General features: G+C 56.8%; 99 protein-coding genes and 2 pseudogenes (2 of these 101 only partly in view). 66 read left to right on the forward strand and 35 right to left on the reverse strand.

Going from position 1 to position 115,343, the window contains the following annotated elements; all coding sequences use genetic code 11:
• The 9 genes from paaN to MID00_RS15350 form a co-directional block, all read left to right on the forward strand.
• Positions 1-868, forward strand: the 3' portion of a protein-coding gene (gene paaN / locus MID00_RS15310) for a phenylacetic acid degradation protein PaaN (protein WP_254499021.1). 797 nt of this gene lie to the left of the window's left edge; only the last 868 of its 1,665 coding nucleotides appear in the window; its start codon lies beyond the left edge, outside the window; the stop codon is at positions 866-868.
• 14 nt (positions 869-882) lie between these two features.
• On the forward strand, positions 883-1,674 hold the full coding sequence (gene paaG, locus MID00_RS15315) for a 2-(1,2-epoxy-1,2-dihydrophenyl)acetyl-CoA isomerase PaaG (RefSeq protein WP_009455980.1): 792 nt from the start codon (positions 883-885) through the stop codon (positions 1,672-1,674).
• Positions 1,674-2,135 carry a hydroxyphenylacetyl-CoA thioesterase PaaI gene (gene paaI, locus MID00_RS15320; RefSeq protein ID WP_009455979.1) on the forward strand — a complete coding sequence of 154 codons (462 nt, stop codon included), beginning with the start codon at positions 1,674-1,676 and terminating at the stop codon, positions 2,133-2,135. The genes paaG and paaI overlap by 1 nt, the downstream gene beginning before the upstream one ends.
• A 74-nt stretch (positions 2,136-2,209) precedes the next feature.
• Positions 2,210-3,523: a phenylacetate--CoA ligase PaaK gene (gene paaK / locus MID00_RS15325; protein WP_009455971.1), complete on the forward strand. Its 1,314-nt coding sequence runs from the start codon at positions 2,210-2,212 to the stop codon at positions 3,521-3,523.
• A 131-nt stretch (positions 3,524-3,654) separates the two neighbouring features.
• A complete protein-coding gene (gene acpS, locus MID00_RS15330) occupies positions 3,655-4,113 on the forward strand; it encodes a holo-ACP synthase (protein ID WP_060185274.1) in 459 nt (152 codons plus the stop codon).
• Positions 4,110-5,165, forward strand: coding sequence for a beta-N-acetylhexosaminidase (nagZ, locus tag MID00_RS15335; protein WP_254499022.1), 1,056 nt, complete (start codon positions 4,110-4,112; stop codon positions 5,163-5,165). Before acpS ends, nagZ begins: the two co-directional genes overlap by 4 nt.
• The gene (gene uvrC, locus MID00_RS15340; protein WP_250757239.1) at positions 5,128-6,951 is read left to right on the forward strand and encodes an excinuclease ABC subunit UvrC; all 1,824 of its coding nucleotides are present in this window, start codon (positions 5,128-5,130) and stop codon (positions 6,949-6,951) included. Before nagZ ends, uvrC begins: the two co-directional genes overlap by 38 nt.
• 39 nt (positions 6,952-6,990) lie before the next feature.
• Positions 6,991-7,563 (forward strand): CDP-diacylglycerol--glycerol-3-phosphate 3-phosphatidyltransferase, encoded by a 573-nt coding sequence (gene pgsA, locus MID00_RS15345; RefSeq protein WP_009455960.1) that lies wholly within the window; start codon positions 6,991-6,993, stop codon positions 7,561-7,563.
• 5 nt (positions 7,564-7,568) lie between these two features.
• A complete protein-coding gene (locus tag MID00_RS15350; protein ID WP_031231865.1) occupies positions 7,569-8,819 on the forward strand; it encodes an MFS transporter in 1,251 nt (416 codons plus the stop codon).
• Positions 8,820-8,999: 180 nt separating this feature from the next.
• On the opposite strand, the gene queF is transcribed toward MID00_RS15350, so the two are convergent.
• Complete coding sequence (queF, locus tag MID00_RS15355) at positions 9,000-9,827, reverse strand: NADPH-dependent 7-cyano-7-deazaguanine reductase QueF (RefSeq protein ID WP_250755863.1); 828 nt, start codon at positions 9,825-9,827, stop codon at positions 9,000-9,002.
• Between the two features lie 308 nt (positions 9,828-10,135).
• Between queF and aceA the strand changes: the two genes are divergently transcribed.
• The 10 genes from aceA (at position 10,136) to MID00_RS15405 (ending at position 18,696) form a co-directional block, all read left to right on the forward strand.
• Entirely contained in the window at positions 10,136-11,443 is a 1,308-nt protein-coding gene (gene aceA / locus MID00_RS15360; RefSeq protein WP_009455950.1) for an isocitrate lyase, read from the forward strand.
• Between the two features lie 585 nt (positions 11,444-12,028).
• Entirely contained in the window at positions 12,029-12,997 is a 969-nt protein-coding gene (locus tag MID00_RS15365; RefSeq protein WP_254500304.1) for a hypothetical protein, read from the forward strand.
• Position 12,998: 1 nt separating this feature from the next.
• Positions 12,999-13,184, forward strand: coding sequence for a cbb3-type cytochrome oxidase assembly protein CcoS (ccoS, locus tag MID00_RS15370; protein WP_009455947.1), 186 nt, complete (start codon positions 12,999-13,001; stop codon positions 13,182-13,184).
• A gap of 186 nt (positions 13,185-13,370) precedes the next feature.
• Complete coding sequence (ccoN, locus tag MID00_RS15375) at positions 13,371-14,858, forward strand: cytochrome-c oxidase, cbb3-type subunit I (protein WP_021446465.1); 1,488 nt, start codon at positions 13,371-13,373, stop codon at positions 14,856-14,858.
• Between the two features lie 10 nt (positions 14,859-14,868).
• Positions 14,869-15,528, forward strand: a complete 660-nt coding sequence (ccoO, locus tag MID00_RS15380) for a cytochrome-c oxidase, cbb3-type subunit II (RefSeq protein WP_254499023.1) — start codon at positions 14,869-14,871, stop codon at positions 15,526-15,528.
• Positions 15,529-15,702 carry a CcoQ/FixQ family Cbb3-type cytochrome c oxidase assembly chaperone gene (locus MID00_RS15385; protein ID WP_009455945.1) on the forward strand — a complete coding sequence of 58 codons (174 nt, stop codon included), beginning with the start codon at positions 15,529-15,531 and terminating at the stop codon, positions 15,700-15,702.
• On the forward strand, positions 15,699-16,616 hold the full coding sequence (gene ccoP / locus MID00_RS15390; protein WP_009455944.1) for a cytochrome-c oxidase, cbb3-type subunit III: 918 nt from the start codon (positions 15,699-15,701) through the stop codon (positions 16,614-16,616). Before MID00_RS15385 ends, ccoP begins: the two co-directional genes overlap by 4 nt.
• A gap of 37 nt (positions 16,617-16,653) precedes the next feature.
• Positions 16,654-18,153: a cytochrome c oxidase accessory protein CcoG gene (gene ccoG, locus MID00_RS15395; protein ID WP_026482942.1), complete on the forward strand. Its 1,500-nt coding sequence runs from the start codon at positions 16,654-16,656 to the stop codon at positions 18,151-18,153.
• Between the two features lie 18 nt (positions 18,154-18,171).
• On the forward strand, positions 18,172-18,375 hold the full coding sequence (locus tag MID00_RS15400; RefSeq protein ID WP_009455940.1) for a FixH family protein: 204 nt from the start codon (positions 18,172-18,174) through the stop codon (positions 18,373-18,375).
• 66 nt (positions 18,376-18,441) lie between these two features.
• Complete coding sequence (locus tag MID00_RS15405; RefSeq protein ID WP_022983138.1) at positions 18,442-18,696, forward strand: hypothetical protein; 255 nt, start codon at positions 18,442-18,444, stop codon at positions 18,694-18,696.
• 161 nt (positions 18,697-18,857) lie between these two features.
• Here the strand turns inward: MID00_RS15405 and MID00_RS15410 are convergent, their stop codons facing one another.
• Positions 18,858-19,586, reverse strand: a complete 729-nt coding sequence (locus tag MID00_RS15410; protein ID WP_009455938.1) for a helix-turn-helix domain-containing protein — start codon at positions 19,584-19,586, stop codon at positions 18,858-18,860.
• Positions 19,587-19,910: 324 nt separating this feature from the next.
• Here MID00_RS15410 and clpB point away from each other — a divergent pair, with 324 nt between their 5' ends.
• On the forward strand, positions 19,911-22,502 hold the full coding sequence (clpB, locus tag MID00_RS15415) for an ATP-dependent chaperone ClpB (RefSeq protein ID WP_009455937.1): 2,592 nt from the start codon (positions 19,911-19,913) through the stop codon (positions 22,500-22,502).
• 321 nt (positions 22,503-22,823) lie between these two features.
• Here clpB and MID00_RS15420 read toward each other — a convergent pair whose 3' ends face one another.
• Complete coding sequence (locus MID00_RS15420; RefSeq protein WP_254499024.1) at positions 22,824-23,522, reverse strand: epoxyqueuosine reductase QueH; 699 nt, start codon at positions 23,520-23,522, stop codon at positions 22,824-22,826.
• A gap of 102 nt (positions 23,523-23,624) precedes the next feature.
• Positions 23,625-26,381 carry a bifunctional [glutamate--ammonia ligase]-adenylyl-L-tyrosine phosphorylase/[glutamate--ammonia-ligase] adenylyltransferase gene (glnE, locus tag MID00_RS15425; RefSeq protein WP_254499025.1) on the reverse strand — a complete coding sequence of 919 codons (2,757 nt, stop codon included), beginning with the start codon at positions 26,379-26,381 and terminating at the stop codon, positions 23,625-23,627.
• 118 nt (positions 26,382-26,499) lie between these two features.
• On the opposite strand from glnE, the gene MID00_RS15430 reads away from it, so the two are divergent.
• Complete coding sequence (locus tag MID00_RS15430; protein ID WP_254499026.1) at positions 26,500-30,087, forward strand: YhdP family protein; 3,588 nt, start codon at positions 26,500-26,502, stop codon at positions 30,085-30,087.
• Positions 30,088-30,283: 196 nt separating this feature from the next.
• Positions 30,284-31,057, forward strand: a pseudogene (bla, locus tag MID00_RS15435) (class A beta-lactamase); the annotation flags it as partial.
• A 129-nt stretch (positions 31,058-31,186) separates the two neighbouring features.
• Here bla and gdhA read toward each other — a convergent pair.
• The 3 genes from gdhA to trxA form a co-directional block, all read right to left on the reverse strand.
• Complete coding sequence (gene gdhA, locus MID00_RS15440; protein ID WP_009455932.1) at positions 31,187-32,527, reverse strand: NADP-specific glutamate dehydrogenase; 1,341 nt, start codon at positions 32,525-32,527, stop codon at positions 31,187-31,189.
• A 141-nt stretch (positions 32,528-32,668) separates the two neighbouring features.
• Positions 32,669-33,925: a transcription termination factor Rho gene (gene rho / locus MID00_RS15445; RefSeq protein WP_009455931.1), complete on the reverse strand. Its 1,257-nt coding sequence runs from the start codon at positions 33,923-33,925 to the stop codon at positions 32,669-32,671.
• A 69-nt stretch (positions 33,926-33,994) separates the two neighbouring features.
• On the reverse strand, positions 33,995-34,321 hold the full coding sequence (gene trxA, locus MID00_RS15450) for a thioredoxin TrxA (RefSeq protein ID WP_009455930.1): 327 nt from the start codon (positions 34,319-34,321) through the stop codon (positions 33,995-33,997).
• A 233-nt stretch (positions 34,322-34,554) separates the two neighbouring features.
• Between trxA and MID00_RS15455 the strand changes: the two genes are divergently transcribed.
• From MID00_RS15455 to MID00_RS15485, 7 genes are all read left to right on the forward strand, one after another.
• On the forward strand, positions 34,555-36,516 hold the full coding sequence (locus tag MID00_RS15455) for a DNA topoisomerase IV subunit B (protein WP_031231877.1): 1,962 nt from the start codon (positions 34,555-34,557) through the stop codon (positions 36,514-36,516).
• 20 nt (positions 36,517-36,536) lie between these two features.
• On the forward strand, positions 36,537-38,846 hold the full coding sequence (gene parC, locus MID00_RS15460) for a DNA topoisomerase IV subunit A (protein WP_254499027.1): 2,310 nt from the start codon (positions 36,537-36,539) through the stop codon (positions 38,844-38,846).
• A gap of 61 nt (positions 38,847-38,907) precedes the next feature.
• On the forward strand, positions 38,908-39,942 hold the full coding sequence (locus MID00_RS15465) for a CDP-6-deoxy-delta-3,4-glucoseen reductase (protein ID WP_009455928.1): 1,035 nt from the start codon (positions 38,908-38,910) through the stop codon (positions 39,940-39,942).
• 37 nt (positions 39,943-39,979) lie between these two features.
• Entirely contained in the window at positions 39,980-41,233 is a 1,254-nt protein-coding gene (locus tag MID00_RS15470) for a D-amino acid dehydrogenase (protein WP_226348393.1), read from the forward strand.
• A gap of 7 nt (positions 41,234-41,240) precedes the next feature.
• Positions 41,241-42,554, forward strand: coding sequence for an extracellular solute-binding protein (locus tag MID00_RS15475; RefSeq protein ID WP_250755858.1), 1,314 nt, complete (start codon positions 41,241-41,243; stop codon positions 42,552-42,554).
• Between the two features lie 103 nt (positions 42,555-42,657).
• Positions 42,658-43,647: a TcpQ domain-containing protein gene (locus MID00_RS15480; RefSeq protein ID WP_254499028.1), complete on the forward strand. Its 990-nt coding sequence runs from the start codon at positions 42,658-42,660 to the stop codon at positions 43,645-43,647.
• Positions 43,644-44,255: a hypothetical protein gene (locus MID00_RS15485; RefSeq protein WP_254499029.1), complete on the forward strand. Its 612-nt coding sequence runs from the start codon at positions 43,644-43,646 to the stop codon at positions 44,253-44,255. The genes MID00_RS15480 and MID00_RS15485 overlap by 4 nt, the downstream gene beginning before the upstream one ends.
• Here MID00_RS15485 and MID00_RS15490 read toward each other — a convergent pair.
• Positions 44,232-44,579 (reverse strand): hypothetical protein, encoded by a 348-nt coding sequence (locus MID00_RS15490; protein WP_254499030.1) that lies wholly within the window; start codon positions 44,577-44,579, stop codon positions 44,232-44,234. The two genes, MID00_RS15485 and MID00_RS15490, sit on opposite strands and share 24 nt — an antisense overlap.
• Before the next feature lie 167 nt (positions 44,580-44,746).
• Here MID00_RS15490 and MID00_RS15495 point away from each other — a divergent pair, with 167 nt between their 5' ends.
• Together MID00_RS15495 and MID00_RS15500 are read left to right on the forward strand one after the other, a co-directional pair.
• Complete coding sequence (locus MID00_RS15495; protein WP_254499031.1) at positions 44,747-45,778, forward strand: hypothetical protein; 1,032 nt, start codon at positions 44,747-44,749, stop codon at positions 45,776-45,778.
• Entirely contained in the window at positions 45,744-46,259 is a 516-nt protein-coding gene (locus MID00_RS15500; protein WP_254499032.1) for a hypothetical protein, read from the forward strand. Before MID00_RS15495 ends, MID00_RS15500 begins: the two co-directional genes overlap by 35 nt.
• Before the next feature lie 225 nt (positions 46,260-46,484).
• Here MID00_RS15500 and MID00_RS15505 read toward each other — a convergent pair whose 3' ends face one another.
• Complete coding sequence (locus MID00_RS15505; RefSeq protein ID WP_254499033.1) at positions 46,485-47,717, reverse strand: urate hydroxylase PuuD; 1,233 nt, start codon at positions 47,715-47,717, stop codon at positions 46,485-46,487.
• Positions 47,718-47,775: 58 nt separating this feature from the next.
• Positions 47,776-48,129 (reverse strand): hydroxyisourate hydrolase, encoded by a 354-nt coding sequence (uraH, locus tag MID00_RS15510; protein WP_035272247.1) that lies wholly within the window; start codon positions 48,127-48,129, stop codon positions 47,776-47,778.
• 283 nt (positions 48,130-48,412) lie between these two features.
• Between uraH and MID00_RS15515 the strand changes: the two genes are divergently transcribed.
• From MID00_RS15515 to trmD, 7 genes are all read left to right on the forward strand, one after another.
• Entirely contained in the window at positions 48,413-49,090 is a 678-nt protein-coding gene (locus tag MID00_RS15515) for a GntR family transcriptional regulator (RefSeq protein WP_238441771.1), read from the forward strand.
• 11 nt (positions 49,091-49,101) lie between these two features.
• On the forward strand, positions 49,102-50,034 hold the full coding sequence (gene puuE / locus MID00_RS15520) for an allantoinase PuuE (protein ID WP_021446474.1): 933 nt from the start codon (positions 49,102-49,104) through the stop codon (positions 50,032-50,034).
• 284 nt (positions 50,035-50,318) lie between these two features.
• Entirely contained in the window at positions 50,319-52,946 is a 2,628-nt protein-coding gene (gene alaS / locus MID00_RS15525) for an alanine--tRNA ligase (protein ID WP_254499034.1), read from the forward strand.
• Positions 52,946-53,200: a sulfurtransferase TusA family protein gene (locus MID00_RS15530; protein ID WP_009455909.1), complete on the forward strand. Its 255-nt coding sequence runs from the start codon at positions 52,946-52,948 to the stop codon at positions 53,198-53,200. Before alaS ends, MID00_RS15530 begins: the two co-directional genes overlap by 1 nt.
• A gap of 136 nt (positions 53,201-53,336) precedes the next feature.
• Complete coding sequence (gene rpsP, locus MID00_RS15535; RefSeq protein WP_009455906.1) at positions 53,337-53,597, forward strand: 30S ribosomal protein S16; 261 nt, start codon at positions 53,337-53,339, stop codon at positions 53,595-53,597.
• Positions 53,598-53,630: 33 nt separating this feature from the next.
• Positions 53,631-54,230 carry a ribosome maturation factor RimM gene (rimM, locus tag MID00_RS15540; protein ID WP_035272255.1) on the forward strand — a complete coding sequence of 200 codons (600 nt, stop codon included), beginning with the start codon at positions 53,631-53,633 and terminating at the stop codon, positions 54,228-54,230.
• An 88-nt stretch (positions 54,231-54,318) separates the two neighbouring features.
• On the forward strand, positions 54,319-55,077 hold the full coding sequence (trmD, locus tag MID00_RS15545; RefSeq protein WP_203145685.1) for a tRNA (guanosine(37)-N1)-methyltransferase TrmD: 759 nt from the start codon (positions 54,319-54,321) through the stop codon (positions 55,075-55,077).
• Positions 55,078-55,149: 72 nt separating this feature from the next.
• On the opposite strand, the pseudogene MID00_RS15550 reads toward trmD, so the two are convergent.
• A pseudogene (locus tag MID00_RS15550) lies at positions 55,150-56,196 on the reverse strand (DMT family transporter).
• On the opposite strand from MID00_RS15550, the gene MID00_RS15555 reads away from it, so the two are divergent.
• A complete protein-coding gene (locus MID00_RS15555) occupies positions 56,195-57,067 on the forward strand; it encodes a LysR family transcriptional regulator (RefSeq protein WP_254499035.1) in 873 nt (290 codons plus the stop codon). The pseudogene MID00_RS15550 and the gene MID00_RS15555 overlap by 2 nt on opposite strands.
• A gap of 227 nt (positions 57,068-57,294) precedes the next feature.
• Here the strand turns inward: MID00_RS15555 and MID00_RS15560 are convergent, their stop codons facing one another.
• The gene (locus tag MID00_RS15560; RefSeq protein ID WP_083053370.1) at positions 57,295-60,147 is read right to left on the reverse strand and encodes a valine--tRNA ligase; all 2,853 of its coding nucleotides are present in this window, start codon (positions 60,145-60,147) and stop codon (positions 57,295-57,297) included.
• 253 nt (positions 60,148-60,400) lie between these two features.
• Between MID00_RS15560 and ndk the strand changes: the two genes are divergently transcribed.
• From ndk to rpoD, 19 genes are all read left to right on the forward strand, one after another.
• Positions 60,401-60,826 (forward strand): nucleoside-diphosphate kinase, encoded by a 426-nt coding sequence (gene ndk / locus MID00_RS15565; RefSeq protein WP_009455885.1) that lies wholly within the window; start codon positions 60,401-60,403, stop codon positions 60,824-60,826.
• Between the two features lie 148 nt (positions 60,827-60,974).
• Positions 60,975-62,123: a 23S rRNA (adenine(2503)-C(2))-methyltransferase RlmN gene (rlmN, locus tag MID00_RS15570; RefSeq protein ID WP_009455884.1), complete on the forward strand. Its 1,149-nt coding sequence runs from the start codon at positions 60,975-60,977 to the stop codon at positions 62,121-62,123.
• Positions 62,120-62,614, forward strand: a complete 495-nt coding sequence (locus tag MID00_RS15575) for a RodZ family helix-turn-helix domain-containing protein (RefSeq protein ID WP_009455883.1) — start codon at positions 62,120-62,122, stop codon at positions 62,612-62,614. The genes rlmN and MID00_RS15575 overlap by 4 nt, the downstream gene beginning before the upstream one ends.
• Positions 62,611-63,897: a flavodoxin-dependent (E)-4-hydroxy-3-methylbut-2-enyl-diphosphate synthase gene (ispG, locus tag MID00_RS15580; protein WP_026483489.1), complete on the forward strand. Its 1,287-nt coding sequence runs from the start codon at positions 62,611-62,613 to the stop codon at positions 63,895-63,897. Before MID00_RS15575 ends, ispG begins: the two co-directional genes overlap by 4 nt.
• Positions 63,898-63,939: 42 nt before the next feature.
• Positions 63,940-65,223, forward strand: a complete 1,284-nt coding sequence (gene hisS, locus MID00_RS15585) for a histidine--tRNA ligase (RefSeq protein WP_060185243.1) — start codon at positions 63,940-63,942, stop codon at positions 65,221-65,223.
• Positions 65,224-65,225: 2 nt separating this feature from the next.
• On the forward strand, positions 65,226-65,861 hold the full coding sequence (locus MID00_RS15590) for a tetratricopeptide repeat protein (protein ID WP_009455880.1): 636 nt from the start codon (positions 65,226-65,228) through the stop codon (positions 65,859-65,861).
• Between the two features lie 42 nt (positions 65,862-65,903).
• Positions 65,904-67,043, forward strand: coding sequence for an outer membrane protein assembly factor BamB (bamB, locus tag MID00_RS15595; protein ID WP_266140671.1), 1,140 nt, complete (start codon positions 65,904-65,906; stop codon positions 67,041-67,043).
• Positions 67,040-68,398 (forward strand): ribosome biogenesis GTPase Der, encoded by a 1,359-nt coding sequence (gene der, locus MID00_RS15600; RefSeq protein ID WP_009455876.1) that lies wholly within the window; start codon positions 67,040-67,042, stop codon positions 68,396-68,398. The genes bamB and der overlap by 4 nt, the downstream gene beginning before the upstream one ends.
• Positions 68,398-69,480: a histidinol-phosphate transaminase gene (gene hisC, locus MID00_RS15605; protein ID WP_250755846.1), complete on the forward strand. Its 1,083-nt coding sequence runs from the start codon at positions 68,398-68,400 to the stop codon at positions 69,478-69,480. Before der ends, hisC begins: the two co-directional genes overlap by 1 nt.
• 116 nt (positions 69,481-69,596) lie before the next feature.
• Entirely contained in the window at positions 69,597-69,833 is a 237-nt protein-coding gene (gene hfq / locus MID00_RS15610; protein WP_003799329.1) for an RNA chaperone Hfq, read from the forward strand.
• Between the two features lie 78 nt (positions 69,834-69,911).
• The gene (hflX, locus tag MID00_RS15615) at positions 69,912-71,000 is read left to right on the forward strand and encodes a GTPase HflX (RefSeq protein WP_254499036.1); all 1,089 of its coding nucleotides are present in this window, start codon (positions 69,912-69,914) and stop codon (positions 70,998-71,000) included.
• Positions 70,984-72,300 carry an FtsH protease activity modulator HflK gene (gene hflK, locus MID00_RS15620; protein ID WP_250755845.1) on the forward strand — a complete coding sequence of 439 codons (1,317 nt, stop codon included), beginning with the start codon at positions 70,984-70,986 and terminating at the stop codon, positions 72,298-72,300. Before hflX ends, hflK begins: the two co-directional genes overlap by 17 nt.
• A 9-nt stretch (positions 72,301-72,309) precedes the next feature.
• Complete coding sequence (hflC, locus tag MID00_RS15625) at positions 72,310-73,197, forward strand: protease modulator HflC (protein ID WP_021446479.1); 888 nt, start codon at positions 72,310-72,312, stop codon at positions 73,195-73,197.
• A gap of 170 nt (positions 73,198-73,367) precedes the next feature.
• A complete protein-coding gene (locus MID00_RS15630) occupies positions 73,368-74,525 on the forward strand; it encodes an ATP phosphoribosyltransferase regulatory subunit (RefSeq protein WP_009455869.1) in 1,158 nt (385 codons plus the stop codon).
• Between the two features lie 74 nt (positions 74,526-74,599).
• Positions 74,600-75,895, forward strand: a complete 1,296-nt coding sequence (locus tag MID00_RS15635; protein ID WP_009455867.1) for an adenylosuccinate synthase — start codon at positions 74,600-74,602, stop codon at positions 75,893-75,895.
• A gap of 154 nt (positions 75,896-76,049) precedes the next feature.
• The gene (locus MID00_RS15640; protein ID WP_021446480.1) at positions 76,050-76,595 is read left to right on the forward strand and encodes a phosphoribosyltransferase; all 546 of its coding nucleotides are present in this window, start codon (positions 76,050-76,052) and stop codon (positions 76,593-76,595) included.
• 122 nt (positions 76,596-76,717) lie between these two features.
• A complete protein-coding gene (rpsU, locus tag MID00_RS15645; RefSeq protein ID WP_003799344.1) occupies positions 76,718-76,930 on the forward strand; it encodes a 30S ribosomal protein S21 in 213 nt (70 codons plus the stop codon).
• On the forward strand, positions 76,927-78,930 hold the full coding sequence (gene dnaG, locus MID00_RS15650) for a DNA primase (protein WP_009455860.1): 2,004 nt from the start codon (positions 76,927-76,929) through the stop codon (positions 78,928-78,930). Before rpsU ends, dnaG begins: the two co-directional genes overlap by 4 nt.
• Positions 78,931-79,189: 259 nt before the next feature.
• Positions 79,190-81,412: an RNA polymerase sigma factor RpoD gene (gene rpoD, locus MID00_RS15655; protein WP_021446482.1), complete on the forward strand. Its 2,223-nt coding sequence runs from the start codon at positions 79,190-79,192 to the stop codon at positions 81,410-81,412.
• Between the two features lie 214 nt (positions 81,413-81,626).
• Here rpoD and MID00_RS15660 read toward each other — a convergent pair whose 3' ends face one another.
• The 7 genes from MID00_RS15660 to xdhA all read right to left on the reverse strand — a co-directional run bounded on the left by MID00_RS15660 (position 81,627) and on the right by xdhA (position 91,298).
• Complete coding sequence (locus tag MID00_RS15660) at positions 81,627-82,901, reverse strand: HAMP domain-containing sensor histidine kinase (RefSeq protein ID WP_031231909.1); 1,275 nt, start codon at positions 82,899-82,901, stop codon at positions 81,627-81,629.
• 33 nt (positions 82,902-82,934) lie between these two features.
• Positions 82,935-83,609 (reverse strand): response regulator transcription factor, encoded by a 675-nt coding sequence (locus tag MID00_RS15665; protein WP_009455854.1) that lies wholly within the window; start codon positions 83,607-83,609, stop codon positions 82,935-82,937.
• A gap of 59 nt (positions 83,610-83,668) precedes the next feature.
• On the reverse strand, positions 83,669-84,970 hold the full coding sequence (locus MID00_RS15670; RefSeq protein WP_254499037.1) for an isoprenylcysteine carboxylmethyltransferase family protein: 1,302 nt from the start codon (positions 84,968-84,970) through the stop codon (positions 83,669-83,671).
• A 192-nt stretch (positions 84,971-85,162) separates the two neighbouring features.
• On the reverse strand, positions 85,163-86,488 hold the full coding sequence (gene guaD / locus MID00_RS15675; RefSeq protein WP_009455850.1) for a guanine deaminase: 1,326 nt from the start codon (positions 86,486-86,488) through the stop codon (positions 85,163-85,165).
• Positions 86,489-86,512: 24 nt separating this feature from the next.
• Positions 86,513-87,481 carry a xanthine dehydrogenase accessory protein XdhC gene (gene xdhC / locus MID00_RS15680; RefSeq protein ID WP_250755841.1) on the reverse strand — a complete coding sequence of 323 codons (969 nt, stop codon included), beginning with the start codon at positions 87,479-87,481 and terminating at the stop codon, positions 86,513-86,515.
• Positions 87,478-89,805 (reverse strand): xanthine dehydrogenase molybdopterin binding subunit, encoded by a 2,328-nt coding sequence (gene xdhB, locus MID00_RS15685; protein WP_250755840.1) that lies wholly within the window; start codon positions 89,803-89,805, stop codon positions 87,478-87,480. The genes xdhC and xdhB overlap by 4 nt, the downstream gene beginning before the upstream one ends.
• Entirely contained in the window at positions 89,805-91,298 is a 1,494-nt protein-coding gene (gene xdhA, locus MID00_RS15690; protein ID WP_254499038.1) for a xanthine dehydrogenase small subunit, read from the reverse strand. Before xdhA ends, xdhB begins: the two co-directional genes overlap by 1 nt.
• A gap of 143 nt (positions 91,299-91,441) precedes the next feature.
• Between xdhA and MID00_RS15695 the strand changes: the two genes are divergently transcribed.
• Together MID00_RS15695 and MID00_RS15700 are read left to right on the forward strand one after the other, a co-directional pair.
• On the forward strand, positions 91,442-92,383 hold the full coding sequence (locus MID00_RS15695; RefSeq protein ID WP_021446486.1) for a LysR family transcriptional regulator: 942 nt from the start codon (positions 91,442-91,444) through the stop codon (positions 92,381-92,383).
• Positions 92,380-93,138 carry a LamB/YcsF family protein gene (locus tag MID00_RS15700; protein ID WP_009458868.1) on the forward strand — a complete coding sequence of 253 codons (759 nt, stop codon included), beginning with the start codon at positions 92,380-92,382 and terminating at the stop codon, positions 93,136-93,138. Before MID00_RS15695 ends, MID00_RS15700 begins: the two co-directional genes overlap by 4 nt.
• Here MID00_RS15700 and MID00_RS15705 read toward each other — a convergent pair whose 3' ends face one another.
• From MID00_RS15705 to MID00_RS15715, 3 genes are all read right to left on the reverse strand, one after another.
• A complete protein-coding gene (locus MID00_RS15705; protein ID WP_009458869.1) occupies positions 93,139-93,327 on the reverse strand; it encodes a DUF3008 family protein in 189 nt (62 codons plus the stop codon).
• A 120-nt stretch (positions 93,328-93,447) separates the two neighbouring features.
• The gene (locus MID00_RS15710; RefSeq protein WP_254499039.1) at positions 93,448-94,650 is read right to left on the reverse strand and encodes a benzoate/H(+) symporter BenE family transporter; all 1,203 of its coding nucleotides are present in this window, start codon (positions 94,648-94,650) and stop codon (positions 93,448-93,450) included.
• A gap of 28 nt (positions 94,651-94,678) precedes the next feature.
• A complete protein-coding gene (locus tag MID00_RS15715) occupies positions 94,679-95,443 on the reverse strand; it encodes a helix-turn-helix transcriptional regulator (protein WP_009458871.1) in 765 nt (254 codons plus the stop codon).
• Positions 95,444-95,539: 96 nt separating this feature from the next.
• Here MID00_RS15715 and MID00_RS15720 point away from each other — a divergent pair, with 96 nt between their 5' ends.
• On the forward strand, positions 95,540-96,736 hold the full coding sequence (locus tag MID00_RS15720; RefSeq protein ID WP_031231938.1) for an MFS transporter: 1,197 nt from the start codon (positions 95,540-95,542) through the stop codon (positions 96,734-96,736).
• A 209-nt stretch (positions 96,737-96,945) separates the two neighbouring features.
• Here MID00_RS15720 and MID00_RS15725 read toward each other — a convergent pair whose 3' ends face one another.
• Entirely contained in the window at positions 96,946-98,118 is a 1,173-nt protein-coding gene (locus MID00_RS15725) for an MFS transporter (protein ID WP_009458878.1), read from the reverse strand.
• Positions 98,119-99,307: 1,189 nt separating this feature from the next.
• On the opposite strand from MID00_RS15725, the gene MID00_RS15730 reads away from it, so the two are divergent.
• Entirely contained in the window at positions 99,308-100,096 is a 789-nt protein-coding gene (locus tag MID00_RS15730) for a deaminated glutathione amidase (protein WP_254499040.1), read from the forward strand.
• 11 nt (positions 100,097-100,107) lie between these two features.
• Here the strand turns inward: MID00_RS15730 and alkB are convergent, their stop codons facing one another.
• Positions 100,108-100,755, reverse strand: a complete 648-nt coding sequence (alkB, locus tag MID00_RS15735; protein ID WP_254499041.1) for a DNA oxidative demethylase AlkB — start codon at positions 100,753-100,755, stop codon at positions 100,108-100,110.
• A 79-nt stretch (positions 100,756-100,834) separates the two neighbouring features.
• Here alkB and MID00_RS15740 point away from each other — a divergent pair, with 79 nt between their 5' ends.
• A complete protein-coding gene (locus tag MID00_RS15740) occupies positions 100,835-101,701 on the forward strand; it encodes a pirin family protein (protein WP_254499042.1) in 867 nt (288 codons plus the stop codon).
• A gap of 6 nt (positions 101,702-101,707) precedes the next feature.
• Here the strand turns inward: MID00_RS15740 and MID00_RS15745 are convergent, their stop codons facing one another.
• The 4 genes from MID00_RS15745 to MID00_RS15760 form a co-directional block, all read right to left on the reverse strand.
• Positions 101,708-102,199, reverse strand: coding sequence for an OsmC family protein (locus MID00_RS15745; RefSeq protein WP_254499043.1), 492 nt, complete (start codon positions 102,197-102,199; stop codon positions 101,708-101,710).
• 317 nt (positions 102,200-102,516) lie between these two features.
• Positions 102,517-103,224: a glutathione binding-like protein gene (locus tag MID00_RS15750; RefSeq protein WP_009458889.1), complete on the reverse strand. Its 708-nt coding sequence runs from the start codon at positions 103,222-103,224 to the stop codon at positions 102,517-102,519.
• A 99-nt stretch (positions 103,225-103,323) separates the two neighbouring features.
• On the reverse strand, positions 103,324-103,548 hold the full coding sequence (locus MID00_RS15755) for a DUF3820 family protein (RefSeq protein WP_003799391.1): 225 nt from the start codon (positions 103,546-103,548) through the stop codon (positions 103,324-103,326).
• A 6-nt stretch (positions 103,549-103,554) separates the two neighbouring features.
• On the reverse strand, positions 103,555-104,217 hold the full coding sequence (locus tag MID00_RS15760; protein WP_254499044.1) for a dienelactone hydrolase family protein: 663 nt from the start codon (positions 104,215-104,217) through the stop codon (positions 103,555-103,557).
• A gap of 146 nt (positions 104,218-104,363) precedes the next feature.
• Between MID00_RS15760 and MID00_RS15765 the strand changes: the two genes are divergently transcribed.
• Positions 104,364-104,606 carry a hypothetical protein gene (locus tag MID00_RS15765; RefSeq protein WP_223254053.1) on the forward strand — a complete coding sequence of 81 codons (243 nt, stop codon included), beginning with the start codon at positions 104,364-104,366 and terminating at the stop codon, positions 104,604-104,606.
• 100 nt (positions 104,607-104,706) lie between these two features.
• Here MID00_RS15765 and MID00_RS15770 read toward each other — a convergent pair whose 3' ends face one another.
• The 6 genes from MID00_RS15770 to MID00_RS15795 all read right to left on the reverse strand — a co-directional run bounded on the left by MID00_RS15770 (position 104,707) and on the right by MID00_RS15795 (position 111,510).
• Complete coding sequence (locus tag MID00_RS15770; protein WP_254499045.1) at positions 104,707-105,249, reverse strand: GNAT family N-acetyltransferase; 543 nt, start codon at positions 105,247-105,249, stop codon at positions 104,707-104,709.
• A 325-nt stretch (positions 105,250-105,574) separates the two neighbouring features.
• On the reverse strand, positions 105,575-106,705 hold the full coding sequence (locus MID00_RS15775) for a TIGR03364 family FAD-dependent oxidoreductase (RefSeq protein WP_035272327.1): 1,131 nt from the start codon (positions 106,703-106,705) through the stop codon (positions 105,575-105,577).
• On the reverse strand, positions 106,705-107,724 hold the full coding sequence (locus MID00_RS15780; RefSeq protein ID WP_035272329.1) for a putative 2-aminoethylphosphonate ABC transporter substrate-binding protein: 1,020 nt from the start codon (positions 107,722-107,724) through the stop codon (positions 106,705-106,707). Before MID00_RS15780 ends, MID00_RS15775 begins: the two co-directional genes overlap by 1 nt.
• 37 nt (positions 107,725-107,761) lie before the next feature.
• The gene (gene phnX / locus MID00_RS15785; RefSeq protein ID WP_031231944.1) at positions 107,762-108,628 is read right to left on the reverse strand and encodes a phosphonoacetaldehyde hydrolase; all 867 of its coding nucleotides are present in this window, start codon (positions 108,626-108,628) and stop codon (positions 107,762-107,764) included.
• Positions 108,629-108,638: 10 nt separating this feature from the next.
• Positions 108,639-110,447, reverse strand: coding sequence for a putative 2-aminoethylphosphonate ABC transporter permease subunit (locus tag MID00_RS15790; protein ID WP_021446491.1), 1,809 nt, complete (start codon positions 110,445-110,447; stop codon positions 108,639-108,641).
• Positions 110,434-111,510: a putative 2-aminoethylphosphonate ABC transporter ATP-binding protein gene (locus MID00_RS15795; protein WP_009458905.1), complete on the reverse strand. Its 1,077-nt coding sequence runs from the start codon at positions 111,508-111,510 to the stop codon at positions 110,434-110,436. Before MID00_RS15795 ends, MID00_RS15790 begins: the two co-directional genes overlap by 14 nt.
• A 140-nt stretch (positions 111,511-111,650) precedes the next feature.
• Between MID00_RS15795 and MID00_RS15800 the strand changes: the two genes are divergently transcribed.
• Positions 111,651-112,526: a LysR substrate-binding domain-containing protein gene (locus tag MID00_RS15800; protein ID WP_009458907.1), complete on the forward strand. Its 876-nt coding sequence runs from the start codon at positions 111,651-111,653 to the stop codon at positions 112,524-112,526.
• Positions 112,527-112,534: 8 nt separating this feature from the next.
• Here the strand turns inward: MID00_RS15800 and MID00_RS15805 are convergent, their stop codons facing one another.
• Positions 112,535-114,568, reverse strand: a complete 2,034-nt coding sequence (locus MID00_RS15805) for a DUF4139 domain-containing protein (RefSeq protein ID WP_254499046.1) — start codon at positions 114,566-114,568, stop codon at positions 112,535-112,537.
• Positions 114,569-114,795: 227 nt separating this feature from the next.
• Between MID00_RS15805 and MID00_RS15810 the strand changes: the two genes are divergently transcribed.
• Positions 114,796-115,343: the 5' portion of an A24 family peptidase gene (locus MID00_RS15810; protein WP_254500305.1), read on the forward strand. Its footprint extends 130 nt past the window's final position; only the first 548 of its 678 coding nucleotides appear in the window; it begins with the start codon at positions 114,796-114,798; its stop codon lies off the right edge, out of view.

A 115,343-nucleotide genomic window follows, 5' to 3' on the forward strand; every position in this document is an offset into this window, starting at 1 on the left:
GCCATCGGAAGACACCGCCCAGCAACTGGCACTGAACAAGGCCGTCAAGCTGATCGACTTTACCGGCAGCAGCCAGAACGGTAACTGGTTGGAAGAAAATGCCCGCCACGCTTTGGTCTACACCGAAAAAGCTGGTGTGAACCAGGTGATTATTGATTCGGTTGAGGATTTCAAGGCGGTTGCCCGCAACCTGGCGTTCTCCTTTGCGCTGTACTCCGGCCAGATGTGTACCGCTCCTCAAAACATTTACGTGCCTCGTGACGGTATCCGTACTGCCGATGGCGTGATGAGCTTTGACGAAGTGGCTCAAGGTCTGGCCCAGGCAGTGCAAAAGCTGGTGTCCGATCCGGCCCGTGCCGTTGAAATTACGGGTGCCGTGCAAAACGAAGCCTGCGCAAAGCGTATTGATCAGGCTCGCCAATTGGGCATGCCTATCCTGGCTGATAGCCAGACGCTGGAACACCCCGCATTCCCCGGTGCCCGCGTACGTACACCGTTGGTTTTGCAGGCCCGTGTGGATCAGCCCGAGATTCAACAAGAATGGTTCGGCCCCATCGTTTTTGTGGTGCAAACCGATTCGACCGAGCAAAGCATTGAAGTGGCAGGTCGCAACGTGATCGAGCACGGCGCACTGACCTTGTCGGCTTACAGCACCGATGATGCCGTGACCGCCAAGATCCAGCGCATGGCCGAGCGTTCCGGCGTATCCCTGTCCCTGAACCTGACCGGCGCTGTGTTTATCAACCAGACCGCAGCCTATAGCGACTTCCACGGCACCGGCGCCAACCCGGCTGCCAACGCATCTCTGTCGGATTCGGCCTACGTTGCTAACCGCTTCCGCGTCGTTCAGACTCGCTGGCATTTCTAAAGGAGGGTGGCCAGGTGACTGACCAAAGTATTCAATTTCAGCTGGAAAATGGCGTAGCACGCATTACCTTGAATCGTCCCGACAAGCTCAACAGCTTCACGGCCGATATGCACGGCGAGCTGGCTCAGGCTCTGGATAAAGTAGAACAGTGCGCGGATCTGCGTGTGCTGATTCTGACCGGTAATGGCCGTGGCTTTTGCGCCGGCCAGGACCTGTCCGAGCGTCAGATGAGCGCGGGCGATGCCCCCGTGGATCTGGGTGCCACCATTGAAAAATTCTACGCACCGCTGGTGCGCCGTCTGCGTGCGCTGGCGGCCCCTGTGGTGGTGGGTGTCAATGGTGTTGCCGCCGGTGCTGGCGCGAACCTGGCTCTGGCCGGTGACATCGTGATCGCCACTCGTTCGGCCAGCTTCATCCAGCCATTCTGCCGCCTGGGCTTGCTGCCTGACACTGGCGGTACCTTCTTCCTGCCTCGTCTGGTGGGCACGGCACGCGCGATGGGCCTGTCTTTGCTGGGTGACAAGCTCTCGGCCGAGCAGGCAGCGCAGTGGGGCCTGATCTGGGAGTGCGTGGACGATGACGCTTTCCAGGCTCGCCTGAACGAACTGGCCGCCCATTTTGCGCAGGCCCCGACCAAAGGTCTGGCCTATGCCAAGAAAGCGATTTATGCCAGTGATGCCCATTCGCTTGATCAACAGTTGGATCTGGAGCGCGACTTGATGCGTGAACTGGGTGCATCCGAGGATTACCGCGAGGGTGTTAATGCATTCCTGGGCAAGCGTGCCCCCCAATTTAAAGGAAAGTAATGCAAAGCAACGCAATGGCTGTTGAAGACCCACAAGCACTGGCCGAGCAGGTCAGTGACCATATGTATGGCAATGACCAGGCATCTCAGGCTTTGGGCCTGAGCCTGGATAGCGTGGCACCGGGCAAGGCCGACATGAGCATGACGGTGCGCGCCGACATGCTCAACGGGCACAAGACCTGTCACGGTGGTTTCATTTTTGCGTTGGCTGACAGCACCTTTGCGTTTGCCTGCAATTCTCGCAATGCACCGACTGTTGCGTCCGGCTGCACTATCGATTACCTGGCTCCTGCCTTTGAAGGGGACGTCCTGACCGCTCGTGCGGTCGAGGCCTCCCTGGCCGGTCGCACCGGGGTGTATGACATCGAGGTGGTCAACCAGAACAACAAGCGCGTTGCCTTGTTCCGTGGGCGCTCGTACCGGCTGAATGGCACGGTACTGGGCGGGATTGAAAAAAAATAATTTTTTGACGATACATACCCTGTAGACCCGGGGGGGTCGGAAGTACCACACCAGCGGCAGGGCAGGAGTACACCATGACAGCAATTAAAGAACAGGTTGGCCGCGATGCCATTGAGCATGCAAGTGTTGACGAAATCCGCAACTTGCAGCTGGAGCGTCTGAAATGGACGCTAAAGCATGCTTACGAGAATGTGCCGCACTATCGGCAGAAATTTGACGAAGCGGGCGTGCACCCCGACGATTTGAAGCAGTTGTCGGACATTTCCAAGTTCCCTTTCACGACCAAGCAGGACCTGCGTGACAACTACCCCTTCAAGATGTTTGCGGTTCCCCGTGAACAGGTGGCACGCGTGCACGCTTCCAGTGGCACCACGGGCAAGCCAACCGTGGTGGGCTACACCGCCAATGACATCTCCACCTGGGCCGATCTGTTTGCCCGTTCCATGTGGGCGGCCGGTGCCCGCCCCGGTGATATTGCCCACGTGGCTTACGGCTACGGCCTGTTCACTGGCGGTCTGGGTGCGCACTACGGTGCCGAGCGTCTGGGTTGTACCGTGGTTCCCATGTCCGGCGGCCAGACTGAAAAACAAGTTCAGCTGATTCAGGATTTCCGTCCCGACGTGATTCTGGTTACCCCTTCGTACTTCTGCAATATCGTCGAAGAGATCGAGCGCCAGGGCATGGACCCCCGCGATACCTCCTTGCGTATCGGTATTTTTGGTGCCGAGCCCTGGACCGGCCAGATGCGTCTGGATATTGAGCAGCGCGCTGGCATCGACGCCGTGGACATCTACGGTCTGTCCGAAGTGATGGGCCCGGGCGTGGCCATGGAGTGTGTGGAAAGCAAGGACGGCCCAGTGGTATGGGAAGACCATTTCTACCCCGAAATCATCAATCCTGAAACCGGCGAGCCTGTGGCTGAGGGTGAAAGTGGCGAACTGGTCTTTACCTCGCTGAGCAAGGAAGCCATGCCCGTCATTCGCTACCGCACTCGCGACCTGACACAACTGTTGCCGCCCACTTCGCGCAGCATGCGCCGTATTGGCAAGATTACGGGCCGCAGCGACGATATGGTCATTGTGCGTGGCGTGAACCTGTTCCCGACCCAGGTCGAAGAACTGGTTCTGAAGATGCCCGAGCTGGCCGCCCAGTATCAGTTGGTATTGAGCCGTAACGGCAATATGGACGAACTGGAAATTCTGGTTGAAGTGCGTCCCGAGTTCAATCACCTGAACGACGCCGAGCGCGAGCAAATGGCCCGCCGTCTGAGCCACTCCATCAAGACCTTTATCGGTGTCAGCGCACGAATTCGTGTGCAGTCCTCCGGCATGGTCGAGCGTACTGTGACGGGCAAAGCCAAACGTGTGATCGACAAGCGCGCGTTCTAAGTCTGGCGTGTTGACGTCAAAAAAACGGCTCTGCTCTGGCAGGGCCGTTTTTGTATTCCGCGCTCTCACGGTATCATTGCAAGCTGGTGGGCGGCCCAGGCCGCTTTTGCAGTATTTTTTCTGATGACATCATGCCCCCAATACCGTCCGGTTTGATTGCCGGCATCGGCACCGACCTGATCCGTATCGAGCGGATCGAGCGCGCCTTGGCTCGTCATGGTGATCGCTTTGTAAAGCGCATTCTGGGCGAGCAGGAGCGAGAGGTCTATGCCCGCCGTCAGGCACGCGACCCGGTGCGCGGCCTGCGCTATCTGGCCACCCGTTTCGCAGCCAAGGAAGCTTTTTCCAAAGCGGTGGGGCTGGGCATGCGCATGCCTATGGCCTGGTCACGCATGCAAACCTTGAACGCGCCTGGTGGCCGCCCGGTAGTGCGCCTGTCTGCTGATTTGCAAGACTGGTTTGACGCCCGCTTCGGGGCCGTTCATATTTCCCTGACAGATGAATCCGATATGGCCATGGCCTTTGTTGTGCTGGAAGCCAAAGCGCCTGCCATTCCTTCCTTATCCTTAGCTGAGTCTGATACTAAATGAGTTCTTCCTCGCAAGCAGTGCTGCCTCCGGGCCCGGTCATGGTGGACGTGCAGGGCATGATCCTGACGGATCAGGAGCGTGAGCGCCTGCGCCACCCTCTGGTCGGTGGCGTGATCCTGTTCAGCCGCAACTTTGAAAATCGTGCTCAGCTGACCGCCCTGTGCCAGTCCATTCACGAAGCGCGAGATGAGCCATTGCTGATCGCCGTGGACCATGAGGGGGGCCGGGTACAGCGTTTCCGCGAGGATGGCTTTACCACGCTGCCCGCCATGAGCCAGTTGGGTCAACTGTGGACGCGCGATGCGGTCAAGGCCGCTGCTGTTGCCGCCGATACGGGCTATGTGCTGGCGGCCGAGCTGCGCGCTTGCGGCGTGGACATGAGCTTTACGCCGGTACTGGATCTGGACTGGGGTGTCAGCAAGGTGATTGGTGATCGCTCTTTCCACCGTAATCCCCGTGCCGTCTCCATGTTGGCAGCCGGCTTGATCCGTGGTTTGAACAAGGCCGGTATGGCTGCCTGCGGCAAGCACTTTCCTGGCCATGGCGGTGTAGAGGCAGATTCGCATCACGAGATTCCCGTTGACGATCGTACGCTGGAAGAGATTCTGGACGAGGATGCTGCTCCTTACGGCTGGCTGGGCACCTTGCAGCTACCTTCGGTGATGCCTGCTCACGTGATTTATTCCAAAGTGGACCCGCTGCCAGCCGGCTTTTCGTCATACTGGATTCAGCGTGTGCTGCGTAAGGCCCTGGCTTATGACGGCGTGATTTTTTCCGACGACCTGACCATGGAAGGCGCCACTGTCGTGGGCGATATCCTGGCACGTGCTCAGGCCGCCTTGGGGGCCGGTTGCGACATGGTGCTGGTATGCAATCGTCCTGATCTGGCCGACGACTTGCTCTCGCGCCTGGATTTCACGATTTCCGAGGAATCGCAAAACCGCATTCGTCGTTTGATGCCGACGACGCCAGCCCTGGATTGGGACGCTTTGCAAGCGGATGAACACTATCAATATGCCCGCGGACTTCAATCTAAAATCCTATCTGTCTGATTTGCCGAATCTGCCGGGCGTGTACCGGCACATCGACGAACAGGGCGAGGTACTGTATGTGGGCAAGGCGCGTGATCTCAAGCGCCGTGTCAGCTCGTACTTCCAGAAAACGCTGAGCAGTCCCCGTATTGCCCATATGGTGGCGCGCGTCGCGCGCATCGAGGTAACCGTTACCCGCAGCGAGGCCGAGGCCTTGCTGCTGGAAAACAACCTTATCAAGCGCCTGCGGCCGCGCTACAACATTCTTTTCCGGGACGACAAGTCCTACCCCTACCTGATGATCAGCGCCCACCAGGCGCCGCGTATTGCCTATTACCGGGGCAGTACCAGCGGAAAAGGGCATTTTTTCGGCCCTTATCCCAACTCCTGGGCAGTGCGTGAAACCATTCAGATCCTGCAACGGGTGTTTCGTTTGCGGACCTGTGAAGACAGCGTGTACGCCAACCGCAGCCGTCCCTGTTTGCTGCATCAGATCGGGCGCTGTTCGGCCCCCTGTGTGAACTTGATCGCGCCCGAGCAGTATCAGCTGGATGTGCAGCGCGCCATCAGCTTTCTGGACGGGAATACCTCTGAAATTCTGGGCGAGCTGCAAGAGCGCATGATGCAGGCTTCGGACTCGCTGGATTTCGAGCAGGCAGCGATTTTGCGCGACCAGATGAAAGCCCTGTCCGCCGTACTGCAGCAGCAAAGCATGGAGCAGGTAGGCAAGGAAGACGTAGACATTATTGTGGTGCTGAACGCCGGTGGTAAGTTCTGTGTGAACCTGGCCATGGTGCGTGGCGGCCGTCACTTGGGTGACCGTGCTTTCTTCCCCACCCAAATCAACGATGACACCCCTAGCGATGTGCTGGCCGCGTTTATCGCCCAGCACTATCTGGAGCGCCGCATGCCGCCGGTTCTGGTCTGTTCGCACGCTTTGCCCGATGCAGACCTGATGCCATTGCTGGCTGAGCAAACCGGTGTGAAGGCGCGTGTGGTGGTGCGCCCCCAAGGGGTACGCAAGATCTGGCTGGAGCAGGCCACCAAGAATGCCGGCCTGGCCTTGGCCCGTGTGCTGAGCGAATCCACCGCTCGCGCTGACCGTACCCGAGCCCTGGCCGAAGCACTGCAACTGGACCTGGATGAGGCCCAGCTTGATACCCTGCACATCGAATGTTTCGATATCAGCCATACAGCAGGGGAGGCCACCCAAGCCTCGTGTGTGGTTTATAAACACCACGAGATGCAGAACTCGCTTTATCGCCGCTACAACATTGCAGGCATCACGCCCGGCGATGATTATGCGGCCATGCGCCAAGTGCTGAACCGACGTTTCTCGCGGGTTGCCGAAGGTTTGGCGCCTTTGCCCGACATTGTGTTGATCGACGGTGGCAAGGGGCAGGTGGAAATTGCCCGCCAGGTTTTTGTGGAACTGGGCCTGGATATTCACGTCCTGGTCGGCGTTGCCAAGGGTGAAAAGCGTAAAGTAGGTCTGGAAACCCTGGTATTTGCCGATGATCGCCCGCCTGTGGCTTTGGGTGTGGAGTCGGCGGCACTGATGCTGGTCGCTCAGGTGCGTGACGAAGCGCACCGTTTTGCCATTACGGGCATGCGTGCCCAACGTGCCAAAACGCGCAATGTGTCACGCCTGGAAGATATTGACGGGATTGGCGCCAAACGGCGTCAGCGTCTGCTGGCTCGCTTTGGTGGTTTTAGTGGCGTTGCGGACGCAAGTATTGATGAGCTTAGTGCGGTTGATGGAATATCCACTGAACTGGCCGAACGCATTTATCATGCTTTACGATAGGCGAGAGCCTTTGTTTTAAATTAGGTTGGTATCCAAGCTATGCCTTTTAATCTGCCCATAGCCCTGACGTGGCTTCGCATCGTTCTGATCCCCTTGATCGTCGCCCTGTTTTATCTGCCAGCGAATTGGCTGAGCATGGAAACACGCGATCTGTGGGCCGCTTCGGTGTTTATCGTGGCCGCCGCAACGGACTGGTTTGACGGCTGGCTGGCTCGCCGCTGGAACCAGACGTCCTCATTCGGGGCCTTCCTGGACCCGGTTGCGGACAAACTCATGGTCAGTGCCGCTTTGCTGGTCTTGCTGGATCTGGGCCGTGTGGACGCCTTTATCGCCCTGATTATTATTGGCCGCGAAATCACCATTTCGGCATTGCGGGAATGGATGGCCAAGATTGGTGCCAGTGGTAGTGTGGCTGTTCACCGCTTGGGTAAATTCAAGACTGCGGCGCAAATGGTTGCCATTCCTTGTCTGCTGTACTGGTCGCCTGTCATGGGCCTGCCGACACGGATCATTGGGCAAGCCCTGATTATTGTCGCTGCAGTCCTGACGGTCTGGTCCATGTGCTATTACTTGCAGAAGGCCTGGCCGGAAATCAAGAAAAAGCAGCTTTAAGTTAAATGGCTAATTCATCAACAACGACGCTGGATGGGGCGGGGCCTGACGGTTCACAGGACTGGCGGGTTATTGGCGTTATTGGTATCGCCCACGCCAGTTCGCACTTCTTTCAGCTGATTCTGCCCACACTGTATATTTCCCTGGGCCAAGAGTTCGGTTACGACTTCCTGACCTTGGGTGGTCTGGTGACCACCTTTTATCTGGTGTCCTGTTTTGGGCAGGCCTCTTCCGGTTTTCTGGTTGACCGCATCGGCGCCTTGCCGGTCCTGAAAGTGGGTCTGTCCTGTTTTGTGGTGGCGGCCTTGCTGATCGGGACGGCCAATGGCTATGGAATGCTGTTGGCGGCTGCCTTGATCGGTGGCGTGGGCAATGCCGTGTTCCACCCGGTGGATTACTCCATCCTGAATCATCGTGTCAGCCCGGCTCGTTTGGGCCACGCTTTTAGCGCACACGGTTTGACTGGGAATCTGGGCTGGGCCCTGACGCCGGTCTTTATCACCACGCTGACTATTTACTTTAACTGGCGTGTTGCCGTGCTGTCGGCGGCAGCCCTGATTGCGGCTATTCTGGTGCTAGTCCTGATCAACCGGGATGCCTTGGCGGGACGTACAGCCTCGGGAACAGCGCCTGCACGTCCACAGAGCAAAGAATCGGTTTGGACGACGCTATCTACTTTGCTGTCCCGTCCTTCCCTGTGGGGTGCCTTCCTGTTCTTTGCCTTTGCTACGGCAGCGATGGCCGTGGTGCAGAACTACACCATTCCTATGCTGCATAACACCTATGGCATTGATAAGGTGACGGCGGGTACGGCTTTGTCCGGTTTCATGCTGGCCTCGGCAGCGGGCATGTTTGTGGGTGGCTTTATTGCTTCCACGACACCACGTTCTGAATTGATTGTGTTTGTGTCCCTTTGCGTATCGGGCGCTTTGTTGCTGGTACTGGGGGCAGGTTGGGTCATGCCTTCGCTGGCCTTGTTCGTGGTGGGCGCGGCTGGCTTTTGCTCGGGTATTGCCTCGCCATCGCGGGACATGCTGATACGTCGTGTCACTCCCAAAGGGTCTACCGGCGCAGTGTATGGTCTGGTGTACTCGGGCATGGACGTAGGTTCTTCCCTGGCACCAGTGGGCTTTGGTTTGCTGCTGGACGTGGGTTTGACCCAGGCTCCCTGGTACGGCGCAGCCATCGGGTATTGGACTGCGGCTGGCCTGGCGGTGTATGTGGCTTCTACCGTAAGCCGTGCGGCCAAATCCTGATTGGCTTGAAGCTATTCATGGCTACTTGGAAAGCCCTAAAAGAGAACCCCAAAAACCTGTCAAGTTTTTGGGGTTTTTTCTTGCCCTGGCTGCGTCTTGCTGCGGAGCTTGGCACCTTGAATCCAGAAAGGCGTATTGGCCCTCCTGGTTCAAACATCTCTAGCTGGCTTTATATAGAGATCACTGACGCGCCAGGCGAGGTTCGTCCACGCTATCCGCGTGGCTGCTGCGCCAGGGATTGATGTCCAGGCCACCGCGGCGGGTATAACGCGCGTACACCAGCAAACGCTCGGGCTGGCAGCTTTGCTGGATATCGCTGTAGAGGCGTTCTACACAATGTTCGTGGAACTCGGTATGCCGGCGCAGTGAGACGATATAGCGCAACAAGGAAGCCGGATCAATCTGCGGGCCGGTATAGCGTACTTGCACACTACCCCAGTCGGGCTGGCCGGTAACGGGGCAATTGGACTTGAGCAAATCAGAAACCAGGGATTCGGTCACGATGGGGGCATCTGGCAGGCATTGCAGCAAGCCGCTTTGTGGCGTGTAGTCCTGAATGCTGATGTCCAGCTCATCAATGCAATGGCCTTCGAGCTGACGGATAGGCTGGCCGTTCAAGGCCTTGAGCGGAATCAGCGTCACATTGACAGCGGCACCGGCAACCGCGCTCAAGTCTTGCTCCATGCGCTGCACAAGGCTGGCCACATCTTCCACCACTTCATCATTGAACGAGTTCAGATAAAGCTTGAAGGATTTGGACTCGATGATGCGTGGGCTATTCCAGGGAATAACAAAGCGCGCCAGTGCGACGACAGGCTTGCCTTTGGGATTGAGCCAGGAGATCTCGTAACCGTTCCAGATATCGGCGCCATGCCATTGCTCGGGAAGCTGAAGCGCCTGGCGGTTCAGGGAGCGCTCAATACCAAACAGGACACTGGGGTCGTACTGTGTGGGATAAACCACATCGTGCCCAAGAGGCGAGTCTTTAAGAGGGGAGTTGTTGCTCATTGACGGGTGCTGCAGAAATAAAACGGGAAACCGGTGCAGCGAGCAGGCGCTCACCGGGTGGTATAAAGGCGATTATCCCACATTGTGAAATCCTTGTCTCAGTATGCAAAAAACGGCTTGCGCGCCGCACAGTTTTTCATTTCACAAACAGGTAAGTCATTTCATATCTCGAAATTAATTATATATCTATATGATTTTTAACAGAAAAATATTTACTCTTATATAAGATAGAAAACATGGATGCGGTGCAGCATTTGGGTAGACTGTAGTCATCTTGTTCACTGTTAAATCCATCTTAGGAGTTCACCATGAATGCTCGAGAAACTGAGATCCGCAATTTGCAAAAACGCTGGGCAGAAGACCCACGCTGGCAAGGTATCAAGCGTGGTTACACCGCTGAGGAAGTGATTCGTTTGCGTGGTTCTCTGGTTGAGGAGCACACCCTGGCTCGCCGTGGTGCTGAGCGTCTGTGGCAATCCATCAATCAGGAACCCTTTGTGAACGCACTGGGCGCTCTGACGGGTAACCAGGCCATGCAACAGGTCAAGGCTGGTTTGAAAGCGATTTACCTGTCGGGTTGGCAAGTGGCTGGCGACGCTAACAGCGCTGGCGAAATGTACCCTGACCAGTCGCTGTACCCCGTCAACTCGGTGCCATCCGTGGTGCGTCGCATCAACAACTCCCTGGCCCGCTGTGATCAGATCCAGTGGATGGAAGGGGTGAACCCGGGTGACGAAGGCTACGTGGATTACTTCGCTCCTATCGTGGCCGACGCGGAAGCCGGTTTCGGTGGCGTGCTGAACGCATTTGAATTGATGAAGGCCATGATTGTGGCTGGCGCTGCTGGCGTTCACTTCGAGGACCAGCTGGCTTCGGCCAAGAAGTGTGGTCACTTGGGTGGCAAAGTGCTGGTGCCAACTCGTGAGGCCATCTCCAAGCTGGTGGCTGCTCGTCTGGCTGCTGACGTTCTGGACGTTCCCACCATTCTGGTTGCCCGTACGGATGCGGATGCAGCGGACCTGATCACCAGCGATGTGGACGAGTACGATCGCCCCTTCATTCTGGATGAGCGTACGGTGGAAGGCTTCTACCGCACCCGTGCCGGTCTGGATCAAGCCATTGCCCGTGGTCTGGCCTACGCTCCTTATGCCGATCTGGTCTGGTGCGAAACCTCCACACCGGATCTGGAGTACGCCCGCCGCTTCGCGGAAGCCATCCACCGTCAGTTCCCTGGCAAGCTGCTGTCCTACAACTGCTCGCCATCGTTCAACTGGAAGAAGAACCTGGACGACGCCACGATTGCCAAGTTCCAGCGCGAGCTGGGTGCCATGGGCTACAAGTTCCAGTTCATCACTCTGGCTGGTTTCCACGCACTGAACTACGGCATGTTCGAGCTGGCCCATGGCTACGCCCGCAACCAGATGAGCGCCTTCGTTCAACTGCAGGAAAAAGAGTTCGCCGCTGCACCCCTGGGCTTTACCGCTGTGAAACACCAGCGCGAAGTGGGTACAGGCTACTTTGATGCTGTCACTCAGACAGTTGAAGCCGGTAAGTCCTCGACGACCGCACTGGCCGGCTCCACAGAAGCCGAGCAGTTTGCGCCCTCCGAGGCATAAGCAGGACAGGGAAGGGTAGATAGCCCCTTCTCTGGTTGCAGGCAGCCCACCGTACGCTCCAGTCGGTGGGCTGCTTTTTTATTGGCACACTTTTTTGCTTAAAAGCTACATATTTCAAATATCAAATTTGAAGGCTTGATATTTGGTGGAAGCTGTTTTGAACAGAGTTTGAAAGTATGGAAAGAGGGAGCGGAAACAAGCCCGGAAAGGCTTGCAAAGCGGGTGGTCAGACCTGCCTGTTCTTCAATTCAAAGTGCACGTTTGCGTGGATTGATTTGCATTCACAGAGCTACATTATTTCGTCATGAAAAGTCTTGATAATCAAGGCATTCTCATAGGGAAAAGGCGTGGTAGACTTTGGCCGCGCAAGAGACGCACAAGCAGTGCGAAATCCTTGTCCTGTGTTGCGGATGGGAATAAAAAAAAGGCTGCCAATAAGCAGCCTTGAAAGCATTGAACAGTTAGCGCCGCGTTGGGGGGGTAACGGCCTGAACAAGATGCATAAGGACAACGATATAGGATCGAAGCAAAGTCGTATTGATTTAAATCAAGAATGAAGAAATATCAGTGGCTTATAGTCCTTCCATGCGCGCATATTCGATTTTTTCTCTTCCAAAGCCCCTCACCGATGAGCAGCGGTCGCGTCGGCGACACACATTAGCCCGTTTGGGCCTGTCTTGGCTGGCTGCCATGCAGGTGATGATGTTTGCTTTCCCTGGCTATATGCGCTCTTTCAGCACTCGCGCTGAAGACATTGAATCTCTCTCGCAAGTCATTGTGCTCATGAACTGGGCGGGCCTGTGCTTGACCATGCCTGTCGTGCTGTACTGTGCCTGGCCCATTCTAAAAGGGGCTATCAAAAGCTTGTCCGAAGGTCGTGTAGGCATGGATGTGCCGGTGGCCTTGGGTATTGTGGGTGCCTTCCTGCCTAGCGTGTACAACACCTGGATCCAGCAGGGTGAGGTGTACTACGACTCGGTCACGATGTTCGTGGCCTTTTTGCTGACTGCCCGTTATCTGGAGCTTTGCGCGCGCCAGTCGGTGACGCAGTCCGCATCCCATGACCTGATCGAACGCTTTCGCCAGTCTGTGACAGGTCATGCCAATACTCTGGCATTCTGGTTTGTCAGCATTCAGCTGGTATTGGCCGCCGCATTTGGTCTGGTCTGGTACTGGATGGACCCTTCGCATGTCGTTCCCGTTGTGGTTGCCATGCTGGTCATGAGCTGTCCCTGTGCCATGTCCATGTCGGTGCCTTCGGCCGTCGCTTCGGCGCATGCCGGTTTGCTGGCCCGACCTGCCAAGAATGAATTTGAAGTTGTACAACTGACCCAGCAAACCGGCCGCATCGCCCGTCAAAACCTGTACGGTTCGATTGTCTGGCACTTGCTCATGACTCCTTTGGCGGCCTTGGGCATTGTGGCTCCCTGGCTGGCCGCCGTCAGCATGCTGGTGTCCTCTTTGGCCGTGGCGGCCAACTCCTGGCGCATCTATCGCAGCCGCACCCGCGAGGTGCCGGCTCAGTGGCCCGGTCCAGCAGCAAGGCAGGGCTGATATGTTTGGCTCTTTGCTGGTCCTGATCCCCATCTCCATTTTCCTGGTCATTGTTATCGGTGTCTCTTTCTGGTGGGCCATTTTTGCTGGCCAGTTTGAAGATACGGGCAATGCGGCTGATTCCATCTTGCTGGACGACGACTCTACAGCGGGTTTGTCGGGAGCAGAGCGTCCACCCGATTCCTGATACCTTCCAATTTTTTTGTTTTTTAGCCCTGCAAATGGTCGGCGACACACAGTCTGCGGGGCGGAAACACGCGCGAGCGCGTGCTTTCCGAAGTTTTTTGATAAGCATCAAGTAGCAGATTACCGACTTGCTGGATGATGTAGCTTGTTGTCGCTTGTATTAACAATGTTTGTTTAGGGGAAGCAAATGGGCACTTCCGATGCAGTCGGAAATAACGCCGAAGTCTTCAATTACGGGATTGTGAGGCAGTTCGCCATCATGACCGTATTTTGGGGCGTCATCGGCATGGCAATAGGCCTTTTTATTGCCTTGCAGTTGATTTGGCCAGAACTCAATTTCGACACACCGTGGCTTAGTTTTGGACGTCTGCGTCCACTGCATACGAACGCTGTGATTTTTGCCTTTGGTGGCACCGGCTTGTTCGCGACATCCTACTATGTCGTGCAGCGTACCTGTCAGGCCCGTTTGTTCTGCGACAAGCTGGCAGCCTTCACCTTCTGGGGCTGGCAAGCCGTGCTGGTGGCCGCGGTCATTACCCTGCCTATGGGTTACACCAGCTCCAAAGAGTACGCCGAACTGGAATGGCCGATTGACATCCTGATCACGCTGGTCTGGGTGGCTTACGCCATTGTGTTCTTTGGCACGATCGTCAAGCGCCGTGTGCGTCACATTTATGTGGCCAACTGGTTCTTTGGCTCCTACATCGTTACCATCGCTGTACTGCACATTTTCAATAACCTGGAACTGCCAGTCAGCTTCATGAAGTCCTACTCGGCCTACGCCGGTGTGCAGGACGCCATGGTGCAGTGGTGGTACGGCCATAACGCCGTGGGCTTTTTCCTGACCACGTCCTTCCTGGGCATGATGTACTACTTCATCCCCAAACAGGCCAACCGCCCCATCTACTCCTACCGTTTGTCCATCGTTCACTTCTGGGCTCTGGGCTTTACGTACATGTGGGCAGGTCCTCACCACTTGCTGTACACCTCCTTGCCAGACTGGACTCAGTCCCTGGGCATGACTTTCTCCCTGATTCTGCTGGCTCCCTCCTGGGGCGGCATGATCAACGGCATCATGACTTTGTCGGGTGCCTGGCACAAGCTGCGTACTGACGCGATCCTGAAGTTCATGGTTGTGGCTCTGTCCTTCTACGGTATGTCCACCTTTGAAGGCTCCATGATGGCTATCCGTACGGTGAACGCGCTGTCGCACTACACCGACTGGACCATTGGTCACGTGCATTCCGGCGCGTTGGGCTGGGTTGCCATGATTACCTTCGGTTCTCTGTACTACCTGATTCCCCGTCTGTACGGCCGTACTGAAATGGCTCGTCCTCGTCTGATCGACCTGCACTTCTGGCTGGCTACCCTGGGTGTGGTGCTGTATATCGCCGCGATGTGGATTGCCGGTGTGATGCAAGGTTTGATGTGGCGTGCTACCGGTGTTGATGGCACCTTGACGTACAGCTTTGTGGAAGTCGTGAAAGCTACTTACCCCTTTTACGCAATCCGTGCTTTGGGCGGCGCCTTCTTTGTGGCCGGCATCTTGCTGATGTCCTGGAACGTGTTCCTGACCATCCGTGCAGGCGAGAAAGGCATCAACCCTGTTGTGCCCCTCAAAAACCCAGACGCCCGCGATCCAGCCCTGGTGGGTCCAACCCCTGTGCTGGCCTAAGGAGTAAATCATGGCTAATGACACTAAAAAGCGCTTTTCACACGCCACGATCGAGAAAAATACCGGGTTGTTGATCATCCTGAGCATCTTGGTGATCTCGTTCGCAGGTCTGGTTCAGATTGTGCCCTTGTTCTTTCAACACTCGACGACCCAGCCCACTGAAGGTATCGAGCCATACGATCCTTTGCGACTGATGGGACGTGACATCTACATCCGTGAGGGTTGTGTGGGCTGTCATTCGCAGCAGATTCGTATGCTGCAGTCCGAAGTGCAGCGTTATGGTCCTTACTCGCTGGCTGGGGAGTCTGTCTATGACTACCCCTTCCTGTGGGGTTCCAAGCGTACTGGTCCTGACCTGGCCCGTGTTGGTCAGCGCTACAGCGACGAATGGCACCGCATTCACCTGCGCAACCCACGTAACGTGGTGAAAGAGTCCAATATGCCCGCCTACCCATGGCTGCAGAAAAACTCGGTCGAAGGTGAAAACATTCAGGATCGCATGAAGGTATTGCGTACGTTGGGTGTCCCCTACACGCAGGAACAAATTGATGCTGCTCCTCAGGAGCTGGTAGGCAAGACCGAAGAAGATGCGGTGGTTGCTTACTTGCAGGGCCTGGGCGTAGCCAGTCGCGACGCAGCTGCTAGGGCTGTGGAGCAGGGGAGCCACTAAATGCTAGCCATCATCAACGGTGTTATGACTGCTTTGGCGATGGCGACCTTCCTTGGCATTTGCTGGTGGGCGTTCTCTCGGGGACGCCGCCAGGCCAACGAAGAAGCCGCGCTTCTGCCTTTCGCCTTGCCCGACGAGGGATGCAACGATAAAAACCCTGGGGGTTCCGAATGAGTGACTTTTTTAATAATGGCTGGAGCCTCTGGATTTCCGGCATCGCCTTGTTAGGCATCATATTTTGTTTGTGGCTGTTATTTACTCAGCGTGCATTTCTGGGCAAGACGGTCGATGTGGAAGAAACCGGCCACGTCTGGGATGGTGACCTGACCGAGCTGAACACGCCGGTGCCTCGCTGGTGGACCGTGATGTACATCGGTTTGTGTGTGTTTGCCTTGGGTTACCTGGTGCTGTATCCCGGCCTGGGCAGTTTCAAGGGCACATTGGGGTTTAGTTCCGGCCAGCAGGTCAAGCAGCAACAGGCCGAGATCAATGCTCGCCTGGAGCCTGTGTACGCCCGTTACCGCGAAATGCCTATTGAAGAGATCGCTCGCGATCAGGAAGCCCGCGAAATTGGTCAGCGCCTGTTTCTGAACAACTGCGCCCAGTGTCACGGCTCTGATGCGCAGGGTTCTCCCAGCTTCCCTAACCTGGCCAATAAAGCCTGGTTGTGGGGTGGCGAGCCCGAGCAGATTCTGCACACCATTACCGAAGGTCGTACCGGGATGATGCCGCCACAAGCGCAATTCACCCCCGCTCAAGCCTCCGACGTGGCTCAGTATGTGCGTTCCTTGTCCGGCCTGGCTGCAGATCCTCTGCGTCTGGTGGCTGGTAAGCGTGTCTATGACAGCGCATGTTTTGCCTGTCACGGTGCGGATGCCAAGGGCAACACCTTGTTGGGCGCTCCTGATCTGACGGACGATTACTGGTTGTATGGCAGCTCCGAAGCCACTATCGTTCAGACCGTCTTGCAGGGCCGTACCAACCAGATGCCGGCTCAGAAAGCCACTTTGACTCCTGAGCAGATTCGTTTGCTGGCGGGTTGGGTCTGGGGCTTGTCGAACAATGCCGAGCCTGCCCAGGCTAACTAATGTGTTTTAAATTGATCTGACGCCTTCAGGACTTGCAATGAGTAGTGATTCTTCCCAACCCAGCGCTGATAACGCGCAGGGAACTGTGCCCAAGTGGCAACCTCCACGTAACACCAAGGGAGCGGGTGGAACCTCTCCGCAAGTCGAGAAGGCTCTGGTCGATGTACGCAGCAAAATCTATCCACGATCCGTCAAGGGCGTATTCGCCCGCTGGCGGATCTGGATGGTGTATTTCACGCAGATCATTTTCTATGGTCTGCCCTGGTTGGAATGGCATGGCCGTCAGGCCGTGCTGTTTGACCTGCTGGAACGCAAGTTCTACATCTTTGGCATGATTTTGTGGCCCCAGGACGTTATTTACCTGACGGTGCTGCTCCTGATATCTGCCTTCTCCTTATTCCTTTTCACCGCCATGGCCGGACGCTTGTTCTGTGGCTATGCCTGTCCGCAGACGGTCTACACCGAGATCTTCATGTGGGTTGAGCGCAAGGTGGAAGGGGACCGTCTGGCGCGTATCCGCTTGGATGAGCAAGCCTGGAACGCCCGTAAATTGCGTCTCAAAGCGACCAAGCACTTCCTGTGGATTGTGATTGCTTTGTGGACCGGCTTTACCTTTATCGGCTACTTTGCTCCTATCCGCGAACTGGGTGGCGAGCTGATCGCCCTGTCTCTGGGCCCTTGGCAGTGGTTCTGGCTCTTGTTCTACGCCTTTGCCACCTGGGGTAACGCCGGTTTCATGCGCGAAGCCGTCTGTAAGTACATGTGCCCCTACGCACGTTTCCAAAGTGCCATGGTGGACAGCGATACCTTTGTGGTGACCTACGACTTTGTGCGTGGTGAAACCCGCGGTGGTCGATCTCGCAAGATTGACCATAAAGAAGCCGGTATGGGTGACTGTGTGGACTGCAGCCTCTGTGTTCAGGTCTGTCCGACCGGTATTGATATTCGTGATGGCCTGCAATACATGTGTATTGGCTGTGGCGCCTGTGTGGACGTCTGTGACCAGGTCATGGACAAGATGGGCTATGAGAAGGGCCTGATCCGCTACACCTCGGAGCGCGCCATTAAAGAGCGCATGACGCAATCGCAGGTGCGACGTCGCATGCTGCGCCCGCGCGTGCTGTCTTATATCCTGATTCTGGCCGTCATTTGCGGTGCCTTCGTCTACACCCTGGCAACCCGTACCCCGATGCGTGTGGACGTGATTCGTGACCGTGGTGCTCTGGGCCGTGAAGTGCCTGGCGGCATGATCGAAAACGTGTTCCGTCTGCAAGTCATCAATACCTCGGAAGAGGCGATGGAGTTGCAGTTGTCCGTAACAGGTCTGGAAGGTGCACGCATTCACTTGACCGAGAACGGCCAGGATCACATTCATGTGGCCCCTGCAGGCAATAGATTGTTGCCTGTCGTGGTGCAAGTCCCAATTAGTAGTGCCAAGCCAGGCCTGTATGATATTTCCATTCAGGCAGTCGGCGAGCATGAAGGCGGCCGCAAGACCTACGTGAATGAACGCAGTAGTTTCTATATTCCTCAGTAACTTTATAAAGAGCAAAACATGGACGAATCAAAGGACAGTGGACCCTGGTGGCGTGAACCGTGGCCCTGGTTGTTGATGGCCGGCCCGGCTCTGGCTATCGTGGGCTGCGTCATTACCATTGTGCTGGCGTTCCAGAACTTCAGTAATCAGGGAGTGACGGACGGCGGCGTCAAGCAAGGTCTGGTCGTCACCAAAGGCGAGCCTGCCCGCGAGCAGCGCTAAAAGTAGTTGATACACCGTTACGCTAGGGTTGAGAGAAGTATGTTTCCGTTCAAGAAGGGGGTACGAATGACCATCCGATCGTTGATGTGGATACTGTGGCCTTCATTCCTGGTCGCTGGGGTACTGAGTGCAATTGTGTTTGCTTTGGTAGACCCGTTGGACATCGTTGTGCTTGGACATATGCAAGTAGATCGACTGACCTTTTACACGGTGGCGTTTTTTCTGTTCTGGGTGGCCGCTGCGGTGGCTTGTACGCTTAGCCTGTATATGTCCTCTGGTTCGCCAGCGGTACTGGCTGAACCGGCAGATAGTCTGGACTGATTTCGACAAGCGCCAAACGACAAAAAAGCACATGCAATTTGCATGTGCTTTTTTTGTACGCGCTTGGCGCTGGGGAGTGATGCAGCAGGCCCTAGAGACGTTCAGAGCCTTGCGTAAGCCCTAGGCAATACCAGGTAAAGGCAAGGAGCCAGCTAGGGGATTTAATCGCACTCCGTGCCTGCCAGAGTGCGCAGGGCGGCCAGATCCAGCAAGTGGACTTCACGCTGAGAGATTTTCAGCAGACCTTCGCGCGCAAAACGCGAGAACAGGCGGCTGACCGTTTCCAGTGTCAGGCCCAGGAAGTTACCGATTTCTTCGCGGCTCATGCGCAGAATGAATTCGTAAGGGGAGTAGCCAAGCAGCGACAGGCGCTGGGACAGGTTCAGCAAGAAGGCGGCCAGGCGCTGCTCGGAACGCAGTCCGGCCAAGGTCATCATCAGTTGATGGGCGCGGTTGATTTCCTTGCTCATCAAGCGACGGAATTGTTGTTGCAAGATAGGCAGTTGGGCCGACAGGCGGTCCAGATCATCAAGGCGGATCACACAGACTTCGCTGTCTTCCAGGGCGATGGCATGGGAGACATGGCGGTTTTCAACCAGGCTATCCATGCCAAGGATTTCTCCTGGTAATAAAAAGCCCGTAATCTGGATGTGGCCGGTGGAATCTTCCAGCTGCATCTTGATCGAACCAGAGCGCAGACCATAGATTCCTTCGACTGAGTCGGCCAGTCGAAACAGCACGCCGCCCTTGGGGATGCGGATGCGCTCCTTGACTAATTCGTCCAACCGCTCCATTTCATGCTTAGGCATCCCAAGAGGTAGACATACCTCATTGAGCATACAGCTGGAGCAGCGTATGGAGTCAGCGGTAACCGAGATACGTTTTTGCATAAGGAATAATGTCAGATGGCGAAACGCTAAATCTTTGAGTCAAATCAAGTGTAATTGTAGCTTTTTATTGGTTGGTATTCCCGCTAATCCTTAATATGTTTAGTTCTTAAGAGCTGCGCCATGCGGGAAGCGGCTGCCCATGCCGGGTACAGCGCGGTCAGACTGCTCTTGCCAGGTTGTTGTTTAAAAGCGATCCAAACACTTGAATACTTGGTTTTTGGCCTTATCTTCAATTCATCCTGTTATTTGTTGCGAGATCTGAGCGAGCAGTATTTAGTAACTGTTTGCTTTAGCTTATCGCATATTTTCTCAAGTGAAAATTCTATGCGAATCGATAAATTGACAACGAAGTTTCAACAGGCTCTAGCCGATGCGCAGAGCCTGGCTGTTCGCGAAGACAACCCCTATCTGGAACCCGCCCACGTACTGGTCGCCTTGCTGGCCGATGCCGATTCCGGCACTGGCAGCTTGCTGGCTCGTGCGGGCGTCGCCATTCCCCGTCTGGAAAATGAGCTTAACCGCCTGATCTCCAATCTGCCCAAGGTACAAGGGGCGGAAGGTCAGCAGCAGCTCAGCTCGGCTCTGCAAGCCGCTTTGGCCAAAACCGACAAGGAAGCCGCCCAGCGCGGTGATACCTATATCGCCAGCGAGTTGTTCCTGCTGGCCCTGGCTGACGACAAAGGCGAAACCGGTCGTGCCTTGCGCGATGCTGGCTTGCAGCGCCGTGCCTTGGAAGCGGCCATCGAGGCCGTACGCGGTGGTGCCAATGTGAATGATGCCGAAGGTGATAGCAACCGTGAGGCGCTGGACAAGTACACCACTGACCTGACCGAGCGTGCCCGTCTGGGCAAGCTGGACCCGGTGATTGGTCGTGACGACGAAATTCGTCGCACTATCCAGATTCTGCAGCGTCGCACCAAGAACAACCCCGTGTTGATTGGTGAGCCTGGTGTGGGTAAGACCGCCATTGTGGAAGGCTTGGCGCAGCGCATCGTGAACAACGAAGTGCCCGAAACCCTGAAGGGCAAGCGTGTTCTGGTGCTGGACCTGGCTGCCTTGCTGGCGGGTGCCAAGTACCGTGGCGAATTTGAAGAGCGTCTGAAAGCCGTCTTGAAAGAGCTGTCCAAGGACGATGGCAAAACCATTGTCTTTATTGACGAGTTGCACACCATGGTGGGCGCCGGTAAGGCCGAAGGTGCCATGGATGCCGGCAATATGCTCAAACCCGCCTTGTCGCGCGGCGAGCTGCACTGTATCGGTGCTACTACGCTGAACGAGTATCGCCAGTACATCGAGAAAGACGCGGCTCTGGAGCGTCGTTTCCAGAAAGTGCTGGTTAACGAACCGGACATGGAGTCCACCATTGCGATTCTGCGTGGTTTGCAGGAGCGCTACGAGCTGCACCACGGTGTGGCGATTACCGACCCGGCCATTGTGGCTGCGGCCGAGCTATCGCAGCGTTACATTACGGACCGTTTCCTGCCCGATAAGGCCATTGACCTGATCGACGAGGCCGCTGCCCGTATCCGCATGGAGATCGACTCCAAGCCCGAGGTCATGGACAAGCTGGATCGCCGCATCATTCAGTTGAAGATTGAGCGTGAAGCCGTCATCAAGGACACGGACGAAGCCTCTCAGCGCCGTTTGCAGGCCATCAATGACGAGATGGAGAAGCTGCAGCGTGAGTACAACGACTACGAAGAGATCTGGAAAGCCGAAAAAGCGGCAGTTCAGGGCTCGCAAGTCGTTAAAGAGGAAATCGAGAAAGTGCGTGCCGAAATGGCCGAGCTGCAACGCAAGGGCCAGTTCGACAAGTTGGCCGAGCTTCAATACGGCAAGCTGCCCGAACTGGAAGAGCGCCTGAAAGCGGCTGAAGCCAATATGGACAAGGCTGATCAGGACAAGCCTCGCTTGTTGCGTACACAGGTTGGTGCCGAGGAAATCGCGGAAGTGGTTTCGCGTGCAACCGGTATTCCGGTGTCCAAGATGATGCAGGGCGAGCGTGAAAAACTCTTGCAGATGGAAGACTACTTGCACAAGCGTGTGGTCGGCCAAGGTGAAGCCGTACGTTTGGTGTCGGATGCCATCCGTCGCTCGCGCGCCGGTCTGTCTGATCCGTCCCGCCCTTATGGTTCCTTCCTGTTCCTGGGGCCAACCGGTGTGGGTAAGACCGAGCTGACCAAGGCATTGGCCAACTTTCTCTTTGATTCCGAGGATCACATGATTCGTATCGACATGAGCGAATTCATGGAGAAACACTCGGTGGCTCGTTTGATCGGGGCGCCTCCCGGCTACGTGGGCTATGAAGAGGGCGGTTACCTGACCGAGGCCGTGCGTCGCAAACCTTATTCGGTGATTTTGCTGGATGAGGTCGAGAAAGCACACCCCGACGTCTTTAACGTGCTCTTGCAGGTGCTGGACGATGGTCGTTTGACCGATGGTCAGGGCCGTACGGTGGACTTCCGCAATACGGTGATCATCATGACCTCCAACCTGGGTTCGCAGCATATTCAACGTTTGTCGGGCGAGCCTTACGATGTGATCAAGGAAGTGGTGTGGGAAGAAGTGAAACAGCATTTCCGCCCCGAGTTCCTGAACCGTATCGACGAAGTGGTGGTATTCCACGGTCTGGAAGCAGAACACATCGAGTCCATTGCTCGTATCCAGCTTGAGCGTCTGGATCAGCGTCTGGCTCAACGTGACATGCATCTGGAAGTCAGCGAGGCGGCTTTGGCTCAGTTGGCCAAGGCTGGGTTTGACCCTGTGTTTGGCGCACGTCCTTTGAAACGTGCCATTCAGCAGCACATTGAGAACCCGGTGGCACGCTTGATTCTGGAAGGCCGCTTTGGTCCTAAGGATGTAGTGCCTGTGGACTGGAAGGACGGCGAGTTTACGTTCACCCGCAGTATCCAGTAATGAGCAGGCTCTGATTACTGCTGTGCTGGTGAGCGTTGAGCAGTAGAGCGGACCAGCGCATGCAGTAAGCCTTAGTTGAAACGGCAGTAAAAAAAGCGCCTTGGGCAACCAAGGCGCTTTTTCTTTGGCTCGACGGATTGTTTCAAGCTTGGGCTGCTTTACCTCTGAACTGTGACACCCACTTGGGTTTTGGCAAAGACAAAGCTATTCAGAATCCTGGTGGGGCTTATCGATGCACTGTTCGTATAAGGGACAACTGTCAAGCAGAGGCTGTTTCAGCCAGGTGTGCTAAGTCCGCCAGGACGACCGTTCAGGCCTCGCTTATGCGTTCTTTTGCGCCGGTGCTGGGGGCGGAGTCAGGTCCAGCTCATCTTTGCCGTAGAACTTCACACCGATCTCGATACGAGGGCGGCCTTGCGAGCGGCGGTGGCGGTTGGTGTCGCGCAGCGAGTACACGCAGCCGCAATATTCCTGCTGATAGAAGTTCTCGCGCTTGCTGATCTCCAGCATGCGTTGCGAGCCGCCACCTTTGCGCCAGTTGTAGGTCCAGTATTTCATCTCCGGATAACGGGCTGCGGCGCGCTCGCCGCAGTCGTTGATCTGGTTCATGTCTTTCCAGCGCGAGATACCCAGGACGCTGGAGATGATGTCGTAGCCATTTTCATGGGCGTAGAGGGCTGTGCGCTCAAAGCGCATGTCAAAGCAGACCGTACAACGCTCGCCGCGCTCGGGGGCGTGTTCCAGGCCGCGTACGCGTTCAAACCAGTTATCCACGTCGTAGTCGGCATCAATAAATTCGATACCGTGCTGTTCGGCAAAGCGGATGTTTTCCTGCTTGCGCAGTTCATATTCGCGCACCGGATGGATATTGGGGTTGTAGAAGAAAACGGTGTATTCAATCCCCGAGGCGTGCAAGGCCTCCATCACCTCGCCCGAACAGGGGGCGCAGCAGGAGTGCAGCAGCAATTTCTCGCGCTTTTCCGGCATGGTTAAAACTGGACGATTGAGCTGAGTGGACATGAATCTGAATCCGAGAAAAAAGGCGTCCCGAGTCGGTCGCACAATAAATCAATGCGACTATTGTAGATTCTTGGCAAAGTTTAGTGAAATCAATCTGTTGCCTTAGTACCCCAGGACCTCGTCCCATAGTCGCGTCACGGCCTGCCGTTCCTGAGTTAGTTCGGTCTGCGGGACACGGGCTTTTTCCGCCCCTTCCAGACGTAATGCGTGCTGACGACGGCGCAGGGCACGGTAGGCATCGGCAACTTCCTGAGCATGGTCAACCGCAATCAGGCCCGCTTGCGCGGCAATGCCCAGCAAGGCGATGTTGCCCAGGTTCTCCAGCAGCTTGGGATGCTCTCGGCTATGGCACAGCACCAGATATTGGGTGATGAACTCCACATCCACCATGCCGCCACGGTCGTGCTTCAAATCAAACAGCTCGCTGCGGTTGGGGTGCCCGGCACTGATCTTGTCTCGCATGTCCAGAATGTCTGCGCGCAGTTTGCGACGGTCACGTTCCATCAGCAAGATGGAGCGGCGGATTTCATCGAAGCGTTCCTTGATCTGGGCATCCCCGGTCACAAAACGGGCACGGGTAATGGCTTGATGCTCCCAGGACCAGGCGCTACGGGTTTGATACTGCTCGAAGGCATCCACACTGACGGCCAGCAAACCGGCATCGCCATCCGGGCGCAAACGCAGGTCAATATCGTAGAGACGACCGGAGGAGGTCATGGCCGACAACCAGCTGGTCATGCGGCGAGCCAGTTTGATGTAGCGCTCCACATTGTCCTGGCTGGGGTCGTCATAGAGAAACACCAGATCCAGGTCCGAGGCGTAGCCAATTTCCTTGCCGCCCAGCTTGCCGTAGGCGATGACGGCAAAGCGGGGCGGGGTGTCGTGTTCAGGGCCCAGGCTGCGGGGGCGCGTCAGAGGCCAGGTACGCTCCAGCGTCTCGGCCAGCATCATGTCGGCCAGGGCCGAGAGCTGGTCGGCCAAGGCCTCCACCGTCAGCACGCCTTCCAGGTCCTGAGCCAGTAATTGGAAGGTGATCTGGTGCTGCCAGTCGCGCATCATGTTCATTTGCTGTTCGACATCGGCCTGGCCATCGGGCAGACGGCAGGCGTCCAGGTCGCGGCACATTTGCTCGGACAGGGCCGCAAAGTCCGGAATTTCCATTAGCGAATGCCATTCGATCAGGCTGTCCAGCAGGAGCGGGTATTGAGCCAGATACTGGGCGGCCCAAGGGCTGGCTGAGACAATACGGGCGACGCGGGCTAGCGTATCGGGGTATTCAGCCAGCAAAGCCAGATAAGCACTGCGTTGGGCGATCAGCTCGATCAGGTTGAAGAGCCGTGTCGCTGTCATTTCCGGGTTTTCGGAGCGGTAGGCGTAGTCCTCAGCCAAGGGGATCAAGCGTTGTACGCGATCCAGGCTGGCATTGGGCAGGCTGCGCAGGCGATGGCTGTTCAAAAGTGCCTGACGCAATTGTTCGATGCGTTCCCGCAAAGCCTGATTTTGCTCGGCGCTGTTGACTTCGAGGGTGGGGGCTGCCGCTACAGGAGGCTCGGCACTGGCTTCTTCCCCCATACCCGCTAGACGGAAGGCATTGCGGAAGGTATGCGACACAAACTTTCTGTGCTGGCCTAGCTGCTCGTCGAAATCGGCCAGGCTCAGGCCCAAGGTGGCGGCCAGCTCGGTGCGCAGCTCCTCGTCCTGGGGCAGCAAATGGGTTTGTTCGTCTTCGCGATACTGCAGACGGTGTTCGACACGTCGCAAGAAGGTATAGGCGGCCAGTAGCTTGTCGCAGACCTCCTGGTCCAGCAGACCGGCTGCGCATTGACCGCGCAGAGCCTTGTGCAGGCTGGTTGTTTGCAGGGAAGGCTGTCGTCCACCACGTATCAGTTGATTGAGCTGGACTACAAATTCAATTTCTCGAATCCCGCCATCCCCCAGCTTGATGTTGTGCCAGGTCTCCACGCCATTGCGGTTCAGGGCGCGGCGTGTCCAGTCCTGACGGATGCGCTCGCGCAGGCCGCGCAGGGCGGACAGGGCATCAAAGTCAAAATATTTGCGGTACACAAAAGGGGTACGCAGCGCTTCGAAGTGATGTATATCGCCAGCGCTACGGCTGCCTTCAAAGGCCTGGGCCTTGATGGGGCGCGCCTTGATCCAGGCATAGCGTTCCCACTCCCGGCCTTGATTGACCAGATAGTTTTCCAGGGCCTGCATGCTCCAGGCCAGCGGCCCCGAATCACCGTCCGGACGCAGACGCAAGTCGGTGCGAAACACCTGGCCGAAGGCATCCGTATCGGACAACACGGGCATCATGCGCTGGGTTACTTTGCCGTAAAACTCGTGATAGCTCAGGGGGCGGCGACCATCGGTTTCGCCGTCCTCGTCGTAGAGCATGATCAGGTCAATGTCCGAGGAAACGTTTAATTCTCCCCCGCCCAGCTTGCCCATACCCAAAATAATCATCTCTTGGGGCAGGCCGGTTTCCGAGTTTTTAGGAATACCGTGTACGTCAGCCAGTTGCCGGGCCACGGTTTCATAGGCTTGTGCCACGGCCAGATCAGCCAGGCTGCTCATGGCCTGCATGACTTCATCCAGGGGCGCCAAGCCATTGATATCGCGGATCATCAGCACCAGAAAGACCCGTTCGCGCAGTTGGCGCAAGGCCTGGCGCACTTGTGCCAGACGATCATTATCGGGCTCGGGCAGCAAAGTCCTATACCATTGCGTAATCAATGCGGGGGTGACAGGGTGTTGGGCTTGCTCTTCCAGCCACGCTCCAAATTGTGGCTGAGCGTTTACTTTTCGACGCAAGGGGCCGGACCATTGCATCACGGGCTTCAATATAATGGACTGGCTCATACGATAAGAGGCTTTTCGGATAAGGGGGAACGACAAGTGAAATGACTTGTCTGACTAGGCCGGAAATGACCGCATCTAACTATACTCGGGAATTGATTGCATGGTAGTTCGAGGGCTTGTGCGACTGGCGCTAGTGCTCTATTTTGCGCTGATGCTAGGCCTTGTCGGGCTACGTTACTTGCTCGTGCCGCAACTGGATAATCTGCGTCCCTATCTGGTGCAGAAAATTAGTGAGCAAACCGGCCTGCAAGTCCAGATCCAAGAATTAAAAGGCGACTGGCAGGGCTGGAATCCCCATCTTTCCGTGACAAACCTGTCGCTGGCAGAACCTGGGCAGGAGCCCATGTTGCAGCTGCCCAAACTGCAAGCCGATATCAGCTGGAAGTCCTTGTTCAGCGGCTCGCTGCAATTGCGCCAGCTGGATGTGCAAGGTTTGACGATCCCGGTGCGGCGCGACCCCCAGGGTCAGATTCTGGTAATGGGGCAGGTGCTGGATCTGAATGATGAGAGTGCCCCGTCCGAACCCGAAGCCTGGCAAGGACCGGTTCGCTGGTTGCTGGAGCAGCGCGGCATTCGCATTCAAGGTACGTCCTTGCAATGGCAGGATGATCTGCGTGGCGCGCCTGTCTTGAGTCTGCCGTCGATTGAATTGCAGATCGGTTACAGGCAGGGCTGGCACGAGGTCAATCTGGCGACAGCCTTGCCCGCCAATTTGGGCGAGTCCCTGGCTTTGGCCTTGCGTGTGCAGGGCAAGCGTCGTCTGCCCGAGAGTGTGGATGTGATGGACCTGCCCTGGGAACTGACGGTTCAGGCTAAAGGGGTGGATGCTCCTGCGCTGCGCCCGTGGCTGGATGTGCCTGTGGCCCTGGACAAGGGCTGGGTCGATGTGCGCGCTCAAGCCACTCAGCCTAAAACGGCCCAGACCGTACAGATGCAGCTTGCCGCCCAGTTGCGTGATGTGGCCGTGCTTACCGATAGCGATGATCGCCTGCAACTGCAGCAAGCCAATCTGGAACTGGCGGGGGGGCTGAATGACATGCAGGCGCTGGCCCAAGGCAAGCAAAGTGGCGATGTGCAGTGGGCCTTGTCGATGAACAGTTTTGGTCTGCGTGTGCCGGATTTGTTTGCCCAGTATTTGGCTGTGGATCAGCTCAATGCTCAAGGCACCGTCCACCGGGATGAGCAGGCCAGACTGAGCGTCAGCAGAATGAATCTGGCTTTGCGTAATCCTGATATGGATGCACAGTTAACAGGTAGCTGGCGCGAGGATGCCACGTTCGAGGCCGGTGTGGCTGACTGGCAGGGGCAGTTCAAGCACCTGAATCTGGCGGCTTTGGTGAATTACCTGCCTTTGACGGTCAATCCTCTGGCGCGTGAATGGATGCAGGCCGGACTGGTGCAGGGGGCGGTACGAGACGGGACAATCCGTCTGCAAGGCGGCCTGGATACCTTCCCGTATGGCTTGAGTCCGGAGGATGGCAGCTTTGAAGTGGCGGGGGCTTTGGATCAGGGAATTGTGGATTATCAGCCCGCCCGTCCCAAGCGGTTGGCCTGGCCGCGTCTGGAAGGCGTGCAGGGCAGCATACGCATGCATAACGACAATCTGGATATTGTGGCTCAGCAGGCGCGCATGCCGATTGCCAAGCAGCAGGATATCGTGCTGCGCGATATTCAGACCCACATTACCTCCTTGGAGCAAAACAGCTTTCTGAAGCTGGAAGGTCTGTCCCAGGCACCGGCGACCAGTTATCTGGCCCTGGTGCATCAATCCCCCTTGAATGCCTTGCTGGATGGCTTGCTGGCCGACAGCCGTGTCAAAGGGGATTGGACCGTACCGGTCAAGTTGCAGATTCCTTTGGATAATGCTGATGATGCCCAGGTACAGGGCCAAATCCAGATGAACAATGGCGAGTTTCAGTACATGCCTGAAGCCCCTTCGTTTACAGCGTTGAAAGGCGAGCTGACCTTTAGTGAAAAAGGCGTCAGTGCCCAAACCTTGACGGGCAAGATGCTGGGCGGTGATACCCGGATCAGTGGTGTGCTGGAGCCCGGCAAACCCGGTTTACGCCTGAATGGTGTGCTGACAGCCAAAGGTCTGGAGCAATACCTGGAATTGAAGGGCTTGCAGCGTTTGCAGGGTCAGACACCTTATAGCGTGTTGATGAAGCTGGACGCCAAGGGATCTTTTTCGTTTGGGGCCGAGTCGAACCTGACAGGTTTGGCACTGAATTTGCCTGAACCTTTCCACAAGCCTGCCGAGCGTGCGGCCAAACTGAAGGCGGATTGGAGTAGCGATTCCGCCGCCAAGATGGATCGGCTGCAAATCAGCCTGGAGGACAGACAGAGCTTTTTGCTGAACCTGCTGCATGCTCAAGGTTCCCGTGATGGCAGCTACTTTCAAAGTGGCAGCATGGGAACACCGGGATTGGTGAACTGGCCCCAACGCGGTTTTGAATTACATAGTCGCTATGACCGTATGGACCTGGATGCCTGGGAAATGGTGGTGGGGGAGTTTGGCCAGAATCTGGATGGCAGTCCTTTGCCCCCTTCGGCCCGCCCCTTGCTGCCTTTGCTGGAGCGGGTGCGTCTGAAAGCGGATCAGGCGTTTTTCAGAGGGCAACTGCTGGACCAGCTGGAAATGGAAAGCACGGAAGATGCCGCTGGCAGACTGTTTCTAAGCATGAAGGCCAAGCAGGCCGAAGGGCGTTTGCAGGCGCAGCATCAAGATGGCCGCTACACCGGCATGTTCAATGCCAACTTCTCCCATCTGTACATTGACAGTGGCAGGCCTGATTGGGCTTGGCCCGACGCCGACTTGCCCATGAATGACGACCTGCGTTTGCCCGCGATCTCGTTCAAGGTGGATGATTTGCAGATTCAGGGTGTTCGCTTTGGCAAGCTGGAAGCCAAGGGCAAGCCCGCTGGAAAGGGACAAAAGTGGACGTTGGAAAACATTTCTCTGAATGCCCAGGGTATGCAGCTGAATGGTTACGGCTCTTTGGCATTGAGTGGGTCGCAGCGTGGCCTGGAGTTGGTGGCAAACAGCCGGGTAAGCAATTTGGGACAGTTTGTGGATGTCAGTGGCTTGCTGACCGAGTCCATCAAGGATGGTGACGGCACGGTACAGGCGGCCTTGTTCTGGAGCGACTTCCCCTGGTCTTTTGACAAGCGCAACATCCGTGGCCAGTTCAATGTGGATTTGCGCAAAGGGCGCTTTATCAGCCTGAAGTCGCGCTCGGCTAAACTGCTGGAGCTGCTTAGCTTGCAGTCCATCTCGCGCTTGAGCCGTCTGGATCTGGATTTGTTTGGGGCGGTGAAACAAGGCTTTGCGTTCGATAGCCTGACCGGGCGCATGAATCTGTCGCAGGGCAAGCTGGAGCTGGATAATTATCAGATCAAGGGTCCGGCAGGGGCGATCAGCCTGAAAGGCTGGATTGATATCCGGGATGAGACGCTGGATTTGATTGCGGTGGTAGACCCGAATCTGGATATGAGCGGTGCGGCGATTGCAGCGTACTTTACTGTCAACCCGATGGTGGGAGTTGGGGCCTTGCTGACACAGTGGCTGATGCAGATTCCGATGAGCAGTCACCTGTCTGTCACGTATGCGGTAACAGGCAAGATGGATGATCCCCAGCTCAAAGAGTTGGCGGTCCCTGCTGTTGGTAGCGCGAAACAAGAGAAACAGCCTCGGATCGAGCCTTGATGGCAAGCGCCTCACCCAAACGATTCGCCTCGCTTGTTGTCAGGGTCGCAGCCAGGCTTTTCCGTGTTTTAACCCTTATGCAAAGGATAGGCCGATGAGCGCACAGAGACTGAAACAACTGGCAGCGACCTTGCTCGTGGCGAGCCTGCCTTTCCATGCGCTTGGAGCGCAAACGCATCCTGTGGCTCAGGCCGCACAAGCGGTCGAACAATCCTTGCAGGCCCGTGTCGGACTGGCTGTACTGGATACGACAGATGGGCAGTTGTGGCAATACCGTGCCGATGAACGCTTCCCTATGGCCAGTACCAGCAAGGCCTTGATCTGCGCGGCGTTGTTGGCCCGAGGGCCGGGTGCCATGAAGACCGCCTGGCTGGTCAAGGAAGAGGCCATTCAATCTTACGCACCGACGACAGAAAACCTGATAGGGCAGTATGTGCCAGCGTCGCAATTGTGTGCGATCACGATGCGCAACAGCGACAATACTGCGGCCAATGGGGTTCTGGAGATGCTGGGCGGGCCCGAAGCGATCACGTCCTTTCTACGCAGTGTAGGCGACATGGTGACACGCCTGGATCGCAACGAACCCAGCTTGAATGAGGCCAGGCCAGGTGACCCGCGTGACACCACTAGCCCGCAAGCCATGGTGCATACCTTGCAGAGTCTGGTGCTGGGCGATGCGCTGAAAGCCCCAGACCGAGATCGGCTGATTGACTGGATGACGCATAACGAAGTGGGTGGGCCTTTGCTGCGGGCCGGTGTTCCTGAGAGCTGGACCGTGGCAGACCGGACCGGGGCAGCGGCTTACGGCACTCGCGGTGTTGTGGCGGTGATGTGGCCCCCTGAGCGTGCGCCGCTGGTGGCTGCCGTCTACATCACGGAAACAAAGGCCTCCATGGAAGAGCGCAATGCGGCCATCGCAACGATTGGCAAGGCAATTGCAGCGGCTGTGGATCAAAAAGCTTCGCCGTAGCTGGTGTGGGGAAGGCGAGGGGCACGTTAAGAAAGTGTGCTTGGATGCCTGTATTGAAGCTTGGGATTTGCAGCATAAAAAAAACCGCCTTGTGGGCGGTTTTTTTGACTACTGAGCAAGGCGCAAAACTTAATAAACGCCTTGATGACGCATGGCATTGGCGACTTTGACAAAGCCGGCAATATTGGCGCCGTTAACGTAGTTGATGAAGTTGCTTTCTTGACCATAGTTCACACAATTTTCGTGGATGTCACGCATGATGGAGTGCAGCTTTGCGTCAACTTGTTCGCGTGTCCAGCTCAAGCGCTGGGCGTTTTGGCTCATTTCCAGACCGGATACGGCAACACCGCCCGCATTGCTGGCTTTGCCTGGGGCATACAGGATCTTGGCGTGGATAAAGGCATCGACTGCATCCAGCGTGCTGGGCATATTGGCACCTTCGGCAACGCAACGTACACCGTTCTTGATCAGGATTTCAGCATCCTTGCCGTCCAGTTCGTTCTGGGTGGCGCAAGGCAGGGCGACATCCACAGGGATATGCCAAGGACGTTTGCCTTGTTCGTACAGCAGGTGATGTTGCTGGGCGTAATCGACCAGACTGCCACGCTGTACATTTTTAACGTGCATCAGGGAAGCCAGTTTTTCACGTGTAAAGCCGTCCATGTCCACCACGCAACCTTGCGAGTCGGAAACGGTAACGACTTTGGCACCCAGATCCAGGCATTTTTCAATGGCGTACTGAGCCACATTGCCCGAGCCGGAAACGGACACTGTCATGCCGTCCAAGGACAGCCCTTTACGTGCCAACATTTCCTGTACGAAATATACGGTGCCATAACCCGTGGCCTCAGGACGAATCAAACTGCCGCCAAAGCACAAATCCTTGCCGGTGAACACACTGGCTGCGCTGTTGGAGAGTTTTTTCATCATGCCGGCCATAAAGCCCACTTCACGCGCGCCCACGCCGATATCACCAGCAGGAACGTCGGTATCGGGGCCCAAGTGACGGTACAGCTCAACGATCAGGGCCTGGCAAAAGCGCATCACTTCGCCATCCGACTTGCCTTTGGGATCAAAGTCCGAGCCGCCTTTGCCGCCGCCCATGGGCAGAGTGGTCAAGGCATTCTTGAAGGTCTGTTCAAATGCCAGAAACTTCAAAATGGACAGGTTCACCGAGGGGTGAAAACGCATGCCGCCCTTGAAAGGACCGATGGCATTGCTGTGTTGAATACGGAAGCCGCGATTGACCTGAACTTGGCCACGATCATCTACCCAGGAAATACGAAACTGGATAGCACGTTCGGGTTCGACCAGACGCTCGAGCAGACCATGATCGGCGTACTGGGGGTTTTTCTCGATGAAGGGCCACAAGCTGGTCATGACTTCCCGAACGGCCTGCATGAATTCAGGCTGGTTGGGGTCGCGGGACTGCACTCTGGCTAGGAACTGTTCTAGAGAGATAGATTTCATTGCAAGCGAACTCTGTTTGCAATACTGAGATTTCGAGTAGAACTCAGCAGATTGAAAGAATGGATGCACGGGAATGCACCCGATCATACGCCCATCGCAAGCAAGCCTCTCGTATAGAGAGGCTTGCGCAGGATGTTCGATTTACTTCTTCATCATGTCGAAGAATTCGGAGTTGGTCTTTGTGGCCCGGATTTTGTCCAGGATAAACTCCATGGCTTCAATTTCATCCATCCCATGGATGAACTTGCGCAGAACCCAGACCTTTTGTAGAAGGTCGGGCTTGATCAGCAACTCTTCACGACGTGTGCCTGATTTGTTCAGGTTGATGGCTGGGTAAATACGTTTCTCGGCCAGACGGCGCTCCAGATGGATTTCGGAGTTGCCGGTACCTTTAAATTCTTCATAGATGACTTCGTCCATGCGGCTGCCGGTTTCAATCAGGGCAGTACCGATGATGGTCAAGGAGCCACCTTCTTCCAGATTACGGGCAGCGCCAAAAAAGCGTTTGGGGCGCTGCAGGGCGTTGGCGTCCACACCACCGGTCAAAACCTTGCCCGAAGCAGGGACCACGGTGTTGTAGGCGCGTGCCAGACGGGTAATGGAGTCCAGCAGGATCACCACGTCTTTTTTCAATTCAACCAGGCGTTTGGCCTTTTCAATGACCATCTCGGCCACTTGCACGTGACGTGTGGCGGGTTCGTCAAAGGTGGAGGCCACCACTTCGCCGCGCACGGTGCGCTGCATTTCGGTTACTTCCTCGGGGCGCTCGTCCACTAGCAGGACGATCATGATGGCCTCGGGGTAATTGGTCGTGATGGCGTGAGCCATGTGCTGCATCATCACGGTTTTACCGGATTTGGGGCTGGCCACGATCAGGGCGCGCTGGCCTTTACCGATAGGCGAGAAGATATCCAGGATACGGCCTGTGATGTTCTCTTCGCTTTTGATGTCGCGCTCCAGGCGCATGGGCTGGTCCGGGTGCAGCGGCGTCAGGTTCTCAAACATGATGCGATGTTTGATGGCCTCGGGCTGCATGCCGTTAACCTTATCAACTTTTACCAGGGCAAAGTAGCGCTCGCCGTCTTTAGGGGTGCGCACTTCACCTTCAATGGAGTCACCCGTGTGCAGATTGAAACGACGTATCTGCGAAGGGGAGATATAGATATCGTCTGTGCTGGCCAGGTAAGAGGTTTCTGGCGAACGCAGAAAGCCAAAACCATCAGGCAGGACTTCAAGCACCCCGTCGCCGAAAATCTGCTCGCCCTTTTTGGCGTGCTTTTTCATGATGGCGAACATCAGCTCTTGCTTGCGCAAGCGGTTCGCGTTGTCGATTTCCAGAGTGGCAGCCATTTCTAGCAGCTGCGAGACGTGCAGAGCTTTTAATTCGTTCAGGTGCATGGGAGTGGGGAAGGGCTTTCAGCAGCAGACCGCAGGCCAGCGAAGGGCCTGCGTGCGGTTAATCAGAGATTACAGGGAGCTGTCGAGAAACGCGCTAAGTTGGGACTTGGAAAGTGCACCGACTTTAGTTTCGGCCACTTTGCCGTCTTTAAACAGCATGAGCGTTGGAATACCGCGAACACCATATTGAGCTGGGGTGTCGGGATTTTCATCGACGTTGAGCTTAGCGATGATAACACGACCTTGGTACAGTTCGGCTGCCTCATCAAGCAAAGGGGCAATCATTTTACAAGGACCGCACCAGGCAGCCCAGTAATCGACCAGAACGGGAAGGTCGGCGTTAAGGACGTCAGACTCAAAGGAGGCGTCCGTGATGTGTTTAATGGAGTCGCTCATGGCTAGATACAAAAAAAGTGAGAATAACGAAAAACTATACGTGTGGCGTGACCTGAGCACAATGTATTCTACGGCCAATTGCGACGGTCTTGTTGCCAATTTTTGACAGGATACCATTGCGTCTGGTTGATAATGTGCATTCGCTGCGCAACGCGCGCCAATAAAGCGTTTCCCCACTGGCGCCTAACCACTCGTAAAATAGCGTTTTTCTGTACGATCTACCGGGAATCAAGTTGTCTACTACACGTTACGACGAATCTTCTATACGGGTGCTCAAGGGGCTGGAACCGGTCCGTCAGCGCCCGGCCATGTATACCCGCACGGATAATCCCCTGCACATTGTGCAGGAGGTCATCGATAACGCGGCCGACGAAGCCCTGGCTGGTTTTGCCCGCACACTGACTGTCACCTTGCTGGAGGACGGCGGCATACAGGTTGAGGATGACGGGCGCGGTATTCCTGTTGGCTTGCACCCTGAAGAAAATGCGCCGGTGGTGGAACTGGTGTTCACGCGACTGCATGCCGGGGGCAAGTTCGACAAGCTCAATGGCGGTGCCTACGCCTTTTCCGGCGGTTTGCACGGGGTGGGTGTGTCGGTGACCAACGCCTTGTCTCGTCGCCTGGAAGTGCTGGTCTGGCGCGATGGCCAGGCCAACGAGATTGTGTTTGCCGACGGGGAGCTGGAGCAGCCCCTGACCCAAACGGGCACGGTGGCCAAGCGCAAGACGGGTACCCGTGTGCGGGTCTGGCCCGATGCCAAATATTTTGATTCCGCCCAGATTCCCCTGGCCCAACTGACTCATATCCTGCATAGCAAGGCCGTCCTGCTGGAAGGCGTGACGGTGGAACTGGTGCAGCAAAAAACCGGCCAGCGCCAGCAGTGGCGCTACGAGGACGGTTTGCGCGGCTACCTGCAGGAGGAAATGGAAGGGGTGGAGCTGCTGGTTCCTCTCTTTGAGGGCCGCCAGTACGCCCCGCAAGATGACGATAATTTCTCCGCCGGCGAAGGTGCGCACTGGGTGGTGGCCTGGGCGCTGGACTCCAATATTGTGCGTGAGTCCTATGTCAATCTGATCCCAACCCCAGCTGGGGGAACACACGAATCGGGCTTGCGCGATGGCTTGTATCAAGCCGTGCGCAGTTTTGCCGAACTGCATAGCCTGATTCCCAAAGGCGTCAAGCTGCAGGCCGAGGACGTATTTGCCCGGGCCAGCTTCGTGCTCTCGGCCAAAGTGCTGGACCCGCAGTTTCAAGGGCAGATCAAGGAAAAGCTCAATAGCCGTGACGCCGTGCGTCTGGTCAGTGGCTATGTCCGCAATGCGCTGGAACTGCATCTGCATGCCAATGTGGATCAGGGTCGCAAATTGGCTGAAGTGGCGGTGCGTCAGGCTCAGGCCCGTACCCGTTCGGCGCAGAAAGTGGAGAAACGCAAGAGTTCGGGCGTGGCCGTGTTGCCCGGCAAGCTGACGGATTGCGAGTCGCACGATCTGGAAAGTTCGGAACTATTTCTGGTCGAGGGTGACTCGGCTGGCGGTTCGGCCAAGATGGGCCGTGACAAGGAATTTCAGGCTATCTTGCCCCTGCGCGGCAAGGTTCTGAACGCTTGGGAGGTCGATAAGGACCGCTTGTTCGCTAACCAGGAAATTCACGATATTTCCGTGGCGATCGGCGTGGACCCGCACGACGCCCAGTCCGAGCCGGATCTGTCCGGTTTGCGTTATGGCCGTATCTGTATCCTGTCTGATGCGGACGTGGACGGCTCGCACATTCAGGTGCTGTTGTTGACGCTGTTCTTCCGTCATTTCCCCAAACTGATCGAGGCGGGCCACGTGTATGTGGCGCGTCCCCCCTTGTTCCGTGTAGACGTGCCTGCCGCTGGCAAACGCCCGGCCCGCAAGATCTACTGTCTGGATCAGGGGGAGCTGGACGCCATTCTGGAAAAACTGCGCAACGAAGGCATACGCAATGAATCCTGGAGCATCAGCCGTTTTAAAGGTCTGGGTGAAATGAGTGCGGAGCAGCTGTGGGATACCACCATGAATCCGGACACCCGCCGTTTGCTGCCTGTGCATTGGGGGGAGGATGGCCTGAGCGATACACAAGCCATGTTCACCATGCTGATGGGCAAGGGTGAGGCCTCGGCCCGCCGAGCCTGGTTGGAAGAAAAAGGCAATTTGGCCGATCTGGACGTCTGAGCCCGACTTAAGAGTTATTTATGGATAGCAATCAATTGGATTTTGAACCGGCGGGTTCGGACGATAGCATCACGCTGGCGACTTACGCGGAACAGGCTTATCTGGATTACGCCGTTTCAGTGGTACGTGGACGTGCCTTGCCCGATCTGACCGATGGCCAGAAACCGGTGCAGCGCCGCATTTTGTACGCGATGGATGCCATGGGTCTGGGTCCGACGGCCAAGCCTGTGAAATCGGCCCGTGTGGTGGGGGATGTGCTGGGTAAATATCACCCGCACGGTGACCAGGCCGCCTATGACGCCATGGTGCGTATGGCACAGGATTTTGTGCTGCGTTATCCGCTGGTAGACGGGCAGGGTAACTTTGGCTCGCGCGACGGTGACAATGCCGCCGCCATGCGTTACACGGAAGCACGTCTGACACCGTTCTCGCGTCTGCTGCTGGACGAGCTGGACGAAGGCACAGTGGACTTCATCCCCAACTACGATGGCAGCCAGAAAGAGCCGGTGACTTTGCCTGCACGCCTGCCCATCATGCTGCTTAACGGCGCATCGGGGATTGCCGTCGGGATGGCGACAGAGATACCTTCCCACAACCTGCGTGAAGTCGCCCAAGCCTGCGTCAGCCTGTTGCGCAACCCGAATTTGAGCGATCAGGACATACACGAGATCGTTCCCGGCCCGGACTTTGCGGGTGGTGGTCAGATTATTTCCGCCGCAGACGATATTGCGGCGGTGTACGCCCAAGGCCGTGGTTCCATCAAGGCTCGTGCCCGTTGGGTATTCGAGGAAATGGCCCGTGGCCAATGGCAATTGGTCGTCACAGAATTGCCGCCCGGCAGCTCCTCCCAGCAGATTCTGGAAGAGATTGAAGAGCGCACCAATCCCAAGGTCAAGGCTGGCAAGAAATCGCTGAGCACCGAGCAGCAGCAAACCAAAGCCTTGATGCTGAACATGCTTGATGCCGTGCGTGACGAGTCGGGCAAGCAGGCTGCGGTTCGCCTGGTCTTTGAACCCAAATCCCGCGCCATTGATCGGGACGAGTTCGTGACCACCTTGCTGGCGCAGACCAGCCTGGAGCGCAACGTTTCCATCAACCTGGTGTGTATTGATACGGATGGCCGTCCCGGTCAGCGTTCCTTGCGCCAGGTCTTGCTGAACTGGCTGGAATTCCGCCGTCACACGATGGAGCGTCGTACTCGCTACCGTCTGGATAAGGTCACCGACCGTATTCATGTGCTGCAAGGGCGCATGGTGGTGTACCTGAATGTGGATGAAGTCATCCAAACTATCCGCGAATCCGACGAGCCGCGTGCAGCCCTGATGGAGCGCTTTGATTTAAGCGAACGTCAGGCCGACGATATTCTGGAAATGCGCTTGCGTCAGTTGGCACGTCTGGAAGGCTTCAAGATCGAGAAAGAGCTGAAAGAGCGTCTGGACGAGCAGGAGTCTTTGCAAAAGCTGCTGGACGATCCCAAAGCCTTGAAGCGTCTGATGATTCGTGAGATTGAAGCAGACGTTAAAACCTATGGTGATGACCGTCGTACCCTGATTGAAGCGGCCGAGCGCGCTGTGCTGGAAACCAAGGTGGTTGACGAGCCGGTTACCGTGATTGTGTCGCGCAAAGGCTGGCTGCGTTCACGCCAGGGCCATGGCCATGACGCCTCGCAGTTCAGCTTCAAGACCGGCGATGGCTTGCGCGATGCGCTGGAGTGTCGCAGTACCACGGACCTGGTCGCCATCGGCACCGATGGCCGGGTCTATACTGTTCCGGTCTCCAGTTTGCCTTCAGCGCGTGGCGATGGTCAGCCCATTACCTCCATGATTGAAGTCAGCCCCAGTGCGCCCATTGAGCATATTCTGGGGGCGCCTTTGGACCAGAACTACTTGCTGGCTGCCTGCGACGGCTACGGTTTTGTGGCTTCTCAGGGCGATATGAATACACGGCAGAAAGCGGGCAAGCAGTTTGTCACCGTCGAGGATGGCAAAAAGCTGCTCAAGCCCTTGGCCTTGCGCCCGGATGATCAGTACGTGGGCCTGCTCAGCGAGCAGGGACGTTTCCTGGTGGTGGACATCAAGGAGTTGAAAGTGCTGTCCAAAGGGGGGCGTGGCACGGTGCTGATCAAACTGAACGAGGGCGATACGCTCAGTCAATGGGTTGCCTTTGGTGAGGCGGGTCTGGCCGTCAGCGGAGTGAACCGCAAGCGTCTGTCGACCATTGTGATGGATCTGGACATGCTGGCCAATTATCTGGGCAAGCGGGCAGGCAAGGGCAAGGCCCTGTCGCTCAAATTGAACGACCCTGTGCTGCATCGGCCTGAAGAGTCCTGAATTTATATAGCCGTCGGAGGCTGGCCCTCCGCCTGATCGATTTCTTTTTTGAGTGTTGGATATGAGTTTCAAAGTCACGGTTCAGCCCAGCGGGCACAGTTTTGACGTACAGCCCGGACAGTCTGTGCTGGATGGCGCGCTGAATGCAGGCATTGTCTTGCCCTATAGCTGCCGCAATGGCACCTGTTCGTCTTGCCGTGGCAAGGTTATTGAAGGTGAATACGATGCAGGCCGTGCGCCCGAGCAATTGCTGAGCGAAGAGGATCGCGCTGCAGGCTACACCCTGTTTTGTCAGGCCAAGCCCAGCAGCGACATGTTGATCGAATCGCACGAAATTCGCATGGCGACTGATATCCAGATTCGTAAAATGCCGTCGCGCGTGGTGGGCCTGGAAAAAGTGCGTGATGATGTGATGGTGGTGCGTCTGCAAATGCCATCGTCCGAGCCATTCCGATACTACCCCGGCCAATATTTGGAATTCATCCTGAAAGACGGCAGCCGTCGTAGCTATTCCATGGCGACGCCACCACGGGAAGACAATCAGGTGGAATTGCATATCCGTCACATGCCTGGTGGTGTGTTTACCGACCACGTGTTCGGTGCCGGTGCTACGGCCATGAAAGAGCGCGAGATTCTGCGCGTGGAAGCACCTTTGGGTTCTTTCTTCCTGCGCGAAGATAGCGCGGCTCCTATGGTTTTCCTGGCCAGCGGTACAGGTTTTGCTCCGATCAAGGCCTTGATCGAGCGCCTGATTCAAACCGGCAGCCAGCGCGAAGTCGCCCTGTACTGGGGCGGGCGTCGACCCAAGGATCTGTACCAGTCCGAACTGGCCGAGAAATGGGCCAGTGAACTGCCTAACTTGCGTTTCATTCCGGTGATTTCCGACGCTCAGCCTGAAGATGGCTGGACAGGTCGTACGGGCTTTGTGCATCAGGCGGTACTGGCTGATTTGCCTGATTTGTCGGCCTGGCAGGTGTACGCCTGTGGCGCGCCGGGTATGGTTGAAGCAGCCCGCAAGGACTTTGTGGAGCAGGCTCAACTGAATCCGGACAATTATTTTGCAGATGCCTTTACGTCGCTGGCAGACGTCAAGTAAGTGTCTTGATCAATAGCTCAACAAGCGGACAGTACACATGAAAGTAGCAGTTCTGGGCAGCGGCATTATTGGGGTATCAACTGCCTGGTGGCTCAGCCAGCAAGGTTGTGAGGTGGTGGTCGTGGATCGGGGAACCGGTCCCGCGCAGGAAACCTCGCGTGCCAATGGCGGGCAAATCTCGGTCTCGTATGCGGAGCCCTGGGCCAACCCGAAAATGCCGCTCAAACTGCTGAAATGGTTGTTGCAGGACGATGCTCCCTTGTTGTTCCGTCCGCGTCTGGACCTGCGCCAGTGGCGCTGGTGCCTGTCTTTCTTGCGAGAGTGCCTGCCGGGGCGGGTTACGCCCAATGTGCGCGCGCTGGTGGCCATGGCGGAATACAGCCGCAGCACGCTCAAGCAATTGCGTCCCAGCCTGGATTTTGATTATCGCCATCAGGAAAAAGGCATCATTACGTTTTACCGGGATGCCCAAAGCCTGGACGACTCCCAGCAAATGGCCGACGTCATGCGAGATATGGGAGTGGACCGCCGCATCATGAGCGTGGACGAACTGGTGCAGCTGGAGCCTGCCTTGGCATCAGCGCGCGGCCAGATCGTGGGTGGCGACTACACCAAAGACGATGAGTCGGGCGATGCCAATCAATTCACCTGCGGTTTGGCGGCCATGGCCAGGCGAGCCGGAGTGGAGTTTCGCTTTTCTACTCAAATCACCCGTTTGCTGACGGCCAAGGGCCGAGTGGTGGGGGTCGAGGTTATAGGCGCGGATGGTGCGTACGACTCCATACAGGCAGACGCCTTCGTGGTGGCCATGGGCAGTTTCAGCCCTACCGTCCTGCAGCCGTTGGGAATTTCCTGCCCCGTTTATCCGGCCAAAGGCTATTCGGCCACCTTCCCGGTGCTGGTCCCCGAGGGCGCGCCTACTGTCAGCCTGACAGATAAAGATCACAAACTGGTTTTTTCCCGCCTGGGCGATAGCCTGCGGGTTGCTGGAACGGCCGAATTGTCGGGCTATACGCGTAGCTTGAACCCCGCCCGCTGTCAGGCTTTGTTAACGCATGTGGCTGATCTGTTCCCAAGCGCATTGGATTTTGATAATGTTCATTTCTGGTCAGGACTGCGTCCTGCCACAGCATCAAATGTCCCACTGATAGGCCGATCCTCCATTCCCAACCTGTACCTGAATACCGGGCATGGCACCTTGGGGTGGACCATGGGCATAGGCTCTGGCCGAGCCTTGGCGGACCTGGTCATGGGGCACAAACCCGAACCTGAATTTCCTTTTTTATCTTGAAGGATGTATGAAAAATCTACGCGGATTACTGTTGAAACGTGGTGTTATGGCTTTGGCGATGGCAGCGGGTGGCTCAGCCGCTTTGCTGTTCGGGTCGACCGCCCTGGCAGCCGTTGATATTCAGGTCTGGACCGCTTTGAACTCGCACAATCAGGACGAGTTCGAACGCTTGGTTCGGGATTTCAATCGTAGCCAGAGCGACGTCAAGGTGTCGGTCAAGGCGCATGACACAGAGGCCTCTTTGGAGCAGGTCATGCAAGCGGGCAAGGATTTGCCCAATCTGGTGCAGTTAGGCGAGATGTCCGGCCTGGACGAGGTCGCCGATCGCCCCTACATCATGCCCATGCACACCTTGCTGGCTCGGGAAAAAATGGACAATGTGTCCTGGTTCCTGGCCTCGAATTCCTTTGTGCGCAATGGCCGTGGCCAATTGCAAGGCTTCCCCTACATGGCCGAAATTCCGGTCATGTACTACAACCTGGAAGCGTTTGATAAAGCCAAGATCGAGCCTCCCGTGCCCAGCCGCGTCTGGCTGGACTTGCAAGCTCAACTGGTTGATCTGGCCAATAAAGGCTCGCGCCGTTGTCCTTTGACCTCCGACCAGTCTGTCTCCATCAACCTGGAAAACCTGGCAGCGGTTAATAACCAGATTTACGGTCTGGCACCCGGCCCCAAGGTTAAAGGCAAAGTGGGCTTTGATTTTGACGTGATGTATATCCGTCACTTGTCCATGATGATCAGCTGGGTGAAATCCGAGCTGATGGTCAAACCCGGCACCTTGCCCGAGTCGCCCCAGCGTTTTGCCAAGGGTGAATGTGCAGTCATGTTCTCCAACTCCGGCCATATCGGTGAGTACAGCGACACGCGCGGCCTGAAGTACGCTGTGACTGGTCTGCCTTACTACCCTGAAGTCACCCAAACCCCCGGCAAGCCTTTTGTGACCGGCTCGGCGCTGTGGGCGGTGAAAGGCCATAACGCTGAACAGAACCAGGCCTCGGCCCGCTTCATCAGCTGGTTGGCCCAGCCAGAGAATGCCGCTCGCTGGTATCAGAAAACAGGCTTTTTGCCTGTAAGCCGTGAAGCCTTTAACGCGACGGGTAGCGACTACTACAAGGACAAGGGCGACTGGATGCACCTGGTGGGCGCCTACAGCAGCGGTACATCGGGTACAGCCAAGGGCAACTTCCGTAACTACCGCCAGATTCGCGCCGTGTTCAACCAGAGCCTGGAAAGCGCGCTGGACGGTCAGCAACCTGCCATGACGGCCTTGCGTACCGCCGCAACGGAAGCCAACCGACTGGTGGCTCAGAAAGGACGCTGATTTATCTGTGCGTACAAGCCGATCTAGCGGCTTGAGCGAGCATCCTTGAAGATAAACCCCATGCCCTTGACGGGACATGGGGTTTTTTCTTTGGGTGCTCGCAATGCGTTTTCTTGTCCGTTTCTGCGTCTTGCTGATGTGTGGCCTGGGGTTGTCTGCCTGTCAGACCAGTCAGGGGCCTGATGGCCTGTTGGCTGATCCGGGAACACGCGTCTTTAACTTCGATTGGCGCCTGTCTGGCGACCCTCAAGTCGGCCCTATGCAGGTGTTTGATAACGGCAGGCGTATCTGGCTGCATTTTGCACCGGAGCAGATGCTGCCAGCGGTGTTGGGGCGCAGGAATGGACAGGAAACGCTGCTGTCTTTGAAGCCCTTGGGGCAGTTTCAAGTGATTGAAGGCCTGTGGACGGAGTTGATATTTCGGGCCGGACGAGCACAGGCGCAGGCTAGTTTCGGGCGCAAGAGTGCCCATGCTGAGGGTGCTGCAACACTTGGCGTAGAGGCATCGGATGCCTTGCCACAGGACCGTAGTCAACAGAAGGATCAGCAGCAAGCCCGAGCCAGTCTCTCCCAGCGTAGTGATTCTTCGCCAAGCCATTTCCCCCTAAGTCGTTCCGATATCCGCTCTTCCGAGCAAAGTAGTCTGTTTTCTGGAAAGCCCGCGCCAGATTGGATGGCGGCTCAAGTGAAGGAGGGCGAGTCTGCCCTTGGGAATGTGTTGCAGACACAAGCCTTTCAAGCCCGTTCAGAGTTGCTGCCAGTCTCAGCTCCTGGTGTGGATGCACAGTCCATTGCAGAGCCTGTTTTTGAACTGCGAATCAAGGATAGAACCTTGAGGCAGGCATTAGTCCGATGGGCTAAGCAAGCGCAATGGGTTTTTGCACCTGAGCATTGGACTTTGGAGGTTGATTTCCCTATCAAGGCGGCGGCTCGCTTTGAGGGGGACTTTGAGACTGCTGTGGCTCAGTTGTTGGCGGCTGCCCAACTGAATGCTCATCCTTTGCAGGCCTGTTTTTACTCAAATCAGGTGCTCAGGATTCTGGCTTGGCCGCAAGCCTGTGATCCCAGTGCTTCGCCCGAGGGACAGTCATGAATTATCTCTGTCTCTTGCTTTTGCCGCTGATAGCGGCTTGCAGCTTGCAAACAGCAGGGCAGCATGTTGATCAGGCTCAGGCTCAGGCTCAGGCATGGCTGGATGATGCCGTGGTGTTGGATGGCAATAGTCCATCCTCCGTGGCACATGCACAGTCTGTCGACAAGCCCTGGTTGCTGGGGGCGGCCGTGCCTTTACGAAAACAGGCTGCCTTGCCAGCGGCATTGCGCTCCAGACAAACCTTCAGTTTTTCTTTGGAAGCGCCTTTGCCCGATCTGGATGAGCTGGCGCGTCGTTTGTCTTTATTGTCTGATCTGAGCGTTTTCATTAGCCCGCAGGCTCGTTTGCCTTTAACGCATTTCCCGCCACGAACCGCTGGGCAGGAGGGGCCGGAATCGACTCGGCAGGGAGGTCTGATTTTTGAACAACTACGTTTGTCAGCCTTGTTGGATCAGATTGCAGCGGTATATGGCCTGAAGTGGCGTTATCAGGCAGGCCGTATTGAGTTGTATCGCGATGAGAGTTCTCTGGCTTTGGGGCAGCAGTCTGGATTGCGACAAGTAGACGGGTCAGGGACAGGGGGCTTAATTGGTCGAGGTGTGAAATGAGTTCTGTCTTGCCTGAGCGGGAGTACTGGTTTGGGTTGCAGTGGGTGGATGCCAGGGACGGTATGCGGCGGACTCAAAATCGTCGAATGAAGAGATCGTATTGGACTTGCTTGATGGGAGTGAAAGGGGGGCTGAGAGAACAGGCACGTAAGCAAACGGAAAGGCAAATAGAAGAACTACAACAAGTACAGGAAAAGACTGATGAGGATGTAGCAGGACAAAGAGCAGGGCAAACAGCAGGACGAACAGCAGGACGAACAGCAGGACGAACAGCAGGACGAACAGCAGGACGAACAGCAGGGCAGGCAATGGCTTGGGTTCCAAGTTGTTGGCTGAACAGCCGGAGGACCCAATCTGTCTTGCGCTTGGCCCAGAATGGGCCTTCAAGAGCCAGACTAACGCGAGTTCAGGCTTATTCTGCGGCTGCCTGTATGGCTGCCCACCACCCTCAGGACGCAGTTTTTCTTTTATGGACGGTGGCTCCTGGCCGTTTGTGGTTTCTGGTGCTTGAACATGGTCAGGTGATGGAAGGTAGCGATTGCCTCCTGGCTCAGATCGGGCAAGTGCAGACCTTGCGGCGGGCCATGCAGGCGCGTTATCCCTCTATACGTGAACTGCGGCAACCTGCTGATTTATGGGTCTGTCTGGAACAGGGCAGAAGACCGCAGGGCCGTATGCTGCGCCAGCCTGTCAGGCGTGTTGGTGGGTGTGAAAAGATCCCGCTTCGTCTGGCGGTTCTTTCTTTGCTGGTGTTGGCTACGCTTGGAAGCGTGTTCTCCCTTGATCTTCGGGCTCGCTTGGCTGCCATGGCGTCTGATTGGGAGCAAAGTCCATCACAGGAAGAGCATGGTTTGACGAGTATTCAATCTGTGTTGGGCTTGATTGAGGAGCTTCCTGCTCAGGGGGCAGACTGGCAATTGCAGCAGGTGGATTGTCGCCGTCAGGCCGGCCCGTGGGAGTGCAGGGCACATTACGGGTTTGAGGATGTGCAAAGTTTTAGTGCGGCCATGAATAGCCAGATTCGTGAGCCGAATGTGCTGGAGTTCACCGGCTTGGGGCAGGGGGCTTTGAGTATCCGGCGCGGGTATCAGACATGGATTCCTCAGCTCTTGGAAACGAAAGATCATACGCGAATGCCAACTGCGGCATCTCCAGGTTTGCATGCCAAGCTGGCGGCCCTGCAGCCTGCTTTTATGCGCTTGTCATTGAGCCCCGCTCAGTGGGTTGAATCCTCCGCCGAAAATGAGCAAACAAGGGCAGGCGTGTGGCGCCGTTCCTGGCTCAGCCAATCGCCTCTGCGCTCGGTGTACTTACTGGCGGCCCAGCTTCCTGAACTGCACTGGGAGCGTATGAGCTTGTCATTGAATTCGCGGTCTTACCCCTCGCTGCTGGGCAGCGCTTTTATCGTGGAGCTGGAAGGCTATGTTTATGAATCTGCGCAGCGGGATCTGGCTGATCAGGATCTGGCCGATTACATGCAGACCCCTTTTGAGCATTCTGTTTGGTCTGACGCTGATGTTTAGTGCACCGGCTTGGGCGATGGAAACCATGGCGACGATAGTAAGGGAGATGCTGTTGCTGGAAGCCGAACAGGCGCGGCAGAACATGTCGTCCTGCTTGAGGACACCACAGGAGCAAGAGGGGGCGAGTCAGCCTGATGTGGCCAAGATCAAATCCAGTAAGCCCACCCCTGCATTGAAGTTGAAAGCGATCTATGGAAAAGACACCCAGTTGCTAGCCGAAGTGCAGCATGAGCAGCGTCTGCTCCTGTTTCAGCAAGGACAGCTTTGGCCGATAGGGCGTGAGCGAGATAGGTCCATGCGCCTCTTGTCTTTGAGTAGTCGCTGTATTGAGCTTGAAATCAGGCAAACCCAGGCTCAAGCTGCGCAACCGCAACCGCAACCGCAACCGCAACCGCAACCGCAACCGCAACCGCAACCGCAACCGCAACCGCAACCTGAACTGCAATCCATCAAACTATGTTTGCCTTCCAGGCAGGGTTAAGTGTGACAGGACTTCTGCGATTCGCAGGAGTCCAGGCCTACTGCTTTCCAGGTTTCACGCCTGATTGTTCTTGAGTCAGCAAGGCCGTGGGTTCGTGCAGCAGCAGACCAGACAGGCGGCTTCATAGACCCGAAGCAAGAAAAAACCCCGACATGATTTTCATCATATCGGGGTTGGAAGTTACTACGGAGCTTGTCGCTCGTCAGGCTTGAGCCTTGTTCTGCATTAGTCGCGGGTACCGCTCCAGGCGGCAATGACGGCACGCTCTTCGTCGGTCATTTGCGTCATATTGCCCAAGGGCATGTACTTGGAGTGCACCACGGTCTTGACCTGTTCGGCGTGCAGTACCGTGTTGTCGATGGTATCGAGCAACATGCCGGCAGGGGCAGCCGTAAAGCCGAAGTCGGCATTGGGCTTGACCGCGTGACACTGAACACATCGTGCGTCCATGATTTCCTGGACACGGGCAACACTGATTGTTTCCGCACCGTTGGCAGCTTCAGGTGCACTGGCAACTTCACCCTTCAAGCTGGCAGGAGCGGCCAGGTAACCCACGATCAGCAGCAGCACAACACCGGCAGCCGGGTAGGCAGGCTTTTTGATGCCAGCGTGCATCAGCACGAAGTATTGACGGATCAGGGCACCAGCAAAGATGAACAGCACCATGATGATCCACGCATTGGGGTTGTTATACGTGAACGAGTAGTGGTTGCTCAGCATCAGCAGCAGGACAGGCAGCGTGAAGTAGGTATTGTGTACCGAACGCTGTTTGCCGCGCTTGCCATCCAGAGGGTTGGGCGCCTGACCGGCTTTCAGTGCCTTGACCATGCGGCGCTGGCCGGGAATGATCCAGAAGAACACGTTGGCCGACATGCTGGTGGCCATGACAGCACCCGTCAGCAAGAACGCAGCACGACCCGAGAAGATGTGGGCGCTCAGGTAAGCCACGACCACCATCATGATGGCTACTGCCACGCTTAGCAGGCCGTCGCGGTTCATGTTGGGGCTGATCAGGCGGCACAGGCCGTTATAGACCACCCAGCCCAGTACCAGGAAGGCAATGGCCATGACGTTGGCCTGAGTGCCTGTCATTTGAGCCGCCCATTCCCAGGGACTGTTGGGGTTGACCAGATAGAACTCGGGCTTGGTCAGGTAGAGTAGGGCGAACAGGAAGAAACCGGACAACCAGGTGGTGTAGGACTTCCAGAAAGACCAGTGCAGGTCATCAGGCAGTTCAGCCGGGTTGGTCAGGTATTTCTGGTTGTGATAGAAGCCGCCGCCGTGGACAGCCCACATCTCGCCAAACACACCGCGTTTCTTGCTTTCTTCGCCTTTGGGCGGTTTCAGGCCATTGTCCAGCATCACAAAGTAGATGGACTCGCCGATCCAGGCGACAGCCGCAATCACGTGCAACCAGCGCAACAGCAGGTTGCCGTACTCAAGTAGGTAAGCGTACATAAAGATCTCGTATCAGAGTGGTTTCGTATAGAAGCGAAAAGTCGACTTGGATACGCGATCAGCTGCCGCGATAGGTAGACCAGGACCAGGGGGTCACGACCAGAGGTACGTGGTAATTGGCATTGGCATCAGCGATACCAAAGCGAATGCCGACCTGATCCACAAAGCGTGGCTCGGGCAGGGTCACACCATTGGCGGCAAAGTAGTCACCTGCATGGAACACCAGTTCAAAAACGCCCGTGTGCATGGCCTCGCCTTGCAGCAGTGGCTCATCACAGCGACCGTCGCTGTTGGTGTGAGTGGTTTTGATCAGAGTGCGTTGATCGTTTTCGATGGAATAAAGATCGACGCGCACGCCGCTGGCTGGGCGCCCTTGAGTCGTGTCAAGGACATGGGTTGATAGCTTTCCCATAAATGTCTCCGGTTTATGGTGATCAAAAAAGGTCCAGCGAGCCCAGTTTTGAGAACCGGCCGGGGGCCAACGGTGCAAGGATCAGTGCGCTGGGTTGAGGCCCCGAAACTGTCGCTCTGTTTGAGGAATCAGATTGTCGACAATTTATGTTGACGATTTTGTCGGGGTACCGAATAATTGTCAATAGTCAATAACGAGAAATTCTATGCTTCAGATACGGCGGCAAGAGGGGATGAGCAGTGAATCCCAAGCGCCCAGCGCCTCCTCGCTGCTAGAGGGAGGCATGGCAGATACTGAGGTCGGGCGTGTTTATAGCCAGATCTTTGATGCGGTCGTTGACCGTCGTCTTTTGCCTGGAACCAAACTGACGGAAGCCACGCTGTGCACGATTTTCGAGTGCTCGCGGGCGACCGTTCGTGCGGCGCTGGCTGCCCTCGAACACGACAAGATTGTGGTTATCGAGCCCAATCGTGGCGCTTTTATCTGGAAGCCGACGGCCAAGCAGACACGGGATGTGTTTGAACTGCGACGAGACCTGGAAGCGCTGATTCTGAAAAAACTGATCAGCTACCCGGATCTGCCGGAGCGTTTGGCTGGCCTGTATGAAATGGTGGAACGTGAACAGCACGCTTTTGAACACGGCGACCGCATCAGCTGGTTGCGCCTGTCAAACGCATTTCACGTGATGCTGGCGCGCTGCGCTGGCAACGATGAGTTGACCGAGCTGATGCACACCTTGTGCGCCCGCACCACGCTCATCATTGCCTATCACGACACACCGGGCGAACAGGCTTGCTCGTTTTACGAGCACAAAGAGATTTTGGACAAGCTTAGTCAGGGCGACGCCGACGGCGCGCATCTGGCTATGCATCATCACTTAAGTGATTGTGAACATCGCATGAGCGAAGCGGGTGATGGCAGTGCTGCTGATCCTTGGCTGGCCCTCAGCGTAAAACGCTAAACGGAGACGGTATGTCCTTGAGTAAGTACCCTCGTGACCTGGTTGGTTACGGTAAAAACGTGCCTCATGCACAATGGCCTGATCGGGCGCGCATTGCGGTGCAGTTTGTCTTGAACTATGAGGAAGGCGGGGAGAACTGCGTTCTGCACGGTGATCCGGGCTCTGAACAGTTCCTGTCCGAAATCATTGGTGCGGCGGCTTACCCGGACCGTCACCTGTCCATGGAGTCCATTTACGAATACGGCTCGCGTGCCGGTGTCTGGCGGATTCTGAAAGAGTTTGAAAAACGCGGCTTGCCCATGACCATTTTCGGTGTGGGTATGGCGCTGGAGCGTCATCCCGAGCTGGCACAGGAGTTTGTACGCCTGGGCCATGAAATCGCGTGCCACGGTTACCGCTGGATTCACTACCAGAACGTGTCCGAAGAGGTGGAGCGCGAGCATATGCGCCAGTGCGTGAAAGTGCTGACGGACTTGCTGGGCCACCATCCCGAAGGCTGGTACACCGGCCGCGACAGCCCCAACACCTTGCGTCTGGTGGCAGAAGAAGGCCAGTTCCTGTACAGCTCCGATTACTACGGTGATGATCTGCCGTTCTGGACCGAGGTTCAACTCAGCGACAATACGGTCAAGCCGCAATTGATCGTGCCTTACACCCTGGATAGCAATGACATGCGCTTTGCGGCTCCTCAGGGCTTTAACACCGGCGATCATTTCTTCTCCTACCTGAAAGACGCGTTTGACGTGCTCTACGAAGAAGGTGAAGAAGCCCCCAAGATGTTGTCCATCGGTTTGCATTGCCGTCTGATTGGCCGTCCTGGCCGCTTCCGTGCCTTGCAGCGCTTCCTGGATTACGTGCAATCGCACGAGCGTGTCTGGGTTTGCCGTCGTGTGGATATTGCCCGTCATTGGGCCGAACATCATCCCTATCAGCCCAAGGCCTGATCGAGGCAGGGCCAGGGTTCATGCCTCCTGGCCCGTCAGGACGACATCCTGAATATGAGCAGGGTGCCTTCACATTCCGACTCGCCAGGGTCGGAATTGTTGTTTCTGCCCGCTGAAAACAGTACTATTTGACGCTTACGCAGCCGCTCGTACAGGGAGTGTGGCGTCCTGGCTTCTCACTGCTTTGCCGGGGCGGCAGGTGTTGTGCCAGCGCAGCGCGCGCATGGGCTGCAAGGCTGATCGTCTTATAATAGGCAGTTAAATTTTCCATCGCGTTGCATGTAATGAAAACCTCAGAAATTCGTCAGAAGTTTCTTTCTTTTTTTGAATCCAAGGGACATCACATCGTCTCCTCGGCTTCGCTGGTACCAGGCAATGACCCTACCTTGCTGTTCACTAACGCAGGGATGGTGCAGTTCAAAGATGTGTTCACGGGCAAGGAAACCCGTCCCTACAACCGTGCAACCAGCTCTCAGCGCTGTGTTCGTGCCGGTGGCAAGCATAATGACCTGGAAAACGTGGGCTACACCGCCCGCCACCACACCTTTTTTGAAATGCTGGGCAACTTCAGCTTTGGCGACTACTTCAAGCAAGACGCCATTCGCTATGCCTGGGAGCTGCTGACGACGGTTTACAAGCTGCCTGCAGAGAAACTCTGGGTCACCGTCTATCAAGTAGACGATGAGGCCTACGATATCTGGGCTTCGGAAATTGGTGTGCCCAAAGAGCGCATCATCCGCATCGGCGATAAGGGTGGCGTACGCTACAACTCGGACAACTTCTGGCAGATGGCCGATACCGGCCCCTGTGGTCCTTGTTCGGAAATCTTCTACGATCACGGCGCTGACGTTTGGGGTGGCCCTCCCGGATCGCCTGAAGAAGACGGCGACCGCTATATCGAAGTATGGAACCTGGTGTTCATGCAGTTCGAGCGTTCCGCCGATGGCACCATGACGCCGCTGCCCAAGCCTTGTGTGGACACCGGCATGGGCCTGGAGCGTATTTCGGCTGTGCTGCAGCACGTGCATTCCAATTACGAAATCGACCTGTTCCAGTCTCTGATTCAGGCCGCCGCACGCGAAACCAAGACTAGCGACTTGAGCAATAACTCGCTCAAGGTGATTGCTGACCACATCCGTGCTTGCAGCTTTCTGATTATTGACGGGGTCATCCCCAGCAATGAAGGCCGTGGCTATGTGCTGCGCCGTATTATTCGCCGTGCCTTGCGTCACGGTCACAAACTGGGTCAGAAGGGCTTGTTCTTTTACCGTTTGGTACAGGACCTGGGTCTGACCATGGGCGAGGCCTACCCCGAGCTGATTAGCCAGCGCGAGCGTATCGAACAAGTGCTGCGCCAGGAAGAAGAGCGTTTCAGCGAAACGCTGGAAAACGGCATGCGTATTCTGGAAGGCGCTTTGGCCAACTTGCCAGAGAACGCCAAGCTGGATGGCCAGACGCTGTTCACCTTGTATGACACCTACGGTTTCCCTGTGGACTTGACTGCCGACATCTGCCGCGAACGTGGCATTGAGGTCGATCTGGACGGTTTTGAAGTTGCCATGGAAAACCAGCGTCAGATGGCACGCGCTTCGGGCAAGTTCAAAACAGCCGAAGGCCTGAGCTACTCCGGCGTGCAAACCCGCTTTGATGGTTACACCACCCTGGAAGGCAGCGGCACGGTTACCGCCTTGTATGTGGATGGCACCTCGGTGCAGTCCGTGGCCCAAGGCCAGCAAGCGGTGGTGGTTCTGGATGCCACCCCTTTCTACGCCGAATCCGGTGGTCAGGTGGGGGATGCCGGTATCTTGAGCGATGCCAAGGACCTGTCCTTTGAAGTGCAAGATACTCAAAAGATCTCCAATCAGGTTTTCGGCCACCAAGGGGTGCTGAACGCAGGCACGCTGACAGTGGGCCAGACTGTTCAAGCCCAGGTGGATACCGAGCGTCGTGAGCGCGTGATCCGTAATCACTCGGCCACGCACTTGATGCACAAGGCCTTGCGCCAGGTGCTGGGCGGACACGTGCAGCAACGTGGTTCCCTGGTGGACGCCGAAAAGACCCGTTTTGACTTTGCTCACGATGCCGCCATGACGGCCGAGCAAATCGCTCAGGTCGAAGCCATTGTGAATGAGCAGGTTCTGGCTAACCAGGCCGTGCAAGCCCAGCTGATGTCCTTTGACGACGCCGTCAGCGGTGGTGCCATGGCTTTGTTTGGCGAAAAGTACGGCGATGAAGTGCGCGTACTGGATATCGGCTTCTCGCGCGAGCTGTGCGGCGGTACTCACGTTCAACGTACGGGCGATATTGGCCTGTTCAAGATTGTCTCGGAAGGCGGTGTAGCCGCTGGCGTGCGCCGTGTCGAGGCCATCACCGGCACCAACAGCCTGCATTGGGTACAAGCGCAGGAACGCTTGTTGAACGACGCTTCTGCCAGTCTGCGTACGCAGCCGGAGGGTCTGGTTGCCCGTATCAGCGCCTTGCAAGGTCAGATCAAGGATCTGGAGCGCGAGCGCGAACAAATGCAATCCAAGCTGGCTGCTTCGGCAGGCCAGGATCTGCTGGCTCAGGCTGTCCCGTTGAATGACAGCAGCCGCTTGCTGGTTGCCACGTTGCAAGGCGTGGAAGCCAAAGCCTTGCGCGAAATGGCGGATCAGTTGAAGAACAAGCTGCAGTCTGCCGTGATCCTGCTGTCCATCGTGGCAGACGGCAAAGTCAGCCTGGTGGCTGGCGTGACGCCTGACCTGACCTCCAAGGTCAAGGCGGGTGATCTGGTGGGCTTTGTGGCCTCGCAAATGGGCGGGAAGGGCGGTGGTCGTCCTGACATGGCCATGGGCGGCGGTACCGATGCCAGCGTTCTGCCGCAGGCCAATGCCTCGGTGCAGGCCTGGGTTCAAAGTAAATTGGGTGCCTAATGACGATGTCCGAGACCGGCGCATTGCCCAACAGCGATCTGCAGGTTGATGCAAGTGGGCTGAAATGCCCCTTGCCCATCTTGCGTGCCAAGAAAGCCTTGGCACAGCTGGAATCCGGGCAAGTGTTGCAGGTCATCACGACCGATCAGCACGCCATTCAAGATTTTCAGGCTTTTTGTCGCCAAACTGGCAACGAACTGTTGGCTCAAGACCAGCAAGCCGAAAAAACTCTGCATTTTTTACGCCGTCGTTGAGCCGACGGCGGTAGAATACTGCTTTGTCTGTTGCGTATCTAGCACTGAATCTGCTATCTTAGCGTGTTACTTTTGGCATGCTTGCCAGAATAGTGCTAGAATTTTTTGTTTACCTTACACAATAAAGGGATTATCAATGGTGGTAATTCGCTTGGCCCGTGGTGGCTCCAAAAAGCGTCCTTTTTACAACGTAGTAGCCGCCGAGGCGAGCCAACGCCGTGATGGTCGCTTCATCGAACGTCTGGGTTTCTACAACCCCGTTGCTGGCGAAGGTCATGAAAACCTGCGTCTGCAAATGGACCGCGTTAAGCACTTCACCGACAACGGTGCTCAGGTTTCGCCTGCTGTGGCTCGCCTGTTGAAAGAATACTCGGCTAAGGTTGCTTCGGCTGCCTAAGTTGATTCACCTGTTTTTTTAGTAGCGTTTAGTGTGAAGCAATCTGCGATTCCTGCTGACCTTGTTGAGCTCGGTCGTATTGTTTCCGCTTATGGTGTGCGTGGTTGGGTCAAGATCCAGCCGCATTCCATGCAAACCAAGGCGCTGCTGAATGCAAAGACATGGTGGTTAAAAACGCCCCGGCCTGAATCTCAGGCGGGCGTTTTTGCGTCTGTGTCACCCAGACAGATACAAACCGCAAAGCAGCATGGTGCAACCATCGTGGCGCAGTTTGAGGGTCTGGATAATCGAGAGCTGGCTCAAGCTCTCAAGGGGCATACCGTTTGGGTATCCCGTGCCGCTTTCCCCAAAGCGGACGAAGACGAATTTTATTGGGTCGATCTGATCGGCTGCCGCTTCTTTGGCGAGCAGGACGGCCAGGCTGAAAGCCTGGGCGAGGTGGTGGAAGTGCTGGATAACGGCGCGCACTCCATTTTGGTCGTGCATCGTGGCTCCTGGGATGCTGAAGGCGTCTTTACGCCTGCAAAGGACGAACAGGGCAAGCCGCTGGAAGAGCTGGTTCCCTTTGTGCAAGCCATTGTGCATACGGTGGATATGTCCGCCCGCGAACTGCACAGCCACTGGGCGATTTGATCGTTTCAATCCTGCGCACCTGCATGGCTCTGGCCTGACTGGTCGAGTCTTGTAAAGCGTATCCGCTTTTTTCTCTTGCCGAGTCCTCATGCGATTTGATGCCCTGACCCTGTTCCCGGACATGTTTGATGTGGTCAGCGAGGCTGGTGTCACCGGCCGTGCGCACAAGCAGGGTATCTGGCAGATGCGGACCTGGAACCCGCGCGACTACACCACCGATGTGCACCGTACTGTAGACGATCGTCCTTACGGCGGTGGCCCAGGCATGGTAATGCTGGCTGATCCTCTGAATGACGCCCTGGATCAGGCTTTGGCTGATCGTGGTGATAGCCCGGAAGTGATTTTGCTGAGCCCTACAGGGCGACGCTTTGATCAGACAGTGGCTCAGGAGCTGGCTCAGGGCCCTGGCGCGGTTCTGGTGTGTGGTCGCTATGAAGGGATAGATCAACGTTTTATTGATGCGCGTATCACCCAGGAATTGTCTTTGGGTGACTTTGTGCTGTCTGGCGGTGAAATAGCATCACTGGCGATTATTGATAGCGTGATTCGGCTCTTGCCCGGTGTGCTGAATGATGCTGATTCGGCTCGCCAGGACTCTTTCCATGCTGACAATAGCGGCTTGCTGGATAGTCCTCATTACACGCGACCCGAGGTATATCGTGATCAGGCTGTGCCCGAAGTCTTGATGTCTGGTCATCATGGCCGTATTCAGGCATGGCGACGTGAGCAATCCCTGCGTTTGACAGCCTTGCGGCGGCCCGAGTTGATTGAGCAGGCCCGTCAGCGTGGCGAACTTAGCAAGGCAGACGAGCGCTTTTTGGCATCTTTGGCTTCCTTGGGCGAATAGCCTTGTTTAAAGAGTTCGCCAAACCTTAACGGCCCGTTTTTATGCGGGCCGTTTTGTATCTGGGTCACTTTGTTAGTCGTACTGACCAAGTTGCAGTTCCGAATTTTCTGCAGGGGCATCGCCCTTGGCATTCAGTGTCTGCCGTCCCCAGCTCATCAGGGCCATCCCGCTAATCGCCAGCAAACCTCCGCCGATCAAGGAAGGGTTCAGGGCCTCCTTAAGCCACAGGCTGGACAGTAAAACGCCAAACAGTGGTACCAGGGCCAGATAGGCGCCTGCGGATGTGGCACCCAGGCTTTTCACGCCGTGCATATACTAGGCGAAGGCCAGAGCCGTTGAACCCAGGCCCAAGGCCAACACGCTGTACCAGGCTTGGCTTGGCGCATGGCTCAGGCTGCCCCAGACCGAAAGACCCTCCACCCCCAAGCTGCTGATGGACAGCAGCACTGCGCCAATCAATGTGGTCATGCTGGTGGCGGTCAGAGAATCTACGGTGGTCAGTACGGTGCGGCCAATCAAGGTGTAGCTGACCCAGCACAGTGCACAGCCCAGTAATAGCCATTCGCCTATTCCACTCTGGCCCGGCATGAGGCTGCTAATAGAGCCGGCACTCAGGGCATAGAGAGCCCCTGATACGGCCAGGATTACTCCCAGGCTCATCTTTTTGTTGACTGGCTCGCGAAACAACAAAGAAGCCAGTATCAGGATCAGGACCGGGTTCAGGGCAACGACCATGCTGGCCTTGCCTGCTGGCACCAGTTTCAGGGCCAGAAGAAAGAAAATTGAATAGCCAAACACTCCAAAAGCCGACGCGTTAAGCAGACCTAGCCATTCTCGGGAGTCAAGTGTGCATAGGGCTTTCAGTCGGCCGCTCCAGCTCATCCAAAGCAGCAGTGCGACGCTGGCAATCAGGAAGCGCAGACTGGCTGCCGCCAAAGGCGGCATGGCTTGCGCCACGACTCGGCCCCAGGGCCAGGAAGCTCCCCACAGAGCGGCCATGCCAATCAGACTTAGGTGTACGGAGTAGTTGGGAGATTTCATTAAAGCCACTATGGAGAAGATTTCAGCAGGGGTACTATTTACTTTTATTGCCTCATAGTCGAATGAGTAAACGCTCATGACCTTCACTCAACTAGAAATCTTTTCCGTGCTGGCCAGGATAGGCAGCTTTTCTCGAGCAGCCAGTGCCTTGGGGATTACGCAAAGTGCGGTCAGTCATGCGCTCAAGCAGCTGGAGACTGATTTGGGTGTTTGCCTGTTTTCTCGTGGCCCGACCTCAGTGGAGTTGACGGAAGTAGGGGCGAAATTGCTGCAACGTGCCAACGACATCCTGCAGCAGAAAGAGGCCTTGCATCAGGAGGCCTGCTACGAGCAGGGAATTGCCCGTGGCACCTTGCGTATTGCTTCTTTTGGGGCTTCCTCGTCCTTGCATTTGCTGCCACATTTATTGGCTTGCTACAGGCAGACGCATCCCGAAGTGGAGGTGCAGATTGATGAGGGTGTTGATAGTGAAGTGGCGCAGTGGCTGCTGGAGCGGCGTGTGGAGCTGGGCTTTGTGATCTTGCCAGATGATCGCTTTGACTGCTTGCCCTTGGCCCAGGATGAGCTGGTGGCCGTGCTGCCGGCAGAGCATCATTTGGCCGTTTGCGCCCGTGTTTCTGCCAGTGACTTTCATGACTTGCCGTTTATTCGGACTGCGGCAGGCTCTGGCCCGCATGTAGATCGGTTTCTGGCGGCGGCAGGGGCGGTCCCCAGGACCTTGTTCCGTTTCGAGCAGTTGTCCTCCATGTTGGGCTTTGTCGCGCAAGGAGTGGCTGTGACCATTGCGGGCAGGCTGGCCTTGCCGGAGCCGCCAGAAGGGGTGATTTATCGCAGCCTGGAGCCGTGTAGGCCTCGTGAAATTGCTCTGGCGGCTCTGAATTTCGAGCGGCTTTCTCCTGCTGCTCAGGCGTTTTTGCGGATAGCCCGGAAAATACATCACAAGAGGTGATGCGTTCAGGATGGCTTCGCTTTTTCTTGTTGTGTCAGTGCGGGATAGCTTCTGTGCGCGACCGGTCTGCGCTGGTGTGATGCTCCTGTGTTCTTCTGTTTCGTATGAACAGGGAGGGTGTGTTGCGAGTAATCGGAATAGTGCAGCGGGATCGAAGGACCATAGATGCAAAAAGGCCCTGCACTAGTGCAGGGCCTTCTCTCGTCACCGAGACCTGATTCAGGCAATTAGCCCAGACGATCAAACTGCTGTTTCACCTTGGCCAGTGTCTCACCGAATTGAGCCACGCGCAGGCGCTCCTGTTCAACCACGGCGGCGGGCGCACGTTCTACAAAGCTGGCGTTGCCCAGTTTGGCTTCGGCCTTGTTGATCTCACCTTGCAGGCGTTCGATTTCCTTGGACAGGCGGATACGCTCCGCTTCCACGTCAATCTCTACGTGCAGCATCAGCTGAGTGGTGTCGACCACTTGTACTGGGGCGCCGGCGTCGGTGGGCAGTTGGTCCACAATCTCCACGCTTTCCAGTTTGCACAAGCTGGCCAGATAGGGGCTATTGGCGCTCAGGATTGCAGCATCACCTTGGGCAACCAGTGGCACGCGCTGAGCGGGCGAGAGGTTCATCTCGCCGCGCAAGGCGCGAATCGCGTCCACTTGGGCTTTCAGTTCTGCAACCTGTGCCATGGCCTGTTCATCAATGGCGGCCGGATTGGCGATAGGGTAGGGCTGGACCGAAATGCTGGTGGTTTCATTGGCAGCGCGTTTGCCAGCTACCACCGAGACTTTCTGCCATAGCTCTTCCGTAATGAACGGGATAATGGGGTGTGCCACGCGCAGTACTACTTCCAGTACACGGATCAGCGTGCGACGGGTGCCCAGTTGCTGCTCGGGCGTGCCGTTCTGGATCTGGGTCTTGGCCAGTTCCAGGTACCAGTCGCAGTACTCGTCCCAGACAAAGTGGTAGATGGCGTTAGCGACGTTGTCGAAACGGTAGTCGGCAAAACCGCGTTCGGCGTCCTGCTCCAGGCCTTGCAGCAGGCTGATGATCCAGCGGTCTGCAAAGCTCAGTTCGGCAGCAGCGTCGGTGTGCAGTTCATGGCCTTCGGTGTTCATCAGCACAAAGCGGGTGGCGTTCCACAGCTTGTTGCAGAAGTTGCGATAGCCTTCACAGCGCTTCATGTCGAAGTTGATGTTGCGACCCAAGGTGGCGTAAGCGGCCATGGTAAAGCGCAGCGCGTCCGTACCGAAGGCGGGGATGCCATCGGGATAGTCCTTCTTGGTGCGCTTGCTAATGCTTTGAGCCTGCTTGGGATTCATCAAGCCAAAGGTGCGCTTGTGTATCAGGCTTTCCAGGTCGATACCGTCGATCAAGTCCACCGGGTCAATCGTGTTGCCCTTGGATTTGCTCATCTTCTTGCCTTCCATATCGCACACCAGTCCGTGAACGTAGACGGTGTTGAACGGAACGCGGCCAGTCAGGTGCATGCTCATCATGACCATGCGGGCTACCCAGAAGAAAATAATATCGAAGCCTGTGACCAGCACGCTGGAGGGCAGGTAACGGGCCAGATCCGGGGTTTCTTCAGGCCAGCCCAGATCGGTGAAGGGCACCAGGGCGGAGGAGAACCAGGTGTCCAGCACGTCCTCGTCGCGGCGCAGTGGGCCGGTCACGCCAGCAGCGCGGGCTTGTTCCAGAGCGTCTTCTTCGGAGCGGGCGACAAACAGGCTGCCGTCTTCGGCGTACCAGGCGGGGATCTGGTGACCCCACCACAGCTGACGGGAAATACACCAGTCCTGAATATTGTTCAGCCATTGGTTGTAGGTGTTGGACCAGTTGTCGGGGTAGAAGCGTACACGGCCATCGGCCACCACATCCAGGGCAACCTGGGTGATGCTCTTGCCGGGGTGCAGGGAGTCTTCTGGCGCAGGCTTGCTCATGGCGACAAACCACTGGTCAGTCAGCATGGGTTCGATAACCGTATTGGTACGGTCGCCGCGTGGCACCATCAGCTTGTGTGGCTTGACGGCCTTGAGCAGGCCCTGGGCTTCCAGGTCGGCCACGATTTGCTTGCGTGCAGCAAAGCGCTCCAGGCCTTGGTAGGCTTCGGGAGCGGTGTCGGCAATATGGGCATCCAGCGTCAGGATGCTGATCATTTCCAGGCCGTGGCGCTGGCCAACGGCGTAGTCATTGAAGTCGTGGGCAGGAGTAACCTTCACCACGCCGGTACCAAAGGCCGGGTCTACGTAGTCGTCTGCAATGATCGGGATGGAACGGCCAACCAGGGGCAGGGTAACGGTTTGACCGATCAGGCCGATATAGCGCTCGTCTTCAGGGTGCACCATCAGGGCGACGTCGCCCAGCATGGTTTCGGGGCGGGTGGTGGCCACCGTCAGGTGGGTCAGACCGCCTTGAGGTGTGGTCAGCGGATAGCTGATTTCCCACAGATGGCCGTCTTCTTCCTCGCTGACCACTTCCAGATCAGACACGGCGGTGCCCAGCACGGGGTCCCAGTTCACCAGGCGCTTGCCGCGGTAAATCAGGCCTTGCTCGTACAGACGGACAAAAGTTTCCAGCACGCCACGGGACAGATTGTCGTCCATGGTGAAGTATTCGCGGCTCCAGTCACAGGACGCGCCCAGGCGGCGGAACTGGCCGGTAATGGTATTGCCCGACTTCTCTTTCCACTCCCAGACTTTTTCCAGGAATTTCTCGCGGCCCAGGTCGTGGCGGCTGATGTTCTGGGCATCAAGCTGGCGTTCCACGATGATCTGGGTCGCAATCCCGGCGTGGTCGGTACCGGGAATATAGACCGTATCGTCGCCTTTCATGCGGTGGTAGCGCGTCAGGCCATCCATGATGGTCTGATTAAAGGCGTGGCCCATGTGCAAAGTCCCGGTGACGTTTGGTGGTGGGGACTGGATCACAAAGGGTTCGGACTGATGATCACCCAAGGGCTGGACATGTTGGCCACCCTTGAAAAGGTCGGCTTGCTCCCAGCGCGCGTACCAGCGCGTTTCGATTTCCTGGGGTTCAAAGCTCTTGGATAATTGCTCGTCGGAGGTCGTAGCGGATGAGTTGGTCATGGTGATGCGGTCTGCCTGCCCCTTATTGCACGTTCAGTGCCAGATAGGGCGGGACTAATCCTGGGTAAAAAACGAATTTAAGATGCACTATTTTAAGATGTGGCCGTGCGTCTTTGGCGTGGTAAAATGCCGGGTTGCCGTAAATCTGATGAAAGTGCTTGTTTTCATTAAAAAATTTAGCGCGAACCGTCGGATCTGCATTTTGCTTTACGCAGCAAAGACTACACTATATTGTTCTTATTTGGATTTTCACATGGCTATTGAACGCACTCTGTCCATTATCAAGCCCGACGCTGTTGCTAAAAACGTGATCGGTCAGATTATTTCCCGCTTTGAAGGCGCTGGCCTGAAAGTGATCGCTGGTCGCCTGGTTCACCTGTCCCGTGGCGAAGCCGAGCGCTTCTACGGCGTGCACGCCGAGCGTCCTTTCTTCAAGGATCTGGTCGACTTCATGGTTTCCGGTCCTGTATTCGTACAAGTTCTGGAAGGCGAAGGCGCCATTGCCAAGAACCGCGAACTGATGGGCGCCACCGACCCCAAGAAAGCAGACGCCGGCACCATCCGTGCTGACTTCGCTGAAAGCATCGACGCTAACGCTGTTCACGGTTCCGACGCTCCTGAAACCGCTGCTGTCGAAATCGCTTTCTTCTTCCCAGAGTGCAACGTTTACAGCCGTTAATTCGTTAAACCGCGCAGTACTGGCGGCACTCTGAGCAAGACTTGCCCGGCTCACCGGAATCGGTTTGCCGGGCAAATCCGCAAAAAGGGGCTTTTTTGCACTCCTGCAAGAAAGTAATAGCCAGAACGCGTGAAGGTATTATTTTTTTATGTCATCGCTCGAACCTACCAATCTTCTGGGCCTAGGCCCGGAGCAACTTGTTGAACTGGTCGCCCAATGGGGTGGCAAGCCTTTCCGCGCGCGCCAATTGCAGCGCTGGATACACCAGCGTCAACAAGACGATTTTGGGCAGATGACGGATCTGGCGCGCGAGTTCCGCGAGCAGCTGACCGCTAATTGCGTTGTCACCGCGCCCAGCATGTCGCACGAACATATTTCTACCGACGGCACCCGTAAATGGCTGTTTGATGTAGGCAGCAATAACGCTGTCGAAGCGGTTTTCATTCCCGAGGACGACCGGGGCACCCTGTGTATTTCCAGCCAGGCTGGCTGCACCGTGGCCTGTCCATTCTGTTCCACGGGCTATCAAGGCTTCAACCGCAACCTGACCACCTCCGAAATCATTGGTCAGTTGTGGTTTGCTCGCCGTGCTTTGCTGAATGCGCCGGAAACCGCCCGTATTGGCGATGCCGAGCAAACCAGCACGCGTGTCATCAGCAATGTGGTCATGATGGGCATGGGCGAACCCCTGCTCAATTACGATCAGGTGCTCGGTGCCTTGCGCCTGATGCTGGACGATAATGCCTACGGTCTGTCGCGCCGCCGCGTGACGGTCTCCACCTCCGGGGTGGTGCCCATGATGGATCGTCTGGCCAAAGATTGCCCGGTCGCACTGGCCGTATCGCTGCACGCGCCCAATGATGCGTTGCGCGATCGCCTGGTGCCACTGAACAAGAAGTATCCGCTGGCCGAGCTTCTGGATGCCTGTAATCGCTATCTGGAGCACGCCCCGCGTGACTTCATCACGTTTGAATACATCATGCTGGACGGCATCAACGATACCGACCAGCATGCGCAGGAACTGTTGGATATCGCACGCATTGTGCGCTGTAAATTTAATTTGATTCCTTTCAATCCTTTTCCGCAGTCCGGTCTGAAACGCTCTTCAGCTGCACGGGTCAAACAGTTTGCCCAACGGCTGATGGATGGTGGGGTGGTAACCACAGTGCGCAAGACGCGCGGCGATGATATTGCTGCCGCTTGTGGACAGTTGGCGGGCGATATTCGTGATCGCACCCGTATCGAACAACGTTTGCCTGATCGTGCTGTCATTCAAATCAAACAGGAACGTGCATGAGCGAGACTCTGGTCCCCTCCAACCAATCGGCTCCGGAAGCGGGCTCAGGTGTAGGCCCGACATTGCGTGAGTTGCGCCTGGCGCGATCCTGTACGCTGAACGAAGCCTCCACCCGCCTGAAGTTTTCGGTTCGCCAGCTAGAGGCCCTGGAAGCTCAGGAGTGGGACCAGTTGCCCGGTGGGCAGCCTTTGCGGGGCATGGTGCGTAATTACGCGCGCTTTCTGGAGGCTGACGTATCAGCCGTGCTGGTCATGCTGGAAGCTCAGGTCAGTGATACCGCTGCGCCCAAGCCCGTACCGCGCAATCATTCGGGTGCGGGCTTGTCCAGTGCGGACTTGAGCCTGTATGCCGACTCGCGCGGCGGGTTTGGCTGGATCTGGATTCTTATCATTATTGTTTTGCTGCTGGTAGCCGGTTTTTACGCCATTGATCGGGGCTGGGTTCCCGAAGAGTGGCTGGTGTTCGATTGGCTCAAGGACTTGAAGAAATGACGCAGGGTCCCGAAACTTCCTCTGCTTGCCAACCTCTGCCGGTGGGCGCCCAACCCAAACGGGTAACCCGCGCAGTTGATGTGCGCTGGGGCGATCATGTTGTGAAATTAGGTGGCTCGGCCCCGGTCGTGGTGCAGTCCATGACCAATACGGATACCGTCGATGCTATTGCAACGGCTATCCAGGTCAAGGAACTGGCGCGTGCCGGTTCTGAAATGGTGCGTATTACGGTCAATACCCCCGAAGCGGCCCGTGAAGTGCCCGCCATTCGCGAGCAGCTGGACCGCATGGGCGTAAATGTCCCCTTGGTGGGGGACTTCCATTACAACGGCCATAAATTGCTGGCAGATTACCCCGAGTGTGCTCAGGCCCTGTCCAAGTACCGGATCAATCCGGGCAATATGGGCGGTGGCAAGCGCCGGGACGATAACTTCGCCAAGATGATTGAAATCGCGTGCCGTTACGACAAGGCCGTGCGAATTGGCGTGAACTGGGGCAGCCTGGATCACGAGCTGATGGCCCGCATGATGGATGAAAATAACGAGCGTGCTCATCCCTGGACGGCTCAGGCGGTGATGCGCGATGCTCTGGTTATCTCTGCCATCAGCAACGCCCAGCGTGCCGAGGAACTGGGGCTGTCGGGCAATCGTATCGTTCTGTCCTGCAAGGTCAGCCACGTGCAGGACCTGATCACCGTCTACCAGGATTTGTCGGCACGTTGTGACTACGCCTTGCACCTGGGTCTGACCGAAGCGGGGATGGGCAGCAAGGGGATTGTGGCTTCCACCGCTGCCTTGGCTGTCTTGTTGCAGCAAGGCATTGGTGACACCATTCGTATTTCCCTGACTCCTGAACCCGGTGGCGATCGTGCTCGTGAAGTGGTGGTGGCTCAGGAAATCTTGCAGACCATGGGTTTGCGTGCTTTCACCCCTATGGTGGTGGCGTGTCCGGGTTGTGGTCGCACCAGCAGTACGGTGTTCCAGGAGCTGGCCAACGATATTCAAAGCTATTTGCGTGACCAGATGCCCGTCTGGAAGGATCTGTATCCCGGCGTGGAAACCATGAACGTCGCGGTGATGGGCTGTGTGGTCAATGGTCCGGGGGAAAGCCGCCACGCCGATATTGGCATCAGCTTGCCGGGAACCGGGGAAGTTCCTTCGGCACCCGTCTATGTGGATGGCGAGCGGGTGGTGACCCTGAAGGGTGATACTATCGCTCAGGAATTTCAGACCATTGTCCAGAATTACGTTGAGCGCCGCTACGGCAAAACATCAACGGTTTGATCAACACGCTTGTCAGTCTATGGCGAGCAAACCATTAGAATTATGACGCAGCAGTTTCAAAAGCTCCGCGCCCTGACGGGCATGAAAGACACCTTACCGGGTGAAAGCGCACAGTGGGAAGCCCTGGAGGCTCTGGTGCGGGAATGGTTGGCCAGCTATGGCTATCGCAATATGCGTACCCCCGTGCTGGAACATACCCAGCTGTTTGCTCGTGGTATTGGCGAAGTCACCGACATTGTCGAAAAGGAAATGTATTCCTTTACCGATTCGCTCAACGGCGACAAGCTCACCATGCGTCCCGAATTTACGGCGGGCATGGTGCGCGCCACTATCGAACATAATCTCTTGTACGATCGCCCTCATCGCGTTTATGCGATGGGGCCGGTGTTCCGTCACGAGCGCCCGCAGCGTGGCCGCTACCGTCAGTTCCACCAGATCGACGTGGAAGCGTTGGGTCTGCCAGGGCCGGACGTTGATGCCGAGCTGATCGTCATGCTGGCCCGTTTGTGGAAGAAGCTGGGTCTGACGGACATCCGTCTGGAACTGAACTCCCTGGGTCAGGCTGAAGAGCGTGCCGCCCACCGTGCGGCCTTGATCGAGCACCTGGAAGCGCACAAGGATGTGCTGGACGAAGAAGCCCAGCGTCGCATGTATACCAACCCCTTGCGCGTGCTGGATACCAAAAATCCGGCCATGCAGGAAATGGCCAATGCGGCCCCACGTTTGTTCGACTTTCTGGGTGAAGAGTCTCGTGCTCACTTCCAGGGCGTCTGCGATCGTCTGGATGATGCCGGTATTGCCTACACATTGAACCCGCGCTTGGTGCGTGGTCTGGATTATTACAATCTGACCGTGTTCGAGTGGGTAACGGATCGCCTGGGTGCTCAAGGGACGGTGTGCGGCGGTGGCCGTTACGACGGCCTGATCGAATTGATGGGTGGCAAGCCTTCGCCCGCCGTGGGTTTTGCTATTGGTGTGGAGCGCTTGCTGGACCTGTGCTCGCAAGATGGCGAGCAGCCCGCCATTCCTGAATGTCAGGTGTATATGGTTCACCAGGGTGAGGCAGCCCAGCGCAAGGCCTCGCTGTTGGCCGAGCAATTGCGGGATGCCGGTTTGCAGGTGATAGTCCATGCAGGCTCCAGCGGCTTCAAGTCCCAGTTCAAACGGGCTGATGCCAGTGGTGCGCAGGCCGCCGTTATTTTGGGTGACGACGAGCTCCAAAAAGAACAGGCCAGTGTGAAATGGTTGCGTGCTGCGGATGGCGCCGAGCAGCAACAGTCTGTTGAATTTTCTGAACTCGCCAGTGTTTTGTCAGCAAGGATTTGAGCATGGCCTACGATCTTGAAGAACAGGAAAAACTAGATGCCATGCGAGCATGGTGGGACCGCTGGGGCACCTTGTGCATCGTGCTGGCTTTTGCTGCCTTGGCGGCGGTGGCCGGCTGGCGCGGTTGGCAGTGGTACCAGGGGCATCAGGCCGGTCAGGCCATGGGTTACTTTGAGGCGCTGGAAAGTGCGGCTGCCCAGACCGGCGAAGAGGCCGATGCCCGCGTGCTGGCTGCCAGCACAACCTTGCGTAACGATTTCCCCAAGTCTGGCTACACCTCCCGCGGTGTCTTGCTGGCTGCCCAGGCTTTGCAGCAACGCGGCAATCTGACGCCTGCTCGTGAGCAACTGGAGTGGATGGTTAAAACCAACCACGACCCGGCGCTGACTCCGCTGGCGCGTTTGCGTCTGGCTGGTATCTTGCTGGAACAGAAGAATTACGATGATGCCCTGGCTCAGCTGACAAATCCTCCTGCCAGCTTTGCCGGTCTGTTTGCGGATCGCAAAGGCGATATTCTGGCCGCTCAAGGGCAGAACGATGCAGCACGCGAAGCCTGGACGCAGGCCGTGGAGTTGCTCAAGCAAGACCCTATTTCGCAGTTGGTACAGATCAAACTTGATGCCCTGGCAGGAGCTTAATTCATGTCTCTTCCTACTATTCGCAAATCCCCATCCTCTGCCATGCGTGTCCTGCGCTTGAGCGCTCTGGCCCTGAGCCTGACCGCTTTGGCCGGTTGCTCCATGTTCTCCAGCAAGGATCCTCGTTTCGAGCCTACGCCCCTGACGGAATACACCCCTGGTGTGGCCGCCAAGATCAGCTGGAGTACCTCGATTGGTAGCGGCGCAGACTCCGGATTTGCACCGCAAGTCAGTGGCTCCTCGGTCTACGCCGCGACGGTCTCGGGTCAGGTCAGCAAGGTTGATCTGGATACGGGTCGCGTGCAGTGGTCGGCCAATGCCGGCAAGAAGTTGACCGCCGGTGCAGGTTCGGATGGTGTGGTGACTGCGGTCGCTTCGGTGGACGGCAACGTCATTGCGTTTGACGACTCGGGCAAGGAGTTGTGGCGCAGTCGTAGCAGCAGCGCTGTGAATGTGCCGCCTGCTGTGGGTGCTGGTGTGGTTGTGGTGCGTACCAGCGACTACCGCTTGCAGGCATTTGATGCCAGCACAGGTGATCTGCGCTGGAGTCTGCAGCGTCCTGGCCCCGCCTTGTCGCTGAAAACCAGCATGCAAATGCGCATTATTGATGGTTTGTTGTTGGCAGGAATGCCCAACGGCCGTTTGATGGCCATTGACGCAGCTCAAGGTCATCTGGTGTGGGAAGGCAGTATTTCTGTCTCCCGCGGCGCGACGGACCTGGAGCGCATTAATGACGTCGTGGGTGCTCCCCAGGTCGTCGATCCCCTGCTGTGCGGTGCAACCTACCAAGGTCGTGTTGCCTGCTTTGACGTCTCCCAAGGTGGACGACTGGTGTGGGATAGGGAATTTTCGGCCGGTACCGGTATCGCAGCGGACAACCATATGTTGTATGCCGCCAATAGCCGCGACCAGATTGAAGCGTTTGCCATGACAGACGGGCAAACCATCTGGAAGCAGAATGCTTTGCGTAACCGTGGTCTGGCTCCTTTAGCCGTCATGCCCCAGGCGCTCGCCGCCGGTGACATGGAAGGCTATGTTCACTTTCTATCGCGACTGGACGGCACCTTGTTGGGCCGGGTCAGTGTCGGCGGTGGTGCCATTGTGTCGCCTTTGATCGGAACCCCGCGTGGGGTCCTGGTCCAGACCGGCAATGGTAATTTGGTCTTGGTTGGAATCAATTGAAAAGCGTTTCTTTTAAGCCCGTAGTGGCTTTGGTCGGTCGGGCCAACGTCGGCAAGTCCACTTTGTTCAACCGCCTGACGCGCTCGCGCGCGGCTCTGGTGGCGAACTTCCCTGGTCTGACCCGCGACCGTCATTACGGCGAAGGCCGGGTTGGCAGCCGCCCCTATATCGTGGTCGATACGGGTGGTTTCGAGCCTGTGGCCAAAACCGGCATGTTGCTGGAGATGGCTCGTCAGACCCAGCAGGCGATTGCCGAAGCTGACGTGGTCGTCTTTCTGGTCGATGCCCGTGAGGGCGTCAACGCACTGGATCTGGAAATTGCGCAGTTGCTGCGCAAGCTGGGGCAGAAAGTGCTGCTGGCCGTCAACAAGGCCGAAGGCATGCGTTACGAGGCCGGTGGCGTGGAATTCCACGAACTGGGCCTGGGTCAGCCTTACCTGATCTCCGCTTCCCACGGCGATGGCGTGGAAGAGCTGATCAACCTGGCACTGGAGCAAGTGCCCAATCCTGAGCCTGAAGAGGATGGCCAGGATGACGATGAATTTCAGCACCGTATCAAGCTGGCGATTGTGGGCCGCCCCAATGTGGGTAAATCCACCTTGATCAATACCTTGGTGGGTGAAGATCGCGTGATTGCGTTTGACCAGCCCGGTACGACGCGTGATGCCATTGAGATCGAGTTCGAGCGCAATGGGGTGGAATACACCCTGATCGACACGGCCGGTTTGCGCAAGCGCGGCAAGGTATTTGAAGCGGTTGAAAAGTTCTCCGTTATCAAGACCTTGCAGGCGATTGAAGCGTGTAACGTGGTCTTGTTGATGATTGACGCTCACACCGAAATTTCCGACCAGGACGCCAGCATTGCGGGCTTCGTGGTGGAAACCGGTCGTGCACTGGTGGTGGGCATCAACAAGTGGGATGGCCTGGACGAGTACCAGCGCGAGTGGATCAAGCGCGAGTTCGATCGCAAATTGCGCTTCCTGAACTTTGCCAAGATGCACACCTTGTCGGCCTTGAAAGGGCAGGGGATCAATCCCTTGCTCAAGTCGGTCAATGCCGCGCATGCGGCTGCCTTCTCCAAGCTGTCCACGCCCAAGCTCACTCGCGTCATGCAAGAAGCGGTGGAACAGCAACAGCCACCGCGCAAGGGCATTTTCCGTCCCAAGTTGCGGTATGCTCACCAAGGTGGCATGAACCCGCCGATCGTGGTGATTCACGGCAACGCCCTGGATGCCATTTCGGACAGTTACCGCCGTTATCTGGAGACGCGTTTTCGCGAGGCCTTCAAGCTGGAAGGCACGCCTTTGCGCATCGAATTCAAATCATCTAAAAACCCTTATCTGAAGGACGCGTAATGAGCCGTTTGTGGAGTGATCATGTAGCGGGGCTTTCACCCTATGTACCGGGTGAGCAGGTCAAGCTGGATAACCTCTTGAAGCTGAACACAAACGAACATCCTTTCGGTCCGTCGCCCAAAGCGCTGGAAGCGATCCGCCAGGCGGCGACTGATGACTTGCGTCTTTACCCCTCCTACAGCGCGCAGGAATTGCGTGACGCCGTGGCGCACAACCACGGCGTGAAAGCTAACAACGTCTTTTTGGGCAATGGCTCGGACGAAGTGCTGGCCCATGTGTTCAGCGCCTTGTTCCTGCGTGGCGTGCGCCCGGTCCTGCTGCCCGATATCACTTACAGCTTCTACACCACTTACTGTTCGTACTTCGGTGTGCCTGCGGATATCGTGCCGCTGCGCGAGGACTTCACGCTGAATGTGCAGGACTATGTGCGCAAGCGCAGTCTGCCACCTGCCGGCATTATTTTTGCCAACCCTAATGCGCCTACCGGCATTCCTTTGTGCTTGACGGATATAGAAGCCATTCTGGCTGCCAACCCAGATACCACGGTGGTGGTGGACGAGGCGTACGTCGATTTCGGCGGTACCTCTTCGGTTGGTTTGCTGGAAAAATACGACAATCTGGTGGTCATTCAGACCATGTCCAAGTCGCGCGCTCTGGCTGGCTTGCGTGTGGGTTATGCCCTGGCCAGCGCCGATATCATCCAGGCGCTGGAGCGGGTGAAAGACAGTTTCAACTCCTACCCCATGGACACGATTGCCCAGGTGGGTGCGGTAGCTTCCTTGAAGGATACGGAGTATTTTGACCGTCAATGCCAGGCTGTGATTGATGCACGCGAGCAGTTGCGCGCTGATCTGGAGCAGCTGGGTTTCGAGATTTTGCCCTCGAAAGCGAACTTTTTGATGGCAACTCACCCTAAGCATTCGGCAGCTGGTATTCAGCAGGCCTTGCGTGAACAGGGGATTTTGGTTCGCCATTTCCGTCAGCCACGCATTGAGCAGTATTTACGTATTACGGTAGGATCGCCCGAGCAATGTGCCCGACTGTGCAACAGTTTGCGGCAGATTTTAGGGCAAGGCGCCTGATATACACTTATTAGATAAAAATCTCCAGTTTGGAACGTGCGAATTCAGGGAAAACCCGGTAAAGTAGTGGGATTCGCTTCCATTTCTGGAAAAACAACATAACCGGAGCCTCACCAATGAGCAATAAAGGGCAAATTCTACAAGACCCGTTTTTGAACGCGCTGCGCAAGGAGCATATCCCTGTGTCGATCTACCTGGTCAACGGCATCAAGCTGCAAGGTCAGATCGAGTCCTTCGATCAGTATGTCGTACTGCTGCGCAATACAGTCACTCAAATGGTGTATAAGCACGCGATCTCTACCGTCGTTCCTGCACGCCCCGTTACTTTGGCTGCGGATGAGCAGGCTGAATAAATCCTCACCCAGTTCTTTGTACTCTGAAAGACCCGTCTCGCGGTGCCCGCGGGCGGGTCTTTGTTTCTGGAGCAAACGTTGAAGGCACTGGTAATTAGTGTGGATATGGGCGAGCTGGACTACAAGGCCCATGCTGAAGAATTCGTCATGCTGGCTGAAGGGGCGGGCGCCCAGATTATGGAATTGATGGTCGTGCGTCGGTCCCGTCCAGATTCTGCCTACTACATCGGTACGGGCAAGCTGGAAGAGGCGGTCGCCCTGGCCAAGGCAACTGGCGCCGAAGTCGTGCTGTTTGATCATGCCTTGAGCCCGGCCCAGCAGCGTAATCTGGAGCGCAAGCTGGAGCTGCGTGTGGTTGACCGGGTGGCCCTGATTCTGGATATTTTTGCCCTGCGTGCGCAAAGTCACGAAGGTAAATTGCAGGTGGAACTGGCCCAGCTGCAACACCTGACTTCCCGATTGACCCGGATGTGGACGCACTTGGAGCGCCAAAAGGGTGGTATCGGTATGCGTGGTCCAGGTGAATCGCAGCTGGAAATGGACCGCCGGATGATTGGCGACAAAGTCCGTACCTTGCGTGAGCGTCTGGCCAAGGTGCAACGCCAGCGCAGCACCCAACGTCGTGCCCGTTCTCGTAGCGGCACCTTGTCGGTGTCTCTGGTGGGCTACACCAACACGGGAAAATCCACGCTATTTAACGCCTTGACCCGTGCGGACGCCTACGCAGCTGACCAGTTATTTGCTACCTTGGATACCACCACGCGTCGTATCTGGATTGAAGGGGCAGGGCAGGTCGTAATTTCGGATACGGTGGGCTTCATTCGTGAATTGCCACCGACCTTGATTGCCGCTTTCCGGGCCACTTTGGAAGAGACCGTCCATGCAGACGTATTGCTGCATGTGGTCGATGCGGCCAACCCTCAACGCGATGAACAAATCGCTGAAGTTCATAAGGTTCTGGAGGACATCGGGGCCCATGAAATACCTCGCATTCTGGTCTATAACAAAATTGACCAAGCCAGCTATGAGCCACGGGTAGAGCGGGATGAACATGGTACTATTGCCCGAGTCTTTGTTAGCGCTTTAGAGCGCATCGGATTGGATGGCTTGCGTACAGCAATCGTCGAATCAGGTCATTTCGCGGAAAACAATGCGTCTGAACAATAAAATATTCAATCTCAATGATCCCGGTTGGGGACGAGACAGTGGCAAAAACGGTTCCGAGCCACCTCGCCGCCCCGAGAAACAAGATGGCCCGCCTGACCTCGACGAGGTATGGCGTGACTTCAACAGTCGCTTGGGATCTTTATTCGGCAAAAAGGGACGTCGCTCCCCTCCCGGTGGCATGCCTCCGGGTAGCGGTAATGGCCCATCCATCCCCAAAGGCTCGCCCAAGCTGCTGATCATCGGCGGTGTGGTCGCGGTCGGTCTGTGGATGGCCAGTGGCTTTACCATCGTGCAGGAAGGTCAGGTTGCCGTGGTTACCCGTTTTGGCGCGTACACGAAAACTCTGAATCCCGGTTTGCAGTGGCGTTGGCCCGCTCCCATCGAAGATCACCAGACTGTGAATATTTCGCAGTTGCGTACCTTTGAAGTGGGCTACCGCGGCAGTGCACGCAATAAAGTCCTGCCTGAATCGTTGATGCTGACAACCGACGAGAACATCGTCGACATGCAGTATGTGGTTCAGTACCGTTTGCTGCCTACAGGCGCACCGGACTACCTGTTCAACACCAATAATCCGGACGAGTCGGTACGTCAGGCGGCTGAAACCGCCATGCGTGAAGTCGTGGGCAAGCAGCCCATGGACTCCGTGCTGTACTCCGGCCGTACCCAGATTGCATCGGACGTGCAGCAGCTGGCCCAGTCCATTCTGGACCGCTACCGTACCGGCATTCAGATCAGCACCGTAGCTATCCAGAACGTGCAGCCGCCCGAGCAGGTTCAGGCCGCCTTTGACGATGCCGTCAAGGCCGGTCAGGACCGCGAGCGTCAGATCAACGAAGGTCAGGCCTATGCCAACAAGGTGTTGCCCGAAGCCGCTGGTCAAGTGGCTCGCATGATGCAGGAGTCTGAGGGTTACAAGGCTCGTGTGATCGGTGATGCCAAGGGTGATACTGCCCGTTTTGGTAGCGTCGAGGCCGAGTACGTGAAGGCTCCGGGTGTAACGCGGGATCGTCTGTACCTGTCCACAATTCAGGAAATCCTGGAGAGCACCAGCAAGGTACTGGTTGATACCCGTAGTGATAACAACATGATCTATCTGCCTTTGGACAAGATCGTGCGTCAGGTGGGTAGCCGTACGGATATGGAGCCGTCCGCTCCTGTCGCTTCGGCCGCTTCGCAAGGACAGGTCAGCCGTCCAGCTCCCGCTGCGGCACCCAAAGCGCCTGCGCCAGCCAATCCAGCCGGTCTGGATACCTCGCTGGGCTCTTTGGTCAGTCCTTATTCCCCATACGCACGCTAGGAGAGCTTGATGCAACGTTTATTTCCTGCTCTGGTGGCCCTGGCGGTAATTGTCGGTCTGCTGCTGTCTTCCGTTTTCATCGTGCGTGAGCGCGATGCGGCTCTGGTTTTTGCCCTGGGTGAGGTGCGTGGCACCATCACGACTCCCGGTTTGTATTTCAAGCTGCCGCCACCGTTTGAAAACGTGGTGTTCCTGGACAAGCGTCTGCAGACGATTGAAACCAAGGACCCTGAGCGTATTCAGACGGCTGAAAAGAAAAACCTGCTGATCGACTCCTACGTCAAATGGCGTATTTCCGATCCACGCCTGTTTTACGTGACGTTTGGTGCAACGGATCGTGGTGCTGTCGAGCGTTTGCAGGCCCAGATTCGTGATGCCCTGAACGCCTCGGTGAACGTACGTACGGTGAAAGAAGTGGTTTCCACCGAGCGTGATGCGATCATGCGTGAGGTGCTGACGGCCGTTGAGGCCCGTGCCCGTCCTTTGGGTGTGGAAGTGATTGACGTGCGTTTGCGTCGTATTGACTTCGCTCCCGAGATTTCGGAATCGGTATACCGTCGTATGGAAGCCGAGCGTACACAAGAAGCCAACCGTTTGCGTGCAACCGGTGCGGCTGAAAGTGAGCGTATCCGTGCCGAGGCCGAACGTCAGCGTGAAGAGTTGCTGGCCGACGCGTATGCCCAAGCTCAGGCCATCCGTGGTCAGGGTGATGGTGAAGCCGCTGCCATTTACTCCGATAGTTATGGCAAGAACCCCGAGTTCTATCGTTTCTACCGCAGTCTGGAAGCCTACCGCAGTGCTTTCAGCAAACAGACCGACACACTGGTCATCAGCCCTGACTCTGATTTCTTCAAGTATTGGGGCAAGCAAGGATCACCCGCAGCACCTGCGAACTGATCCCCGCTAGAGAACTTAGGGCCGCTGGGTGTTCCACCCGCGGCCCTGATCGTTTATACTAGCGTGTAAGTTACTAACACCACTTCGCATGCGACTTGGGCGGCTTACAGGCCCCAAGTCGCTTTTTGTTTGGCTGGAACTTTCGTTTATAAGTAGTCCGAGGCACGAGTATGTCCAATTGGTTGTTGCCAGAGAGCCTGGCTGATATCTTGCCTGCAGAGGCGCGCCGCATCGAAGAACTGCGCCGCGATTTGCTAGACTTGTATCGTACTTACGGGTTCGAACTGGTAGCTCCACCTCTGGTGGAGTATCTGGAATCCCTGCAAGCGGTTTCTGGCACAGATCTGAATCTGCGTACCAGCAAAGTCGTCGATCAAATCTCGGGTCGCACCATGGGCGTACGCGCCGACATGACCCCCCAGGTGGCACGTATCGACGCTCACTTGCTTAACCGCGAAGGCGTCACTCGGCTTTGCTACTGTGGTTCGGTCTTGCATGCCCGTCCGGCTGGTTTGTTGTCGGACCGTGAATTGTTGCAGATTGGCGCGGAAATTTTCGGCCATGCCGGTATTGAGTCCGATCTGGAAGTGGTGCAACTGGCGCTGGAAAGCGTGGGTCGGGCAGGGGTGCATCATCCTCGCCTGGACTTGAACTACCCCGATCTGGGGCGCTTCCTGATCGAGCGCGATCCTATTTTGAAAACCCGCGTGGCAGAAGTGTGTGAGCTTCTGAACGCCAAAGATGTGTCGGGCCTGCGCGCCCTGGGTCGTGAGTCGGGCTGTCTGCCTGAAACCACCCGCTATCTGCTGGCTTTGACCTCGCTGTATGGCGATGGCAGCGTACTGGAGCGTGCCCGCAGTGTTCTGCCGGACGAACCGGAAGTGCGCGAAGCTCTGGGTAGCCTGCGCAGCTTCATTGATGCTTTGCCTGGCCACGAAATTACGGTGGACCTGGCCGACATCGGCAGCGGTTATGCCTACCATTCGGGCCTGATCTTTTCGGTTTACGCCGAAGGCTGGCACGATGCCTTGGTCAAGGGCGGACGCTTTGACGGTATTGGCCGCATGTATGGTCGTGCTCGTCCTGCAACCGGCTTCAGCCTGGATTTGCGCAAGCTCTCGGCTGGCTTGGCACCGGCTCAGGCAGCCCGTGCAGTACGCGCTCCCTGGGGGAGTGATGCGGCCCTGACTGCAGCGGTCAAGCAGCTGCGTCAAAACGGTGAAATTGTGATTCAGATGCTGCCCGGTCAGGAGCTGAATCTGGATGAATTCGTGATCGATCGCGAGCTGGTCTCGCTGGACGGTCAGTGGCAAGTTAGGGCGCTGTAAGCCAGGCGGTTTGTAGCGTTGGTGATTGTTATTGGTCCGGCACCGTGCCGGCCTCCTTTATTCTGATACTAGACATGAGCAAAAACCTTGTGGTGATTGGCACCCAGTGGGGTGACGAAGGCAAAGGCAAGATCGTCGACTGGCTGGCCGAGTCCGCGCATGGCGTGGTTCGTTTCCAGGGTGGGCATAACGCTGGCCATACATTGTGGATTAATGGCAAGAAGACCATTCTGCGCTTGATTCCGTCGGGCATCATGCACGAGCACGTCACTTGCTACATTGGCAATGGCGTGGTGCTGTCGCCTGAGGCCCTCTTGACTGAAATCGCCGAGCTGGAAGCTGCCGGTCTGGACGTGCGTTCGCGCCTGCAGATCTCGCCCGCTTGCCCGCTGATTTTGCCCTACCACATCGCCGTGGACCAGGCTCGTGAAAAGCGTAAAGGCGACGGCAAGATCGGTACTACCGGTCGCGGTATCGGCCCTGCCTACGAAGACAAGGTGGCACGCCGTGCCCTGCGTGTTCAGGACCTGTACGATCCCGAAATCTTTGACGAAAAATTGTCCGAAGCGCTGGATTACCACAACTTCGTGCTGACCCAGTACCTGGGCGCTGAAGCTGTTTCCGCTGAACAGGTTCGCGACCTGGCCATGAAGCACGCTGAACAGCTGGCTCCTATGGTCGCTGATGTATCCAACAACCTGTACCAGGCCAAGAAAGCAGGGCAGAAACTCCTGTTTGAAGGTGCCCAGGGTGCATTGTTGGATATTGACCACGGTACATACCCCTTCGTGACCAGCAGCAACTGCTTGTCCGGTGCCGCTTCCGCAGGTTCGGGTGTGGGTCCTCAGGAATTGAGCTACGTGCTCGGTATCGCCAAGTCCTACACCACTCGCGTGGGTTCGGGTCCATTCCCGACCGAGTTGCTGGATGACACCGGCATGCGTCTGGCTACGGTTGGCAAGGAATTCGGTTCCGTTACCGGTCGTCCACGTCGTTGCGGCTGGTTTGATGCGGCGGCCATGAAGCGTTCGGTCATGATTAACGGTATTTCCGGTCTGTGCATTACCAAGCTGGACGTGCTGGACGGCGTTGAGCAAATCAAGATTGGTGTGGGTTACCGCTACAAGGGCGAATTCCTGGACGTCCTGCCCTACGGCGCACACGCGGTTGCCGAAGCCGAGCCCGTTCTGGAAGAAATGCCCGGCTGGACCGAGTCCACCGTGGGCGTGACTGACTACGACAAGTTGCCTATCAACGCTCGTCGTTACCTGGAACGCATTGCTGAACTGTGCGATGTACCTATCGACATGGTTTCCACAGGGCCAGATCGCAACGAAACCATCGTATTGCGCGATCCGTTTACCAAATAAGCGATTTATCGCGGTATAATGCCTTGCACCGTTGTACGGTGCGTACAGAGCGGCCTGAAGGGCCGCTTTGTCGTTCTGGACGCTGCGTTGGCCTACCAGACTCTTGTTTTGCAGGTACCAAAGCGCAGCTAGTGCATTTATATCTGGAATACATATGAGTCTGCCCCCAAATAGCGATACTGATGAATGGGTTTCCTGGGAACAATACAATCGCCTGATTGAACAATTGGCCCTGAGTATTCACGAATCAGGCTGGAAATTCGACAAAATTGTTTGCCTGGCCCGAGGCGGCATGAGAGTGGGAGACGTTATTTCGCGCATCTATGATGTACCCCTGGGTATTTTGGCCACCAGCAGCTATCGCGAAGCCGCCGGTACCGAACAGGGTGATCTGGATATTGCGCAATACATCACCATTACCCGTGGCACCCTGGATGGCAATGTGCTGCTGGTCGATGATATGGTCGATACGGGCAAGACTTTTATGCGTGTACGTGATCACCTGCGTGCACAGTTTCCCGCGATCACCGAGCTGAAAACCGCCGTTTTGTGGTGGAAAGGCCACGCCCAGGTCGACCCGGACTACTACGTGTCCAAGTTGCCCACAAATCCCTGGATTCATCAGCCTTTTGAGGACTACGATAGCATTCGCCCTCATCAGCTGGACGCCTGGATCCGTAAGGGTACCGGCCAGGCTTGATCGCTGGCATTCAGATAATTGGTGGATAGCCTAATTGCGCCTTGCTTGGTGTATGCCAGCAATCGTGCTACCATATTGGGCTATCTGTTACGCTAACTCTTTTTACAAAGGTCAGGGATTACATGTCCATTGTTCGCCTGAAAGAAAACGAACCCTTTGAAGTTGCTCTGCGCCGCTTCAAACGCACTATTGAAAAAACCGGTCTGTTGACCGAGCTGCGTTCGCGCGAATTCTACGAAAAGCCAACGGCTGAGCGCAAGCGCAAGCACGCTGCCGCCGTGAAGCGTCACTACAAACGCATCCGCAGCCAGCAACTGCCTCCACGCTTGTATTGATCCCTGAATCTTTTGTTCAGGAACTGCTCGCCCGTGTCGATGTCGTAGATGTCGTCGGGCGGTACGTGCAGTTGCGTAAAGGCGGGGCCAACTTGCTTGGCCTGTGCCCTTTTCACAACGAAAAATCCCCTTCATTTACAGTCAGTCCCACCAAGCAGTTTTACCATTGCTTCGGTTGTGGCGCTCACGGATCGGCTATCTCGTTCCTGATGGAACACACAGGGGCTTCATTCCCCGAGGCGGTACGCAGCTTAGCTGGTTCCGTCGGAATGACTGTGCCCGAAGCAGATCGCACCCCACGCCAACGTGCTGCCGATGCGCGTCGTAAAGACGAGTTGTCGCGTCAGCATCATATTCTTGAAACGGCACAGGGGCACTACCTACGTCAGCTAAAACAGTCACCCATTGCTATCGACTATCTAAAACGTCGTGGCCTGGATGGGGAGACGGCTGCCCGTTTCGGTTTGGGCTGGACAGGTACGGAGCGACGCGGCTTATCGGCTGTATTTCCGCAGTACGAAGACAAGCAGCTGGTTGAGTCCGGCCTGGTGATCGAGTCCGAAGATGGTCGTCGCTACGACCGTTTCCGTTCGCGCATCATGTTTCCGATCCGCAGTACCAAGGGCCATATCATTGGCTTTGGTGGCCGTCTGATCGAAAAAGGTGAACCCAAGTACCTGAATTCGCCGGAAACCACGCTGTTTTCCAAAGGACACGAGCTATACGGCTTGTGGGAAGGACGTCAGGGCATACGCAAAGAAGGCTTTGTCCTGATTGTTGAAGGTTATATGGACGTGGTGGCGCTGTCGCAACATGGCTTGCACAATGCCGTAGCGACCTTGGGCACCGCGACAACCGAATACCACATCACCAAATTGATGCGCGCCAGCGACAGGCTGGTGTTTTGCTTTGATGGTGACGGGGCAGGGCGCAAGGCCGCCTGGCGTGCTTTGAATACCTGCTTGCCGCTGGTACGTGACGATGTGTCCATCCGCTTCATGTTCCTGGCGGATAACCACGACCCCGATTCTTTTGTTCGTGAGCACGGTGCTGCCGCGTTTCGCGAGCAGGCCCAGGAAGCAGCAGCTTTGTCGCGCTTCTTCCTGGACGAGCTGGCGGCCCGCCATCGCATGGACGAGGCCGAAGGCCGCGCGGCCTGCGTGCACGAGGCCTTGCCTTTGCTGCTGGAACTGGCTGACAGTACCTTGAAAGTGCAGATTCAGCACGAATTTGCCCGCATGGTGCTGCTGACGCCGGACGAGCTGGCGCAGCGCCTGAGTACCGTAGAGCCGGTTCGTCGGCCTGCTGTGGATACGCCGCCTGCTCAGGATGGTCTGGTAGCCAGACCACCGGTTCCGGCGCAGCCAGCACCATCTTCAGATGGCATGGAGCTGTTTGAGGACGGTTTTGATGGTTCGTTTGCTGACAGTCTGCCTATGGATGGCTGGCAGGACGACTCTGATTGGCAGCCTCAACCCCAGTATCAGGAGCGGCCAGTGACTGCTCGTGGCAAGGGCAAGAACAACCGTCAACGGACCGAGCGCGCTGTCGTGGGTGGCAGCCGTGCGGTGACGCCCATGGCCAAGCGATTGCTGCGCTTGCTTATTGGGCATCCGACTCTGGTGGGCGAGCTGGGCGATCAACAACTTGAAATTTTGGCGCAAAGTCCCCATTTACGTTTAGTGCAAGAGCTGATTGCCTTAAGCAATATCAGCTCGGCGCGTCACGCAGGTGCGTTGCTGGAGGCCGTGGACCCCGAGTCCGACCTGGCCCCTGTGCTCGAAGCGCTGGCCACGGAGCTCTTGGGCGAAGAAGAATTGCCTGACCCGCAGGGTGAATGGCGTGATGCGCTGCATCGCATCGAACTGGATGCGATCAAGGCAGAGCAGTCGGCATTGGTGGCCACGGGTTTGCAAGAGCCCGAACAGCGTCAGCGTTATCAAGAATTGACACGCCGTATTGCTTTGTTGAATGCTGCTTATACTCGGCAAGTGAAGTAAAATATTGGGTTATGTGTTGTGTTTGTGGCCGGCCAGGGGGTTAAAACTGGTACGCGAGCAAATGCGGCGGGTTAGCGGATTGTGAACCACCTTATGCCTTGAGCCCATGAGCCAGGGATTAAATGACTTAGGGTTCGCTCGCGCAACACGCCCAGGAGCAAGCCGGTTGTGAACACGCTCATTATCAGGCTCTTGCCTGTACGACTCGGTGGCTACATATTTAGTGCCACAGGGGTAAATGGCGTCTATGGAAGAAAATATGACTCAAACGACTGGTAAAACCTCGACGACGGTCTCTCGGTCTGCTAAGAAAACTTTGGCCGCGACAGCAAAATCAGGGGCATCAAGCTCGGTAGAGCTCGATGAGCTTCACGAAAGTGGAGAGCCAGGCGCAGCGCCTGCCAAGAAGGCAGCTAAAAAGGCGGCTGCTAAAAAAACGGTAGCCAAAAAAGCGGCTGCCAAGAAAACAGCGGCTAAAGCCGCTACCGGCGGTCGCCGTGGACGTCCTGCAAAGAATGCCAATAACGACGGTATCGACTTTGTCGATGACGACGAAATGGGCGAAGAAGAGGTCATTCCTGATCTCAAGCCGGTGGCCAAGCGTGGTGCCAAGCGCGCTAAAGCCGAAAAAGATGTATTCGGTGTCCGTGGCCAACTGAGCCCTGAAGAACAGGAAGCCCGTCGCAATCGCCTCAAAGCCCTGATCAAGCTGGGTAAGGACCGCGGTTACCTGACCTACAGTGAAATCAACGATCACCTGCCCGATGATCTGGTGGATGTCGAAGCCATTGATGGCATTATCGGCACCTTCAGTGACATGGGTATCTCGGTTTACGACCAGGCTCCCGACGCTGACACCTTGCTCATGAGCGATAACGCGCCCATGGCATCCAGCGACGACGACGTCGAGGACGAAGCTGAAGCTGCTCTGACCACGGTGGACTCTGACTTCGGTCGCACGACTGACCCTGTGCGTATGTACATGCGCGAAATGGGTTCGGTGGAACTGCTGACCCGCGAAGGCGAAATTGAAATCGCCAAGCGCATCGAAGATGGCTTGAAGCACATGGTGATGGCTATCGCCGCCTGCCCAACCACGGTTAACGAGATCCTGGCCTACGTTCAGCGTGTACGCGAAGGCGTCATGCAGATCGACGAAGTGGTTGACGGTCTGGTGGACGATGATGGCGAAGAATACGCCGGTTCCGGTGTAACCGCTGACGACGAGGACGAAGGTCCAGCCGGCGGCATGAGCAGCAAGCAGATTGAATACCTGCGCAACAAGTCGCTCAAGAAATTCGACATCATTGGCGAATGGTTTGACAAGATGCGCGTGTCCTTCGAGTCCGAAGGTTACAAGAGCGCAGGCTATGTGCAAGCCCAGGAAACCATCCTGAACGAATTCATGGGCATCCGCTTTACCGCCAAGATGGTGGAAAAGCTGGCCGATACCATGCGCGAGCAGGTTGCCATCGTGCGTCAGCACGAGCGCGAAATCCTGAACATCTGTGTGGATCGTGCTGATATGCCACGTGCACACTTCATCAAGGCTTTCCCCGGCAACGAAACCAATCTGGATTGGGTGGTGCAGGAGGTGGCAGCAGGCCATCCTTACAGCTCCATTCTGGAGCGCCACATCCCTGCCATTCAGGAAGTTCAGCAAAAGCTGATCGATCTGCAAACCAGCGTTGTGCTGCCTTTGAAGGACCTGAAAGAAGTCAACAAACGCATGACCACGGGCGAAGCCAAGGCACGTAAAGCCAAGCGCGAAATGACCGAGGCCAACTTGCGTCTGGTGATCTCCATCGCCAAGAAGTACACCAACCGTGGCTTGCAGTTCCTGGACCTGATTCAGGAAGGCAATATCGGTTTGATGAAGGCAGTGGACAAGTTCGAATACCGTCGTGGCTACAAATTCTCCACGTACGCTACGTGGTGGATTCGTCAGGCCATTACGCGTTCGATCGCTGACCAGGCCCGCACGATTCGTATTCCGGTTCACATGATCGAGACGATCAACAAGATGAACCGTATCAATCGTCAGATCCTGCAGGAAACCGGCGTTGAGCCCGATCCCGCAACTCTGGCCCAGAAGATGGACATGCCCGAGGACAAGGTTCGCAAGATCCTGAAGATCGCCAAAGAGCCTATCTCCATGGAAACGCCTATCGGTGACGATGACGATTCCCACCTGGGCGATTTCATCGAGGACAACAACACCGTTTCGCCATCGGATTCCGCTTTGCACGGTTCCATGCGCGATGTGGTCAAGGATGTCCTGGATTCCCTGACGCCACGTGAAGCCAAAGTGCTGCGCATGCGTTTCGGTATCGAGATGAGCACCGACCAGACTCTGGAAGAAGTGGGTAAGCAGTTTGACGTTACGCGTGAGCGTATTCGTCAAATAGAAGCCAAGGCTTTGCGCAAGCTGCGTCATCCTAGCCGTGCCGACAAACTGAAGAGCTTCCTGGAAAGCCAGTAAGTCTTTAGCAGGTCTGCTTGAGCAAGATAAAAAACCCGGTCTGAATAAGACCGGGTTTTTTTGTGCTCATTGCCCAGCCTTTTAAAATCTCTTTTCAAGGGTTAGGCGCTGCAGTTGAGAAAAGCTTACTAGGTCTTTGGTCTTGCCTGTCGCAATGAGTTTTTGATGCTCTTGGCGACACCGTTCGTGCAGATAAGTTTGCCGTTTCAGGATATCAGGACGGATCCAGATCCAGCTTGAATACACAGCCTTTGCCATTCGGCCCGCTTTGTACACTTAAACTCCAGCCTTGCGCCAACGCCAGTTGGCGTGCCAGTGCCAGGCCTATGCCTCTGTGGCCTTCTTCGCGCAGTCCTGTCGTCAGTTGTTTGCCCTGGCTGAAGTGGCGCTCAAAGATCAGGATTTGATCTTGTTTGGCAATGCCGGGGCCGTCGTCTTGCAAAGCCAGGACTGAGGGGGCAATCCAGCTCAGTTGCAGCTTGCAGGGGGCGGCGTGGTCGATGGCATTGCGCATCAGGATGCGCAGCAACATGGACAGGGCATAGGGGTCCAAGGTGTAGTGCAAGTGGTCAGGCACCAAATTGCTCCAACGTACTTGCTGGCTATCCGCATCCAGCAGGGCGACGGCCTGCCAGGTCTGTTGAGCCAGCTCGTGGACCTCGACTTCGCGCACATGGCGCTCTGCGGTGTAAGCCAGGCTTTCTGCGGCATCCAGGCTGGCGGTGACGGCATCGGCGTGGACCATCATGCGTTGCAGTCGCTGTTGTTGAGGGCCTTCGGGCAGTTGCAGCAGCAAAAGCTCGCAATCGCTGCGTATGGCAGTCAGCCCTGTACGCAGCTCGTGGCCCAGATTGGCGGCGAACTCGCGTTCATGCGTCAGTAGTTCCTCAACTTGCTCCTGCATGCGATTAAAGGCTCGGATCAGCCGGCCAGCTTCATCATCCTGGTGTTCGGGCAGGCCGGAGCGGCCGGGTGCCCAGTTTTCCAGATGGCGGGACAGGGTCAGCATGGGAGCCACAGCGTGGCGGGCTACTCGACGCCCGAGTAAAAACACCAGCAAAATCGTGGCCGAACCGATCAGGAGCAGAATCAGGCCAAACTCGCGTACTCGGTCTTCGTGAGGGGTGGCGCGATACACCAGATACAGCTGGCCTTGCTCTTTGTCCTGGCGCAGCACGTGCCAGGTGTCACTACCCAGATGAAATTCGTAAATGCCCGGTTCGGAAACACGGGCAAATTCGGGCAAATTGTCCAGAGTTTGGCCCGGCAAAAACCAATAGCTGTCCAGCTCTGCGCCCAGGGCTTCACTGCGGTCGTAGGCGCTGTCGGGTAAAAGAGTGGGGTTGCGAGCGTAAGAGACCAGCATGGCGTTGACCATCTCGTCTTCCATGCGCGCAAAGGCTACATAGGCCAGTCCCCCCATAATGATGACCAGCAAGGCGGCTATCAGGGTCAGGGCCCAGGATACACGCTGGGTAAGGGTGCTCATGAAGCGGCTGCGGCGCGGGGCTATGGCCATCCCTTAGCTCTCCTGTTGCAAACGCCAGCCCATGCCGGGCAAGGTTTCAATGGTGCCTGCGCCAGCCTCGGACAAGGCGCGGCGCAAGATATGGATTTGACTGCGCAAGGCTTCTGGGGACGGTGCACCCTGTGGCCACAGGGTTTTCTCCAGGGAGCGACGTGTCAGAATGGCTTGCGGGTCGCGTAACAGAGCTTCCAGCAACTGGCGGGCTTTGAAACTCAGGTGCAGTTCCTGACCGTTTACGCTGACCAGCGCCGTATCCAGGTTGTATTCCAGACTGCCCCAATGCAGTGAGCCGTGCTGTACTTGTGGTGGGCCACGACGCATCAGAGCGCGTAGCCGGGCCTCGACTTCAGCCAAGGCAAAAGGTTTGATCAGATAGTCGTCCGCCCCCAGATCAAAGGCCGTGAGCTTGCTCTCCAACTGGCTGCGGGCTGTCAGTACCAAGGTCGGGATGGGTGTTTGACTGGACTGGCGCAGGGCCTGGAGTACACCAAAACCATCCAGACCGGGCAGGCCCAGATCCAGCACCAGCGCATCAAAGTCCTGTTCTTGCAGCAGTGTCAGTGCACCATTGCCGTCGTAGGCGGCATCCACAGCAAAGCCTTTCAGTTCCAGATAGGTATAAAGATTTTCGGCAATGGTCGTATCGTTTTCAACAATCAGGACACGCATGACAGCTTGTTCCACAGGGTTGGGACAGTTCTTGTGCAGCTTACTGCACTTGGGGACGATCAGGGTAGACGCAGAAGTACGGGTACCCAGCCATTGATTTGCAACCACTGTGCCAGGGCAAAGACGGGCCAGATCAGGAAGTAGGGCAAGGCATCGCGCAAGGTGCGGGCCAATCCTGTCAGGGACACTTGCAGTTCGTTCGGGCTGTTCCAGAGGCTCAGGCGTGGGATCAGGCGGGGCACGCGCTGGCAGTAGTCCTGATAATCCTGACCAAAGACTTTGTGCAGCAGAACCTGTTCTTCGTCGATCACATTGTTGAAGACGGCGTAGACAAACAAGGCGAGTATGGGGCCAAGCAGCAGGCTGCCGGACAGTGCACCCATGCCGGTGACGGCACACAGGGAAAACAGATACAGCGGGTTGCGGCTGATGGAGTAGGGGCCTTGGCTGATCAGGCTGGAGCCTTTATGACCACCCAGGTACAACATGCACCAGCAGCGGCCCAGGACGGCAATCAGGACCAGCCCCAGACCGGCCATTCGGGTGAATTGAAAGACCAGCGAGTCGACCGCCCATGTGGAGGCGAAGAAAGGCAGAATCACGACCATCAGGCCACCAAACATCCCCAGGCTGCGGCGACGTTGTACCTGAATGCTGGCCAGATGTTCCCAGGCCTCTGCAACCGTGGCGCGTTCGCCATGGGAGGCTGACCAGCGTTCGGGATTCACGATCAAGGGGTAGAAGGCGATGCTGCCCAGCAGCCAGACAAGCGCCAGTGAGGCAAACACTTGAGTCAGATTGATACGCTCTTGATCCGCTTCCAGCAAGCCCAACAAAAAGGCGCAGATCAAACCGGCCAGCAGGCCCCCCCAGCGCAGGCGGGCCTGGTTCAAGGCCCAACCGGCAAAGTACAGGTGTAGCAAGCCAGCGCCCACGGCGACGATGGCACCCACTTCCAGCAAGGGTTTGATCTCGGGTATCTGGTGATACAGCGATTCCAGGCTTGGGGAGGTGGCGGAGTACTGCAGAAGCAGCATCAGCAAAGGCACGGCCAGGAACAGGCTGGTGCCCAGCAACAGGATGCGTTTGCCTGGCAAGGCCTCTTGTCCGCGCAGCTGGCGCAGCTTCCAGGCAGCCAGGAACAAACCAGCGGCGGCAATCAGGCCGGTCAGCAGACCTTGAGCCTCTTTCATTTCATGGGCCATATGGCCAGGTTGCTGGCTGGATGCCAGCAAGGGATTGAGCGGGGACCAGTCCTGGGTCAGGCTGGCCAGCCAGAGAAACAAAAAGGTCACTCCCACAACCTGCGTCAGCAGGTAGAACAGGGAGTTGCGTTGCACCAGTGTTGATGTGCCGGACATAATCAAATCTCGCCAAGAAGAGGGGGGAGCCGGGGCTGGCTCCCTACTGACGGGATCAATGTATCGTTGGCACCGTAAAATCCGCGTTAAATCGAAAAACGCGTGCAGATATTTTTTGGGTAGACGGAAAAGAGTCCCTGGCGGCGGTTGTAATGATTGGAGTTGCCCGCCAGGACCCGGCTTCAGTTGTGTTTAGTGATCGCGCTGATGCACGCAGCGGCCTGCGCTGTAGCTGGCTTGAATGCAGCGATCGTCACCCAGCAGGGCCAGCATGAACAATTGCTCTTCCAGCGAGTTCAGCATGGTGCTGCGGCGGGCCATCAAGGGAGTGGCCTTGGGGTCCATCACAATAAAGTCCGCCTCGGCACCAGGAGCCAGCGTGCCGATTTGACCCTGCATGTCCAGTGCCCGCGCGGCCCCTTCGGTGGCCATGTAGAACATGGATGCGGCGGTCAGATGGTAGTTGTTCAGACGGGCCACTTTGTGGGCTTCGTTCATGGTGCGCAGCATGGAGAACGACGTCCCGCCGCCCACATCGGTGGCCAGGGTGTGCAGCACCTTGCTTTGGCGAATGGACTGGAAATCGAACAAACCAGAGGCCAGGAACAGGTTGGAGGTGGGGCAGTGCGCCGCAATACTGCCGGTATCGTGCATGCGGGCGCGATCCTGCTCGTCCAGCCAGATACTGTGGCCGTAGATGGCGCGGGGGCGCAGCAGACCAAAGCTGTCGTACACGTCCAGATAGCTGCGGTTCTTGGGGAACAGCTCGCTTACCCATTTGATTTCGTCCTTGTTTTCTGCCACATGGGTTTGCAGAAACACATCGGGGTAGGCGCGGGCCAGTTCACCACAGGCGGCCAATTGCTCCGGGGTGGAGGTGGGCGCAAAACGGGGTGTCAGAGCGTACAGTTGGCGGCCCTTGCCGTGCCAGCGCTTGATGAGGTCTTCCGAATCGCGTGCGCCTGACTCGGCGGTATCTTGCAGATAGTCCGGGCAGTTGCGATCCATCATCACCTTGCCTGCAATCATGCGCAGATTGCGCTCGTGGCTTTCTTCAAAGAAGGCATCCACGGATTGGCGGTGCACACTGCCATAGACCAGGGCGGTGGTGGTGCCGTTGCGCAGCAGTTCGTCCAGAAACACGCCAGCCACTTCGCGGGCATGTTCACTATCGCCAAAACGGCCTTCAGTTGGGAAGGTATAGGTTTCCAGCCAGGGCAGCAGGCCGCTGGAGGGAGAGGCAATAATGTCGGTTTGCGGAAAGTGCAGGTGGGTGTCGATCATGCCTGGCATGATGATTTTTCCGCTCAAATCCACGGTCTTTGTATCGGCAGGCAGGCTGCGCGACAGTTCGGCCCAGTCGCCACAGGCCTGAATCTGGCCCTGTTCGTTGACCAGCAGCAGGCCGTCACTGTGATAGCGCACGGCTTCGGAAGGATCTTCCAATGTGGCAGGGTCCGCGACAAAGTACAGCAGTTGGGCACGGTAGGCGCAGGCGGAGTGTAAAGAGGTAGTCATAGTGTCCTTGAAGTCGAGGTCGCATCAGCGACTGAGCTGGCCCATTTCATAGGCGTGGGTCAGCAATTCGGCGGCGACAGCCACGGCAATAATCGAGGGGGCCTTGCCCTTGATACCTGGCACGCCAATGGGGCAGACCAGTTCCTGAATACGGGATTCGGGCATGCCGCGTTGCTGCAAGCGGCGCTCGAATTGACGACGTTTGGTCATGGAGCCGATCAGGCCCACATAGGCCGTATCGGGCCGGCGCAAGATCTTTTGGCACAGAGCCAGATCGAGGCCGTGATTATGCGTCATCACCAGAAAATAGCTATTGGTCGGGGCTTGTTCGATCAGCGCATCGGGGATGTCGGTAATTTCCAGGCTGACATTGCTGGGTACCTGAGCGGGAAACAGTTCAGGGCGTTCGTCAATCCACAGAACCCGGCATGGCAGGGTGCCCAGAATCTGCACCAGTGCCTCGCCCACATGACCGGCCCCAAACAGCAAAATAGTCAGGGGCGGGGGCGGCAGCTCCTCCATCCAGACGCCTTGCGAGCCGTCGTACTCCAGTCGGGACTCGTCCACAATTGAAGGGCTTTGGATATCAACCTGCTTATTGCCGTCTGAGAGCAATTGTGAACGGCGGCTGGTCGCCTGACCGGCCCGCACGGCGCTATCCAGCTCTTCCAGCCAGCCCAGATCCTCGGCACCCAGGGTTTCGTACAGCAAGGTAACGACCCCGCCGCAACATTGGCCCAGACTGGGGCCCAGCGGCAGGCGGCTCATGCTCCAGCCGGGTCCGGAGGACTGACTGAGCATGACACGTGCCTGTTCTGCCGCTACCCATTCCAGGTGCCCGCCACCAATGGTTAACCACTGCTCAGTTTGGCTGAACAGCATGGCCGTGCCCGTGGTGCGCGGGGTGGAGCCTTTGGCCAGCGCCACCGAGCACAAAACCAGCCGCTCGCCCGCTTTCACACGGGCGAGGGCAAGAGAGGGCCAGCTACTCATTTCGCTTTGCGAATAGCCGCAACAGCCCGCATGACGGCTTCCGCAGTCGCAGGTGCGTTCAGCACGGGCTCAATCTGGTAGTTGCCTACACTGGCAACCGCATCACGGATCGCGTTAAAGACGCAGAACGGTAGCAGCAAAGGCGGTTCGCCCACGGCTTTGGAGCGGTGAATCGAATCCATGGCGTTGCGGCCATCGAACAGATTGACGCGGAAGTCCATGGGGCAGTCGCTGATGGCCGGGATCTTGTAGGTCGACGGTGCATGCGTGGTGAGCTTGCCTTGAGCGTTCCAAACCAGCTCTTCTGTTGTCAGCCAGCCCATACCTTGAATAAAGGCGCCTTCAACCTGGCCAATATCCAGGGCCGGATTGATGGATTTGCCCACATCGTGCAGCACGTCAGCACGCAGAAGACGAGATTCCCCGGTCAGCGTGTCGATCAGCACTTCAGCGACGGCAGCCCCATAAGAGAAGTAGTAGAAGGGGTTGCCCTTCATGACTTTGGAGTCCCAGTGCAGGCCGGGGGTGGCGTAAAAGCCGTCGGACCACAGCTGGACGCGGGCCTGGTAGGCGTGCTCAACCAGTTGAAAGAAGGGCATGGTCTGGCCGCCGATCTGGACCTGACCCCGCTCGAATTTCACGCTGGACTCTTCCACCGAGAAGAGCTGGGCAGCTACCGTCGTCAGACGCTGGCGAATCTGGTAGGCCGCATCCTGGGCGGCTTTACCGTTCAAGTCCGTACCTGTGGATGCCGCCGTGGCCGAGGTATTGGCCACTTTGGTGGTATCGGTGGCCGTGACCCGGATGTGCTCCAGATTCAGGCCCAGTTCATGGGCTACCACCTGGGCCACCTTGGTGTTCAGGCCCTGACCCATTTCCGTGCCACCGTGGTTCACCAAAACCGTGCCGTCACGATAGACGTGGACCAGAGCACCAGCCTGGTTGAAGGCGGGTACGTTAAAGGAAATACCGAATTTCACCGGGGTCAGTGCCAGACCCTTTTTCAGTACCGGGCTGCTGGCATTGAATTCACGGATTTGTTCACGGCGCTGACGGTATTCGCTGGTTTCCTCCAGCTCGGCCACCAGTTCGTGAATGACGTTATCGACCACGGTCTGGTCGTAAGGCGTCACATTACGGTCTTTTTTACCGTAGAAGTTGATGCGGCGTACATCCAGCGGATCTTTGCCCAGGCGGCGGGCAATGGTGTCCAGGGCCACTTCCATCACCAAGGCCCCTTGCGGGCCACCAAAGCCTCGGAAGGCTGTGTTGGATTGGGTATTGGTGCGACCGCACAGCGCGCTCATGTCTACATCAGACAGGTAGTAGGCATTGTCAAAGTGGCAGATGGCGCGGGTTGCCACGGGGCCGGACAAGTCGGCGGAAAAGCCCGAGTTGGCGGTCATGTCCAGACGGGCACCCAGCAGGCGGCCTTCGTCGTCGTAACCAATATCGTATTCATAGTAGAAACCGTGACGCTTGCCGGTAATCATGAAGTCGTCGTCGCGGTCCAGGCGCAGCTTGATCGGGCGCTGCAGCTTGACGGCAGCCACACTGGCCACGCAGGCGTACAGAGCCGATTGAGATTCCTTGCCACCGAAACCACCGCCCATGCGACGGCATTCCACGTGTACCTTGTGCGCGCCAACGCCCAGACAGTGGGCAACCAGCTGCTGCATTTCCGAAGGATGCTGGGTGGAGCACCAGATATGCACGGCGCCGTATTCCTTGGGCACGGCGTAGGAAATCTGGCCTTCCAGGTAAAACTGTTCCTGACCATTGCACTGGAAGGTGCCTTGCAGGCGGTGTGGAGCCGATTCCAATGCTTTTTTGGCGTCGCCTTGTTTCAGGCTCATCAGGGGCAGAACACCGGCGTTCGCGGCCTTGGCTTCTTGTGGAGTCAAGATGGCAGGCAGCTCTTCGTAGGTGATCTTGCCCAGGCGCGCGGCACGGCGTGCCTGGTCGTGGGATTTCGCAATAACCGCAAAAATGGGCTGGCCAAAGTAATGCACCACGCCATCGGCCAGAATGGGATCGTCATGCAGAATAGGGCCACAATTATTTGCGGCGGGAATGTCGGCAACCGTCAGGACGGCAATGACACCGGGCGCTTGACGCACAGCTTCCAGATCCACGTCCAGCAAACGGGCATGGGCTTTTTCCGACAGGCCCAGCGCAATATGGGCCGTGCCCTGCAATTCAGGCAAATCATCGGTATATGTGGCCGTGCCGCTCACGTGCAGGTCTGCCGACTCGTGCAGAAAGGACACGCCGACTCGTTGAGCCGTGGCGGTGTTCAGGTGGTCGATATTGTCAATTTTCATCACAAAGTCTCCAGGCTGGCTTGAGCTCGGTGAAAGACATTCAGCTGGGCGGGACTCAAAGCGTGTTCAGGGTGGGTTTCCAGGAAGAAGCGGTACAGCAAATTGGCCGCACTTTGATTGCGGTATTCGCTGCTGGCACGCATATCGCTCAGGGCCTGATAGTCCTGTTGCAGCGCCTGCATGGCAGCTTGTACGTTTTCTTCGTTCCATTCCTGGCCTTGCAGCACTTGTTCGGCATGGCTGGCACGTTTTGGAGTGGCAGCCATACCACCAAAGGCGATGCGAGCCTGTTTGACGATCCTGCCGTCCAGTTCCACCGCAAAGGCGGCGCACACGGCAGAAATGTCCTGGTCGAAACGCTTGGACAGCTTGTAGGTACGGAATTGCCATTGTCCCTTGTTGCGTGGGACCAGCAGGCCTTGCACGAACTCGCCCGGTTCCATGGCGGTTTTCTGGTAGGCCAGATACAGATCTTCCAAAGGCAGCACGCGCTCGACTGCGCCTTTGCGCAGCACCACACGGGTACGCATGGCAATCAGGGCGGGCATGGAGTCGCCAATGGGCGAGCCGTTGGCCACGTTGCCGCCCAGGGTACCGGCGTTGCGGATAGGGAAGGAGGCAAAGCGTTGGCGCAGTTCTGTCAATTCGGGGTGGTCTTTGATCAGGGCGTCAAAAGCGTCGTTCAACAGCACGCCTGCACCGATATACAGATCGTCCTCGGTGGTTTTCAGTTCGCGCAGCTCGGCCACCTGACCGATATAGATCAGATGCGGCAAATCGCGGAATTGCTTGGTCACCCATAGGCCGATATCGGTGCTGCCAGCCAGAATGCGGGCTTGCGGATATTGCTCGCGCAGCTGGGCCAACTGGTCCAGCGTGCGGGGGGCGTGGAAGGTCTGGCCCTGGTATTCATAGGCCAGCATGCCGTCCTGACGAATGGCACGCAGCTTGTCTTCAATGGATTGGCGATCCATGCTGACAGCCGGATAGCTGTGCATGGCCTTGGCCGCATCAATAATGGGGCGGTAGCCGGTACAGCGGCACAGATTGCCCGAGAGCACATCGTCGATCTGTTCCCGGGAAACCGGGCCGTCTTCGGGCGAGTGCGTCATGTACAGGCCCCACAGCGACATGATGAAGCCGGGCGTACAAAAGCCGCACTGGGCACCGTGCCAGTCCACCATGGCTTGTTGCACGGGGTGCAGGGTGCCATCGTCCTGGCGCAGATCCTCAATAGTGTAGAGCACCTTGCCGTCCAGCGTAGGCAGCAGCTGGATACAGGCGTTTACGGCACGCAATTGCAGTTGATTGTTCTGGTCCAGTTCGCCAATCATGACCGTGCAGGCGCCGCAATCACCCTCGGCACAGCCTTCTTTGGTGCCGGTGCAGTGCAGATCCTCACGGATATACTGTAAAACGGTTCGCGTGGTCGGGGCCTGAGCCACTTCCTGTACTTCGCCGCGATAAATAAAACGAATTGGTCTTGTCTCCATGATCTCACTCGACTGGTTTTTTACGGATCGAAGATAGCATTTGCTTAGGATGCGAACATTTGCTTGGAATGATGTTCACTATATAGGCGTATGAGTGTCTACACCGATCAACGAGGCGGGCCAGCGCTTGTATTATTTAAACCATGCCAAAATTACGAGAACAACTAGACCTGCATTTGCTGCGGGTATTGCAGTCGCTGCTCAAAGAGCACAGCGTCTCGCGTACGGCTATCCGCTTGGGTATGTCCCAGCCAGCCGTTAGCAATGCCTTGCGGCGCTTGCGCGAAATCACGGGCGATCCGATTTTGTTGCGCGGTAAAAAGGGAATGGTGCCTACCGAGCGCGGCCCCTTTTTGCTGGCACATGCCACGGAAGCTCTGCAAGCTATCGAGCGAATTTCTGCCGCGGCAGAGCCTATGGATCCCAGTCAGTCTACCCGCGTTTTCAATCTGGGCGCGCCGGATTATCTGGACGGCGCTTTTATCCCGGATATTGCGGAGCGGGTGCGTCGTCAGGCGCCGCAGGCCCGGCTGGTGGTCCATACCATCAACCCGGATCTGGATTACGTGCAGGCCCTGGAAGAGGGCGAGCTGGACGTGGTGATCGGCAACTGGCTCGAGCCCCCTGAAAAGCTGCACCTGGCGCGTCTGTTTGATGACGAGGTGGTCTGTATGCTGGGCCGCCATCATCCCTTGGCGCAGCGTGGTCTGTCCTTGCAGCACTATCTGGACATGCCGCATCTGGCCCCTTCGGCCCACGTGACGGACAAGCGCGGCTTTATTGACGGTTGCCTGGCCGAGCAGGGCATCAGCCGTCACGTACAGATGGTCGTGCCGTATTTCGGCCTGGTTCCGGGGATTTTGAGTCGCACAGATATGGTGTTCACCACGAACCGCCAGTTTGCCGAGTACTATGCCCGCATTCTGCCAATTACCGTGTTGCCTTGTCCGGTTCATTTTCCGCTGATGCGTTTTTACCAGCTGTGGCATCCGCGCACGCATAATGCGGCAGAACTGCTGTGGTTCAGGCGTTGCATTGCCCAGGCCGCAGGCAGATTGGATGGATTATCAGAGGGAACTCCATGAGCTTGAGTATTGATTTGAATTGCGACATGGGCGAGAGCTTTGGCCCCTGGGTCATGGGCCATGACGAGCAGGTGATTCCGTGGGTGACGTCGGTAAATATCGCCTGTGGCTTTCATGCCGGAGATCCGGGCACCATGCGTCAGACGGTGGCCCTGGCCCTAAAGCATGGTGTGAAGCTGGGCGCACATCCCGGCCTGCCGGATCTGGCTGGTTTTGGTCGCCGGGTGATGGCGGTTACCCCCGAGCAGGTGTATGACATGGTGGTGGTGCAGGTGGGAGCCCTGGCTGCCGTTGCACGCACCCAAGGTGCTGCTTTGCATCACGTCAAGGCACATGGTGCTCTTTACAATATGGCCGCCCGTGATGGGGCCTTGGCAAAAGCCATTGCCCAAGCTGTGGCCGATATTGATCGCAGCCTGATTCTGTATGCGCTGGCAGGCAGTGTGCAAGTGCAGGCCGGTCGTGATGCGGGTTTGACGGTGGCTCAAGAGGTGTTTGCCGATCGCAGCTATCAGGACGATGGCAGCCTGACCCCTCGTCAGCAAGCTGGCGCCATGATTACCAATGCCGATCAGTCCGTACAGCAAGTGATGCAGATGATAGAGCAAGGCACCGTTACCAGTCTGTCGGGTAAAACGGTGCCTTTGTCTGCTGATACCTTGTGCCTGCATGGGGATCAGGCGGGGGCGGCCGAATTTGCGCAGCGTTTGCATCAAGCCTTCGAGCAAAGCGGCGTGCGCGTTCAGGCTGTCTGATTACTCCTTGTGTTCAGGCAGGTTGCGGCGCGCGGTATCGGTGCTGGCCAGTTCTTCCAGCTCCTTGGTACTCATGGTGTTGTACATTTCCAGCGATGCCCCTTTCAGACTGGCTACCGGAGTTTCTCCGCGTTTGGCGGACAAGGCTGCACCGGCAGCTTTTTGTTGGGCTTGAGATAAAGCAGGCATGAAGCACCTCCGTTAAAGAAAAGTGGTCACGCCTTTAGTGTGCCAAATGAAAAAGACGGCAAAGCAAGCAAATGTGAGGCTTGTTTGCCGTCTTGAACAGACGCCGGGGGGATGACCGGATCAGGATACTTTTCGTTTCTGAATCAGATACATAGCCATACCAAAAACCAGACCCCAGAAGGCGCTGCCGATATTGAGCAGACTCATGCCTGACGCAGTGGTCAGAAAGGTGACCAGGGCGGCGTCACGGGTGTCCGGGGCTTCCAGCGCCATGTGGATGCTATTGCCTATGGTACCCAGCAAGGCCAGACCGGCAATGGCCGCAATCAGTTCGGTTGGGAAGGCGGCAAACAGGCTGACCACGGTGGCACCAAAGATACCGGCGGCAAAATAGAAAATCCCGGCCCAGACACTGGCGCGATAACGCTGACGCGGGTCCGCATCCACTTCGGGAGTCATGCACAGGGCGGCGCTAATGGCGGCCAGATTGTAGGCGTAGCCACCGAAGGGGCCAAAGATCAGGCCCACAATCCCGGTCCAGCTAATGACGGGGGAGTTGGGCGCATCGTAGTTATGCGCCTTCAATACAGCCACGCCCGGAATGTTCTGCGAGCTCATGGTGACGATGAAAAAGGGAATGCCCACACCAATGAGTGCCGTCCAGGAAAACTCGGGCCAGACCAGCACCGGCGTGGCGGGAGTCCAGCTCAGAATTTCCATTTTCAGCAAACCTTGCAGGGCAGCAATCGTGACACCGGCCACCAATGCCAGCGGCACGGCGTAGCGAGGCGACCATTGGCGCACCACCAGAAACACAATGAACATGCTCAGGCACAGCAGCCATTGGGTTTGCATGGCACCAAACAGGTCCAGGCCAAAGCGCAGCAAGATGCCGCCCAGCATGGCACCGGCAATGCTGCGCGGCATGTACTGCATCAACTTCTGAAAGCTGCCGCTAAGACCGCAAATGGTGGTCAGCAGGGACGAAAACAGGAAAATGCCCACGGCCTGGGACATGGGCAGGCCCACCAGACCCGTGGCCAGCAGCGCTGCGCCAGGTGTGGACCAGGCAGTCAGAATTGGAATCTTGTAGCGCAGCGACAGACCTGCCGACAGCAGGCCCAGACCAATACCCAAAGACCACATCCAGGAGCCCAGCTCGGCGGTGTTGGCACCGGCCGCTTGAGCGGCCTGAAAAACAATGGCAGCAGAACTTGTGTAGCCCACCAGCACGGCAATCAGCCCCGCCGACATGTGAGAAATCTGGAACCAACTCAACAAGCGCTGCAGATATCCGGGGCGGGACAGGTGTGTGGAAGACATGGATGCGTGTGGTGAGGGTAGTAGGGACTTAAGAAGAATGGGTTTGGCTCAAGTAACGGCTGGGGGTTTCGCCCAAAATAGATTTGAAAACGGTAATAAAGGCACTGATCGAGGTGTAACCCAATTCCCTGGCCGTGCTCTTTACGGACATTCCCGAACCCAGTTTTTGCAGGGCCAGCATAATCATGAATTGTTGCCGCCAGCGCCCGAAGCTCATCCCTGTGTGTTTTAGCATATGTCGGGCCAGGGTGCGCTCACTCATGGCCAGTTCTTTTGCCCAGTCGGCCATCGTAGGGCGCGAGTCGGGCTGTTGCAGCATATGTTGCGCAATCGTCTGCAAAACTTTGTCCTCGGGCACCGGTACATGCAGCTGCCGGGTGGGCATTTGATTCAAGGTTTCCAGCAGCACCAGTGCCAGACGGTGCGTCTGGCTGCCCGGCTCGTAATGGGGATTCAGATCACTTAAATGAATGATCATCTCGCGCACCATGGGGCTCAGGTCCAGGGTGCTGCAGTGATCGGGCAGTTCATCCAGGCCGGGCTGTATGTACAGGAAATGAATCAGGGCCTGATCGTCGGCGCGGGCACGGTGACGGATACCCACCGGCACCCAGACGGCGCACAGCGGCGGCACCATCCAGTAGCCCTGGTCGGTTTGCAGGGTGACGGAGCCATATTGCGTCATGATCAGCTGTCCATTGGGATGGGTATGCAATGGATTTTCAGTATTGCTGCCCATCGCCATCTTGATGCTGAAAATAGGCCCGCCCTGCGGATTGGAGCTAAAACTCATGCTTTGTCTGGTTTGAGGTATAAGTTGTCATAATATCCTGTTTGCGTCGGCATCGAAACAGGATAGAGTAGGGTTTTCACCTACTGGCTACACTTCATGTCCCTCTCTCGACTCTCCTGGCTCTCCCACCCCTTACTGGTGTTGATTGGCGTCTTGCTGATTGCCGGCAATCTGCGAGCCCCGATCACGGGTATCGCCCCCTTGCTGGAGCTGATCCAGGCAGATCTGTCTCTGTCGTCCACGCAGGCTGGCTTGCTGACCGCCATGCCCTTGTTCATTTTTGCGGTGATCTCCCTGCTGGCCGCCTCCATGGCGCGGGTGGTGGGCTTGTCCCGTTCCTTGTTTATTGCTTCCGTACTGATTGCGGTAGGTGTGGTGGTACGTATCCTGGGCGGCACGATAGAGCTGTTTGCCGGTATCGGTTTGCTGGCTATCGGGATTGCCTTGGGTAATGTACTGTTGCCTTCTCTGGTGAAACGCCATTTCCCCATGCGTATCAGTTTTGTGACGTCGCTGTACGTTTTGTTCATGGGTCTGGTCGCGGCGTTCAACTCCGCGATGGCGGTCCCGATGGCGGAGTGGACAGGCCAAAGCTGGCGCTGGTCGTCCCTGATGGTGGTCGGTGTGATGGCATTGGCTAGCGTAGTTGTATGGGCTACCCAGTTGGGAGCGGATCGACGTGCGGCACAAAATACGCCCACTGGCGCGGCAACCAGTTCTTCGGTGTGGCGTTTACCCCTGGCCTGGCATATCACCCTGTACATGGGTTTGAACTCGGTGGCTTACTACATGATTGCCAGCTGGTTGCCTGTGATGCTGGTGAACTATGGCTTTGAGCCGGATCATGCGGGCCAGATTCATGGTTTGATGCAGTTGGCTACCGCCGTACCGGCCTTGCTGCTGATGCCCGTGTTGAGCCGTGTGCACGACCAGCGTGGGGTGGCCTTGGCGGGTGCCTTGTTGCAGACCCTGACCTTTGTGGGCTTTCTGGTCTTGCCGTCCTGGTCCTTGCTGTGGGCGGTGCTGTTTGGCTTTGGTAGTGGCAGTGTTTTCCTGATTGCCTTGGCCTTGATTGGGGTACGTTCTACGTCTACTTCGCAGGCGGCGTCCCTGTCGGGTATGGCGCAGTGCATGGGCTATTTGCTGGCCGCGTTTGGGCCTCCCGCCATGGGCGGTTTGCATGACCTGTTCAATAGCTGGGGCTGGGCCTTGGGCTTGTGCATTCTGGTCAGCTTTGGAATGGGCTACGCCGGTTGGTTGGCGGCTCGCCCCGCAGCAGCAAGCAAAGCCTGAGCTGAATTGCTGAAAGCCAGGTAGTCGGACCTTCGAGAGAGGGCCAAACGAAAGCGGCCTGTAATTGAAATACCCTTAGGGGCATCCAATTACAGGCCGTTTTGTTTTTTGGGTTACTAGAGTTCAGTTTTGCAAAGGCTATTCCTGTGTTCAGCTTCTGTCGCCTACGACAAAATTGCCTGCTCCGAGTCACCCGCTCTGAGGTCTGACTATTCTTTAATGCGCAGCGAAATGGTGTGCAAGGCCAGGCCACCCAAGGCCAGCAAGGCACCTACCCAGGCGGTCGAAGTCCAGCCCCAGCCAGCGGCAATCGTCAAACCACCCAACCATGCACCTAGCGCATTGGCCATATTGAAAGCCGAGTGATTCAGCGCAGCCGCCAGTGTTTGGGCATCACCTGCCACGTCCATCAGGCGAATCTGCAAAGCGGGGCCCAAGGCCACCAGGGTGCCAATCAGCATGATGTTCAAGGGGCCAAGGATTGGATGGTGGGCCGTGATCATGAACAGCAAGAGCACGCCGGTAGCCCAGATCAGAACCAGGCGAATGCTGCGATCCAGGTAGCGGTCCGCATAACGGGCGCCCAGTAAATTGCCCAGCACCATGCCAACGCCAAACAAGGCCAGCACGACAGGGATGGCGCTGACCGACAGGCCCGCCAGTTCCATCAAGGTGGATTTTACGTAGCTGAACACCGAGAACATGCCACCAAAACCAATTGCGCCTATGCCCAGCGTCAACCAGACTTGCTTGCGCTTCAGGGCCCCCAGTTCGCGCAAAGGGCTGGCCAGCGTGTTGGCGGGAATGAAAGGCACAAAGCGCAGTACCAGCCCCATGGTCAGCAAGGCGATCAGGCTGACGAAGGTAAAGGCCGCCTGCCAGCTCAGCCATTGTCCCAAGGTGGTGGCAATGGGCACACCCAATAAGGTAGCGACTGTCAGACCCAGCATGACGTAGGCCACGGCCTGTGCGCGGCGATGCGGCGGCACCAGGCGAGCGGCTACCAGGGCGGCAACACCAAAGTAGGTGCCATGCGGAAAGCCGGCCAGAAAGCGGGTGATCAACACGGTTTCATAGCTGGGGGCGATCACGGTCAGGAAATTGCCCACGGCATAAGCGCCCATCAAGGCTATTAACAGACGACGCCAGGGCCAGCGTGCGCCCAGTACGGCCAGTACCGGAGCGCCGATCACCACGCCTAAAGCGTAAGCGCTGATCAAGTGGCCTGCGGTGGGAATATCGATACCCAGATCCTGGGCCACATCGGGTAGCAAACCCATGATGACAAATTCGCCGGTGCCGATGGAAAAACCGCCCACAGCCAAGGCCAGAATGGCCAGTAAAACCTGGCGGGGGGATAAGGAAGAGTGCGAAGAAGACAAGATAAACGCCTGAGAATCAAGAAGGGCAGTGTGTCCAACCCGTAAGAGGCCTTATTGTCGCGCAGTCATGGGGCAAGGCTCAAGATTTCTAAGGACGGAATAGGGTCATGTAACTGTAGGGAATTGAAGATCTTTTTAAGTTTTTAATTCTTATTACGTCCTAGCACAAATTAATTTATCAAGCTATAGCGTCAGCCCTAAACAACGTATGCAGATTTTTTTTAGTTTTTTATATAGAATCACGGTATTGGGTGTTTTGTATCCAATCATTTTCCTGTGGTAGCTTTCCCCTGATTTTGCAAGAAATCGGGGGTTTTTTTTATTCTGATTATTTTGGATTTCAATCATTAGTGCATTGAAAGTCCAATGCCAAAGCGGCTGGTCCGCTTGACAGGTGGGCATGTCAGACGAAGTGGCGTCGCAAGGATAATTCATGAATGGGCCAGTGCTGGTTTGCACTTGGCCCATTATTTTTAGCTCGATTTTATCCAGATTTGATTCATTTTTATTTAATCGCGTTTTATCGATTCTAATTATGTCCGGTCATATTTGGGTTGGAGATTTGCCCTCGAAAATTCTGGATGGGTGCAGAGATGCTTGTCAGAGTTAAGAACGTCTTTTTGTGCCGTCTATGAGATTTTGTCCGGCTTAATAAAAGAATCAATTTTGCCGATTTGCATAATGTTTATGGTATTGCAAATATAAGAGTTATTTATATCTCATTATCATATATCTGCTGATTAAAGCCGATCTTGAGAACTGAGCTCAATTGAGTTTCACGCTTATGAAGATAAATGGAATTGAACTGTACGGACGAAATAGAGCGTTCAAATTGATCGTGTTGATGTTTGGGTTTGTCACTATGCGCACGACACTTTGTTTCAGGGCCTGATCGCTTAATTGACCTGCTAGCTGAGTAGAAATATTCTTTGATATGACCCGAATGTTTAGTGTGGTTAAACGCATTCAGGGTATTGACCTGATAAAAATTTATTTTTAATTGCAGTTTGTGTCCGAATTTTTACATGATGGGAAGTGGAAAAATATGACGCTGATCTGTTGGGGCTGAACGACGGGGATGGTTTGACATTTGACCATCTGGTGTTCAGTTTTTCTCCCTTGTTCGCTGGCTGGTCTGGGCGGGCGGCTGCGTTAGAATCACTTAGGCAGCACCGTAAAGGAGGTGGTCATGAAAGTTGCATTGGGCCAGATGGCCGTATCCAAAGATTCGCAGGAAAACCTGAGCGCTTGCCTAGGTTTGATCGAACAAGCCTTGCGCTCCGGCGCGCAGTTACTGGTTTTGCCTGAGGGTGTGCTGGCCAGAAATGTGGCCGACCCTGAAGTGGTCCTGAAATCCGCACAAGCCCTGGATGGGGAGTTTGTCAGCCGACTGTGCGCTGCCACTCGTGATACTGATTTAACTGTGGTGTTCTGTATTCATACCCCAGCCGGAGAAGGCAAGGTTTGGAACACCTTGGTGGTGCTGCGCGATGGCCAGGTACTGGCGCATTACAACAAGCTTCATTTGTACGATGCCTTCTCGGTACAAGAATCACGCCATGTACAGCCAGGTACAGAAATCCCCGCCTTGATTGATGTGGCCGGTTTCAAAGTAGGTTTGATGACTTGCTACGACCTGCGCTTTCCTGAGCTGGCCCGACGCTTGTGCGTGGACGGGGCCCAAGTCTTGCTGGCGCCGTCGGCCTGGCTGAAAGGACCCTTGAAGGAACACCACTGGCGTGTGCTGACGACGGCTCGCGCTTTGGAAAATACGGCCTATATGGTGGCCGTCGGTGAGTGTGGTGAACGCAATATTGGCCAAAGCCTGGTGGTGGATCCCTTGGGTGTGATCGTGGCCCAGGCGGCAGAAACTCCCACATTGCTTTTGGTTGATCTGGATCGGGAGCGTTTGGCGTATGCCCGCCGCATTTTGCCCGTACTGGAAAACCGTCGCTTTGCTCCGCCCGAACTGGGCTGATCTAGCGGGATTCAGCCTGCTTTTCTGAATGTCAGATTGACCCGGCCTGTGCCCCATACCGGATGGTCCGGGCCCTCCAGTCTGCGTACCCCATGGAAATTCAATCTGGATGGCCCCCACCAGACCAGCACATCACCATCGCGCAGTCGCAGGGTACGCACCGGGTCGCTGCGTTTTGCGCCGCCCCATAAAAACAAGGCCTCACGCCCCAGGGAGACCGAGACAATCGGATGCTGCAAGTCGCGCTCGTTTCTATCCTGATGCAAGGACATATGCGCCTGCTCGTCGTAGTAATTGATCAGACAGGTATCGGGTTGAAAAGGGCCCTGGCCCGACTCCTGGGCAATGCGCGTTAATAGTTCCTTGAATATGGCCGGCATGGCGGGCCAGGCCAAACCGCTTTGCGGGTCTGTGGGGCTGTAACGGTAGCCGTGTTCGTCCGATATCCATCCCAGGTCGCCACAACTGCTTTGTGCGGCCGACATACGATGCCCTGAGGGAACCTGCATATGCCGCCAAGGAACGCTGTGCACCAGTTCTTGAACCGCCTGTGCCAAGCTGGCGGCATAGGGCAGGGCCAGCCCCGGAAGGGCGATCAGGCCGGTATCCAGAGTCAGGGCCTTGCCGGGAACGGGATCAAACAGGGAGAGCGTGGACATGCGCGATAGGGCGAATAAAGCAGTGACCAGAGTATAGTAATCGGGATTGTATTTTTGCGACTTCCCAGTAGAGGTGTCTATGGTCGAGCTGCTGATTCCACAACGTCAACACAGCATTGGTGCATTTGAAGTGGGGCGCGTTCTGCCCTTTCGCCAACGGCGTATGGTGGGGCCTTTTATCTTCTTTGATCGTATGGGGCCACAAGAGCTGACGGCACCTGTAGGGACAGAAAACGATGTGCTGCCACACCCGCATATTGGCCTGTCTACCGTCACCTATTTATTTGAAGGTGCCATGACACACCGTGACAGCCTGGGCGTGGAACAAGAGATTACGCCCGGCGCCTTGAACTGGATGAGCGCTGGTTCAGGCATCAGCCATTCCGAGCGCTTTGAGCCCATGCGTACCCAAGGTGGCCGTATGGATGGCATTCAGGCCTGGGTGGCTTTGCCGGAACATAAAGAAGAGCAAAACCCCGATTTTGTGCATTACGAGGCCGAACAACTGCCTTTGATTCAGGACACGGGCCTGGAAGGTCGCCTGATAGCCGGATCGGCGTTGGGCCTGTGCAGCCCTGCCAGTGTGGCCTCACCCTTGTTCTATATGGAACTACGCGTACAAGCGGGCCAGTCTGTCCCCTTGCCAACCGGCCATGAAGAGCGCGCCATTTATATCTGTACGGGCGCGCTGGAGGTAGACGCTCAACGCTATCGAGCCGGTCAGATGCTGGTCTTTGCCAATGGCGACAGCCCTCGCATCCTTGCCGAGCAAAACAGCCATTTGATGCTGCTGGGCGGCGAGCCCTTGGGACCACGCCATATCTGGTGGAACTTTGTGTCCTCGCGCAAGGACCGTATCGAGCAGGCCAAGGATGATTGGCTCAATGGTCGCATCAGTCTGCCACCACTGGACGATGGGCAGTTCATCCCTTTACCTGCGGTGTAATGCTCTTTACGTCGATGGTGGAGGTGTTTGACCTTGCACGTGGACCGTGACCTCATGGTGAATCGGAGTGTTGATGGAGCGGGCAATAAAGCAGTATTCACCTACGCGATCGTGAAGCGATTTGGACAAGGCAAGGTCGCTGTCCGGTGTGATCGTGACGAAGGGGCGCAAGGTAACACTCTCGAATTGCCCAGCCCCGTTGGCCTCTTCAGTCATGATGCCGGTAGGGTGGTCTTCATAGGCCGTGACCACAATGCCGGCTTCTGCCGCTATTCCCAAGTACCAAAGCATATGACACTGAGCAATCGATGCCAGGAAAAGCTGCTCTGGGTTCCAGCGGGCTGGGTCGCCTCGAAAGGCAGGGTCTGAGGAGGCAGCAATGGTCTCCAGGCCAACTGCCATCACGTCGTGGTTACGTGAGTAGGAGCGAAGGGTGCGGGTGCCGCTTCCGGTGTTGCCGGTCCAACTGATCAACAGTTCATAGTGGTGCGTTTTCATAGCTCTGCTCAGGCAAAGTGGCAAGGAGCAAAAAGAGTAGCAGCGGGGGGGCAATCGTAGATACAAAAAAAAGCCCTGGAAAGAATCCAGGGCTTTGAAGGCTTGCTCATCAGGCTGGTGGATTTGCCTGTATCCGCTCTATGAGCAGACTGGTTTTTTGATTGATGAGCAAGCCGGGCAAACGGAATAGTACCGCTTGCGCAGAATGTTTAGGAGGCCAATTGTACGGACTGGCGTCAAGCGAAACAAAAAAGACCAGTTTGATAGCAGGGCTATTGCAAATTGGCTTATAAACATTGATTGGCGCTGCTTATCCATCAATCACGGGCAGGAATGTTCAAGCCGCGTTGTACTGCCGGGCGGGCCTGAAACTGGGCCAGAACACGGGCCACATTCTTGAACTGCTCGTACTCCACCAGCTCGCCTGCGCCGTAAAAACCGATCAGGTTGGCAATCCAGGGGAACAGGGCAATATCGGCGATGGAGTAGCTGTTGCCCACCATCCAGTCCTTGCCATCCAGATGCTTGTCGATCACGCCCAGCAGGCGCTTGGATTCGTTGACATAGCGGTCGCGGGGGCGCTTGTCTTCAAAGTCCTTGCCAGCAAATTTGTGGAAGAAGCCCAGTTGACCAAACATGGGGCCTACGCCACCCATCTGGAACATCAGCCATTGCAGGGTTTCATAGCGTTGGGCCGGGTCTGCAGAGAGCAACTGGCCGGTTTTTTCTGCCAGGTAGATCAGGATGGCACCGGACTCGAACAAGGCCAGCGGTTTATTGCCGGGGCCATTGGGGTCCAGAATTGCCGGGATCTTGTTGTTGCTGCTGAGCGAAATAAATTCCGGGCTGAGCTGATCGTTGCGCTCAAAGCTGACCAGATGTGGCTCGTAAGGCAGGCCAATTTCTTCCAGCATGATGGATACCTTGACGCCGTTGGGAGTGGGCAAGGAATACAGTTGCAGGCGTTCGGGGTGCTGGGCCGGCCATTTGCCGGTGATGGGGAATGCGGAGAGATCGATTGTCATGACGTCCTTCACAATGGGGTGTAGAGGAATTCTTGATAGTAGCAAGCTGTACGGTGACGTACCGTCGCAGCCCGCTCCCCAGTAAGGTATTTGTTCCTCTTAGCGGCTGCGCGGGCGCAAGGGGTCCAGCAAGGATTTCAGGCCATTGTGATCCAGCTCGTGCATCAGGGCCAGTAGCTGCCCTAGCCGCCCGGAAGGAAAGCCTTCACGGGCAAACCAGTTCAGATAATGTCCCGGCAGGTCGGCCAGCAAGCGACCTTTGTATTTGCCGTAAGGCATGGTGGTATTTAACAGGGCAAGCAGGTCGTCGCTGGATTCAAGCATGGGGGCTTAACGTAGATGGTCGGCAAAGAAAGCTAGTGTACGTTCCTGAGCCAGTTTGTAGGACGCTTCGTGAAAATCGGGGCGATGATCGCAGCCAAAACCATGCCCGGCAGGTTCGTACACGTAAATGGCCACATCCTTTTGCGCGTCTTTAATGGTCTGAATGGCGCTGGCAGGGATGGAGTGATCCTGGGCACCAAAATGCATTTGAACTGGAATCCTGGGCTGTTCCTGGGCGTTCTGGGCAATTTGCGAACCATACCAGCAACTGGCGGCTTTCAGGCCTTGCAAGCGGCAGGCGGCCAGCCAGCTCAAGGAGCCACCCCAGCAATAGCCGACAATACCAATCTTGCGCGAACCCAAGGCGTCCACGCAGGCCTGAATATCCAGCAGGGTCTTATCAAGCGCAATGCCGTTGCGCAGTGCCAGACCTGCTTGCATGTCCTCGGCGGTATAGCCCAGCTCTACATTTTTCTCTTGCCGGTCGAACAGGGCGGGAGACAGGACACGGTAGCCTTGCTCGGCAAAGCGTTCGCAGGTGTTGCGTATGTGTTGATTGACACCAAAAATTTCCTGCAACACGATCAAGCCGCGTTCGGCCTGTTCATCGCCTGCGACATAGGCTTCGAAACGGTGCTGGTCTGCGCTGGTCAAGCTAAGCGTACTCATGGCGTGTCCTTTAGCTGTAAAACAGTAATTCTCTCTTATAACAGTCGCCCGTACTGGGAGGCCAGCCTCAGGACGTTTACAATCCACCCAGAACGGCGGGGGTGTCTGGCTCTCGCCCAAGCCCCTCCTACTTCAATGGAATAATGATGCGTGACGTGCTAATGGACAGTCTGTTCTGGACGATTGTGATGCCCTGGTTCTTGTTTTTAGGGCTATTTCTTGTTCCCAAGAAACCTTCCTGGTTGCGAAACTACGCCTTTCCCGGCGTGTTTATTGCAGTAGGTTTGGGTCTGGTGGCTGGGGTGGCAGTCGGTGTGGGCATTTTCAGCATCGTGCTGGGCCTGATCGCCTTTGCCGTGTGCTACGAAAAGCCGAAAGCCAGCGCCTGAGTCAGGAGCAAACGGTTTGATGAAAAACCATCGCGGCGTGCTGCCTGCGATGGTTTTTTTTGTCGCCGGGCCGCCCCAAGGCGTAGCGTGGAGGGGGGCTTCAGCCGTCGACTGGCTCGGCAGGCGTATCCAGCGTCAGCAAGTAAAAGGCGACATCCAGCCAGCGGCCAAATTTGAACCCCACTTCCTTGAAGGTGCCCGCATGGGTGAAGCCCAGGCTTTTATGCAGATGGATACTGCCCGCATTGCTGGCATCAATACAGCCTACCAGGGTATGCACATTGGCCAGACGGGCACGCGTGATCAGCTCTTGCATCAGAATCTTGCCCAGCCCTTTGCTGCGGTGCTCCGGGTGCACATAGACACTGTGTTCCATGGTGTATTTGTAGGCGGGAAAGGCGCGGAAGGTGCCCCAACTGGCAAAGCCCATCAACGTTCCTGCATCGTCAATGACGCCGACCACGGGAAAGCCGTTGGCGCGTTTGGTGGCAAACCAGCTCACCATGGCTTCGGGCGGGCGTGGCACATAGTCGTATAGCGCGGTGGAGTTCACGATGGCGTCGTTCAGAATCGCCAAAATAGCGGCTGCATGCTGCTCTTCATTGCAGTCTATAAAACGCAAGCCGCTTTCGCTGTCTTTCATTGATCCTTTCCTGTCAGGGGGAAGACCAGGGCTTCGTCGCCAATCGCGACGAAGTACTTGGCGGTCCGGGTGTATGGATGGCTACAGCTCAAGGGCGCTCGCTCTGGCCTATCGTGTGGCGTATTTTATTCCACTCTATTGGGTTTCTCATGGGAAATTCCCATTAAGAAAATGTCGTGATTCCCCCTGGTTTGAGGCCCTGGATTCTGGCATCCAGACCTACGCCTCAGGAAAAGAAAAACGCGCAGCCTGGGCTGCGCGTTTTTTGCACTCTTGCTGTCTAGGTCAAGGCTGATCTGCTTGCCTACGCACCCATGTCCAGCAATCAATCGTAGCGAGCGGCGATATTGCGTTCACCAATGGCCAGACCCGTGGTCATCCCCAAGCCCGTGTGCATGACCGTCACTTGCGTACTGCCATCGGCCTGCAAGACAGAAAATGGAGCCGGGCCCTTTGCACCGTATACCCCTTGCCAGCGTTGCAGCACCTGCACCGGGCAACCCAGCACGGTTTCTGCCAGAGCCAGCAAGTACTGGTCTGTTTCTTCCTGGTTGAAGGGGCTGGCTTGCTGGCCGTAGTCGTGCGAGTCACCAATAATCAGATCCCCGTCCGGGGTGGGGCTAATCAGCAAATGAATGCCTTGATCCAGCAGGACGCCATGACGTTGCTGTACTTGCTCGCGCAGTGTGTCTGCCAAAGGCAGATCGCTAAAGGCACCATAGTGCAGGCAGGACAAACCTGTCAGCAAAGGTCGGTCCAATGCCCAGCCTGCGTCCTGTGCACGCACTTTCAGCATTTGCAGACGTGTCACCGACGGTTTGACGGTATCGAGCAGTTCGCGATGCAGACTGCTGTAGTCGTGACCGGGGCACACAAAAATGCTGTTGGCGGTGAAGTTGCCCACGCTGCTGTGTACCTGCCCCTCTTGAGCATAGTGCACATGCGCTTGGGTATACACATCCACGCCCATGGTTTGCAGGCTGCTGGTAATGGCGGGCAGGGCGTCGCGCGAGTAGATCTGCAAATCATCCAGACCTTGCAGCGCGCCGTGGTGATGCCCCAGACGGCCTTCAAAGAGTGTCGCCAGTTCCTTGCCGCTGAGCATCTGGCAGGCCACGCCTTCGTCCTTGGCACGGCCTTGGGCAAAGTCTTCCAGCAGTTCCAGTTCCAGGTGATTGCGTGCCAGGACCAGCGAGCCATTGCTGCGCACATGAAAGCCCGCTTGTGCCGCCAGATCCAGCCACAGACCTCGGCTTTGGCGTGCCAGTTCCATCATGATGCCCGGCGCCTGACCGGTCACCAGTACCTGACCAAAATTACGTATGGTGGCGCCTTGGGCCTGGTGGCTGCGCTCGAGCACAGCCACGCTAAGCTTGCGGCGGGCAGCCGCCCAGGCATGTGCCATGCCCAGGATGCCGCCCCCCACCACGATGACATCGTAGTGTTGTGTGCTCATTACTTCTTGGCTTCCGATTTACCGTCGTAACGTTTGGTCCACTCTTCGATGATGCGCTCGCGGTTTTCAGCGGCCCAGACGAAGTTGTTGTCAATCAGACGCTGGTTCAGGTCTGCTGGCAGGTGCGGGTTGGCCGTGGCGATAGAAGGGATGGCCAGCACGGCAAAGTTGGTCTTGTACAAGTGGTTGGCTTCTTCGCTGGCGGAGAAGTCAGCCAGTTTCTGCGCGGCTTCCAGGTTCTTGGTGCCTTTCATGATGGCAGCGGCTTCAATTTCCCAGCCCAGGCCTTCTTTGGGGAACACCAGTTCCAGCGGAGCGCCTTCTTCTTTCAGACGAGCGCCACGGTAGTCAAAGGACACGCCAATCGTGTATTCGCCAGCGGCAGCCATATTGCAAGGCTTGGAGCCGGAGTGGGTGTAGGCACCGATGTTCTTGTGCAGACCGTCCATGAAGGTCCAGCCTTTTTCTTCACCAAACAGTTGCAGCCAGGCGCTTACGTCCAGAAAGCCGGTGCCCGAAGAAGCGGGATTTGGCATGACGATCTTGCCAGCGTACTCGGGCTTGGTCAGATCCTCCCAGGACGTGGGCATGGGCAGCTTGTTCTTTTCCAGCTCAACGGTGTTCACGCACAGGGCGGCGGCAAAACCGTCCATGCCAACCCAGCTGGGTGGGTTGTTTTGATCGCGCATTTTGGCGTCGATCTTGTCCAGACCCTGCGGGGCGTAAGGCTGCAGCATGTTCTGGCTGGCCATCAAGCCCAGCGAGGAGCCGGCCAGACCCCAGACAGCGTCAGCCTTGGGGTTGTTCTTTTCAGCCAGCAGTTTGGCGGTAATGATGCCAGTGGAGTCACGCACCCACTGGATCTTGATATCGGGGTTCTTTTTCTCGAAAGCAGCCTGGTAAGCCTTGAGCTGATCGGCTTCCAGCGCGGTGTAGACGGTCAGGGTCGTAGCGGCTTGAGCCAGGGAAGCGGCGCCCATCAAAGCGGCAGCCAAGGAGCTCAGAACAATGGTTTTCATGGAGAAGTGTCCTTGTGACAGCAAAAGGGGGGTGGGGTTAGAGAGAGTCGCCAGGGCATTCGCCCTGGGCCATCCGCTCGGTGATTTGTTCAACCACGGCAGGCAGTTGGGCAACGGTGTCGATCAGGTAATGCGGTTGGGCGTTGGCGAAGGTGGCCGCGGCGCGATCACGCAGGGTTTGGCGGCTTTCTTCGTCCAGAGCCAGAAATTCCAGTTCGGTCAGTCCGGCGGCATTGCCTGACAGCAGCAAACCTACCGTCCACATACCGGCATTGCGGCCTTCTTCAATGCCGACTGGGGTGTCGTCAATCTTCACGCAGGCACCGACATTCTTGATTTCCAGACGAATGACGTTTTCCAGGGCCATGGCAGGCCAGGGGCGTGCTTGCGGGACTTCGTCAAAGGCGACGTGGTAGTCCACCAGTACTTGTTGGCGGTGGGCGTGTTGCAGCAAGTTGTCCAGAACCAGACGCGGGTAGCCGGAGCAGGAGCCGATTTTCAGACCTTGGCGGCGTGCCCAGGACAAGGTTTCGCGGGCACCGGGAATGGCGGCGGAGAACTCGCCCACGCGTTCGTTCTGCATGGGCAGGAAGGTGTTGTAGATACGGTCTACATCGCTGTCATCGGGTTCGCGCTCATGCAGGGCCACAAACTGGGCGCGCACTTCAGGCAACTCCAGCATGGCCTTGATGTGATCCCATTTACCGATGCCCATCGCGCTGCGGGCCTGGTCCAGGTTCAAATTCAGATCAAAGCACTTGAAGGCTTCAACCAGAATCTGGGTGGGAGCAAAGGATCCAAAATCCACCAGTGTGCCGGCCCAGTCAAAAATCAGGGCTTCAAGGCGTGGAGTCTGGTGACTTGGCATATCAAGCGATGTATTCGCGCAAGTTGGGGATGACATTGCGGTCCTATCAGGTTGAGGAAAGAGAAGTAGGAGAGCGCCAGGCCTGGCTGCGGCGCAAGGAAGCGCGGCTCAGAACATGAACCAGGACGCAGACAAAGCCGGAGCTGAGCATGATGACCGTGCACATGGCGGCGGCCGGGCCGATAAAGCCGGCGTCGTCCATATTCATGACCGCTACCGAGGCCAGCACGGTTTGCGGGCTGTACAGAAACACGACGGCAGACACGGTGGTCATGGCCGAGACGAACAGGTAGCGCGCCACCGACAGCAAGGCAGGCAGGCACAGCGGCACGGTGACACCCATCAAGGTGGACAGACGCGGAGCCTTCAGGGAGGCGGCAGCGGCTTCCAGCTCGCCAGGAATGGCTTTCAGGGCCGTCACAAAGTTCAGATGGGCACTGGTGTACAGGTGAATCACCGTACATAGGACCAGCAAGCTCATGGAGCCGTACAGACCGGACAAGGGATTGTTGGGGTGGTTGAAAAAGAAGATGTAGCCCAGGCCCAGCACCAGACCGGGAATGGCCATGGGGGCCAGCGCCAGCATTTGCAGCACGCCGTACAAGCCTTTTTCGGACTGGCCACGGGCAGGCAGTTTCTCCAGCACCCAGGCGCCCAGAAAGATCAGGGCCGAACCCAGAATGGCGGTAAACAAGGCCATGGTCAGGCTGTTGCGCCAGGCCAGCCAGCCGCCACCGTCCATATTGTTGAAATCGTAGGACTTCAGGGACAGGCTCAGGTTGTAAGGCCAGAACTTGATCAGGGACGCCCAGACCGCCATGCCCACAATGCTCAGAATGGCCAGGGATACCAGTACCAGAACGAGAGTGAAGTAACGGTCGCGCTGACGGTGTGGCAGAGGCGAGTAGGCACTGAGCGAGCCTTGAGCCTGACCGCTGGCACGAGCACGCAGATGACGGTCCAGAAAGAAGGTCAGCACAGCGGGAATCAGCAGCAGCACGCCAATGGCCGCGCCTTTGGAAAACTGCAACTGACCGACCACGGCTTTATAGGCTTCCATGGCCAGCACGTTGTAGGAACCGCCCACCACTTTGGGCACGCCAAAGTCAGTGACGGTCAGAGTAAAGACCAGGCATGCGGCGGAAAAAACGGCATAGCGGCTGGCGGGCAGGGTTACCGTCAGGAAGCGACGCCAGGAGTTGGCACCCATGGCGCGGGCAGCGTCATACAGACGAGCATCGGCCAGGGCCAGACCGGTACTGAGAATCATCAGGGCGTGGGGGAAGGTGTAGAAGGCTTCGCCCAGCACAATGCCCCAGAAACCATAAATCGTTTCACCGCCCAACCAGTGACGCAGCAAACCTTGATTGCCAAACAGGTAGATCAGGGACAGGCCTGGCATCAGCGATGGGGCCAGCAAGGGCAAAAGGCCCAGCGCACGAAATAGCCCGGCACCGCGTATGCAGCAGCGTTGCAGGGCAAAGGCGAACGCGTAGGCAACGGGGATCACGATCAGCAAGGTGGTCACGCCCACCAGAATGCTGCGGCCCACCATGGGCATGAAGCCCGGGGCGCTGATCACCGACCAGAACTGACCCAAACCCACCAGTTGCCCGTCGCCGTCTTGAATGGCGCGCAGCAAGATGAACAGCATGGGCAGGGCCAGGAACAGGACCAGCAGGGCAAACAGGGCAATTAATAAGGCGCGTCGTGCCGCCGAGCCTATCCAGACAGGCAAAACGGGACGGGTCAGGGGATGGTTCTTCACGCTAGTTTCAGCAACGGGCAGGCCATACAGGCTGGTGGAGCGCAGGGACGCCGCGCCAGGCTGTGGTGTGGAATCAATGGTGGGCATGCAGCGCCTCGCTGGGAAGCTGAATGCGGCAGCGACGTGCGGCCAAGGGGTCGAGCAAGCGATCCCCTTGTTCGGGGTTGACGATGGCCTGGACAGTCAGCCCGTCCATGCCTTCGGGGCGCAGAATCAGCTTGTAGTGACGGCCCAAAAACACGCCGTCCACGATGTCGGCCAAAAAGGTATTGGTCGTGGTGGCCGGGCTGTTGTTATCCAGTACCCGAATGTTTTCAGGGCGGATGAAAAGACGTCCTGCTGCAGTAGGCGCTTCCTGGCCCAAGTCCAGACGAACGCGCTCGACCAGCACCGAGCAATCGTGCAAGGGCGTAAAGGGCAGCCAGTTGGCTTCACCGATAAAGCCCGCCACAAAGGGATCAGAGGGGGCTCGGTACAAAGCCTGGGGACGATCAAATTGCACCAGTCGGCCCTTTTCCATCACGGCGATACGGTCGGCCATGACCATGGCTTCTTCCTGATCGTGCGTCACCATCAAGGTGGTGATGGACAGTTGCTTTTGCAGCGCACGCAGCTCGATACGCAGACGCTCGCGCACCTGGGCATCCAGCGCCGACATGGGTTCGTCCAGCAAGAGCAAGGAGGGTGAGGGGGCCAGTGCACGAGCCAGGGCTACACGCTGCTGCTGACCGCCCGACAGTTGTGCCGGGTACTTGTTTTCCGAACCGGACAGGCCGACCAGATCCAGCATCTCGGAGACGCGTTGACGCACTTGGGTGGCCAGGTTCTTGCGGGGCGACAGACCGTAGGCAATATTCTGGGCCACGGTCAGGTTGGGGAACAGGGCGTAGGACTGAAACAGGATGCCGTAATCACGCTGCTGAGGGGGCAGGTGAGTAATGTCACGGCCCGCCATCACGATGATGCCTTGATCGGCTTGTTGCAGCCCGGCAATGCATCGCAGCAAAGTGGTTTTGCCACAGCCCGAGGGGCCCAGCAAACACACCAGTTCACCGGCTTGTATATCCAGGCTGACCTGGTCCAGGGCAGTAAAGGAGCCGAACTGCTTGTGCAGTCCTTGTATGGTTAAAAATGCGGGCTTGGCGCTCATCCTGGGTTCCGACTTGTCATGAATGTCATGAACGTCAGTATGGGAGTCGGATATGGCGGCACTATGACAGTACAACTAATTTCTGTAATACGAGCATTGGATAATTTGGGCTTTGATTCTTCCCCGAGGAGAGCGGCAGCATGCTGGCTCTGGAACTGAAGTCCTTTCACGCCACGGCTCATTGTGGCTCCATTACCAAGGCTGCCCAGCAATTGGGGATCAGCCAGCCCACCGTGACCTCGCATCTGCGACAGCTGGAAGCCCGCTATGGCGTGGAGCTGTTCTATAGGCAAGGCAAGGGGGTGTACTTAAGCCAGCAAGGGGAACGCCTCTTGCCCCAAGTCGAGCAACTGATGCAGCAAGCTGCCCAGATCGATTTCAGTTTGCGTGATCTGCGCGATCTGAAAAGTGGCATGTTGCGAGTGGGCGCGACCGGGCCGTATTACATCATGGCTGTATTACGGAATTTCCATCAGGCTTATCCCGGCGTGAAGATGCGTTTGAGCATTGATAATTCGCAACGGGTCTTGAGTGCCTTGCATGACTATCAACTGGATGTGATCGCGTCCTCGGCGCTGGTTGATGATCCGCGTCTGGTGCGTCTGCTGCTGGCTTCTGATCCCTTGGTGGCCGTGCTGCGAGTGGATCATCCTTTGGCTAACCGGCAGCGTGTGCGTATTGTGGACCTGTGCCGCCATCCCATTCTGATGCGTGAGCCCGGGTCCATGACACGGGAGCTATGCTATCAAGTGTTCCGGCAGGCGGGGCAGGAGCCGACGCAGTTGCTGGAGATAGGGAGCCGGGAGGCGATAGGGTGGGGAGTGGTGTGTGGCATGGGGGCCAGTTTGCTGCCCTTGCGTGAAGTGCCTGCGCATCCGGACATTATCAGTGTGCCACTCAGTGATGTCTCGGCTCATTTGAGCGAGTTTGTGTATTGCTTGAAAGAACGCGCGCAGGGCCATGCCATACGCGCGTTTCTGGAGCAGGTGCAGGCCGAGCTGCCTGCACCTGCATAAGGCCAGGATCAAGCCAGTTCGGCCAGACCTTTCTCAAAAGCCTGACGGGCCTTCTGTACAGCGTCGCGCTGTTCCTGAACGGCTTTGCGCTGGCTGGCAATCTGGTCTTCCTGCTGGGCCAGTTGCTCGCTGAAACGCTGACCCAAGGTGCTTTGTGCACTGACGGCAGCCAGGTTGGCGCGGATGCGTTCCTGTTCAGTCACGGTTTCGTTCAGGGCCTCAACGGCCTGATTCTGCGCTTGCTGGGCCTGACTCAGCTGACGACGCAGCTCGATCAGCTTGTCCATCCTGGCTTGTTGCGCGTTGTCCTGGCCGTTTCCACGCCACTGCAGCAGCATGTTCTCGTCGATTTCTTCCAGGCGCAATTCCATATGGTCTTGCAGGCTCAGCTGGGCCGTGACGGTGACCGTCTTGCCCTTGGCAACTTTCACTTTCAGGCGGTGCTCCTGGGCGGTATCGCTATCATGGGCGTCGGACTTGAAGGACCAGCCATCCTGACGAGGCAACTGGATCAGCACCGTGCGATCTTCATCAGCCGGAGCCTTGATCTCGTAGCGGAAGTTCTGCAAGCGCGTCCATTCCGAACGGGCAACGCCATCAGTCACACGGGTTTTGCTCAGGCGGTATTCATCCGTTTGCTCTTCGCGGATTTGAACTTTGCTGTCTTGGGCAAAGTAGATCAAACGCTGCTCGCCAGCAGGCAGACCGGCCAGCTCTGCATCACCCACGTGACCGTCCTGTTCATTAAAGACGGTAATAATGCCGGGCGGCAGGCTATTGGCCTGCTCGTTCTTCACCCAAATGGCGGCTGTGGGATAGTCGCCAGCTTGGCCGCTGCGGTAAACCGAGAGGGACTCGGCCTGCAGCGATGTGTCGATAAAGGGCACCGAAACCGTCTGGCCGGTGGGTACGCTTAGCGTTTGTGGCAGGCTAAAGCGCACTTGAGTCTGACCTTCCTGTGCCTGGGTGCTGGCGCCAGCGCCGCCCGAAGCCCACTGTTTGGCCATGTTGCCATCGGCCGCATAGGCGGCGCTTTCCATCATGATGGGAGCGGGTGCGGCTGGAGCCATGCGAGCACGCATGGCCTCACCTGCTGCTTTGCGGGCGTGATTTGCGCTGACAGTAGCCTGGGTGTCAGCTTGCGGCGCGATGGAGCTGCCTACCGCCACCGGCAGTTCAGGGCGCTCATTCCAGTAACGTTCCAGCAGACGCTGGCGCAGTATCACAGGCGAGCCCGAGCTTAGCGTGACCTTCACATCTTTCCAGTCCTCACCGCTGGTGTTCTCAAAAATGGCCCAGGCCTGCAGGCGGGCTTTGCCGTCCTGCATCATCAGGCGATAGGAGCTTTTCCATACCGGTGCAGGAATCAGGTAGGACAGGCGGGCTGTCTTGGTGTCGGTCTTGTTCAAGACCAGTTGAATATCACGCGACTGCTGATTGCTTTGACCGGCCAACACTTCGGTGGCCTGCTGCAATTGCTGTTGCAAGGTCTTGTCCAGTACTTCCAGGCTGGTGTCCGGGCCCAATTCCAGGGTCTGGATCTGGCCCTGTTCTGTCAGCACGCTCAAGATGGCCTGGGCGGGATGTTCCTTGGTGGCCGCAGTAGCTTGCACCCCCAGGACGGCACCCCGTACCAGGCGGCCTTGCGAGCTGGCGCTGACTTGCTGGCCGCGCAACGCTTGTGCCAGGGTGGCGGGCGAGCGCAGGTCTTTGGCCGAGAAGGGCAGGCTGTCAAAGCTTTCTTTCAGTGGGGCCAGACCCGACAAGGTCAGGGAGTCGATGCGGTTCTTGCCATCGACGGCCATCAGGGTTTTCAGAATGTCATCGACCTGGGTCAGGGGCACACGCAACTGAGCGGTACCGGTGTCAGAGACGGGGATTTGTCGCTCGATCTCGGCCATACCGGCACTGGATAAGGTAATGGACTCGATCTGCTGGGCCCAGGCGGTGCTGGCTGCCGAGCCCATCCAGACCAGGAGCAAGGCGCCGGTCAAAAAGCGCAGGCGAGGCGTACGCGCAGCGTGGGGCACAAAGTGGTTCATAGCGCTTCCTTATTCATCCGTAAGCGAAACAAAGGGTTGAAGCGCATTATGCCTAGCCTTGTGGGGCTCTGTCTGTCATTCGGGTAACAAAAAAATGCCACCGTCCGGCTTTCTCTACCTGGGGCAAAAAATACTTACGTCATCAAAAGCGCGCAAGGCTCTGCTAGGATTTGGGCAGCGTAGCTTGTGCCAGCGCGCGTTTATCAATCTGGTGAAGGATCAATATGATGTGGACGTCGTGGGGCAATGCCTGGGCGGGGATGGGAGTTGCTCTGATCTTGGCGGTCTGTTTTTTCTGGCCAGCCCGACACCTGTCCTGGAGCCTGCCTGTAGAGCTGGAGCCTGAGTTGGACGGGCGTTCGCCGCGTGCTCATCGTCAATGGGGATGGGTATGCCAGAGTCTGGCCCTGGTCCTGATGTTGTGGGCCGGTTGGCGCTGGCAGTTGACGCCTGCAGCAGTGGCGGCCTGTGTGTTTATCGCCGGTACTGCTCTCTTGGCCTGGATTGACGCGGAAACCGGCTATCTACCTGATCGTCTCACCTTGCCCTTGCTGTGGCTGGGCTTGCTGGTCAATCTGGATCACACCTTTAGCAGCTTGCCCTTGGCGGTGATTGGCGCGGCATTGGGCTACAGCGTGTTGTGGCTGTTAAACCATGTGTTCTTGTTGCTGACCGGGCGTGCAGGCATGGGCTATGGCGACTTCAAATTACTGGCCGCGTTGGGAGCGTGGCTGGGAGCCACCGCCTTGCCGGGAATTCTTCTGGCGGCATCCGT

It is taken from the genome of Alcaligenes sp. NLF5-7, assembly GCF_024266725.1.
Classification (GTDB): domain Bacteria; phylum Pseudomonadota; class Gammaproteobacteria; order Burkholderiales; family Burkholderiaceae_B; genus Alcaligenes; species Alcaligenes phenolicus.

Excerpts from the sequence above, each read along its gene's own strand:
- paaI (WP_009455979.1), top strand. The coding sequence starts at position 1,674 with ATGCAAAGCAACGCAATGGCTGTTGAAGACCCACAAGCACTGGCCGAG.
- paaK (WP_009455971.1), top strand. The coding sequence starts at position 2,210 with ATGACAGCAATTAAAGAACAGGTTGGCCGCGATGCCATTGAGCATGCA.
- acpS (WP_060185274.1), top strand. The coding sequence starts at position 3,655 with ATGCCCCCAATACCGTCCGGTTTGATTGCCGGCATCGGCACCGACCTG.
- nagZ (WP_254499022.1), top strand. The coding sequence starts at position 4,110 with ATGAGTTCTTCCTCGCAAGCAGTGCTGCCTCCGGGCCCGGTCATGGTG.
- uvrC (WP_250757239.1), top strand. The coding sequence starts at position 5,128 with ATGCCCGCGGACTTCAATCTAAAATCCTATCTGTCTGATTTGCCGAAT.
- pgsA (WP_009455960.1), top strand. The coding sequence starts at position 6,991 with ATGCCTTTTAATCTGCCCATAGCCCTGACGTGGCTTCGCATCGTTCTG.
- MID00_RS15350 (WP_031231865.1), top strand. The coding sequence starts at position 7,569 with ATGGCTAATTCATCAACAACGACGCTGGATGGGGCGGGGCCTGACGGT.
- queF (WP_250755863.1), bottom strand. The coding sequence starts at position 9,827 with ATGAGCAACAACTCCCCTCTTAAAGACTCGCCTCTTGGGCACGATGTG.
- aceA (WP_009455950.1), top strand. The coding sequence starts at position 10,136 with ATGAATGCTCGAGAAACTGAGATCCGCAATTTGCAAAAACGCTGGGCA.
- MID00_RS15365 (WP_254500304.1), top strand. The coding sequence starts at position 12,029 with ATGCGCGCATATTCGATTTTTTCTCTTCCAAAGCCCCTCACCGATGAG.
- ccoS (WP_009455947.1), top strand. The coding sequence starts at position 12,999 with ATGTTTGGCTCTTTGCTGGTCCTGATCCCCATCTCCATTTTCCTGGTC.
- ccoN (WP_021446465.1), top strand. The coding sequence starts at position 13,371 with ATGGGCACTTCCGATGCAGTCGGAAATAACGCCGAAGTCTTCAATTAC.
- ccoO (WP_254499023.1), top strand. The coding sequence starts at position 14,869 with ATGGCTAATGACACTAAAAAGCGCTTTTCACACGCCACGATCGAGAAA.
- MID00_RS15385 (WP_009455945.1), top strand. The coding sequence starts at position 15,529 with ATGCTAGCCATCATCAACGGTGTTATGACTGCTTTGGCGATGGCGACC.
- ccoP (WP_009455944.1), top strand. The coding sequence starts at position 15,699 with ATGAGTGACTTTTTTAATAATGGCTGGAGCCTCTGGATTTCCGGCATC.
- ccoG (WP_026482942.1), top strand. The coding sequence starts at position 16,654 with ATGAGTAGTGATTCTTCCCAACCCAGCGCTGATAACGCGCAGGGAACT.
- MID00_RS15400 (WP_009455940.1), top strand. The coding sequence starts at position 18,172 with ATGGACGAATCAAAGGACAGTGGACCCTGGTGGCGTGAACCGTGGCCC.
- MID00_RS15405 (WP_022983138.1), top strand. The coding sequence starts at position 18,442 with ATGACCATCCGATCGTTGATGTGGATACTGTGGCCTTCATTCCTGGTC.
- MID00_RS15410 (WP_009455938.1), bottom strand. The coding sequence starts at position 19,586 with ATGCAAAAACGTATCTCGGTTACCGCTGACTCCATACGCTGCTCCAGC.
- clpB (WP_009455937.1), top strand. The coding sequence starts at position 19,911 with ATGCGAATCGATAAATTGACAACGAAGTTTCAACAGGCTCTAGCCGAT.
- MID00_RS15420 (WP_254499024.1), bottom strand. The coding sequence starts at position 23,522 with ATGTCCACTCAGCTCAATCGTCCAGTTTTAACCATGCCGGAAAAGCGC.
- glnE (WP_254499025.1), bottom strand. The coding sequence starts at position 26,381 with ATGAGCCAGTCCATTATATTGAAGCCCGTGATGCAATGGTCCGGCCCC.
- gdhA (WP_009455932.1), bottom strand. The coding sequence starts at position 32,527 with ATGAAATCTATCTCTCTAGAACAGTTCCTAGCCAGAGTGCAGTCCCGC.
- rho (WP_009455931.1), bottom strand. The coding sequence starts at position 33,925 with ATGCACCTGAACGAATTAAAAGCTCTGCACGTCTCGCAGCTGCTAGAA.
- trxA (WP_009455930.1), bottom strand. The coding sequence starts at position 34,321 with ATGAGCGACTCCATTAAACACATCACGGACGCCTCCTTTGAGTCTGAC.
- parC (WP_254499027.1), top strand. The coding sequence starts at position 36,537 with ATGGATAGCAATCAATTGGATTTTGAACCGGCGGGTTCGGACGATAGC.
- MID00_RS15465 (WP_009455928.1), top strand. The coding sequence starts at position 38,908 with ATGAGTTTCAAAGTCACGGTTCAGCCCAGCGGGCACAGTTTTGACGTA.
- MID00_RS15470 (WP_226348393.1), top strand. The coding sequence starts at position 39,980 with ATGAAAGTAGCAGTTCTGGGCAGCGGCATTATTGGGGTATCAACTGCC.
- MID00_RS15475 (WP_250755858.1), top strand. The coding sequence starts at position 41,241 with ATGAAAAATCTACGCGGATTACTGTTGAAACGTGGTGTTATGGCTTTG.
- MID00_RS15480 (WP_254499028.1), top strand. The coding sequence starts at position 42,658 with ATGCGTTTTCTTGTCCGTTTCTGCGTCTTGCTGATGTGTGGCCTGGGG.
- MID00_RS15485 (WP_254499029.1), top strand. The coding sequence starts at position 43,644 with ATGAATTATCTCTGTCTCTTGCTTTTGCCGCTGATAGCGGCTTGCAGC.
- MID00_RS15505 (WP_254499033.1), bottom strand. The coding sequence starts at position 47,717 with ATGTACGCTTACCTACTTGAGTACGGCAACCTGCTGTTGCGCTGGTTG.
- uraH (WP_035272247.1), bottom strand. The coding sequence starts at position 48,129 with ATGGGAAAGCTATCAACCCATGTCCTTGACACGACTCAAGGGCGCCCA.
- MID00_RS15515 (WP_238441771.1), top strand. The coding sequence starts at position 48,413 with ATGGCAGATACTGAGGTCGGGCGTGTTTATAGCCAGATCTTTGATGCG.
- puuE (WP_021446474.1), top strand. The coding sequence starts at position 49,102 with ATGTCCTTGAGTAAGTACCCTCGTGACCTGGTTGGTTACGGTAAAAAC.
- alaS (WP_254499034.1), top strand. The coding sequence starts at position 50,319 with ATGAAAACCTCAGAAATTCGTCAGAAGTTTCTTTCTTTTTTTGAATCC.
- MID00_RS15530 (WP_009455909.1), top strand. The coding sequence starts at position 52,946 with ATGACGATGTCCGAGACCGGCGCATTGCCCAACAGCGATCTGCAGGTT.
- rpsP (WP_009455906.1), top strand. The coding sequence starts at position 53,337 with ATGGTGGTAATTCGCTTGGCCCGTGGTGGCTCCAAAAAGCGTCCTTTT.
- trmD (WP_203145685.1), top strand. The coding sequence starts at position 54,319 with ATGCGATTTGATGCCCTGACCCTGTTCCCGGACATGTTTGATGTGGTC.
- MID00_RS15555 (WP_254499035.1), top strand. The coding sequence starts at position 56,195 with ATGACCTTCACTCAACTAGAAATCTTTTCCGTGCTGGCCAGGATAGGC.
- MID00_RS15560 (WP_083053370.1), bottom strand. The coding sequence starts at position 60,147 with ATGACCAACTCATCCGCTACGACCTCCGACGAGCAATTATCCAAGAGC.
- ndk (WP_009455885.1), top strand. The coding sequence starts at position 60,401 with ATGGCTATTGAACGCACTCTGTCCATTATCAAGCCCGACGCTGTTGCT.
- rlmN (WP_009455884.1), top strand. The coding sequence starts at position 60,975 with ATGTCATCGCTCGAACCTACCAATCTTCTGGGCCTAGGCCCGGAGCAA.
- MID00_RS15575 (WP_009455883.1), top strand. The coding sequence starts at position 62,120 with ATGAGCGAGACTCTGGTCCCCTCCAACCAATCGGCTCCGGAAGCGGGC.
- ispG (WP_026483489.1), top strand. The coding sequence starts at position 62,611 with ATGACGCAGGGTCCCGAAACTTCCTCTGCTTGCCAACCTCTGCCGGTG.
- hisS (WP_060185243.1), top strand. The coding sequence starts at position 63,940 with ATGACGCAGCAGTTTCAAAAGCTCCGCGCCCTGACGGGCATGAAAGAC.
- MID00_RS15590 (WP_009455880.1), top strand. The coding sequence starts at position 65,226 with ATGGCCTACGATCTTGAAGAACAGGAAAAACTAGATGCCATGCGAGCA.
- bamB (WP_266140671.1), top strand. The coding sequence starts at position 65,904 with ATGCGTGTCCTGCGCTTGAGCGCTCTGGCCCTGAGCCTGACCGCTTTG.
- hisC (WP_250755846.1), top strand. The coding sequence starts at position 68,398 with ATGAGCCGTTTGTGGAGTGATCATGTAGCGGGGCTTTCACCCTATGTA.
- hfq (WP_003799329.1), top strand. The coding sequence starts at position 69,597 with ATGAGCAATAAAGGGCAAATTCTACAAGACCCGTTTTTGAACGCGCTG.
- hflK (WP_250755845.1), top strand. The coding sequence starts at position 70,984 with ATGCGTCTGAACAATAAAATATTCAATCTCAATGATCCCGGTTGGGGA.
- hflC (WP_021446479.1), top strand. The coding sequence starts at position 72,310 with ATGCAACGTTTATTTCCTGCTCTGGTGGCCCTGGCGGTAATTGTCGGT.
- MID00_RS15630 (WP_009455869.1), top strand. The coding sequence starts at position 73,368 with ATGTCCAATTGGTTGTTGCCAGAGAGCCTGGCTGATATCTTGCCTGCA.
- MID00_RS15635 (WP_009455867.1), top strand. The coding sequence starts at position 74,600 with ATGAGCAAAAACCTTGTGGTGATTGGCACCCAGTGGGGTGACGAAGGC.
- MID00_RS15640 (WP_021446480.1), top strand. The coding sequence starts at position 76,050 with ATGAGTCTGCCCCCAAATAGCGATACTGATGAATGGGTTTCCTGGGAA.
- rpsU (WP_003799344.1), top strand. The coding sequence starts at position 76,718 with ATGTCCATTGTTCGCCTGAAAGAAAACGAACCCTTTGAAGTTGCTCTG.
- rpoD (WP_021446482.1), top strand. The coding sequence starts at position 79,190 with ATGACTCAAACGACTGGTAAAACCTCGACGACGGTCTCTCGGTCTGCT.
- MID00_RS15660 (WP_031231909.1), bottom strand. The coding sequence starts at position 82,901 with ATGAGCACCCTTACCCAGCGTGTATCCTGGGCCCTGACCCTGATAGCC.
- MID00_RS15665 (WP_009455854.1), bottom strand. The coding sequence starts at position 83,609 with ATGCGTGTCCTGATTGTTGAAAACGATACGACCATTGCCGAAAATCTT.
- MID00_RS15670 (WP_254499037.1), bottom strand. The coding sequence starts at position 84,970 with ATGTCCGGCACATCAACACTGGTGCAACGCAACTCCCTGTTCTACCTG.
- guaD (WP_009455850.1), bottom strand. The coding sequence starts at position 86,488 with ATGACTACCTCTTTACACTCCGCCTGCGCCTACCGTGCCCAACTGCTG.
- xdhC (WP_250755841.1), bottom strand. The coding sequence starts at position 87,481 with ATGAGTAGCTGGCCCTCTCTTGCCCTCGCCCGTGTGAAAGCGGGCGAG.
- xdhB (WP_250755840.1), bottom strand. The coding sequence starts at position 89,805 with ATGAAAATTGACAATATCGACCACCTGAACACCGCCACGGCTCAACGA.
- xdhA (WP_254499038.1), bottom strand. The coding sequence starts at position 91,298 with ATGGAGACAAGACCAATTCGTTTTATTTATCGCGGCGAAGTACAGGAA.
- MID00_RS15695 (WP_021446486.1), top strand. The coding sequence starts at position 91,442 with ATGCCAAAATTACGAGAACAACTAGACCTGCATTTGCTGCGGGTATTG.
- MID00_RS15700 (WP_009458868.1), top strand. The coding sequence starts at position 92,380 with ATGAGCTTGAGTATTGATTTGAATTGCGACATGGGCGAGAGCTTTGGC.
- MID00_RS15705 (WP_009458869.1), bottom strand. The coding sequence starts at position 93,327 with ATGCCTGCTTTATCTCAAGCCCAACAAAAAGCTGCCGGTGCAGCCTTG.
- MID00_RS15710 (WP_254499039.1), bottom strand. The coding sequence starts at position 94,650 with ATGTCTTCCACACACCTGTCCCGCCCCGGATATCTGCAGCGCTTGTTG.
- MID00_RS15715 (WP_009458871.1), bottom strand. The coding sequence starts at position 95,443 with ATGAGTTTTAGCTCCAATCCGCAGGGCGGGCCTATTTTCAGCATCAAG.
- MID00_RS15720 (WP_031231938.1), top strand. The coding sequence starts at position 95,540 with ATGTCCCTCTCTCGACTCTCCTGGCTCTCCCACCCCTTACTGGTGTTG.
- MID00_RS15730 (WP_254499040.1), top strand. The coding sequence starts at position 99,308 with ATGAAAGTTGCATTGGGCCAGATGGCCGTATCCAAAGATTCGCAGGAA.
- alkB (WP_254499041.1), bottom strand. The coding sequence starts at position 100,755 with ATGTCCACGCTCTCCCTGTTTGATCCCGTTCCCGGCAAGGCCCTGACT.
- MID00_RS15740 (WP_254499042.1), top strand. The coding sequence starts at position 100,835 with ATGGTCGAGCTGCTGATTCCACAACGTCAACACAGCATTGGTGCATTT.
- MID00_RS15745 (WP_254499043.1), bottom strand. The coding sequence starts at position 102,199 with ATGAAAACGCACCACTATGAACTGTTGATCAGTTGGACCGGCAACACC.
- MID00_RS15750 (WP_009458889.1), bottom strand. The coding sequence starts at position 103,224 with ATGACAATCGATCTCTCCGCATTCCCCATCACCGGCAAATGGCCGGCC.
- MID00_RS15755 (WP_003799391.1), bottom strand. The coding sequence starts at position 103,548 with ATGCTTGAATCCAGCGACGACCTGCTTGCCCTGTTAAATACCACCATG.
- MID00_RS15760 (WP_254499044.1), bottom strand. The coding sequence starts at position 104,217 with ATGAGTACGCTTAGCTTGACCAGCGCAGACCAGCACCGTTTCGAAGCC.
- MID00_RS15765 (WP_223254053.1), top strand. The coding sequence starts at position 104,364 with ATGCGTGACGTGCTAATGGACAGTCTGTTCTGGACGATTGTGATGCCC.
- MID00_RS15770 (WP_254499045.1), bottom strand. The coding sequence starts at position 105,249 with ATGAAAGACAGCGAAAGCGGCTTGCGTTTTATAGACTGCAATGAAGAG.
- MID00_RS15775 (WP_035272327.1), bottom strand. The coding sequence starts at position 106,705 with ATGAGCACACAACACTACGATGTCATCGTGGTGGGGGGCGGCATCCTG.
- MID00_RS15780 (WP_035272329.1), bottom strand. The coding sequence starts at position 107,724 with ATGAAAACCATTGTTCTGAGCTCCTTGGCTGCCGCTTTGATGGGCGCC.
- phnX (WP_031231944.1), bottom strand. The coding sequence starts at position 108,628 with ATGTCATCCCCAACTTGCGCGAATACATCGCTTGATATGCCAAGTCAC.
- MID00_RS15790 (WP_021446491.1), bottom strand. The coding sequence starts at position 110,447 with ATGCCCACCATTGATTCCACACCACAGCCTGGCGCGGCGTCCCTGCGC.
- MID00_RS15795 (WP_009458905.1), bottom strand. The coding sequence starts at position 111,510 with ATGAGCGCCAAGCCCGCATTTTTAACCATACAAGGACTGCACAAGCAG.
- MID00_RS15800 (WP_009458907.1), top strand. The coding sequence starts at position 111,651 with ATGCTGGCTCTGGAACTGAAGTCCTTTCACGCCACGGCTCATTGTGGC.
- MID00_RS15805 (WP_254499046.1), bottom strand. The coding sequence starts at position 114,568 with ATGAACCACTTTGTGCCCCACGCTGCGCGTACGCCTCGCCTGCGCTTT.